The following is a 100,250-nucleotide window of genomic DNA, read 5'->3' as shown; positions in this document are numbered from 1 at the left end:
CGCCGCGGCGCCGGACCCCTCACCCGTCCCGCGGCGATGCCGCGGTCCACCCTCTCCCGCAAGGGGAGAGGGGTAAAACAGCTCAGCCCTTGTAGGGGGCGAACCAGCCGATGCCTTCGTCGGTGGTGGTCTTCGGCTTGTATTCGCAGCCGATCCAGCCGTCGTAGCCGGTGTCGTCGATGGCCTTGAACAGGAAGGGATAGTTGATCTCGCCCGTGCCCGGCTCGCCGCGGCCGGGATTGTCCGCGAGCTGGATGTGCTTGATGCGGGCGATGTTGTTGCGGATGGTCGGGGCGAGATCCCCTTCCATGATCTGCATGTGGTAGATGTCGTACTGGAAGAAGATGTCGTCCGCGCCGACTTCGTCCAGCACCGCCAGCGTCTGCTTGGTGTTGGTGAGGTGGAAGCCGGGGATGTCGCGGGTATTGATGGCCTCGACGACGAACGGGATGCCCGCCTTCTTCAGCTCCGCCGCAGCGAACTTCAGGTTCTTGATGAGGGTCTCGTGGACGGTCTCGGCCGGCACGTCCTTGGGGGTGAGGCCGGCGAGGCAGTTGATGGCCTTGGTGTTCAGGGCTTTCGCATACTCGATGCCCTTACCCACGCTGTCCTGGAACTCGCCCTCGCGGCCGGGGATGCAGGCGATGCCGCGCTCGCCCGCCGCCCAGTTGCCGGCTGGCAGATTGTGCAGCGCCTGGGTGAGATTGTACTTCGCCAGCTTCTCCGCCAGCGCGTCCTTCTCATAGGGATAGGGGAAGAGATATTCGACGCCCCTGAAGCCGGCATTGGCGGCCTTCTCGAAGCGGTCGAGGAAATCGATCTCGTTCCACAGCATGGTGAGATTGGCGGCGAACTTGGGCATGCGTCTCTCCGCGGGCTGAGCCCGGTTCTTTGAGGAGTGGGCAGGATGGCACCTCCCGGCACCGTCATGCCCCGGCTTGTCCGGGGCATCCACGGTTTTGTTGAGAGGGGCTTCCGGGGGAGGGGTGGATCCCCCGGACAAGCCGGGGGATGACGTCCTGTGCGGTGCCGGCGCCGGTGCGCCGGCCCTACTCGGCCGGCTCCAGGGCGCGCACGTCGCTGAGCGGCACGTCGAGGACTTCCTCGAACTCATTCACGGCGTTGATCTCCACGCCCATGGCGATGTTGGTCACGCGCTCCAGGATGAACTCCAGCACCACCGGCACCTGATGCTCGTCCATGAGCTTCTGGGCGTTGGCGAAGGCATCCTTGAACTCGTTCGGGGTGCGCACGCGGATGGCCTTGCAGCCGAGGCCCTCGGCCACCGCCACATGGTCCACGCCGTAGGCCCCGATTTCCTCCGAATTGATGTTGTCGAAGGAGAGGCTCACCTCGAAGTCCATGTTGAAGCCGCGCTGCGCCTGACGGATCAGGCCGAGGTAGGAGTTGTTCACCACCACGTGCAGGTAGGGCAGCTTGTGCTGGGCGCCCACCGCCAGCTCCTCGATGAGGAACTGGAAGTCGTAGTCGCCCGAGAGCGCGACGATCTTGGCGTCGGGCCGCGCGGCGCGCACGCCGAGGGCCGCCGGCAGGGTCCAGCCCAGCGGGCCGGCCTGGCCGCAATTGATCCAGTGGCGCGGATGGTAGACGTGCAGGAACTGCGCGCCGGCGATCTGCGAGAGGCCGATGGTGGAGACGTAGGTGACGTCCTTGCCCAGCGCCTCGTTCATCTCCTCATAGACCCGCTGCGGCTTCAGCGGCACGGCGTCGAAATGGCTCTTGCGCAGCATGGTCTGCTTGCGGGCGAGGCATTCGTCGGCCCAGGCCGTCCAGTCCGGCAGCTTGCCGGCGGCCTTCAGCTCCTTCGCGGCGGTCACGAACAGCTCCAGCGCCGCCTTGGCGTCAGAGACGATGCCGAAGTCGGGGCCGAACACGCGGCCGATCTGGGTGGGCTCGATGTCCACGTGGATGAACTTGCGGCCCTGGGTGTAGACCTCCACCGAGCCGGTGTGGCGGTTGGCCCAGCGGTTGCCGATGCCGACCACGAAGTCGGACGCCAGCATGTTCGCGTTGCCGTAGCGGTGCGAGGTCTGGAGGCCGCACATGCCGGCCATCAGCGGATGGTCGTCGGGAATGGTGCCCCAGCCCATGAGGGTGGGGATGACCGGGATGCCGGTGAGCTCGGCGAACTCCACGAGGAGGTCGGAGGCATCGGCGTTGATGATGCCTCCGCCGGCGACGATGAGCGGCTTGTTGGCGTCGAGGATCATCCCCATCGCCTTGTCGATCTGCGCCCGCGTGGCGGACGGCTTGTAGACCGGGAGCGGCGCGTAGGTCTCCTCGTCGAACTCGATCTCCGCCATCTGCACGTCGATGGGCAGGTCAATGAGCACCGGGCCGGGGCGGCCGGAGCGCATGACGTGGAACGCCTGCTGGAACACCATGGGCACCAGCGCCGGCTCGCGCACGGTGACGGCCCACTTGGTGACGGGCTTGGCGATGGATTCGATGTCCACCGCCTGGAAGTCTTCCTTGTAGAGGCGGGCGCGGGGCGCCTGGCCGGTGATGCACAGGATCGGGATCGAGTCCGCCGAGGCCGAATAGAGGCCGGTGATCATGTCCGTGCCGGCGGGGCCGGAGGTGCCGATGCACACGCCGATGTTGCCGGCCACCGCGCGGGTGTAGCCCTCGGCCATGTGGGAGGCGCCCTCCACATGCCGGGCGAGCACATGGCGGATGGAGCCGCGCGCCTTCATGGCGGAATAGAGCGGGTTGATGGCCGCGCCCGGAACACCGAAGGCGCAGGAGATGCCTTCCTTCTCGAGAACACGGACGGCGGCGTCGACGGCGCGCATGCGGGCCATGGCAGTCCTCCCTTTGGCGTGATGCCTTTGGTCTTGTTGCTTCGTCCTCGCCGGCCGCGATCCTTCAGGGATCTTCACGGGGGAACTTCGCGGGGAATTTCGCGGCCTTGGACTTTCGTCTTGGATACGCCCGCACCGTTTTCGCTTCTATGGGAAGAAACGGAATGACATTCGTGCCGTTTGAGCAATAATGCTGCGAACGGCATGCCCCGCCCGCCTCGGGCGGTGACAGGGTGCGGCAATTGGGGGAGGCGGGGATGGCGAGAGGTAGGGGGAGGGCGCTCGGGGCGCTTGTCCTTGGGGCGCTCGCGGCGACGACTTTCGTCTCGGGCGCGGGTTTCGTCTCGGGCGCGAAGGCGCAGGCGCTGAGCGAACTCTCCTGCAAGGCGCTGTGGTACCAGCGCAACGCGGTCTATGCGGAGCAGGGCTATTGCTTCAAGACCAAGGACGCCATCGCCACCTTCGGCGCCCGCTGCTACGCCCCGTTCGGCAAGCTGACGCCGGACCAGCAGCGCTATGTGAACGAGGTGCAGGCCTGGGAGGCCCGCAAGGGCTGCCGCTGAGCGGGCGCTGATTCCGCATCCTGCTGCGAATGGATCGCAGAGACCCGCGACGATCGCGCTTGGCATGCTATAGATACCATCCCGCCCTGTCGGGGCTCCCGCGCGGTCGTCCGCCTGCCCCGCCACACCGCACCGCAACGACATGGCCACGGCGCCCATGACCGACATCGCCACGCGCGTCTACAACCACACCTGGAAGATCGACCCCATCGTGCGGTCCGTGCTCGACACGGACTTCTACAAGCTGCTGATGGGCCAGACGATCTTCAACCGGCACCGGTCGACCCGCGTCACCTTCGGCATCCACAACCGCTCCACCGCGGTGCGGCTGGCCGACATCATCGACATCGGCGCCCTGCGCGAGCAGCTCGACCATGTGCGCTCCCTCTCGCTCACGCGGGGCGAGAGCACCTGGCTGCGCGGCAACATGTTCTACGGCAAAAGGCAGATGTTCTCGCCGGACTATGTGGCCTGGCTGGAGGGCTTCCGCTTCCCCGCCTATCACCTGGAGAAGGTGGACGGGCAGTACGAGCTGACCTTCGAGGGGCCGTGGGTCGAGACCACCATGTGGGAGATCCCCGCCCTCTCCATCATCAACGAATTGCGCTCACGCGCCGTGCTCAAGGGCATGGGCAAGTTCGAGCTGCAGATCCTCTATGCCCGGGCCATGGCGCGGGTGTGGGAGAAGGTGCAGTTCCTGAAGTCCCTCGGCCGCATCAACATCGCCGATTTCGGCACCCGCCGCCGCCACGGCTATCTCTGGCAGGACTGGTGCGTGCAGGCGCTCATGGAGGGGCTGGGCGAGGGCTTCCTCGGCACCTCCAACTGCCTCATCGCGCTGCGCCACGAGGTGGAGGCCACCGGCACCAACGCCCACGAGCTGCCCATGGTCTATGCGGCGCTGGCCCGCAACGACGACGAACTGCGCTGGGCGCCCTATCAGGTGCTCGCCGACTGGCAGGACGATTACGACGGCAATTTGCGCGTCATCCTGCCCGATACCTACGGCACCTCAGGCTTCCTCGAACGCGCCCCCGACTGGGTGACGCACTGGACCGGCATCCGCATCGACAGCAAGGAGCCCATCGCCGGCGGCGAGGAGGCCATTGCCTGGTGGAAATCCCGCGGGCAGGACCCGCGGGAGAAGCTCGCCATCTTCTCCGACGCCCTCGATGCGGAGGAGGTGGCGCGCATCCACCGCACCTTCGCCGGCCGCATCCGCCTCGGCTTCGGCTGGGGCACGCTGCTCACCAACGATTTCCGGGGCCTGGCGCCCAACGGGGCGCTCGATCCCATCTCCATCGTCTGCAAGGTGATCGCCGCCAACGGCCACCCGGCGGTGAAGCTCTCCGACAACCCCACCAAGGCCATGGGCCCGCCCAGCGAGGTCGAGCGCTACAAAAGGGTGTTCGAGGTGGGCGAGCAGGAGGCGCGTAGCGCCCTGGTTTAGAGGGCGGTGCGCACCGCCCTCGGGTGAGGCGCGGCGCGCCGTCCCGCCGGCTCAGTTCTTCAGCGCCGCCGTCCCGTCCACCGCCGCCGGGAACGGCAGGTCCGTGATCAGCCGCGCGCTCGGCTTGTCCTGGGCGAAGATGGTGTCGAGATCGAGGGTCAGGAACGTCGTCCGGTGGGCGTAGTCGGTGATCATCAGCTTGTTGTGGGTGAGGTCCTTGATGGCCACCCACTGGGTGTAGTCCGAGACCACCGCGTCGCCGTCCTTGCTCTGCGCGACGCCCAGCGGAATATCCACCGTGTTGAGGATATGGCCGATGGCGGCGGAGGCGTCGGCGGCGTCCTTCGGCTGGGCCATGGAATGGCGCATGAAGGCCGCGCGCACGAAGCGCGAGGGCGGGGTGAAATCGCCCGGCAGCCCGGTGGCGCCGCCGCCCTGGCCGATGGCCGTGACGTTGGCCGTGCCGAACCGGCGGTCGGCGACGCCCATGGTGGAGAGATTGAGGTAGTTGCGCAGGTTCAGGAGGTGCCAGTCATAGGGCGGCGAATTGGTGAGGACGCTTGCCACATTGTCGTGGATCTGCAGTTCGCCCCCCACATATTCCACGATGATGCTGGCGCCCGAGCGGTCGGTGAAGACCATGTGGATGGTGGGCGGGGTCGGTCCGCTCGGCAGCGAGGCATCGGACCAGACCTTGGTCTTCGCCAGAGCGGCCCGCATCTCGGCCACCGTGCCGTGCATCCCCAGCGCCCAGGCGCCGAAGCCGAGGATGGAGACGTAGGACGTGTCCGCCTTGGTCACCGTCTGGTAGGTGGTGAAGCCGGGCAGGAAATTGCCGCTCATGCCGAGGCCGGCCGCGTTCTGTCCCTCTAGCACGGCGCCGCCGGGGATGATCTCGGCGCTGATCCCCACGACCGGATAGAGCGTCTTCACCTTGTTCTCGGGCAGGCCGAGGTTCGAGGGCGCCGTGAGCGTCAGGGCCGTGCCCTTGGGCATGCTCACCAGCGTCCATTTCATGTCGAACGCCCATTCCATGGTGCGCCCGGCGATCACGGTCTTGTCCGCCGCGACCACGTTCACCGCAGTGCAGGCCACGGCGAGCCCGGCGTTCTGGATGGGAAGGAATGCGGCAAGTGCAGCCGCCAGGATGCGTTTCATGGAAGCGTCCTCCGTTTGTGTCGCAGACCGCCGCATGGGCGCTTGCGTTCTGGATCGTGATTGCCGCCCGCGATCGCGACACGCCGTGATCGTATCAGCCCCATACGGTGCACGCTTTGATTGGATGACGGAGCTTGCGTTGCGCTGGGCGCCGGTCGCAGCGGACCGCAGTGGCGCAGCGGGCGACGACGGGGTCTGCCTTCGCGTGAATCTGCTTTAAATCCATCGATATTGCGGTATAATATTCACATATACAGTTTTCAGATGTTGATTGGAGATGACCATGGCGACGCTGCGACTGGGCGATGTGGTGCCGGATTTCGAGGCCGTGACCACCGAAGGCCCCATCAAGTTCCATGAATGGCTCGGCGACAGCTGGGGCATCCTGTTCTCCCACCCCAAGAACTTCACCCCGGTCTGCACCACCGAACTGGGGCAGGCGTCCCACCTCAAGCCCGAGTTCGACGCGCGCGGCGTGAAGCTGCTCGGCCTGTCGGTGGATGCCATCGACAATCACCCGGCCTGGGTGGGCGACATCAAGGACGCCACCGGCGCCACCCTGAACTTCCCGCTGATCGCCGATTCCGACCGCAAGGTCTCGGACCTCTACGACCTCATCCACCCCAATGCGAACGACACGCTCACCGTGCGCTCGGTGTTCATCATCGGCCCGGACAAGAAGCTGAAGCTGTCGCTCACCTACCCGGCCTCCACCGGCCGCAACTTCGCGGAAATCCTGCGCGTGGTGGACAGCCTCCAGCTCACCGCGAAGCACTCGGTGGCCACCCCGGTGGACTGGAAGAACGGCGACGACGTCATCATCGTCCCCTCGCTCTCGGACGATGCCGCCAAGGAGAAGTTCCCCGAGGGCTGGACCACCGTGAAGCCCTACCTGCGCGTGGTGCGCCAGCCCGGCGCGTGAGGTGGCCCAACTGTGCCCCGGACAAGCGACGGCGCAGCCGGAGCGCTGATCCGGGGCCCAGCGCACAAGTGCCGCGCAGCGGGCAAGATCTGAGAGTGCTGCGGTAACGAAGCGCCTTCGGCGGTCCCTTGCGCTGGACCCCGGCTCGCATTCCGCTGCGCTGCATGCGTCCGGGGAACGGCGCGGAGGGGCCTCCGCGCCGCAAAACCCTCAGGCCGACATGATGTAGTCGCGCAGCTGGGCGCTCTCGCGCTCCATTTCCTCCACGCGATACTTCACCACGTCGCCAATGGAGATGATGCCCACGACCTTGCCGCCGGACACCACGGGCACGTGGCGGAAGCGGCCGCGGGTCATGCGTTCCATGATCTGGGGCACGGTCTCGTCGGGGGCGCAGGTGACGACCGCCTTGGTCATCAGCCCGGCCAGCGGCTCGGCCAGCACGTCCACGCCGCGCTCGCCGATGAGGCGCACCACGTCGCGCTCGGAGATGATGCCCTCCACCCCCATGTCCCCATTGGTGACGACGATGGCGCCGATGCGGTTGCGCGCGAGGCTGGCCACGGCATCGCCGAGGGTGGCGTCGGGGGACAGGGTGACGATGTCGTTGCCCTTGCGGCTCAGGATGACGGTCACGGACATTGGCGCATTCTCCCTAGCTGGTGGATCCAGGGGCCCGCTCCGCTGACGGGGCCTTCTCTGGAAACGATCCGGACAGGGATGATCCCTCGCATCGCAGTGCGACGCAAGCGCGCAGCGCAGTCCGCGCACCACGACCTTGGCAGTATGAATCCCGCTCAGGCCACCCGCCGGCGCGGCACCGGATCGAACAGGGGGAACAGCAGCAGGCCGGCGACGAAGCCGCCGATATGGGCCTGCCACGCCACCTCCGCATCCTCCGTTCCGGGCAGGGAAACCCCGAACGCGAACAGGAGGTTGAAGGCGAACCACGCGCCCACGAAGATCAGCACCCTTTTGTCGCTGAAATTTTCCCTCAGCGAGCCGGCCGGCTGGTGATCGGCGAAGATGGTGCGGTAGCTGGACAGCGCGCCGCCGGGCGCGAAGGTGAAGCGCACCGCCGCCGCCATGGTGCCGGAAATGGCCGCCGAGGCACCGATGAGCGGCGCGATGGCGTCGCTATTGGCGAGATAGTGCGCCCCCGCGCCCGCCGCCGCCGTCACCGCGCAGAACAGCCAGAAGCGCGTGGAGCCGAACCGCCGCGCCACCGGCGTGCCGAAGGCCAGCAGCCACACGAGATTGACGATGAGGTGCATCCAGTTGGCGTGGAGCAGCGCGTAGCTCACCACGGTCCACAGCTTCGGGCCCATGCCGCCCGGCAGGTAGAACATGGTGTCCGGCAGGGTGTAGCGGGCCGGGATGAAGGCGAAATAGGTGAGAACCTCGATGTCCGCATCCTGCGAGAGCAGCAGCACGCGGATGGCATGGATCGCCACCAGCCCAAGCGCCATCACCGCCACCGCGCCGGGCACGTTGAAGACGGGCTCCCGATGCGATGTGCCGGGATAGGTGGGGCGGTCGAGCACGCCTTGCACATAGGAGCCGCCGCCCGGCGCGGCAAGGGAAAAGCGGAGGGGAGAGCCCAGTTCCCCGGACAAGCGACGGCGCAGCCGGAGCGCTGATCCGGGGCCCAGCGCAAGAGGTCCGCGCAGCGGGGCAATGCACGAGAGCTCCAGGATCAGGAAGCGCCTTCGGCGGTCCCTTGCGCTGGTCCCCGGCTCGCATTCCGCTGACGCTGCATGCGTCCGGGGAACCCCTACAGCGCGTAGCGCAGGCCGAAGCGCACCTGCTGGGCGGTGGAATTGCCCAGAGCGAGGCCGCCGGCATAGGCGGGGCTGCCGAGGTCGAGATAGCGGTAGCCGAGATCGAGGCTGAAGCTGCTCGACACCGCGAAGGACACGCCGGCCCCGGCCGACCAGGCGAAGTCCCAGGAATTGCCCGCCGGCTGCAGCCCCGCCGGGGCACTGAGCGAATTGATGGCGAAGCCCGCGCCGGCGCTCAGATACGGCGTGAAGCCGGCGAGTGTGATGATGTCCCAGTAGACGCTGGCGAGCCCCACCGTGGCGCTGGCGCCGACGCCCGGTCCGAACGGCGAGAGGCTGGCCGAGCCGAGGGAGAGATAGTCGAGGCTCACCTCGGCGCGCAGGAACGGAAGGAAGCGATAGCCGACGCCGCCCCCCAGCGACCAGCCGGCGCCGGAGACATCGAGCCCGGTGGGCAGGCCGAGATAGGAGAGGCTCGCGCTGCTGGCGGGGACGTAGCCCACGTCGGCGCGGACATACCAGCCGGCCGCCGCATCCTCGCTCACAGCCGGGGCGGCGAGGGAGAAGTCGCCCGGCTTGCCGAGAGAGGCCATCATGGCCTCCATCTCCGCATCTGCCTTGTCGGCGGCGTGCGCCGCGCTGGCAAACGCGGTTCCTGCCAGTGCCGCGATCGCGAGAGAGGCCAGAAGAAGACGCCCGGCCCGACCAAACACACCCATCATGACGACCCGCCCGAGAAATGCTCTGGACGGATGTGTGCCACGGGGAGGCTTAAGTCCGGATTAACCCTGATGAAGCGTTAAGCTCTGGCGCGGCAAAGGAATTCGGAACGGCGGCGGTGCCGCCGTTCCGGTCGCCGCCCCGCTCAGGCGGCGGCGCGCTGGAGGGCGTCGATCACCTCGTCCACCACGGTCTCGACGAGATCGCGGTCGTCGCCCTCGCCCATCACGCGGATGACCGGCTCGGTGCCCGAGGGGCGGATGATGAGGCGGCCGTGGTTGGAGAGGCGGCGCTCGGCGTCGGCGATGGCGATCTTCACCTTCTCGTTTTCCAAGGGCGCGCCGTCGCTGTAGCGCACGTTCTTGAGGATCTGCGGCAGCGGATCGAAGCGATGGCAGACCTCGGAGACGGGCTTCTCCTGCCGTGCCACCACCGCCAGCACCTGCAGCGCCGCGACGAGGCCGTCGCCGGTGGTGGAATAATCGGACAGGATGATGTGGCCGGACTGCTCGCCGCCCACATTGTAGCCGTCGGCGCGCATGCGCTCGAGCACGTAGCGGTCGCCCACCCCGGTGCGGGCCAGCGCGATGCCCTCGCCGGCGAGGTGCCGCTCCAGCCCGAGGTTGGACATGATGGTGGCCACCAGCCCGTCGCGGGCGAGGCGGCCGTCTTCCTTGAAGCTCTCGGCGATGACGGCCATGAGCTGGTCGCCGTCCACCGTGTGGCCCTTCTCGTCCACGATCATCACCCGGTCGGCGTCACCGTCGAGGGCGATGCCGATGTCGGCGCGCACTTCCCGCACCTTGGCGGAGAGCGCGGCGGGGGAGGTGGAGCCCACGTCCCGGTTGATGTTCATGCCGTCGGGCTCGACGCCGATGGCGATCACCTCGGCGCCCAGCTCCCACAGGGCCTCCGGCGCCACGCGGTAGCCGGCGCCGTGGGCGCAGTCCACCACCACGCGGATGCCCTCGAACGACTGGTTCCGCGGCAGGGTGCGCTTGGCATATTCGATGTAGCGGGCGTGCACGCCCTCCAGCCGCCGGGCGCGGCCGATCTCGGCGGGCTTGGCGAGGCGCTTGGCGAGGTCCTCGTCGATCAGCTCCTCGATCTCGCGCTCCACCTCGTCGGAGAGCTTGAAGCCGTCCGGGCCGAACAGCTTGATGCCGTTGTCGTCGAACGGATTGTGCGAGGCGGAGATCATCACCCCGAGGTCGGCGCGCATGGAGCGGGTGAGCATGCCCACCGCCGGCGTCGGCATGGGACCGAGCAGCAGCACGTCCATGCCCACCGAGGTGAAGCCGGCCACCAGCGCGTTCTCGATCATGTAGCCGGACAGCCGCGTGTCCTTGCCGATGACCACCCGGTGGCGATATTCGCCGCGCTGGAACACCAGCCCCGCCGCCATGCCGACCCTCAGCGCCAGATCCGCCGTGAGCGAGGCATTGGCGCGCCCGCGCACGCCGTCCGTTCCGAAATACCTGCGCGACATGGTCCCTCTCGTCGCCGTAGAATCCCGACGCACCGTGCCCCCGCTGGTGCGCCGCCGAGCCTGCCTTTAGCACCCGGAAGGTCCCGCGCGGCATCACGTCTCGTGACGCTCCGCAACGTGCGCTCCCGCCTGTGCTTCGGGCAGGCCCCGTTTGTAAGCAGACGGATGGAATTGTTCAGAACGCCGCCCCGGTTGCAAGTGCGAAGGCGCGGGGCCGGGCGGGGCGGTGGGCATTCCTTGCGGAAAGGTTAAGGGGCGGCGGGCTGAGGGTGGCCCGGCGATTGCACCGCACCAAGGCGGATGCTACCCCTCGCCGAACCTTCCGGAGACCTTCCCGTGACCGCTTCCGCCCTCGACGTCCTCGCCATCGGCAACGCCATCGTCGATGTCCTCTCGCGCGCCGAGGAGGATTTCCTCTCCGCCAACGGCATGGCGAAGGGCGGCATGGCGCTCATCGACGAGGCGCGGGCCGAAGACGTCTACGCCGCCATGGGCCCGGGCACCGAGGCCTCGGGCGGTTCGGCCGCCAACACCGCGGCGGGCGTCGCCTCGCTGGGCGGCAAGGCCGGCTTCATCGGCAAGGTGAAGGACGACGTTCTCGGCACCGTGTTCGGCCACGACATCCGCGCCGCTGGCGTCGCCTATGGCACCCCGGCCGCCGCCGACGGCCCGGCCACCGCGCGCTGCCTCATCCTGGTGACGCCGGACGGCGAGCGCACCATGAACACCTATCTCGGCGCCGCGCAGAACCTCGTGGTCGCCGACATCGACGCCGCCATGGTGGAAAGCGCGGCCGTCACTTATCTCGAAGGCTATCTGTGGGACCCGCCGGCCGCGAAGGAGGCCTTCCTCGCCGCCGCGAAGATTGCCCACGGCGCCGGCCGCAAGGTGGCGCTCTCGCTCTCCGACACCTTCTGCGTGGACCGCTACCGCGCGGAGTTCAAGAACCTCATCGTCTCCGGCACGGTGGACCTCGTGTTCTGCAACGAGGGCGAGCTGAAGTCGCTCTACGAGACCTCCGATTTCGACGCCGCCCTCGTCGCCTTGCGCAAGGACGCGAAGGAAGCCGTGGTGACGCGCTCGGAGAAGGGCGCCTCCTTCGTCACCCGCGAGGCGGTGGTGAGCGTGCCGGCCCATCCGGTGGAGCGCGTGCTGGACACGACCGGCGCGGGCGACCTCTTCGCCGCCGGCTTCCTCACGGGCTACACCCGTGGGCTCGACCCGGCCACCAGCCTGCGCCTCGGCGCGCTGGCGGCGGGGGAGATCATCGGCCAGATGGGCGCGCGGCCCCAGCGCCCCCTCATCGACCTCGCCCGCGAGGCGGGTCTCCTCTCCTGAGGGTCTCATCTCGTGAGCGATCTGCCCGCGCCAACAGAAACCCCCGGCGCGGATGCGGCCGGGCGGGCGCTCGCCGCCATCGAGGCGAAGGCCCCGCTCATCATGGTGCTGGGCGGCGCGGGCACGGGCAAGACCACCTTCCTGCACGAGTTGCGCAAGGCCCCGAGGGGCCGGCAGGTGGTGCTCGCGCCCACCGGGGTCGCCGCGCTTCAGGCGGGCGGGCAGACCATCCATTCCTTTTTCGGCATTCCGCCCCGCCTCCAGAACCCGGACGAGGTGAAGCCCCGCGCGCAGGTGCGGCGCCTGCTGAAGAAGCTCGACCGGGTCGTGATCGACGAGATCTCCATGGTGCGGGCGGACCTGCTGGACGCCGTCGACATCTCGCTGCGCATCGCCCGCGACAACTCGGAGCCCTTCGGCGGCGTGCAGATGGTGCTGGTGGGCGATTTCCTCCAGCTTCCCCCCGTGGTGCCCTATGCCGAGCAGGAGATGCTCGGCCGCATGGGCTACGAGGGGCCGTTCGCCTTCCACGCCAAGGCGCTCGATGGCCGCGAGGTGACGGGCGTGCCCTTCACTTTCGTCCACCGCCAGACCGACCGCGCCTTCATCGCCATGCTCGACGCCTTGCGCCGGGGCCGTGGCGCCCGCGAGGCGGCGGAGGCGCTGAACGAAGCCTGCGTGCGCCCCCACCGCGACGGCGCGCAGCCCGTTCTCCTCACCCCCACCAACGCCCGCGCCGACGCCTACAACGCCCGCGGTCTTGCCGCCTTGCCGGACGAGGGGCGCGAATTCGGCGGGCTGCTCAAGGGCGAGTTCGGGCTGGAGGGCGATCGCCTGCCGGTGGCGGAAAAGCTGGTGCTGAAGCGCGGCGCCCGCGTGATGGCCCTGCGCAACGATCCCGCCCGGCGCTGGGTCAACGGCTCGGTTGGCACGGTGACGGGCCTCGGCCCCCATTCGGCGCTGGTGAAGCTCGATGCCGGCCCCAGCGTGGAGATCGAGGCCTTCACCTGGGAACGCATCCGCTACGGCTGGGACGAGCCCGGCGGCCGGCTGGAGGCGCAGGTGGTGGGCACCTACACCCAACTCCCCCTCGCCCCCGCCTGGGCCCTCACCATGCACAAGGCGCAAGGCCTCACCCTCACCGACGTCCGCATCGACTTCGCCGACGGCGCCTTCGCGCCAGGGCAGGCCTATGTGGCGCTCTCCCGCGCGCGGACGCTGGAGGGGCTCTCGCTGGTGCGGGCGATTACGGGGCGGGATGTGCGGGTGGATCGACGGGTGGCGGAGTTTGTGGAGCGGTTTGAGGGGTGAGGGTGAGCTATTTGATTACAGATTTTCTGTATGTTCTTGAAATCTCATCGTCTCTTTTTTTCTTAACTGCATAAACAAAAAGCTGAATTGCTGGGAATGAATTCTCACCCAATTTTTTTCTTAAAACCTCCATTACGGTAAAATTCTTGGTTTCATCGTAGATGTATGAAAATTCTCGAAAAATGGCATCGCGATCGGCAACCCCTTCGGACCAAGACAAGAGAATCGATTCTAACATGTTGAGGTATCTTACAGCAATGTACCTGATATATTGAAGTTCCCTTCCATTTATTTTGATTGTTCCATTTTCTTCCATTTTATCTATATTTTGGTCAATGTTTTCAAACTTTAACTCAAGCATGTCAACCAATACTGCCTTGTATCCCTTGCCCACCTCAAGTACGCCCAAATTTGCAACTGCGTCGACTTGCTGAGGGGTAAGTTTTTCAATAAATTTTGTGACGCTGGACGTCTCTGGTGCCAAAAATTCGGTCCATTTCATGCACATATCGCTTGCTGCCTTGCGCTGGCTACGTCGATGGTCGGCCATTATTTGGAGCCGCACATAAAAAAGCGAGACGATTGCAATCAATATTGATGTTGCGAAGAGGATAAAAGTCCACTTCTCGGCCCAGTTTGGCTGCCCCAAGCTATCAAGGAGCTTGTTAAATTGCTCTTCGCTCATCATCGTCCAACCGCCACAGTTGACTTGCCCTTGCAGTATACAACCAATAATTGCACTTCGGCAATAGACTAGTCAGGCGACCACAACGTGCGCTGCTCTTCCCACCGTCATGGCCGGGCTTGTCCCGGCCATCCACGTGGTGAGGCTGGGGACGATGCTCGCAAGGGTGCGCGGTCGGCCCGACGTGGATGCCCGGCACGAGGCCGGGCATGACGACGGAGGAGGGGTGGAGGTCCGCCGGAAAGGCGCCAAACGGCGCTCTGTCGTGTCCCGGCCCCGGAAGGGGAGGTCCAAAAATAAAGAGGTATTATTGCACTTAAGGAGAGGTTCCGGCGTCGATTCCGCTGACTCTCAGCCGAACCGCCACCCGAACCCCACCGATATCCCCACCGGCAACCCGGTGAAACACCCCCGGCACAGGCCGGTCAGGCCATGCCGGGGCGGTTGCGTCGGGCGGTCCCTCAGTCCCAGATCTGGAACATGTTATCCCCCTCCGTGCGGGAGGCGGGGTTGCCGTACATGACGCCGCCGTGGCAGGTGCCGCGGGAGTCCACGGCGATCCAGGGGTGGGTGCCGTAGGTGGGCTGGGTGACGTTGGAATTGGGCGCCAGCGTGTGGTATTTCTTCCACTCGCCGTTGAAGTCGATCCACATGATGTTCAACGGAACCTTCGAGAGATTCACGAACATCACCTTGACCGGCGCGTTGCTGTTCTGCGAACGGACGGTGCCGAAGGGCGGGCAATTCTTGCCGTTGGTCACGTTTTGCTGCGGGGGCGGCGGGGGCGGGGCGGCCTTCTGGCCCTTGTTGCGCGCGCACTCGCGGGCCTTGTCGATGGCCTGCGCCGCCCCGGCGAGCTTGAAGGTCTGCTCGCCCCGGTCCAGGTTCACCGAGAATTCCGGCAATGTTCTGAAGGCGTTGAGCTGGTCGTCGTTGATCATCATGGAGGCCCAGCCGTCCCCCTCCGCATGGAAGGTGCCCATCTCCGCCGCGCCGCCGAAGCCGTAATAGACATCCATCGGCCCGGAGACGTTGCCATAGTAAGGCACGCCGATCTGCCAAGACTTTCCGTCCGTCCCGATGCGGAACTGGACCTTGCCGTTATCCACGTCGGCGGCACAATAGCCGAACCGGCTACCGTCATAGACGACGGAGATGGACCAGCGGCCAACCCGGTCATAGGCCTGCTCCTGCGCCGTTGCGGGCAGGGCGGGGCCGAGGGTCGCGAGTGCGATGAAGCCGGCAAAAAGGCGTGTCCTGAAAGTCACTTGTCCGATCCCCCGCCCGGGTATGGTAAACATTTGGTTCCTATTTTGCGCCCCCTCTACTGTCAAGCTGATGCCGCGCTTTCGGGGCTCGCGGAGGCCGTCGCCCATGGCCTATAAGGAGGCATCGCAGCAGCAGGCCGCCATGTCCGACGAAAGCTCTTCCGCCCCCGTCATCACCTTCGACGACTTCCTGAAGGTGGATATCCGCGTCGGCACCATCGTGGCCGCCGAACCCTTCCCCCAGGCACGGAAACCCGCCTTCAAGCTGACCATCGATTTCGGTCCGGAGATCGGCGTGAAGCGATCTTCCGCCCAGATTACAGTGCATTACACGCCGGAGGATCTGGTGGGCCAGCAGGTGGCGGCGGTGGTGAATTTCCCACCCCGCCAGATCGGCCCGTTCATGTCCCAGGTGCTGACCCTCGGCTTTCCCGACGAGAATGGCGCGGTGGTGCTGATCTCGCCGAGCCTCAAGGTGCCGGACGGCGGCCGCCTGTTCTGAGCCTCACGCCTCTTCCCATCGCTCGGATTTGAACGCGGTGGCAATGGCTTGCGCGCGGGCGAGCGCGATGTCGTCGGCGTCGAGGCCGCCTGCGTCGATGCTGGCACAGGCATCGCGGGCGGCGCGCAGCAGCTCCACCTTGGGGTGGGTCTCGCCCATGCGGTCTCCGTGGCCGAAATAGTCGCAGGTGGCGACCAGCATCAGCGCCTCGAACAGCTCGGGATCGCGAAAGGCGCCGGTGCGGTCGAGCATGGCGGCCAGCGGCCCGGCGCGCACCGGCGAGGCGCGTTGCACCCGCTCGCATTCGTGGAGGGACAGGAGCGCGAGGTCGCGGCAGCGCTCGGGCAAGTCGTAGCGGTCGCACGCGGCCGCGACGCGCGGGGTGGCGCGCTCGATGTGGCGATAGTGGACAGGCAGATGCTCGCGCGGGGAATCCGATTTCCCGGCGTGCATCAGCAACAGGGCGACCCGCACCTCCAGAGGCGCCGCCCTTTGCCCCGCCTCGTTGAGCGCGGCGACGAGGAGTTCCCCGAGATCGATCTCGTCCGCGGTGTCGGTGATCTGCGGTATGCCGAAGACCGCGGAAATTTCAGGGAAGAGCTGTTCCAGCACCCCGCATTCGCGCAGCGCCTTCACCATGGCACCCGGCCGCGCGCCCATCAGCCCACGGGAAAATTCCGCCCAGATGTCGCCGGGAGCGAGACCGTCGAGCGCCCCGACCTCCATCTGCTCGAACATCATGTCGAGCGTCTCCTCGTCCGCTTCGCTCCCCTCGGCCAGCAGCGCGGCGAGGCGCAGCAGGGCGAGGCCCGGATGGGTCTGGGCGAAATCCGAGGGCTGAAAGGGCGGAGGCGGGGGCAGCTGGTCCATCCCTCCAGTGGACCATCAGCCGGCGAAGAGGGGCAAGCCCAAGCTTCGGGCATGCATAAAGAATGAGCTAGACCGGGATGCGGACCGTCGCCCTGAGGCCGCCCATGGGGCTGTCGGAGAGCTGGATGTCGCCGCCGTGGGCACGGGCAATGTCACGGGCGATGGAGAGGCCGAGGCCGGAGCCGCCGGCATCCTGGTTGCGCGCATCGTCGAGGCGCAGGAAGGGGCGGAACACCTCCTCGCGCTTCTCCTCGGGAATGCCGGGGCCGTCGTCATCCACGGTCACGATCAGGTAGCGCGCATCCCGCGTCCCGGAGATGGCGATGCGGCGGGCGTGGCGCACCGCATTGTTCACGAGGTTGCCGATGCAGCGCTTGAGCTGGTCGGCCTTCACCTCCACCAGAGGCGGGCCCATGAAGCTCGCCGTGGCGGCGGCGCCGTCGCGCTCGGCATTGAGGCGCAGGTCCTCGATCAGCTCGCCCATGTCGGTGAGGGCCGCCTGCTCGCCGGGGTCGCCACGGGCGAAGGCGAGGTAGGCTTCCAGCATGCCCTGAAGCTCGTCCACGTCCTTCTTCAGCGCCTCGCTTTCGCCCTCCGGCAGGAAGGCGAGCTCCAGCTTGAAGCGGGTGAGGATGGTGCGCATGTCGTGGGAGACGCCGGCGAGCATGGTGGTGCGCTGCTCGATCTGCCGCTCGATGCGCCGCTTCATCTCCAGGAACGCGATGGCGGCCCGCCGCACCTCGCGGGCGCCGCGGGGGCGGAAATTCTCCACGTCGCGGCCCTTGCCGAAGGCCTCGGCAGCATCGGCGAGGTTCTCGATGGGGCGGATCTGGTTGCGCAGGAACAGGATGGCGACGGCCAGCAGCACCAGCGAGGTACCCACCATCCACAAGAGGAAGATGTGCGAGTTGGAGGCATAGGCGGCGTTGCGCGGGGCGAAGATGCGCAGCACGGCGTCATCCATCTTCACCCGGACCTCGATGAGCATGGAGCGGCCCACGGTGTCGAGCCAGAAGGGCTGCTTCAGCCTGAGGCCGATCTCGCGGGAGAGGGCGGCGTCCAGCACCGAGAAGAAGGGCTTCGGCCCCGGCGGCGGCAGATCGGTGGGCGGCAGCACCGCCACGTTGAGCGAGAGATTGCGCGAGGCGAAGGTGCGCAGGGCGATGTGGTCGTTGGTCTTCGGCAGGAGATCGTAGAGCGAGACGACGGCGGAGATGTCCTGGCTGACGGCGGCGGAGAGGCGGCGCGTCACCACATTGTAGTGGCGCTCCATGAACACGAAGGCCAGCACCGATTGCAGGATCACCATCGGCGTGACGATGATGAGCAGAGAGCGCGGATAAAGCCCCTTCGGCGTCACCCGGTTGAACCAAGCGGCGAAGCCGTTGGTGGTGTCCCTCAGCCAGACGAGCACCAGCCTCGCCCAGTGCCGGACACCCGAAGGGCTTTCCGCCACGCTCAAGGCGTCACCACCAGCCGATAGCCGATGCCGCGCACGGTCTGGAGATAGACGGGATTGGCGGGATCACGCTCGAGCTTCCGGCGCAGGCGGTTCACCTGCACGTCCACGGCACGCTCGCTCGCCGCCCCGCCGCCCGCCAGCGCGAGGCGCTGCACAGTATCGCCGGGTGCCTCGGCCAGCGCCCGCAGCATGTCGCGCTCGCGCTCGGTGATGCGCACGATCTCACCGTTTCGGGTCAGTTCGCCGCGCTCCAGATGGAAGGCGAACTCGCCGAAGCGCACACTCTCGATGGCCTTCTGCGGCGGCGGAAGCGCGCGCTTGAGGATCGAGCCGATGCGCAGCAGCAGTTCGCGGGGCTCGAACGGCTTGGCGAGATAGTCGTCCACGCCGGCCTCAAGGCCGGTGATGCGATCGGCGGTTTCCGAGCGGGCGGTGAGCATGAGGATGGGAACGGCCGAGCCGCGCCTGATGTCGCGGGCGAGGTCGAGCCCGCTCTCGCCGGGCATCATCACGTCGAGGACCAGAAGGTCGAAGGCCAGTCCCTCCAGCCGCGCCCGCGCCTCGGCGGCGGAGGCCGCGGTGCTGACACGATAGCCGTTCTCGGTGAGGAAGCGCGACAGGAGCGTGCGGATGCGGTTGTCGTCATCCACCACGAGCAGATGGGGGGCGTCGTCGGCGAGGGCGACGGATGCGGGCGCGGCCTCAGCCATGACGCGGGGCCTCCCGGAAAGCGCGAAGGGTCATCTAGGTCTCGTTTTCTGGTGGACGCGCGGCAGTGGCTGGATCGGTGCGGGGTGCGCTCACCCGCGCCGCGCCCGGGCCGCGCGGTCTGCCCGCTCGATCAGTCGCTCCACGGGCACGCGATCCTCCGGGTCGATCATGGCGAGAAGAAAGCGCCGCACCGTGTCCCGGCTCTCCACCCCGCTGGCCTCCAGCGCAGTCTCGATGCGCCGGCTCTGCAGGGCCACGAACTGGCGCGCCAGGGTCTCGCCCTTCGCGGTCGGAAACAGCAGGCGCTGGCGCCGGTCCGAGGCGCCGGCCCGGCTCTCGACGAAGCCTTCATCCACCAGTTCCCGCAGCACCCGGCCCAGGCTCTGCTTGGTGATGCGCAGGATGTCGAGCAGGTCGGTGACGCGCATTCCCGGATGCCGGTTGACGAAATGGACCACGCGATGGTGCGCGCGCCCGAAGCCGATGGGCGCCAGGATCTCGTCCGGATCGGCCACGAAATCGCGATAGGCGAAGAACAGCAGCTCGACGAAATCCACCAGCGGCGCGGCCTCGGCCGCAGCAGGAGGGGGGGCATCAGCAGCGGTCTTGGGGGCGTCCGACAAAGCGAGCGCGGAATTTATGTCAGCCATGTTGACTTTTTTCGTTTTGATCGTTACCCAAAGAGCGTGTTCCACGAAATGATCGGTCGCGGGCATCGCCCTGCCGGTTCGATCGTTTCGCGGCTTTGCCGGCTTTCCAAGCAGGCGTAAAGATATCCCCATGCGGGACCGCTGGAAAGCTGCGGTGACGCAGGGGGGAAGCCGCGCGCACGACGCGGTCTGAACAGGAGTTGAGAAGATGAGCGCTCAGGGTGTCCCCTTCGACCAACGCGACGGCTGGATCTGGTACGACGGCGTCTTCGTGCCGTGGGCCGATGCCAAGCTGCACGTGCTCTCGCATGGCCTGCACTACGGCAGCACGGTGTTCGAGGGTGAGCGCGCCTATGGCGGCGAGATCTTCAAGAGCGCCGAGCATTCCGAGCGGCTGCGCCTGTCGGCCGAGATGCTCGACTTCACCATCCCCTACACCATTGGCGAGATCGACGCCGCCAAGAAGGCGACGCTCGAGAAGAACGGCCTCGTCGACGCCTATATCCGCCCGGTCGCCTGGCGCGGCAGCGAGATGATGGGTGTCGCCGCCCAGAAGAACACCATCCACCTCGCCATCGGCGTGTGGGAGTGGCCGAGCTATTTCGATCCCGAGCAGCGCCTCAAGGGCCTGCGCCTCGATCTGTCCGAGTGGCGCCGTCCCGATCCGGCGACCATCCCCTGCCGGGCCAAGGCCGCCGGCCTCTACATGATCTGCACCATCTCCAAGCACCGGGCCGAGCGCCGCGGCTTCGCCGATGCGCTGATGCTGGACTATCGCGGCTACGTGGCCGAGTGCACTGGCGCCAACGTGTTCTTCGTCAAGGACGGGGTGATCCACACCCCCACCCCGGACTGCTTCCTGGACGGTCTTACCCGTCGCACCGTGATCGATATCGCCCGCCGCCACGGCATCGAGGTGGTCGAGCGTCACATCAAGCCGGAGGAGCTGGCCGATTTTTCGGAGTGCTTCATCACCGGCACGGCGGCGGAGGTGACCCCGGTCGGTTCGATCGCGGATTGGACCTTCACCCCCTCGGGAATCACGCATCAGCTGATGGATTCCTATTCCGCAGAGGTGCGCCCGAAGCAGCAGGCCGCCTGAGCGACCTCGCATTCTTCATGCGGAAGGGGCGGCGCTGGCAACGGCGTCGCCCTTTCCTTTGGGGGAGTTGACGCCCGCCCCGGCTCCGGCCAAACCTTGCCGGGTGAGCGATATGCCCCCTCCCTCCCTGCTGAAGCGCGGCCTTCGGCGTCTTGAGACCCTGCCCGTCATTGGTCCGCTGCTCGCCTCGGTGAGCACCATGGAGCGGGCGACTCTGGCCGTGGTCGGCTTCATTGCCTTCGCCTTCTATCTCTTCCTCGTCGTGGCCGACGAGGTGACGGAAGGCGCGCCCGGCAGCCTCGACCGCGGCATTCTCCTCGCACTGCGCAATCCCGCTGATCCGTCCGACCCCCTCGGTCCGCCCTGGGTGGAGGAGATGATGCGTGACCTGACCGCATTGGGCGGTACCAGCGTGCTCACCCTGCTGACGCTGGCGGTGATCTTCTTCCTCATCCTCACCCGCAAGCGCCATGCGGCACTGCTCGTAGCGGTGTCGGTGGCAGGCGGCACCATCCTGTCGCAAGGCCTGAAGTGGGGCTTCGACCGGCCCCGGCCGGACCTCGTGCCCCATGGCATGTCGGTCTATTCCCAGAGCTTCCCGTCGGGACATGCCATGCTCGCGGCAGTGGTCTACCTGACCCTCGCGGCCCTGCTCGCCCGCACGCAGAAGCGCACGCGGGTGAAGCTGTTCCTTCTGGGCGGGGCGGTGGTCATCACCGTCATCGTCGGGATCAGCCGCATCTATCTCGGCGTGCATTGGCCCACCGACGTGGTCGGCGGCTGGGCGCTCGGCGCCGCCTGGGCTTCCACCTGCTGGCTCGTCATGCTGTGGCTGCAGCGCAAGGGCGAGGTGGAAGGAGAGGCGAACGGGTCGGGCGCCTCTCCTCGGGACTGAATCGAAGCTTCAGTCGAACAGGCTGGAGACCGATTCCTCATGCGCGGTGCGGGCGATGGCCTCGCCGATGAGGGTGGCGATGGAGACGACGCGGATGTTCCGCGCCACCCGCACGGCCTCGGTGGGCAGGATGGAATCGGTGATCACCAGTTCCTTGAGCTTGGACGCGGTGACGCGCGCCACCGCGCCGCCCGAAAGCACGCCGTGGGTGATGTAGGCGGTGACTTCCTTGGCGCCGCGGGCGAGCAGCGCATCCGCCGCATTCACCAGCGTTCCACCCGAATCGACGATGTCGTCGACCAGGATGCAGGATCGGCCTTCCACATTGCCGATGACGTTCATCACCTCGCTCTCGCCCGGCCGCTCGCGGCGCTTGTCGACGATGGCGAGCTGGGCGTCGATGCGCTTGGCGAGCGCGCGGGCGCGGACCACGCCGCCCACGTCCGGCGACACCACCATGACGTTGGAGGTGTCGAACCGCTCCTTGATGTCCCGCACCATCACCGGCGCGGAATAAAGGTTGTCGGTGGGGATATCGAAGAAGCCCTGGATCTGCCCGGCGTGCAGGTCCAGCGTCATCACGCGGTCGGCACCGGCGTGGGTGATGAGGTTGGCGACCAGCTTGGCGGAGATGGGTGTGCGCGGGCCGGGTTTGCGGTCCTGGCGGGCATAGCCGAAATAGGGCAGCACCGCCGTGATGCGCTTGGCGGAGGCGCGGCGCAGCGCATCAATGATGATGAGCAGCTCCATCAGGTGGTCGTTGGTCGGGAACGAGGTGGATTGCACCACGAACACGTCCTGTCCGCGCACGTTCTCCTGGATCTCGACGAAGATCTCCATGTCGGCGAAGCGGCGCACCACCGCCTTGGTGAGCGGCGTCGCCAGATAAGCGGCAATGGCTTCAGCGAGCGCGCGGTTGGAATTGCCCGCGACGAGCTTCATGGGACCGTTCTCCGCTGACATTGGGACGCTCCGCCCGGCACCGGGCCTGATCGAAGGGTCGGAAACGAGACTTGTCCGGCTCTGATAGGCGGCCCGTCACAATGTTGTAAAGAGCCACGGCACGGCAGAAGACAGGACCACGCCATCGTCGGTCGCGGCTGTTGCCGGAATGTCGTGTCGTCCGGTCAGTTCGCGGCGTAGCCGAGGGCTGTGCCGGGCGTTTCGAGGGCCGCCACGGGCACTCCGGCGGGGTCGGGCCGGATCGTGGGCTCGGCCGCCGTGGGCTTCTCGTCCTGCGCCGCGGGTGCGGCGGCGGTGGCCGTGGCAACCGGTGCAGGCGCCGTGCCACCGACGCCGAGCGTTTCGGCGAGGCTCGCCATGGACTTGTCGGCGATGCGCGCGAGCACCTTGTCGTCGCAGGCGGCCCAGCCGTCCGAAATCTTGCCCTTCACCCGTCCGGCCGGCTCCTCGCCGGAGAGGCGGGCGACGCGGTTCTGGTTGCGGTCATAGACGTCCCAGGCATAGGCGACCGTGGCGGTGCCCTTCTGGACGTGCATGGCGAGGTAGCCCTTGACCCGGTAGGCGGCACCGCTGGAGCGGGAGGCCACAGCCACGCGCCGCGTCTCCGCCTCGGAATTGAGCTGGCCCACAAGCTTTTCGAAGGTGGCCTGGGGCGGCCCGTCGATGCTGTCGAAGGCGACCGCGCCGCCAGCGCCGGAACTCGCCATGCCGGAGCCATCGGTCTGGCAGGCGCCGAGGGCGAGGCACAGGGCCAGCCCGGCAAGGCGAAGTGGGGAGATGAAGCGGCGTGCGGCGCGGGAAAGGCCCGCGTGTTCGGCTGCTGCGTCCTGAACCACTGCCTCTGATACCCGCATGACGGTTCCCGGCGTTGAGCTTGTCGCCGAAGGGGTAGCGGGAAATGGCGGGCGGGTCCAGAAAAACGGTTAAGGTGCGGTTAACGGCTGCAGGAAATCCCGTTAGGGCAGCGCCGGCCGCGTGATGTGGTTGATGGCTCCTTAAGCCTTGTCCTGCCTCAGCCCAGCGACTGGAGAAGGCCGAGCAGGCGCACCGAACCCTCCGGCCACGGTCCGTAGCCTGCCTCGGCATTGATATGCCCCGCGTCGCCTGCATCGACGATGGCCGCGCCCCAGTCGAGCGCGAAGCCTTCGGCGCGGCGGTAGTCGCAGTAGGGATCAGTCCGGCTCGCAACCAGAACGGAGGGGAAGGGCAGGGGCGCCGTGGGCACCGGGGCAAAGCCGGCGATGGCGGGGTCGATGTCCGCCCGATCGAGGTCAGGCGGGGCAACGAGGAAGGCCGCCCTCACCTTGCCCGCCGGCAGCAGCGGCACAGCATGGATGAGAGTGGGCACCCCGAGGGAATGGGCGATCACCACCACCGGCTTGTCCGCCACCGTTACCGCCTCGGCGAGGCGGCGCGGCCATTCGTTCGGGTCAGGCCTGTCCCAGTCGGGCTGCATCACCCGCCGGGCGGCGGAGAGGCTGCGCTCCCATCTGCTCTGCCAGTGGTCGGGACCGGAGCCCTGCCAGCCGGGGACGATGAGCAGGACGGCATCGGAGGATTTCATCGGCATTTCCGCAACGTCATGCGAGGGTGATGGCGGCCATCAGCCGGCCGTAGTCCGGCTCCTTGCGGTGGGTGGTCCGGCGATAGGAGAAGAAGCGCTCTTCGTCCGTATAGGTGTCGAGGCCGAGGTCTTGCACCTGCCCCACGCCCGCCTGCTCCAGCCTGAGACGGATGAAGCCGGGCAGGTCGAACAGAGAATGATGCGCCCGGTCGGCGGGGGCGAAGAAGCGGGCGAAGCCCTTGTCCTCGGCGAGGAAACGTCCGACGAACTCCTCGCCCACCTCGTAGCTCGGCTGGCGGATCAGCGGCCCGATGACGGCGCGGATGTCGGCCCGCCGCGCGCCCAATTCTTCCATGCGGGCGACGGTCGCGGCGACGATGCCGCCCACCGCCCCCTTCCACCCGGAATGGGCGGCGGCCACCACCCGCGCGCCGGGATCGGCGAACAGGATCGGCCCGCAGTCCGCGATGGAGATGGCGGCGGCGATGCCCGGCGTCGCGGTGACGACCGCATCGGCCTTGGGCGCGGTCTCGCGGGTCCACGGCTCGGTGGCCACGACCGCGTCGGCGGAATGGACCTGCCAGCAGGCGAGGAGATGCGTGGGCGCAACGCCCAGCGCCTCGGCCATGCGGGAGCGGTTCTCCGCCACGGCAGCGGGATCGTCATTGGAACCGGTGCCGCCGTTGAGGCTGTGATAGATGCCCTGCGAGACGCCGCCTCGCCGGGTGAAGAAGGCATGGCGGATGCCGGGCAGGGCGCTGAGCAGGGGCGCCTCGATCTTCATCTCGTGAACTCCTCGGACGGGTCGAACGCGGGCGGCGTGCCAAGGTGAGGATGGGCGAGCGCGAGCACCTTGAACAGCCGCCCCATCTCGCCATCCCCCGTTCCGGCGAGGCGGCGCACTGCGGCGGCGACGGCGGCCGCTGCATTGGGCGCCGCATCGCGCACCAGCCGGTCGGCACGCGCGGCAAGGCCGAGGCGGGCAAGGAAATCGCCCTGCTCCAGCGGCCCGAACGCCTTCAGGCCGGCCTCCCGCCCCAACAGGGCCAGGCGGGCGAAATCCACATGGGCGGTGAGATCGGCCTCGCCGGGATCGGCAAGGGGATCGGCGAAGCGGTGGGCCTTGAGCGCTTGCAATGTGTCGCCATGGCCGCCGGCATGGCCGTAATCGATGGCGAGGGCGATCCCCCCCTCGGCCGCGATGCGCCCGGCAAGCGCACGCGCGGGGCCGCTCTCCATCACTTCCAGCACGGCGCCCGGCCCGGGCGGCGGCAGGTAGGCGGCGAGGGCCGGCGCCATGCGGGAGGGGGCGGTGTCGAGGCCGAAGGTGAGTTGTCCCTGGGCGCCGACGCCGACCTTGCGCTCATGCCAGCCGGCGCCGGTCCATAAATACTGATCCACCGGCAGGGCATCGAAGAACTCGTTGGCGAGGACGATAGCCAGCCCGGCGGGCACGTCCTCAATGCGGGCGTGCCATGAGACCCGCTCGCCCGTCCGTTCCTCGTGCGCCGCGAGCGCACGCGCCTGCGCCTGGCGCAGCACCGGGCTCGTCTCCACCAGATGAATGCGCGCCGCTGCGCCGAACGCCGGAACGAGGCGCGCCGCGCGCAGGGCATCGGCCATGAGGGTGCCGCGGCCGGGGCCGAGCTCCACCAGCCGGAACGGGTCGGGCATGCCCATCTGCTGCCAGGCGGCCACCGCCCACAGGCCGATCAACTCGCCGAACATCTGACTGATCTCGGGGGCGGTAGTGAAGTCGCCACGTGCACCGAGAGGATCACGCGTCACATAATAGCCGTGCCGGGGATGGCCGAGGCAGAGCGCCATGTAGCGGCTGACGGGCATGGGGCCCTCGGCGGCGATCAGCAGCCGGATTTCCTCTTCGAGCGGCGTGGTCACGGCGCCGGCTTGCGCTTCAGCGCGTAAAGGAGCAGCCCGAGCCCGGCCAGCACCAGCGGCACCGAAAGCCACATGCCCATGGTGGTGCCGAAGGCGAGATAGCCGAGCTGCACGTCCGGCTCGCGGAAGAACTCGCCGATGATGCGGCCGATGCCGTAGCCCATGCCGAAGATGCCCGCGGCGACGCCGGGGCGCTTCAGCTCACCGCTGCGCACCACCAGAAGCATGATGAGAAAGAGGACGATGCCCTCAAGCCCCGCCTCGTAGAGCTGGCTCGGATGGCGCGGCAGCGGCCCGCCGTGGGGGAAGACGATGGCCCACGGCACATCCGCCGGCCGGCCCCACAGCTCCCCATTGATGAAATTGGCGAGTCGGCCGAAGAACAGCCCGATGGGCGCCACGACGGCGGCGACGTCCAGCATCGAGAAGACCGGGATGCCGCGGGAGCGGGCGAACAGCACGAGGGCGAAGAGCGTGCCCGCCAGCCCGCCGTGGAACGACATCCCGCCCTTCCACACCGCGAAGATGTCCGCCGGGTTCTGGGCGAAGAAGGCCGGATTGTAGAACAGCACATAGCCCAGCCGGCCGCCGAGGATCACACCCAGCGTCGCCCAGAACAGGGCATCGTCGAGATCCTGCGGGGTCATCGGGGAGGTGCCGCCCCACAGAGCCGGGCGGGAGACCAGCCGCCGCGCCAGCAGCCAGCCGATGACGAGGCCGGCGATATAAGCGAGCGCATACCAGCGGATGGCCAGCGGGCCGACCTGGATCAGCACGGGATCGATGGCGGGGAAGGGCAAAGCGAGGGTGGGCATCGTTTCCCCGTATGGCGGCACCGACGCGCCATCTGCCGCGACCGGCCGGAGCGCGTCAAGCCGCCGGCATGGGCGCCTTGGGTCGCGCCATGTTTTCCCTTGGGTCAGGCGGTGGCTCGGGACGAAACCTGAGGAGCAAGCCGCGGAAGCGCGGACTCTCAAGCGCCGTCACGAGGGCGAGGACTGCGCTCCTCATTTCGCGACAGCGCCAGCCGCACGGTACGTGGGGTGAGCCATTCTGGATCGGCTAAAGTCGGGAAGGGTGGCGGAAGCGACCGTGGGAGGTAATCGTGCAATGTTGCGCTGCACCCTTGCGTCCTGCGCTCCCTGCCGCCATGTTCGGCCCACCGGTCTTGCCGGATCGATTTCGCCGTGACGGCACGCAGCTGCTTGGCCTCAGGAGGCTTCCATGACCCAGACCACCGGCCGCCTTTTCGACGAGATGGCGCGTCTCGTGAACGACGCCGCGGGTGTGGCACAGGGGGTCCGCCGCGAGGCCGAGACGGTCATGAGGTCGCAGATGGAGCGCTTCCTGCGCGACATGGACCTTGTGAAGCGCGAGGAATTCGAGGCTGTGAAGGACATGGTCGCCGAGGCCCGCATGGAGAATGAGCGCCTCTCCGCCCGCATCGCCGTGCTGGAGGCGAACCTGCGCATCCACACCCATCCCACAGCTTCCGGCCCCACCGGCCCGGAGACCGAAGTGCCCGGCGGAGCTGCCTGACACCCTTCCGCAGCGGAATATTTGGCGACATCCCGCCCCTGCGACAAAAGGGCACTGAACGGGTGGCGCACACACAATCTGTCGTAGCGGGGAAAACTTTACCCGCGATATACTGATTTTCGTGGCGATTCGGAGCCGGTTCGTCGTAGCGCTCGAATACGACGGGGCGCAGCCTCGCCAGGATGCTCTCTTGAAGGACACGCTCTTTCGGGACATGTCCTGACGGCGAGCCTCCGAACGGCACGCCGCCTGCGCATGCCCTGGCTACTGTCTGCCCGTGGCCTGTCACACGGAGTGCCGCTTTCGACCCTCTCCGCGTTCCTCAAACCGCGAGGTCGAGGCCATGTCTCTCATCGACATCGAAGCCGATGCGCCGGCGAACCCCGTTGATCTCGTGGAGCAGCTCGCTGCTCTGCGCGACTGGTCGTTCGAGCGCTCCGACGAGGACGAGATCACCCTCTCGCTCGCCAGCCGCTGGACGGACTGCCATGTCTCGTTCCAGTGGATGGACGAGCTCGAGGCGCTCCATGTGGCCTGCGCCTTCGACTTCAAGGTGCCGGAGGGGCGCCGCCCCGAGGTGCTGAAGCTCCTCGCCCTCGTCAACGAGCAGATGTGGCTGGGCCATTTCGACATGTGGTCCCAGGAGGGCGTCATCATGTTCCGCCACGCGCTGGTGCTGGCGGGCGGCGCCACCGCCTCCGACCGGCAGTGCGAGGCCATCCTCGATGCCGCCCTCGATGCGGTCGAGCGCTACTATCCCGCCTTCCAGTTCGTGGTCTGGGCCGGCAAGACCGCCCGCGAGGCCATGGACACGGCCATGTTCGAGACTGTCGGCGAGGCCTGAGCCGCGCCACCGGGGGCCGGCGGCAGCCGGCCCTCTGGCGTCCATGCTGTGGGTGCGATCCCCGCCGCCGATGTGGCGCGGGGCGTGAGCCTCCTCTATGTGATGTCCTCTGCGGGGTCCGCGGGCGCGGACGTGCCTGCAGAGCGGTCCGGTTCAAGAGGCGGTCATGAGCGAGAGCGTGCTGAAATCCCTGTCTGGTCCGGTGGTGCTGCTCGGCTGCGGCAAGATGGGCTCGGCCATGCTGGAAGGCTGGCTCAAGCTGGGCCTCCCGGCGGACAAGGCCGTGGTGCTCGATCCCAACCTGACGGCCGAATCGGCGTCGGCGCTCGCGGCCAAAGGTGTCTCGGTCAATCCCGCGCATGAGGCCATCGCGGCGCCGTCGGTCCTGCTCCTCGCGGTGAAGCCGCAGGTGGCGCCCCAGGCGCTGCCGGCGGTCGCTTCGCTGGTGAATCCGGGCACCCTTGTCGTCTCGGTGATGGCCGGGCGTACCATGGCATTCATGGGCGACATCTTCGGCGCGAATGCCGCGATCGTCCGCTCCATTCCCAACACCCCCGCCGCCATCGGTCGCGGGGTGAGCGTCGCGGTGCCCTCGCCGGGCGTGACACAGGCGCAGAAGGACCTCACCGCCGCGCTGCTCGGCGCCATCGGCATCGTCGAATGGATCGATGATGAGGCGCTGATGGACGCGGCGACGGCCGTCTCCGGCTCCGGCCCCGCTTATGCATTCCTCCTCGCCGAGGTGATGGCGCAGGCGGGCGCGGCCGCCGGTCTGCCGGCGGACCTCTCGGCCCGCATCGCCCGGGCGACTGTGGCCGGCGCGGGTGCATTGATGGACCAGTCCGATCTTTCCGCCGCGACACTTCGCCAGAACGTGACCTCGCCGGGCGGCACGACCGCGGCGGCGCTGGCCGTTCTCATGGATGAAGGCCGCGGCTTTCCGCCCCTGATGGTGGAAGCCGTTGCCGCCGCCACCCGGCGCGGCAAGGAACTCGCCGGCTGAGGGCATCGTCTTTTATCGAGGAGTAGGGCCATGACTGCGGAGACCGCGCGCGAGGCCTGCCTGCGCAGCTTTCTCGATCTTTTGGCCGAAAAGCCGTTTCGCGCCATCTCGCTATCCGAGGTGGCCGCGCATTGCGGCGTGCCGCTGGCGCAGATGCGCGCTTCGTACGCATCGACCGACGATCTCCTCGCCGCCTTCTTCCGAACCACCGATCGGCAGGTGCTCGCCGAGGGCGGTCCGGACAGCGACGATCTGGCGGGGGAGGGGCCGCGCGAGCGGCTGTTCGAAGTGCTCATGCGCCGCCTTGATGCGCTGGAGCCCCACCGGGAGGCCGTGCGCGGCCTCTCCCGCTCCGCCCGCCGTGATCCGATCCTCGCACTCACTCTGTTGCGGCTTTCCGAAGCGTCGCAGCGCTGGATGCTGGCGGCGGCGGGCATCGATTGCGCGGGCCTGTCCGGCAGTGTCAGGGCCAAGGGGCTGGCTGTTCTGTTCGCCCGCGTGCTCGATACCTGGCTGAAGGACGAGGATCCGGGCCTGGCGCCCACCATGGCGGCGCTGGACCGCGAGCTGGAGCAGGGCGGCAAGCTGCTCGGGATGCTGGACAATCTCGCCACCATTGCCATCCCCTGGCGCAAGCGCCGCGCCTCGTCCCAGCCCGCCGATGCTCCGGCGGAGGAGCCCGCGTCCGCCGCCTGAGGCGGGCCGGGCCACCTTGCCGCCGCGCCGCCGGCCTGCCATGGGTCAGGCATGAGCGCCCCCCGCGAAGAGCCCATTGCCCTTTATATCGACGCCGACGCCTGCCCGGTGAAGGAGGAGGCGTACAAGGTCGCCTTCCGCCACCACATTCGCGTGCTGGTGGTGGCCAATGCGCCGCTCATGGTGCCGCGCCATCCTTTGGTGGAGCGGGTCATCGTGCCCTCCGGCCCCGATGTGGCGGATGACTTCATCGCCGCCCGCGTTTCGCGCGGGGACGTGGTGGTGACGGCCGACGTGCCGCTCGCCTCACGCTGCGTCGCCACTGGGGCCTCAGTGATCGCGCCGGACGGGCGGCCCTTCACCGCCAATTCCATCGGCATGCAACTCGCGACTCGAAACCTGATGGAAGAGCTGCGTTCGGCCGGCGCCGTCACAGGAGGTCCGAAACCGTTCTCGCCGCGCGCCCGGTCCGAATTCCTCTCCGCCCTGGATCTCGCCATCGTGCGGCTGAAGCGGGCCGGCTTCCGTCCCGCGCCGCCACCCGAGGCCGGGTGACGATCAGAAGCACTCTTCCTCCAGCCTTTTCAGGTCGGTCAGCGCGACCTCGTCCTCGTGCTCCTCGAATAGCTCGACCATGTAATAGACGTGGGAATGGAGCAGCAGCAGCTTGTCGCAGATGGTGGCGCCGCCCGCCTCCGCGGCTGACAGCCGGGCCTTGAAGCGGTCCCAGAAGGCGTTGCCGTGGGCCGGGTCGTCGATGTAGCGCAACAGGTGCGTGAGCACCACCTTCATGTTCCCTTCGAAATCGATCCCCTGGAACGTCAGGTAGCGGTCGGGCGCTTCGAGCGCGAAGGGCAAAGCGGGAAAGCCGGCGGCAGCTTCGGTCATGCATCGTCCTCCATCGGGCGCCGAAGCGCGTCGAGGAGACCATGGGCGGTGAAGGGGGCCGGCTTCAAAGCCGAAGGCGCGGCCCACAAGCGTCCTGCACCAACGACATCAGGGTTGCACGAATGGCGGTCGGCGCCGCGCCTCAGACCCCCAGCCGCCGCCGGATATCCTCCACCTTGCCCCGGCTGACCGGAACCCGTGTCTCGCCGGCATCCGCCATGACGAGATGCCAGCCGCCGTCCTCACGCGCGGCGGCGCGGACGTGGCGCATGTTGACGAGATAGCGCCGATGCACGCGCACGAACTGCGCTGGATCGAGCCGGCGCTCCAGATCGGCGAGCGGCCGCGGGCAGAAGGCGGAGAAGTTGGCGGTGCGCGCCTCCGCATAGTGGCCCTGGGCGACCAGGAAGGCGACTTCGGTCACGTCGATGAGGCTGATGACATCGCCCTTGCCGCGCACCAGCGGGAGTTTCATGAGGGGGCACAGGGCTGCCATGGCCTCCGCGCCCGCCACCGCCAGCCCCTCCACCTCCAGATCGGCCCCGGCGGCGCGGCCCATCATGGGCGCCTCGACCAAGGCGTGGATCATCATCAAGAAACCGTCGGGCGGGGCGTCCGGTGCGGCCTCGAGCCGGCTGACCTTGGCGACCAGCGTGCCCATGGCGGTGGTCACCACCAGGGAGGAGGTGCCGTCCTGCGAGGCGCGGGCGCGCTCAATGAGAAAGGCCACCTTGTCCCGCGCCTCGCCGGGATGGAGCGAGAGGATATCCACACCCGCGAGCCGCTGCCCCGCCGGCGCGAGCAGCCGCAGCGCCACCGGATTGACCGAGCGGATGCGCAGATCCGTGTCGAGCAGCACCACCCCCACCGGCGTGCGCTGGAGGCGGTATTCAAATGACTGTGAGGCGGCGAGAGACGGGTTCGCGCGGGTTGTGACGGCCATAACTCCCGATCCGGTGCCCCATCGGGCGGGGGTATCCTACGCCGAGCACCCCTCATGCCAAGGCCGAGCCGCCTCAAAAACGCCCGTTTGCCACGATGAGGCCGCATGGATACTTTACGCGCCCTCGTCCCGGTGCGGCGTCGCCGGCAAGGTCCTGCTTCGGCAGGCCACCCCCAAGTCCTGGATCCCGAAGCTCTCAGCTCATGACCGACATTTTTCACGAGATCGAGGAAGACCTCCGGCGCGATCGCCTGCGCAAGCTCTGGGACCGTTTCGGCGGCGTCATCATTGCCGCGTGCGTGCTGGTGATTCTCGCCGCTGCGGGCTGGAGCGGCTACCAGTACTGGCGCCATGAGCAGGCGGTGAAGGCCAGCGAGGCGTATGAGAGCGCCGTCGCCCTGTTCGATGCCGGCAAGATGCAGGAGGCCGAGGCCGCCTTCGCCGCCATCGCCAAGAGCGGGCCGGCCGGCTACCGCACCCTCGCTCTGTTCCGCGCGGCTGCCGCCGCCACCGCCCGCGACAAGGCGGCCGGCATCGCCGCCTTCGATGCCATTGCCGCCGACAATTCCGTGCCGCCGCTTGCCCGTGACCTCGCTTTGGTGCGCGCCGCCCTGCTGGTAGTTGATACGGCCGGCCTGCCGGAAGTGAAGCAGCGCATCGGCGGCATCGCCAACGGCACCGGCCCGCTGCGCCATTCGGCGCGCGAGACGCTGGCGCTGGCCGAGCTGAAGGCCGGCGACCTTGCCGCCGCCAACAAGACCGCCACCGACATCACCACCGACAGCGAGACCCCGCCCGGTGTCCGCTCTCGGGCCGAGCTCATCCGGCGGCTCACCGCCTCGGCCACCGCCCCCGCGGGTGAAGCGGCCGCCGGCAGCGCGCCGACCCAGTGAACCCCGTGAGGAGCCGCATGACCGCGACGCGCATGAGGAGGACAAGCTTGATGATGGCACGCCCTGTCACCCGCAGCCTGCGCCTCGCGCTCGCGCTCGGCCTCGCCTTGACGGCCGCCGGCTGCGAGACGCTGGAGAACCTCAACCCGTTCGACCAGAAGAAGCCGCCGGTGCCGGGCGCACGCACGCCCGTGTTCCCCAACGGGGTGCCCGGCGTCGACTATTCGACCGGCCTCGGCCAGCCGAGCAACGCCAACGCCCCCATCGACAATCTGCCGGCCACCCCTCCGAAGGGCCAGCCGCAGCAATGATCCCTCAGACCTGAAGCCGACCGCCGGCCGCGAGCCCATTTCATGACCTTTTCCCTGGCCATCGTCGGGCGTCCCAACGTCGGCAAGTCCACCCTGTTCAACCGCCTGGTGGGCAAGAAGCTCGCGCTGGTGGATGATCGCCCCGGCGTCACCCGCGACCGCCGCGAGGGCGAAGGGCGGCTCGGCGACCTCACCTTCCGCATCGTCGACACCGCCGGCCTCGAGGAGGCGACCCCTGCGAGCCTGGAAGGGCGCATGCGCGCCCAGACCGAGGCGGCCATCGGCGACTGCGACGCCATCCTCTTCATGATCGACGCCCGCATCGGGCTGACCCCGACCGACCGCGCTTTTGCCGATCTCGTGCGCAAGGCCGGCAAGCCGGTCATCCTCGTCGCCAACAAGAGCGAGGGGCGGGGCGGCGAGGCCGGGACACTGGAAGCCTTCGGCCTCGGCCTCGGCGATCCCATCCCGCTCTCCGCCGAGCACGGCGAGGGCCTCTCCGACCTCTACGACGCCATCTGCGACGCCCTGCCCGAGCAGACGCGGCTGGAGGAGGAGGACGAAGAGGAAGAGGACGAGGCGGACGAGATCCCCGCCGAGGGGGAGGTCGAGCCCGAGAAGCCGCGCCGGCCCATCAAGGTGGCGGTGCTCGGCCGGCCCAATGCCGGTAAGTCCACCCTCATCAACAAGCTGCTCGGCGAGGATCGCCTTTTGACCGGTCCCGAGGCCGGCATCACCCGCGATTCCATCTCGGTCAACGTCACCTATGCCGGCATTCCGCTGGAGGTGTTCGATACCGCCGGGCTCCGGAAGCGTTCGCGCATCGATGACAAGCTCGAGAAGCTCTCCGCAGCCGACGCCCTGCGCGCCATGAAGTTCGCCGAGGTGGTGGTGATCCTCATCGACGCCACCCGCCCGTTCGAGGAGCAGGACCTGCGCATCGCCGATCTGGTGGCGCGCGAGGGCCGGGCCCTCGTCATCGGCTACAACAAGGCGGACCTCGTGCCCCGCGGCGGCCTCGCCACCCGGTTGCGCGAGGAGATCGACCATCTGCTGCCCCAGGTGAAGGGCGTACCCATCGTCCCCCTCTCCGGCCTCATGGGTCATGGGCTCGACAAGCTGGTGGCGGCCATCGCGAGCGCCCACAAGGTGTGGAACAAGCGTGTCGCCACCAATCCGCTCAACCGCTTCCTCCAGCAGGTGACGGAAAATCATCCGCCGCCGGCGGTATCCGGCCGGCGGATCAAGCTGCGCTACATGACCCAGCCCAAGGCGCGCCCGCCGTCCTTCGTGCTGTTCTGCTCGCGTACCGATGCGGTGCCGGAGAGCTATATTCGCTACCTGGTGAACGGCATCCGCGAGACCTTCGATCTGCCCGGCGTGCCGATCCGGCTGACGCTGCGCGAGAAGGACAACCCTTACGCGGACTGAGCCTTTTCTCCGCTCAGGCGCTGCGCGGGGCTGGTTGCCACGCTCAAGCGCCGCGCGGGCTTGATGGTCCTCAGCCCTTCAGAAAGGCGACCTGATCGAAGATCTCGCCGAACTGGGTGCCGACGCAGTCGGGCTCCGGGTGCTTCACCGGGACCGGGCCGACCGCCGCATCGAAGATGTCCGGCCGGTAGACCCCCATGGCCTCGCGCGCGGCGTCGGCGGCGAACTCGCCCTGGCCGGCGGCGACGATCTGGGCATACATCCACAGCGCATGGTCCGGCGCCGGCCGGTTGGCGCCATCGCGGTTGAGCACCAGATAGTCCGGATGGGACCTGAGCACCCCGCCCGGCGCGGTGTGGAGCCGGCCGTCCAGCGTGCGGCGGAGGATGTCGGCGGGCAGGTTCAGGTGGCGCGGCTCCCCCAGCAGCTTGGCGAGGTCCTCATGGTTGGCCGGGTCTTCGCACCAGCGGGCCGCGGCGTAGAGGGCGCGCACGAGGCGGTGCAGCACCTCCGGCTCCGCATTGGCGAAGCGGGCGTGGACGCCCAGCACCTTCTCCGGCACCCAGCCGAACAGCTCGGCGCCCAGCACCGCGATGCGGCCCACGTCCGAATCGACCGCCACCGAATTCCACGGCGAGCCCACCGAGAAGCCGTGGATGAGCCCGCCCCGCAGGCTTTCCGCCATGAAGGGCGGCGGCACCACCACGAGGCGCACGTCGCGGTCCGGGTCCACCCCGCCGGCCTTGAGGAAATGGCGGATCAGATAGGTGTGGGTGGAGAAGGAATAGACCGCGGCGAACACCAGCGGGTCACGCCCCTCCGCCTTCCTCTGCCGCACCACCTTGCCCAGCGCCAGCGCCGCGCCGGGGGCCGTTGACAGGTCTTCGCCCACCTCGCCCATGGCCGCGTAGACGTGCTTGTCGATGGTGATGGCGCTGCCATTCAGGTTGAGCGCGAAGGGCACCACCAGCGGCACCCGCACATGGCCGAGGCCGAGCGAGGAGGCGATGGCGAGCGGGCCCAGCATGTGGGCGCCGTCCAGGAGGCCGATGTTCACCTTGTCACGGATGTTGGCCCAGGAGACCTCCTTGTGCAGGTCGATCTCGATGCCTTCGGCCATGGCGAAGCCGCGCTCCGCCGCGGCGATCAGCACGGCGGCGTCGGTCAGGGGGATGAAGCCGATGGCGAGGCGTCTCATCGCAGAAGCTCCGCGGCGGTGATGATGGATTGGGCGATGTCGACGATGCGCTTCTTCTCGTTCATGGCGGTGCGGCGCAGGAGGTGGTAGGCGGCCTCCTCGTCGATGCCCTTCATTTTCATGAGCAGCATCTTGGCCCGGTCGATGGCCTTGCGCTCTTCCAATTGGGTCTTCGCCTCCTCCAGCTCCGCCTTGAGGCGGGCGAAGGCGCGGAAGCGGGAGATGGTGGTCTCGAGGATCGGCTTCACCCGCTCCTTGCGCAGCCCGTCCACCACATAGGAGGCGACGCCCGCCTCAATGGCGTCCTCGATGGTCTTCGAGTCGGTCTGGTCCACGAACATGGCGACCGGTCGCTTCACCTCGCGGCTCACCTGGAACATCTGCTCGATGGTGTCACGGGAGGGGTCTTCGAGGTCGATCAGAATCACGTCCGGATCGATGGCGTAGATGCGCTCCAGCAGGTTGTTGCGGCCGGTGATGCGCAGCACCGTCTCGAAGCCCGCCTCCTTGAGGCCCTCCTCCAGGATGGCGGCGCGCACGTCGCTCTCGTCGACGATCACGATCCTGAGGGTGAGGTCGTTCGCCATGTGGGTCCGGGCTGGGGCTGTCCGCTGGGGCTGGCGGACTCGTATGATACCTCACCTTCCGGAGCCGGTGCGGTCAAGCCTTCCCATATGTCACGCCGGGACCCTTCGGCGTCCGGTGCCATGGACCTCGCCCCCAAGTCCTTCTAGAACGCGCGCGGTGGAGCGCTGCGGCAGGCCGGCCTGCGGCGATCCGCTCCAGTTCGTTCCCGTCCCGGCCGCCGTCCCGACGCCCAGCCGGGCACCTTGAAGGCGTCCATGCGCGACCTTGCCAACTACACGCCCGCCGAATGGCTTGCGCTGACCCCGCTCGCCCAAAGGCTGCGACGCGCCCGCAATGTGCTGGTGGATCGCATCTACGCTCGCCGGCAGGCGCCGGGGCAGGCGGAAGTGGTGGCGCGCATCGCCGCCGAGCGGGCACCGGTGGTCGCCTTCACGGTCGCTTTCAACCTGTCCGACGCGGTGGATTTCCTTGGGCAGGCCATGACGCGGTTTCTGCCGGGGACGCCGCTGGTGGTGTGCGACAATTCCACCGACCCTGCCGCCCGCACCGCCATCGCGGCGCTGTGCGCGCGGCGCGGGCTCATCTACTGCCCCCTGCCGCCGACGCCCTATCGCGGCGCGCGCAACGGCTCCCGCTCCCACGGCGTGGCGCTGAACTGGATCTATGCGAACCTCATCCGGCCCGCCGCCCCGCGCGCCTTCGCCTTGCTCGACCACGATCTGATCCCGCTGGAGCCGACCGACCTTGCGGCTCGGCTCGCGGGCCAGCCCTGCTATGGCATGGTGCGGGAGGGGGAGGGCAATGGCGCCTGGTACCTGTGGCCGGGCTATTGCGTCTTCGATTCCGCGGCGGTGAAGGCCCTGCCGCTCGACTTCGGCACCGACACGCCGCTTACCCTCGACACCGGCGGGCAGAACTGGGGCGTGCTCTACCGCCACCTGGACCTCGCCGGGCTTCGGATGTCGACCCGTCGGCGGGTGCATCTCACGGATCCCGAAACAGGCGAGATGGAGCCGTTCCTGCTGGCGGATGGCTGGCTGCATGTGGGCGGCGCCGGCCATCGCGGCGGTGGGGCGGGGGCGCTTGAGCGGGTGCGGCAGGCCTATGAGGCCGATCCCGAGAGGCTGATCGTGCGCCTTCGGGCGAGCCCGGAGCGGCTCGGCTCATAAAAAAGCGCCGCCGGCTGGGCCGACGGCGCGTTTCACTCAGAAGACGGTCCGCGCCTCACTCGGCGGCGGCGGGAGCCTTGGCGCCCTTGGCCTTCTTGCCACCCTTGGCGTCGGTCGTGCGGTCCTGACGCTCGGCGATACGGGCAGACTTGCCGCGACGGTCGCGCAGGTAATAGAGCTTGGCGCGACGCACCTTGCCGCGACGGACCACCTTGATGGAATCGATCAGCGGCGAATAGACCGGGAACACGCGCTCCACGCCTTCGCCGTAGGAAATCTTGCGGACGGTGAAGCTCTCGTTCAGGCCACCGCCGGAACGGGCGATCACCACGCCCTCGTAGGCCTGCACGCGGGTGCGCTCGCCTTCGACCACCTTCACGTTCACAATCACGGTATCACCGGGCTGGAACTCGGGAATGGCCCGCTTCTCGGCGAGCTTGGTCGCCTGCTCGGCTTCGAGCGTCTGGATAATGTTCATTGTCGCCAACCTCTTGGTGCCGCTTCGGAGCATGTCGCCCCGGCGCCACGTCGTGTCGTTTTAAGTTAAGGGACGCGGCTCCATACAGGAGAAAAGGGGCGCTGTCATTCCCTTTCCGTCGTGGATCCGTCACGCGCCCGGGCAAGAAGGTCCGGGGCAAGAAGGTCAGGTCGCCGCGCGCGTGTGACGGCTTCCGCCTCGGCCTGCCGCCAGCGGGCGATGCGGGCATGATCTCCGGAGGTCAGCACCTCGGGGATGCCTTCCCCCTCGAACAGTTGCGGCCGGGTGTATTGGGGATATTCGAGCAGGCCGTGGGAGAAGCTCTCGTCCGTGCCGCTCTCCACCTTGCCCATGACGCCGGGAATGAGCCGCACGCAGGCATCGAGCAGCAAGAGCGCCGCCGCCTCGCCGCCGGAGAGCACCACATCGCCCACGCAGACCTCCTCGAGGCCGCGCGCCGCGACGATGCGCTCGTCCACCCCCTCGAACCGCCCGCAGAGGATGACCGCGCCCGGACCCGCCGCCAGCTCCCGCACGCGGGCCTGCGTCAGCGGCCGGCCGCGCGGGGTCATCAGCAGGCGGGGGCGGGGATCGTCGGGCGGGGAGACGGCGTCGATGGCGCGGGCGAGCACATCGGCCCGCATGACCATGCCCGGTCCCCCGCCGGCTGGGGTGTCGTCCACCGAGCGGTGACGGTCGAGGGCGTGGTCGCGAATCTGCACCGCCTCCAGCCCCCATAGCCCGTTCGCCAGCGCGCGGCCGGCGAGCGCGTGGCCGAGCGGGCCGGGGAACATCTCAGGATAAAGGGTGAGGACGCTGGCGCGGAAGGTCATGAGGTGAGATGGGCGCTGGGCGGGGCGGGAGTCAAATCCGCGTGCCTCAGCCCTCCTTGTCCTCGCCCGCCTCGGGCTCGGGGTCGCGGCGCTCGACGAAGGCTTCGGCGATGACCACCCGGCCCGCCTTCACGTCCACCACCGGCACGGCGTCGCGGGAGAAGGGCACCATGAGCGTCTTCGCCCGGATGCCGGGGAGGGCAGGGGCATATTCGAGGATGTCACCGGCGCCGAAATCGTGCAGCGCGACAACGGTGCCGATGCGCGCGCCGGTCTCGTCCTCCACTGCGAGGCCGATCAGGTCCGCATGATAGAAGGTGTCCTCGTCCTCCGGCGGGGGCAATGCCTCGCGCGGGACATAGAGGTCCACATTTGTCAGCGCCTCGGCGGCGGTGCGGTCGGCGACGTTGGCGAGGCGGGCGACGAAATGGTCCTTGGCCGCGCGCAACGCCGTGATGCGGTAGCGGGTGCGGCCGGTGGCGTCGGTGAGCGGATCGTAATCGAGGATCGCGGCCGGATCCTCGGTGAAGACGAACAGCCGCACCTCGCCCCTCACGCCATGGGGGGCGCCGATGCGGGCGACGAGGACGCGGTCGGTCATCTGATCTCCGGTGCAGTGCGCCTTCAACGGGTTGGTGGCGGCGGCAGCGGCTCTAGCTCTTATGTCCGGCTTTGCCAAGCGGAAGGCCCGCGCCCCATCCGCCGCGCGGCGCTTTCGCGCTCCCCCGAGGACCATCGGAAGCTTGCCCGGCGGCGGCGGCTGATGCACCTTGCGCCCCCATGTCGAGCCATGCCCCCCAACCCATCCTTCTCGATGCCGTCCGCCTCTCCGGCCTTCTGGACCGCATCGCCGCCCGTATCGGCGCAGCCCATGTGCGCACCGACGCCCACGACCTCGCCCCCCATCTGGTGGAGGGGCGGGGCCTCTACCAGGGAACGACCCCGGCGCTGGTCGAGCCCGCCAACACGGAGGAAGTCGCCTTCGTGGTCACCGCCTGCGCCGAAGCCGGCGTGCCGGTGGTGCCGCAGGGCGGCAATACGGGCCTCGTCGGCGGGCAGGTGCCGTTCGGCGCGCTGCTGCTCTCGCTGCGCCGGCTGAACCGCGTCCGCGACCTCGATCCGGTGGACCTCACCGTCGTCGCCGAGGCCGGCTGCACGCTGTACCAGGTGCAGCAGGCGGCGGAGGGGGCGGGCTGCCTGTTCCCGCTCTCCATCGGCTCGGAAGGCTCCTGCCAGATCGGCGGCAACCTCTCCACCAATGCCGGCGGCACGGCTGTGCTGCGCTATGGCAATATGCGCGAACTCACCTTCGGCCTTGAAGTGGTGCTGCCGGACGGGCGCATCTGGAACGGCCTGTCGCGCCTGCGCAAAGACAACACCGGCTACGCGCTGAAGGATCTCTTCATCGGCGCGGAAGGCACGCTCGGCATCATCACCGCCGCCGTGCTGCGCCTTTTCCCCGCGCCGCGCGCCCGGGCGACGGCGTTGCTCGGCATTGCCGATCCCGAGACCGCGCTTTCCCTATTCCGCCGCCTGCGCAATGCCGCCGGCGACAGCCTCACCGGCTTCGAGATCATGCCGGACTTCGGCATGGAGATCGTGCTCAAGCACATGCCCGGCTCGGTGCGTGCGCTGGCGGAGCGGCATCCCTGGTACGTGCTCGCGGAACTCACATCCACCCGTCCCAACGACGACCTGTCCCAGCTCGCCCTCGACACGTTCGAGGCGGCGTTCGAGGCGGGTGAGATCGAGGACGCGGTGGTGGGCTCCTCGGAAGCCCAGTGCGACGCCTTGTGGAAGCTGCGCGAGGACATGTCCGACGCGCAAAAGTTCGAGGGCGGCTCCATCAAGCACGATGTGTCCGTGCCCGTGTCCAAGGTGCCGTATTTCATCGCCGAGGCGAACCGGCTGTGCGAGGCGCACATGCCGGGCATCCGGATCTGCGCCTTCGGCCACATGGGCGATGGCAACATCCACTACAACCTCAGCCAGCCCGAGGGCATGGACAAGGCGGCCTACCTCGCCACCTGGGAGGAGTTCAACCGCATCGTCCACGATCTCGTGGCCTCGCTCGGCGGCTCCATCTCGGCGGAGCATGGCATCGGCATCCTCAAGCGCGAGGAACTGCCCATGTACAAGGACAAGGTGGCGCTGGAACTGATGGCCGCCATCAAGCGCGCCGTGGACCCGCGCGGCCTCTCCAATCCCGGCAAGGTGCTGCTGGATTGAGGGACGCATAAGGCGCGGCCCCTTCAGGAGCCGCGCCGTTTTCCTGTTCGCCCCCGCTCGGGCTTGTGAGACTTGGGTCCTAGCCGGGCCGGCGGCGTACAGCGAAGGCGGTGCCGACCGCGAGGGCGAGGGCGGCAGCCGCGCCGGCAATCACCATGCGCGGATGATGGTGGTCGAGCATCAGGCCGAACAGCAGCGGCCCCACCAGCGAGCCGATGTCGAAGCCCGAATAGACGATGCCGAACACCTTGCCCGTCGCGCCGGCTGGTGCCGCCGTGCGCACGAGCACGTCGCGCGAGGGGGTGGTGAGCCCCATGAAGAAACCGACCAGCGCGATCAGCCCCACAGTCACCTCCGGCGCCGTCTGAAGCCAGGCGGCGAGGAAACCGAACAGCGCAGCAGCGGCGAGGCCGCCCATGGCGATCTGGTGGTGCTGGGCGGAGCGGTCCGCCACATGCCCGCCGACGGCGACGCCCGCGGTGTTGCCCACCTGGAACAGCGCCACGGCCAGCGTCGCCAGCGCCACCGCCGCGCCGAAGCCCTCCTGCAGCGCGACGATGGAGAAGCTCTGCAGGCCGGAGAGGGCCACCGAGGTGAGGGTGAAATAGAGGAAGGCCATCAGCACCACGGGCATGGCCAGCACCTGCAGGAAAGACAGCGGTGCTCCTCCGGCCGCCGCGTGGGCTGCACGTCCCGCCGGCGCGCGCAGCGGACCGCGGAAGACGGCGAGCAGGAGCCCCACCAGCAGTACCAGCAGCCCCATGGCGATGAGCGCCGTGCGCCAGCCGAAATGCGCGCCGATCGCGCCGGACACGATGGGCGACAGGCCGAAGCCGATGCTCCCCGCGATCACATGGGCGGCGAAGGCGCGCCCGAGCCGTGGCGCCGCAACCTTGTGGCTGAGGATGGAGAGGTCGGCCGGGTGATAGACGGAATTGCCCAGGCCGGCGAGCGCGGCCAGCGGCAGCAGCAGCAGATAGGTGGGGGCAAATCCCATGGCGGCCGTTGCGGCACCTTGGGTGAGGATGCCCGCCAGAAGCAGCCGATCGGCACCGAAGCGGTCCACCAGCACGCCGGCCGCCACCTGTCCGGCGCCCGAGAACAGGTAGAAGACGGACAGCACGAGCCCCAGCTCGATGAAGGAGACCTGGAGGTCGGCCCGCATCATGATGAAGAGCGGGGCGAGCGCGAGCTGGAGGAAATGGCTGCAGAAATGAGCGCTGCAGACGGCGCCGATGGAGGAAACCTCGGCCGCGGGCCAGCGGGCCGCGCGCGCTTCGATGGACATGACAATCCTCTCCGTCCCCGGCGGGGCACCGGGATCAGACCGGCACGGCTGCGCCGCCCCGGATGCTGCGTTTCCCCTCTCTGGTCGGCGGGAGGCCGTTGCACCGGCGCTTTCAGGCGTCAGCTGTCGACCTCCGGTGAGGGTTGGCTCCCTCGATGCTTCAGGTACGTGTTTCCAAGACCCTGCCGGGCACGCTTACCGCCTCGGCGCCCGGCACGCACGCATATTCTGCCGTGCGCCCGCACTGGCGAAGCATCAGGCGTCACACAGGGGCACGATCAGCGTGTGCGGCGCGGGCCGTGGCCGCCGAAGTAACGCAGGGTCAGGCAGGTGATGTCGTCGGCCTGAGGCGCACCGCGCTCGAAGACGTGCACCGCCGCCAGCACCCGTTCGTTCAGCTCGGCCACCGACCAGTCGGCGGCGCCGCCGCGCAGCAGCTCCTCGACACGTTCCTCGCCGTAGGGCTGCTCGTCGATGTCGAAGGCCTCGGTCACGCCGTCCGTATAGAGGAAGAGCGTGTCGCCGGGGGCGAGGTGCAACTCGTGCTGCTGGTAGACGAAGCCTTCCAGCACCGCCACCGCCATGCCGCCGGTGGAGGGCACGGTGGTGACCTCGCCGGAACGGGCGATGCGGTAGGGCAGGTTGTGGCCGGCATTCACATAAGTGACCTTCCCCGAGGAGAGGTCCACCACGCCATAGAGCACGGTTACGAACAGCATCTGCTCGTTTTCCACCGCGAGCAGGTCGTTCAGGCGGCGGATACAGCCCGCCGGAGAGCGCTCGAACAGCGCGGTCGAGCGCAGCAGGGTGCGGGAGATGGCCATGAACAGGGCGGCCGGCACGCCCTTGCCGGAGACGTCCGCCACCACGAAGCCGAGCGTGGTGTCGTCGACCATGAAGTAGTCGTAGAAGTCGCCGCCCACCTCGCGCGCGGGCGTCATCTGGCCATGCACGGCGACACGCGCATCCGGCGGAAATTCCTTGGGCAGGATGGCGAGCTGTACCTGACGGGCAATCTCCAGCTCCTGTTGGAGGCCGGCGAGCTTGGTCTTGGTGATGAGGGCCTCGCGCAGCTCCACCACCATGGACGAGAGCCGGGTGTGCTGCTCGACAATGCGTCGCGACAGATCGTGGAGCACGCGGGCGACGCGCTTCAGCTCGTCGTCATTCTCGTTCTCCTCGCCCTTGGCGAGGAGAGCCAGAACCTCCTCCCGGTCGGTCGGGTCGATGGCGTCGGCAAGCGCCTGCAACTCGCCGGAGATCACCACCTCCTGCCGTCGCCGCACGCGCTCGCGCTGGCGCCGGCTCTCGGCGAGAGCCTGCACGTTGCCGCGCAGTGCCACCACCGCCTCGGCGATGCGGCCGATCTCGTCATTGCCGGCATGACCCACCGTGACCGAGGTGTCGCCGCGCGACAGGGCCTGCAGCACGTCGATGGCCGATTCCAGGGGCCGGAAACTGTACCAGAGGAAGACATTGAGACCGATGACGCCGAGCAGCACGAGGCCGATGGCGCCGGCTACGGCCGACTGGCGGATGAAGGCGGTCGCCTGCACCGTCTGGGTGGTATCTTCCAGGCTCACAAGCGCGCCCACGGCGCTGCCGCTCACGTCCGCGATCGGAATGGAAGTGACGTTGTAGTTGCGCCCGTCCAGCAACAATTGCTCGGCGGTTGGGCGGCGCGGCGTGATGGAGACCTTGGCCCGTTCCCACAGGCGGAAATCGGTGCTGGCGACCACCCGCCCGCGCAGGGTGATGAGGGTGGTGGCGGCGCTGATGCCGCGGGCGAAGCGCTCCATGCCGAGCGCGGCGTCGCGTCCGAGCACCAGCACGGCCCGGCCGCGGCCGGGCAGTTCCACCGTGCGGGTGGTGATGACGATCACCTGCGAGCCGCTGATCTGCCGCAGCCCGGAGAGCACCTCTCCCTTGAGGGCCCGGTCGAGACTGCCAGCGTCGAGGATGTAGCGGGCATTGGTGGTGCCGTCGCTGAACACCACCTCGCGGTCGGCCGCCACAACCTCGAAATAGGTGGCCGGGTCGTCGATATCGATGCCGACCTCTCGGATCGCCGCGGCGATGCCCGGGCGGTCCGAGAAGCTCAGCGCGATGCGGAAGGGCGAGGAGGTGTCGATGCGCTCGAGGATGCGGGCGAGATTGGCGGTCTGGAAGGCGACGATCTCGCGCCAGAGGACGGTCTGACCCTCGATGGCCAGCTCGCCCTCGCGGGCCTGGGCGACGCGGTCGCGCAGCACCGTGGCGCCCCAGATGCCCAGCATGAGCACGGTGAAGCCGGTGGCGACGATGAGGGTGATGCGGGTCCGCAGCAGCATCACGACCCTCGCACCTTGTCGGCGCGGCCGGGCGGCGCCATCACTTCGCGCCGGACCCGTTCCACGTCCGGCCTGAGCCCGCCGTCAAAATCCACCGCCAGAAGCTCCTCCGCATAGGCCTCGAATACCGATCGGCGCTCGGCCACCCTCCGGTTGCCGTGTTCAAGTTCCCGGAAGGCCCGGCCCACCGCCCCCCGCGCACCTTGGCGGCGGCGGTGCTGAATCATCACGTCGCGCTCGCCGTACTGGCCGTTCACCGCCTCGGCCAGGCCGTTGGCGAGGCGGGTGCGGGCACGCTCGAGCGCATTGCCCACGAGCAAGCCGGCGGCCAGCGCCGCCAGCGCCGCACAGACCGTCACCACCATCGCCGCCTTCAGGCCGATGTCGGCGAAGGAGGTGGCGAGGGCGGCGGGATTTGTGGTGACTTCCACCGCCGCCACCGTATTTCCGTCCACCACCACGGGAGCGCTCACCGAATCGGTGCCGGAATGCTCACCGATGGCGCTGCGGATCTCACGACCGTCCGATCCGCGCAGCACGATCTGGGTCAGGCCGGGCGTGCGGGTCAATGTCTCGGAGAGATGCTGTTCCACGCCGGGAAGCAGCTTCAGGGGGATGCCGAAGCGTGCCGCCTTCTCGAACTGCTGGGCGAGGGTGCGGGCGACCGAGGTGCCGATTACCAGCGCGTCGCGCCGCGCACTCTCCTCGACCCGGGCGCGATAGCCGTTGACGAGCACCGCCGCAGCAATGCCGCCGAGAACGAGGGTGAGGATAAGGGCGAACAGCCCGGTGACCATGCGCGCGCGGCCGCTCTCAGCGATCTCAGGCCGCATCGTCGAGTGCTCCAAGCTGGCCAAGGCCCCGGTCGACCCGCGCCTCGGCATCGCGCCAGCTCTTCACGGTGGCCTCGGCAAGGGGCGCAAGGCCGCCATCGTCGCCGGTGGACCCGCCTTCCCCCCGCAGCACCTTTCCCACCCGGTCGAACGGGCGCGTCAGCACGTGGACGAACGCCACGGCGGCAATGATGGCGGCGATGGACGCGGCGAGCGAAAGCACCCCCGTGCGGATCAGAAGGTCGAGGCCGAGCCGGTCTGCGCGGGCACTGCGCGCCTCGTCCGACACCGTGACCGAGATGCCGCCGGCGACACCGAGGTCGTTCTCGAAGCGGGTACCGAACACCGTGTCGCCACGCTCGGCCGCAGCCCATTGGTTATCGTCGCCCAGCCGCTTCACCCAGTCCGGGCTCACCTCTTCGCCGATCACGCTGCGGTCGGTGGAATAGATGGCTCGGCCCGCGGAATTGAAGATGTCGATGGCGAGGATGGAGGGGTCGCCCGCCTTCTCGCGCTCGATGCGCGGCTGCAGCAGGGAAATCTGGTCCAGAAGCAGGCCGATGGAGAGGTTCGCCTCGGTGGAGGCGCGCAGCGTGCCGAGCAGGTTGGCGACGCGGGCACGCTCGATCTCCTCGCCCACCCGATCGCTGGCCGAGAACGCGATCACCGCGACCGCCACCACCGCAGCGGTCACGGATACGACGGCGACCAGGATGAGCCGGCTTACGAAAGTCATGCGGGGAACTTCGGTGGGGTGGACGGCCCGGACGTTAACCGCGCACTCGCGGCCAAACCAGACAAAAAACTCCCCTGCGACCAAAAAAACCTGCATTGTCAGCTTGCTTTTCGTGGCATGAAGGTCGGGCGGTCGGGGCCGGACCATAGGGCAGGGCGCGAAGGGTTCGGCGCGAAAGTCGAGACGCCAAGGGTCGAGCGCGAAGGGTCATGAGGCGGACCACACTGGGGCTCATCATCGTGTTCGCGTTGATCGCGGCCGCGTGCGTCGCCTTCGGCGCCTATTTTTCCTACGTGACGCTCATCAATGCCCATCGCGGGGTCATCGAGGCCCGCTGTGGTATCGCCGCCCAGCGTGTGGTGGACGTGGTTGAAAAGGCCGCTTCCCTCGGCATCGCCCTTCCCGCGCAGCAGACGCTGACCGCGGTATTGGAGCGGGAGGCCCGCGTGGAGGACGCGATTCGCTCCATGGACCTCACAGACGAGCATGGCATCGTCCTGTTCTCCAGCGAGCCCGGGCGCGTCGGCCTGGATACGACTCGGGACACCGAGCGCGGCCTGACCCGTCCGGTGCGCAACGACATAGGCCAGAGTCTCGGCCGCGTCGTGGTTCGGTATGATTCCAAGATCCTGACCGATGGCGCCGCGACGCTCGCCTCCGACCTCAGGCGGATCGCCCTTCCCACGCTCCTGTGGGCCGGCGCGGCGACCTTGGTCATTGGCCTGCTTCTCGCCGCTTTGCTGCAGCGGGCGGTCCGGCGCGCCGCGGAGCCGCATCTGTGGCCGCCGGCTGCCCGCGCTGCGCTCGCCTCGGTCGAAGAGGCGCACCGCACGGCCGGGCCGTCGGCCACCGGCGTCACCGGTGGGGGCGCCGGATGATCGGTCTTCGCGGCGGCATCTCCATCGCCATCGTCATCATCCTCTGTTCGGCGCTGGCCGTGATCGGCTGGGGGGCGGAGCAGGCGGCCCAGCGCACCATCGCACCGGAGATCGTCGCCAAGGCGAATTCGGTCGGCCGGGCCGCCGCCGACCTCGTCCAGCGCGCCGCGGCGGTCGGCGTGCCTTTCGACCGGTTGGTCGGGGTGAACCGCTATTTCGATGACCTGCGGGCGGCCAACGTCGAGTTCACCCAGATCAGCCTGAACGCTGCGGGCGGCAAGGAACTGGCGCGGTCGGGCGCGGTCTCTTCCGGCGGCGACGCGCCACGGGTCTTTGTGCCGGTGGAGGATGCCGACGGGCACCGCCTGGGCGACGTCATGATCGTGGTCGATCCCAGCGTCGTGTCCCAGCAGGTGGGTGCGGTGCTCGTCGATGTCGCCTTCATCGGCATCGTCGCGCTGCTGGTGGCGCTGGAACTGGTGGCTCTCGTCGTTGGCACCCGCGGCCTCGAATCCCTGGTGGCGGTGGAGCGGCGGCTCAAGGCGCTGAAGCGCGGCGTGCTCTCCCGCCAGGAGGGCGGTGCGGGGGCCGCCGGCGACCTTATCCTCCCCATCGACCGGCATGTGGATACGCTCGCCGGTCGCCATCTCTCCCTGCGCGCCGAGGCGGAGCTCAGGGGGGATGCCGAGGCCCTTGCCCGGCTCGACGAGATCGAAGTCCGCACCGGCCTCGGCCGGGTCCAGGCGGCCGAGAGCGAGGCCGCAATCGCGGTGCGCCCGGCCCTGTTCCTGTTCATGCTGGCCGAAGAACTCACCCGCCCCTTCCTGCCGCGCGCCGCACAGGCCCTCGGCGTGCCGGCCGGCTTCGGCCCCGATGTGGCGGCGAGCCTGCCCATCGTCGCCTTCATGGCGGTGGTGGCGCTGTGCCAGGTGCCGTTCGCCTCCCTGTCCGAGCGGCTCGGCCGGCGTCCGGGCTTCCTCGCCGGCGCGGCACTGGCGGCGGCGGGTTACGTGGTCTCGGCGATCAGCCCGCATTACGACGTCTTCCTCGCTGCCCGCGTCGCCACGGCGGTGGGCTATGCGCTGGTGTTCGTCTCCGCCCAGGGCCACGTGGTGGATCTGTCCTCGGGCGCGGCCCGCAGCGCGGCTCTGGCCGTGTTCGTGCGGGCCATCATGGTGGCGAGCCTGTGCGGGCCGCCCATTGGCGGCGTCATCGCCGACAGGCTGGGACCGGGCGTCGCCTTCGCGACCTCGGCCGGTCTCGCCCTCGTGGCGCTTCTGGTGGCGCGGCTGACGCTGCCGGCCGCGGAGCGGCATCGCAGCGTGGCCAATGTGGGGCTCGCCGACCTCAAGGCCGCGGCCCGCGCACCTGGTCTGATGTCCCTGCTCCTGGGCTGCGCCTTCCCCGCCAAATTCCTGTTTGCCGCCTTGTGCTTCCTGCTGGTGCCGCTGGAACTGCAGCGCGAGGGCTTCTCTTCCGCGGCCATTGGCCGCTTCCAGATGATCTATCCGGTCCTCATGGTGATCGGCGTGCCCTTCTTCGCCGCCCTGGCCGATCGCTTCAGCGCCCGCGCCGGATTCGTGGTGGCGGGGGGGCTGGTGTCGGGCATCGGCGCCCTGGCCGTGCTGCTCCATCCCTCGGTGGCGCTGATCGTCGTTGCGCTGGTGGCGCTGGGCTGGGGACAGGCCATGTCCATCGCGTCCCAGTCGGCGCTGGTCGCGGATACCGCCACCAGCATGGGGGCGGGCCGGGCGGCCGGAGTTCTCGGCCTGTTCCGGCTGGTGGAGCGGTCCGGCAACGCCGCCGGTCCCGCCAGTGCCGGCTTCCTGCTTTCGACGCTCGGCTTCGCGGCGGCGACCGGTTTCCTCGGCGCTGTAGCGGTAGCCGGAGCCATGCTATTTGCGCTATCTGGACGCAGAGTCTTCGTCCATCATTCGCGCCGCCCATCCTCTGCGGCCGCCTCGGAAGGGAGTTCCGCCTGATGGATCGCCGTTCCCTCCTCGCACTCGGCCTCGGCGCGGGTGCTGCGGGGCTGGTGGGCACTGTCCCCGGCGCCTTCGCCCAGACCAATGGCGGCAACGGCCAGCCGCGCCCGGCCGGCACGCCTGCACCTGCCGCCCGTGGCGAGGCGTTCCGTGTCCTGATGCTCACCTTCCGCGGTGATACCGATGTGGAGCGCGGCTTCCGCGACTACTTCGCGGCCAACGACATCAAGGTCGAGTTCATGACCCGCGACGTGGAGCGGGACGCGAGCAAGGTGAAGCCGATCCTCGCGGAAGTGCTGCCGACCTTCCGGCCCAACCTCATCTACACCTATGGCACCCCGTTGACGCTCGGCGTCGCCGGTCCCTATGACGCGCCGTCCACCGCCGGTTTCGTGCGCGATATCCCGGTGGTGTTCGCCCTGGTGGCGGCGCCGGTACAGGTGAAGATCGCGCCTTCGCTCGCCTCTTCGGGGCGCAACGTGACGGGCGCGGTGCACGTGGTGCCCACTGACGTGCAGATGCGCGCCATGCAGAGCTACAAGGCGTTCAAGAAGGTCGGCGTGATCTATTCGCCGAACGAGAGCAACTCGGTCGCCATCATCGACGAGATGAAGGCCTTCTCCGCCACCATCGGTGCCGAGGTTCTGGCCCAGCCCCTGACCATGGTGGGCAGCAAGCCGACCGGCGACGGGGTCGAGGATTTCGTGAGGAACCTGAAGGCGCAGGGCGCCGAATGGCTCTATCTGCCGGCCGACACCTTCCTTGCCACCATCTTCGACCGGGTCGGCCCGGCGGCACTGGCGGCGGGGCTTCCCACCTTCGGCGCGACGGAATTCTTCCTGCGCGAGGGGCTGGGGCTTGTCGGGCTGGTCAGCCGCTATTATTCGGTGGGCCAGCTCGCCGCCTCCAAGGCGGCCGAGATCCTGGTCCAGCACGTGCCGCCCCAGGACATCCCGATCGAGACGCTGAAGCGCTTCGCCCTCATCATCAACATGAACGTGGCCAAGCAGCTCGGCGTCTACCCGCCCATCGCCATGCTCAATTATGCGGAAGTAATCACGTGATGAACGCCCTGCGCGAGGCCGCGCCGACCTCTACGCTGACGCAGCGCATGCTCGGGCCGGGCGATCTCGACGCGATCGACACCCTTCATCATCTGGCCATCGGGCCGCTGGTTCGCCCGGAAGTGGTGAAGCCGGAGAACCGTTCGTACTTTGAAAGCATTCTCAGCGGCCGCGGCCTGGTGATCGGGCTCTATGATGGCCCGCTGCTCGCCGCCTACGGCATCCTCCAGCACGACCATTCGCCGAAGGATGGTCCGCACCGCCTGCTTGGGCTCGATCCCGCCTTGTCGGTGGGCCGGCTGGCCGGGGCTTCGGTGCATCCGGCCTATCGCGGCCGTGGACTGCAGCGGGTGCTGATCGCTGCGCGGGTCGATGCGGCGCCCGCGGACATGGTGCTGTTTTCCACAGCGGCGCCGGTCAACACGCCGAGCTGGGCGAGCCTGCTCGTCGAGGGCTTTCCCATCTACGACATCCAGCTCTTCTTCGGCGGCTATGCGCGCTACGTGATGGTGCGCGACTTCACCACCTTCGATCCGCAGGAGACCCTTCTGGTCGATCCGCTGGATACAGCGCGGCAGAAGGAGCTCTTCGCCGAGGGGTGGCACGGCTACGCCCGCTGCCGCACCGATTCCGGCGCTGCCGGCGTGCTGTACGCCCGCCCCCGAAAAGCCTGACACCCCCAGCGGGCAGGCCCTTCCGGGGCCCCTGCTCCGCGTCACGAAACTGTCGTATGGTTTGCTGAATCTGTGCCCACGCGGTGCGGGCATCCCGATCCAGAGAGATACTGGCCCCATGAAGATCGAGAGGACCCCCCTCGGCCCCGACATCATCCTCGTGCGCCTGGAAGGCCGGCTCGACATCGCCGGCGCGGCGGCGGTGGAGCCGGAGTTCAAGTCGTCCTGCGAGGCCGCGCGCGTGCTCGTGGTGGACTTGTCCGGCACGCCGTTCATGGCCTCCATCGGCATCCGCCTGCTGCTTGCGGGTGCCAAGGGGCTGCATCGCAAGGGGGGCATCATGGGGCTTTTCGCATGTGACCCTCAGGTGGAGAAGGTGCTGCGCTCCACCGGGGTCGATCAGCTCGTCGGCATCCACGCCACGCGGGACGAGGCGCTCGCGGCGGCGGGCATCTCCCCGGCAACCTGACGGCGGATCCCATGGCGACGCCCGCGGCCGGAACCCTTGTCTCGACCATCGATGTGGGCGCGCGCATCGACGACATCACCGACGCCACGGGCTGGCTCGGCACGCTGGCTGACGAACAGGGCTGGCCGGATGCCACCCGCTTCGCGCTGGAGCTGAGCCTCGAGGAGGCGCTGACCAACGTCGTCTCCTACGGCTTCGCAGGCACCGACCGGCAACCGCACATCCGAATCGAATGCTGGCGCTTGCCAGAAGGCCGGGTGGCGGTGCGCCTGATCGACAACGGCGTGCCCTTCGATCCCACCAGCATCGCCGAGCCGGTGGTCCCCGACAGCATCGAGGACGCCCGGATCGGCGGTCACGGCGTGCAGCTGATGCGGCATTTCCTCGAGACGCTCGACTACAGCCGGGAAGGTGAGGAAAACCAGCTGACGCTGGTGGCCAACGCGGCCGGCTGAGGTTGCTCACAAGAGTGTCGCACTCCGCGGTCTATGATGTCCGCTCGGGGAGCCGTGCCGCAGCATCCGCGAAACATTGAGCGAGTCTGCGGCTTTCCTCTGGTGCCGTCGGGTCTTTCTTATCGATGCTTGTCATTGCCGAGCTCCTGGCCGGCCTCGGCCTTCTGTTCGTCGGCCTCAAGGCCATGGCCACACACCTGCAGCAGGCCACGGGCCGCAAGGTGCGCGCACTGCTGCGCCGGGCGACGCGCTCCCCGGTGATGGGGCTGCTGTGCGGGACGCTGGCGGGAGCGGCCACGCAATCCTCCAACGCCGTCGCGGTCATCAGCGGCAATCTCGTGCGCGGCGGTGCCTTCACCACGCGCGATGCCATTCCGGTCGTCGCCGGCGGCAACGTGGGGACGTCGGCGCTGGTGTTCGTGGCGGCGATCGATTTCCGCCTGCTCGTGCTTTACATCGTCGGCATCGTCGGGCTCGCTTTCCATTTCAAGCTGGACCGCCGTCGCGGCATGGCGCAATGGATGGGCGTCGCCTTCGGCCTCGCGCTGGCCCTGCTTGGCCTCGATTTCATCAAGCAGGCGCCACGGGCGCTGGACATTGCGTCGGTCGCGGGCAGCCTCGCCGACCATCTGACTCCGCTCCTCGGCTTCTTTCTCGGGTTTGCGGTTTCCGCCGTCAGCCAGTCGTCCTCGACCCCCACGATCCTCGTCCTGGCCCTGATGCAGGCGGGCCTCCTCGGCCTCCACGATGCGGTCTTCATCGTGCTCGGCGCGAATCTTGGTTCCGGGTTTGCGGCCATTCTCTCGGCCGGCGGGCTGGAGGGGACCGGCCGCCAGCTCTGCTATGTCCATGTGCTGGTGAAGGCCGTGGGCTGCCTCATCGTCGGAGCCTTCTTCGGCCTTGGCGGGGTGGTCGGCTTCGACGGCTTCTCGGCCCTCTCTGCCGTGGGCAACGACAAGGCGTCCATGTCCCTGTCGGTTCTGTTCCTCGCCCTTCAGGTGGCGGGCGCGATCCCGGTGGCTTTCGCGCGAGGGCTTTCCGAAAGGTTCGCCGCCGCCATGAGCCCGCCCACGCTGGAGGACGGCGCCTCCCGCCCGCGCTTCATCCATGACGAAGCGCTGGCGGACCCCTCGACGGCGCTCGACCTCGCCGTTAGCGAGACCCTGCGGCTCATCAAGCTCTTGCCGACCCTGCTGCCGGACCTCGACCAGACGGACAACGGCGACGCCGGCGAACGGCTGGCCCTGTGGCGTGGCGCTGCCTCGGTGGGCCTTGCGGTGGACCAGTTCATTTCGGAGCTCATCGCGGTCGGCCTCGCCCGCGACAGTCTGGAAATCGCCCTGCATCACCAGGCGCTTGTGGAGAACGTGCGCACGCTTCAGGACACGCTGCACGACTTCACCGAGGTGGTGGAGGGCTTCGACGAGGTGCCGCCGCTCGCCTTTGCCCTGTCGGAATCGTTACGGGCGATCACTTTGTCCCTCGCCGACGCCACCGATGGGCCGGCCGATGATCTCGACCTCATCATCGCGCTCTCCGGCGATCGTTCAGAGATGTTGAACCGCATCCGCCGCCAACTTGCCGCTACGGCACTCGACGCGGGGGCGGACGCGCGGCAGCTGCTGCTGGCGACCAGCCTGTTCGAGCGGGCGATCTGGCTGGTGCGCCGCAGCGCGATTGCGTTGCGCACGCCAGAGAATGAGGATAATCCGGAGCGTCCGGCCGCCGCGGAGGCGGACATCAAGCGAGTAGGGGCCGATGCACATCGAACGTGAGCAGGTCGGAAGCGACGTGGTGCTGAAGGTGGCGGGGCGTCTCGACACGCCCAATGCCAAGCCGTTCGAGGCGAGCCTCATGGAGGTCGTCTCCATGACCGACGGGGGGATCGTGGTGAACCTCGCCGGAGTGGACTATGTGTCCTCCTCCGGTCTGCGGGCTCTGCTGGTGGCTGGCAAGGCCATGCGCGGGGCAAAGCGCAAGCTCGCGCTCTCTTCGCTCCAGCCGCAGATCCGTGAGGTGTTCGACATCTCCGGCTTCTCGACCCTGTTCGAGATCAACTGATTCTGCCGAGATTTGGGGCCGGATCGGTCGCGAGGCTGATCTAAAGTCCAGCGACCGGCGCCCACAGCACGTCCTCGATCCGCCTCGCTCCGCTTGCCAGCAACGCGAGCCGGTCGAAGCCGAGGGCGCAGCCGCTGGCCGGAGGCATGAGCGCCAGCGCCGCGAGGAAGTCCTCGTCGAGCGGATAGCGCTCCCCATAGAGCCGTTCCTTCTCGTCCATGTCCTTTTCGAAACGCCGGCGCTGCTCGTCCGCGTCCGTCAGCTCGCCGAAGGCGTTCGCGAGTTCCAGCCCGCAGCAATAGAGCTCGAACCGCTCGGCGAAGCGCGGATCCTCCGGCTTCTGCCGGGCGAGAGCCGCTTCGCTTACTGGATAGTCGGTCAGGATGGTGGGGCGGCCGACGCCGAGATGAGGCTCGATCTTCTCCACCAGCACGCGCGAGAACACGTCGCCCCAGGTGTCGTCGGGCGCGGTGCGGATGCCGGCCTCGGTCGCGGCGCGGGCGAAGGTGGCGGCATCCGGTGCTTCCCCTGCGGTCGGCAGAACGGCCTCAAGGTCCATCCCCGCATGGCGGGCGAAGGCTGCGACGAGCGTCAGGCGCTCCGGGGCGGCGAAGGGATCGCAGGTCTTGCCGCGATAGTGGAAGGCCGAGGCTTCGCCGGCCTCGGCGGCGCGGGCGAGGAGGGCGGCGCAATCCTCCATCATCGCCGTGTAGGGCGCACCGGCGCGATACCACTCCAGCATGGTGAACTCGGGATGGTGCGCCATGCCACGCTCCCGATTGCGGAACACGCGGGCGAACTCGAAGATCTTCGGCTCCCCGGCCGCGAGCAGCTTCTTGGCCGCGAACTCGGGTGAGGTGCGCAGGTAAAGTCGGTGAGTTGTCCCGTCCGGGCCGATCAGCTCAGTCCCGAAAGCGTGGAGATGGGTCTCGTTGCCCGGCGAGACCTGCAGCGCCGGCGTCTCGACCTCGATGAAACCGTCCTGCGCGAAGCCTGCGCGCACGGCGGCGGCGATGCGCCCGCGCGCGAGCAGGAAGGGGCGGCGGTCCGCGTGAACGTCGGGTCGCCACCACGGCGGGGAGGGAGGCGCCAGCGAAGAGTTCGATACCGCCATGACGTAGGTTCCTCGTTGCGGCCACCTGGGCTGCCCGCCGCCACTGGGCCTCGGGGCCGGAAAGACGAGTGCAAGACTGGCGTTGCGCGCCATTATCGCTATGGTGCGCGCCGAACCAGCCAGACGGCGCCGCCGTCAACCGTTTTCCAATCGGCGCGGGCGCCGCGCATCAGGTCAAGGAAGAGCCGACGTGGTCAAGGTTATCGCCAGCACCCTGCGCAAGGGCAACGTGGTCGACATCGACGACAAGCTGTACGTTGTTCTCACCGCCGAGAATATCCATCCCGGCAAGGGCACGCCGGTGACGCAGCTCGACATGCGCCGCATCTCCGACGGCGTGAAGATCTCCGAGCGCTACCGTACCACCGAGCAGGTGGAGCGCGCCTTCGTGGAAGATCGCCCGCATACCTTCCTCTATGAGGATTCCGACGGCTACACCTTCATGAACCCGGAAACCTACGATCAGGTGACCGTGCCGAAGGATGTGATGGGCGACCAGGCCGTCTATCTCCAGGAAGGCATGGAATGCATGCTCTCCACCCACAATGGCGTTCCGATCGCCATCGAGCTGCCGGCCCGCGTGGTGCTGGAGATCGTGGACACCGAGCCGACCGTGAAGGGCCAGACGGCCTCTTCCTCCTACAAGCCCGCCATGCTCTCCAACGGCGTCCGCACCATGGTGCCGCCGCACATCGCGTCCGGCACGCGCGTTGTCGTCATGACCGCCGACGCTTCCTACGTGGAGCGCGCGAAGGACTGACCTTCCGCTTGTGATCCCGGAAGGGCCGTTTCCGGCCCTTCCGGTTTTCTTTCAATACCTTGCTGCGGCGCGTGGAACTTTTCCCCCGGCCGCTGGTTGACCCCCGACATGGCCCTGAGGGGACATGCAGTCAGCCAAGGCGTTGAAGAATGATCTTGTCGGGAAGGCGGGTGCTCGTCGTTGAGGACGAGTTTCTCGTGGCACTGGGGCTCGAAGACAATCTGAGGTCGCTGGGCTACACCGTGGTCGGGCCGATCGCGAGCCTCGCCGCCGCCGTCTCCGCCGCGTCGTCCGAACGCATCGACGCCGCGATCCTCGACGTGAACCTTGCAGGCGAGCCGGTCTATCCGGCCGCGACGATCCTGGCCGAGCGCGGCATCCCCTTCATTTTCTGCTCGGGCTATACTGGCAGCGTGCGCATGCCGGCGGAATTCGTCGACGCGCCGCGGGTGGCCAAGCCCTACACCAGCCGTGTCATTGCCGATGCGCTTGCCGACCTCATCGGATCGGGTCGCGGCCCAGGCGGCAGCGACCGCGGGAGGCGGGATGTCGCCGCCTCCAACGATATGTGATCTTCCAGAGAGCCTGATTCAGGCCGCGCCGGCGGCCTTGTTCGCCTCAGCCTTCGGGCCACCGCGGGCGACACCGACCATGGCGGGCCGCAGAACGCGCTCGCCGATGACGTAGCCGGCCTGCACCACCTGCACCACGGTACCGGTCGGCACGCTCGGGTCCGGCACCTCGAACATGGCCTGATGAAGGTTGGGATCGAACTTCTCCCCCTTCGGCTCGATCTTGCGGATGCCGTGCTTCTCCAGCGCCTTCACGAGGCCGCGCTCGGTCAGCTCCAGTCCGTCCAGCAGCGCCTTGAAACTGCCTTCTGCGGTCGCCTTTGCGTCCGCCTCCACCGAACCGAGGGCACGGGCCAAATCGTCCGCCACGTTCAGCACGTCGCGGGCGAAGGAGGCGATGCCGTAGGTCTTGGCGTCCTGGATTTCCTTCTCGGCGCGGCGGCGCACATTCTCCGCCTCCGCGAAGGCGCGCAGGAACTTGTCCTTGAGGCTCGCGATCTCGGCTTCCAGGCGCGCCTTGTCGCCCGCCGGATCGCCGATGGCGGCGTCCGCCATGGCGGTGGCTTCCGCCTCGGCGGTCGCCTCGTTCACCTGTGCATTGCCCTGCGCGGCACCGTTTTCGCTTGCGTCGCCGCCGGTCTCGGGCGCGCGCTTCTGCTCGCTCATCCGGTTACTTCCCCTGCCTTGAGATTCGCCCGAGGTCACAACGCCGCCGGGCAAAGGCCAATCGTCCCGGCGCATATCGGGGCGATGGGGGGAAAAATCAAGTCGTGGTGATCCTTATCCCTCACGCAGCGTCCGCACCCGGTGCGCCCAGCACCCGGCTCACGAGGCGGGCGGTGAAGTCCACCATGGGGACGATGCGGCCGTAATTGAGCCGCGTCGGGCCGATGACACCCAGCACGCCCAGCACGCGTCCCTGCCCATCGCGGTAGGGCGCGACGATGGTGGAGGAGCCGGAAAGGGAGAACAGCCGGTTCTCCGAGCCGATGAAGATGCGCAGCGCCTGCGCCTCCTCCGCCCGGCCGAGGAGTTCCGAGACCTCGCGCTTGGTCTCGAGATCGTCGAACAGCAGGCGGATGCGCTCTAGATCCTCCAGCGCCCTGAGATCCTCCAGCAGCTTCGCCTGACCGCGCACAATGAGGGTCCGCTCGCCCGGCCCGTCGCCGGACCAGGAAGCGAGCCCCGCCTCCACCACGCGCGCGGTCAGGGTGTCGAGGTCGCGGTTGATCTCGGCGAGCAGGCTCTCCATCTCCTGACGGGCGTCGGAGAGGGTGCGGCCACGGATGTGGGCATTGAGGAAATTGGTGGCCTCGGTGAGGGCGGAGGTCGGCAAGCCGGGAGGAAGGGCGAGCGCGCGGTTTTCCACCTGCCCATCCTCCGATACGAGGATGACGAGGGCGCGGCCCGGTTCCAGGGGTACGAATTCCACATGCTTAAGGCGGGGATCGGTCTTGGTGGCGGTGACGACCCCGGCACCGCGGGCGAGGCCCGAGAGCAAAGCGGAGGCTTCCTGCAGAACGCCTTCCACCGTGGTGGTGCGTGCGGCGGCGAGCACCTGCGTCTCGATATTGGCCCGGTCACGCTCGTTGACGTCGCCCACCTCCATGAGCGCATCGACGAAGAAGCGCAGGCCGCGCTCAGTGGGCAGGCGCCCGGCGCTGGTGTGTGGGGCATAGATCAGCCCGGCCGCCTCGAGGTCCGCCATCACGTTGCGGACCGAGGCGGGGGAGAGGGTCATGGGGATCAGGCGGGCGATGTTGCGTGAGCCCACCGGCTCACCGGTGGCGAGGTAACTCTCCACGATCTGGCGGAAAATCTCGCGCGAACGCTGATCGATCTGCGCGAGGCCGCCGGTCGAGAGGGGCAGGAACGGATCGAGCGCCACGGGTTCAGCCTTCGGAGCCAAGGATTTCGCTGGCTCTAATGTGTCCCTCGCCGGGGCCGGGTTCAAGCGCCACGCGGGGGCTCCTACCACCCTTGCTTTCCTCCCGGCGCGCGGCGCTCTAAAAGGAGCGCCCATGACGCACAAAGAGGTATCCATTATGCGGCCCAGCAAGCGCGCCCCCGACGAGATGCGCGCGGTGTCCTTTGAACGGGGCGTGATGCGCCACGCGGAAGGCTCCTGCCTCGTGAAGTTCGGCGACACCCACGTTCTCGTCTCCGCGACGCTGGAGGAGCGCCTGCCGCCGTGGCTGAAGGGCCAGGGACGCGGCTGGGTGACGGCGGAATATTCCATGCTGCCCCGCGCCACCCACGACCGCACCCGGCGCGAATCCACCACCGGCAAGCAGTCCGGCCGCACCCAGGAGATCCAGCGCCTGATCGGGCGTTCGCTCCGCTCGGTCACGGATCTCGTGGCGATGGGCGAGAAGCAGATCACCATCGACTGCGACGTGCTCCAGGCCGACGGCGGCACCCGCACCGCCTCCATCACCGGCGCCTGGATCGCGCTTCATGATTGCCTGAGCTGGATGAAGTCCCGCTCCATGATCAAGGAGATGCCGCTCAAGCAGCACGTGGCGGCGGTCTCCTGCGGCATCTATGAAGGCACGCCCGTGCTCGACCTCGATTATGCCGAGGATTCGGTGGCCGAGACGGACGCTAACTTCGTCATGACCGGAACTGGCGGCATCGTGGAAATCCAGGGCACGGCGGAGAAGACGCCCTTCACCCAGGACGAACTGCTCTCGCTGCTGTCGCTGGCCCGCTCGGGCGTGGATCGGCTCGTCTCCCTCCAGAAGCTGGCGATCGGCTGATGGCGCGCCAGCTCACCGGCCGGCTGGTGGTGGCCACCCACAATCCCGGCAAGCTCATCGAAATGAAGATGCTGCTGGAGCCTCACGGGGTGGAGGCCGTCTCCGCCGGCGAGCTCGGTCTTCCCGAGCCGGAGGAGACCGAGACCACCTTCGAGGGAAACGCCCGCCTGAAGGCTGTGGCGGCGGCCAACGCCGCCCAGCTTCCGGCGTTTGCCGACGACAGCGGCCTCGTCATTGAGGCCCTCGGCGGTGCGCCGGGCATCCACACAGCCCGTTGGGCGGGACCCGACCGCGATTTCGAGATGGCCATGGAGAAGGTGGAGGCCGAACTTCGGAAGGTCGGCGCCACCGAGCCCGACCAGCGCCATGCCCGGTTCGTCTCGGCGCTCTGCATCGCCTGGCCGGATGGGCATCTGGAGGAGTTCGAGGGCACCGTGGACGGCACCCTCGTTTGGCCGCCCCGTGGCGCCAAGGGGTTCGGCTACGATCCCATGTTCCTCCCCGAGGGCCATGTGAAGACCTTCGCCGAGATGACGGCCGACGAGAAGCACGGCATGCCGCCCAAGGGCTTCGGCCTTTCCCATCGTGCCCGCGCCTTCCTGAAGCTCTCGCAGGCTTGCCTGAAGGGGTGAGCGCAATCTTGGATCAGGCTCCGTCCGCGAACCCTCCGGCACGCCCTCTCCCGATCGGGGGCGAGGGTGTTGACGGCATCGAGGACACGCAGGGCGGCTTCGGTGTCTATGTGCATTGGCCGTTCTGCAAGGCCAAATGCCCCTATTGTGACTTCAACAGCCACGTCCGGCTCGTGCCGCCGGACGAGGCGCGCTACATCGCGGCCTTCCGGCACGAGATCGCCCACATGCGGGCCCTGTCGGGACCGCAGAGGGCGCAAACGGTCTTTTTCGGCGGCGGTACGCCCTCCCTCATGGCCCCCGCCACTGTGGGCGCGATACTGGAGGCCATCAACGAGGCTTGGCCGCTCACCGCCGATGCCGAGGTGACGCTGGAGGCGAACCCGACCTCCGTGGAGGCGGAGCGGTTCCACGGCTACCGGGCTGCGGGTGTCAACCGCGTCTCCCTCGGGGTGCAGGCCTTGGACGATGCGGACCTCCAAGGGCTCGGGCGGATGCACTCGGTCGCCGAGGCGCTGGCTGCCGTGGGCATCGCGCGCAATGCCTTCGATCGTGTGTCCTTCGATCTCATCTATGCCCGTCCGCGCCAGACGCCCGAAGCCTGGGCGGCTGAGCTGCGGCGCGCGCTCGCCGAAGGCTGCGAGCACCTGTCCCTCTACCAGCTCACCATCGAGCCAGGCACGCCGTTCGAGCGGCTGTACGGTGCCGGCAAACTTATCCTGCCCGACGATGATCTGTCCCGCGCCTTGTGGGACGTGACGCAGGAGGTGACGGCGCAGGCCGGCCTTCCCGCCTATGAGGTTTCCAACCATGCCCGGCCGGGTGCCGAGGCGCGGCACAATCTCGTCTACTGGCGCTATGGCACTTACGCCGGCATTGGTGCCGGAGCCCACGGGCGTCTGGTATCGGGCAAAATCCGCCACGCCACCTTCACCGAGCGGTCGCCGGAAGCGTGGCTGAAGCGGGTGGAGGCGGCCGGGCACGGCATTATTTCCGACGAGACGCTGTCGGCAGCCGAGCAGGCTGACGAAATGCTGCTCATGGGCCTGCGCCTGAAGGAAGGCTTGGACCTCGCCCGCCATGCCCGCCTCGGCGGCCGCGTGGATCCGGAACGCCTCGCCACGCTGGAGGCGGAAGGGCTGGTGGCGCTCAATGCCGGACGGCTGTGCGTGACCGCCGCTGGATTTCCGGTCCTCAACGCCGTGATCGCCGCGCTGGCGGGTTAGGTTCGCCACGCGGGAACGCTTGCCAACGCCGTGCCGCCTGCTTAAGTCCGCGTGGGGTTTGGGACTGCCTGCCGAGGAACGCGCACCATGTCGCTGGATGCCGACCAGATCGTCGAACGCCGCCGCCTCCGGCGGAAGGTCACATTCTGGCGCGTGCTCGGGGTGCTCGGCGTCGTCGCCGCCGTGGCGGTGGGCGTGTCGGCCCTGCTCGGCCGCGACATACCAGCCTCCTCGCCCCACGTGGCGCGGATCATGATCGGCGGCATCATTCGCAATGATCGCGAGCGGGTGGAGCTTCTGGAGGAGATCGGACGCTCCCGCGCCAGCGCCGTGATCCTCTCCATCGACAGCCCCGGCGGCACAGTTACGGGCTCCGAGCAATTGTACGACGCGCTGCGCCGCCTCGCTGCCAAGAAGCCGGTGGTGGCCGTCGTGGAAGGCGTCGCCGCCTCCGGCGCCTATATCGCGGCGCTGGGGGCCGACCACATCGTGGCCCGCCGCAATGCGCTCGTCGGCTCGGTGGGCGTGATCTACCAGTTTCCCAACTTCACCGAGCTTCTGAAGACCGTGGGCGTGACCATGGAGGACATCAAGTCCTCTCCGCTCAAGGCTTCGCCCAACCCCTACACGCCGGTGACACCGGAGGCGCGCGCCGCGGTGGATTCGCTGGTGAAGGACAGCTACGCCTGGTTCAAGGATCTCGTGGGCGACCGCCGCAAGCTCTCCGACGCCAAGCTCGCGAACGTCTCCGACGGACGCGTTTTCACCGGTCACCAGGGCCTCGAACTCCAACTGGTGGATGAACTCGGCGACGAGCGTACCGCCCGTGCCTGGCTCGCCCGCGAGAAGGGTGTGAGCGAGACCCTCAAGGTCCGCACTTGGCGCACCAAGGAGGTCGGGGACGAGTTCGGCTGGCTTCTGGGCGCTGCGCGCGGCGTCGTGAGCGCTCTCGGCTTCCCGCAGGCAGCGGCGCTCCTGACGGATGCGGCGAAAGGCGCGCTGGAGCGCAGTCAGCTTGACGGTCTGTTGGCCCTCTGGCACCCTCGGAGCTAGGGTTAAGATTGCGTTCACAAGCGCTTGGCGACCATCCGACAAAACCGATAACAACGCCGGACGTCCGGCCGCCCACCGTCAGGGATGCAGGGCTTTGGCTTGCTTTCGGCGGATGATTTCGAGGGAACTGGGGCCAACATGATCAAGTCCGAGCTCGTCCAGAAGATCGCCGAGGCCAATCCGCATCTCTACCAGAGGGATGTGGAGAACATCGTCAACGCGATCCTGGAGCAGATCGCATCCGCGCTGGAGCGCGGTGATCGTGTCGAACTGCGCGGCTTCGGCGCCTTCTCGGTGAAGAAGCGCGACGCCCGTGTCGGCCGCAACCCGCGCACCGGCAAGCAGGTGGACGTAAGCGAGAAGACCGTTCCCTATTTCAAGACCGGCAAGGAGATGCGCGAGCGTCTCAACACTGGAAAGTAGGCCCCGTGAGCCGCTTCCTCTCCATCCTCATCGGCCTGCCTCTGGCGATCCTTGCGATTGCGCTCGCGGTTGCGAATCGAAAGCCGGTCGTCCTCTCCCTCGATCCGTTCGCGCCGGACCATCCCGCATTGTCGGTGACGCTGCCGCTGTTCGCCATCATCTTCGCTGCGGTGATCGTCGGGGTCATCGCCGGCGGGGTTGTCACCTGGGCGCGGCAGGGCCGTTATCGTCGGGAGGCCCGCGCCGCCCGCCGCGAGCACAAGCGGGCCGAGGCGGCTCGCCCGGCTCCGTCCTCGCAGCTCGGTCTGCCGGCGCCGCGGCACTGAGCCTTCCCTTTCGCGAAGCCTTGTCTTCCGCTCTGCGTCGATCTGCAGGAGCCGTCCCGTGCGAACGGGGCGGCTCTTTCGTTTCGGCTCACGCGCGCGTGCCGTCGGGACGAGAGAGGTGCCGCCGTGCGAGGGGCAGCACGAGGTGCACCATGCCCATCACCATGGGTGGAACCGCGAGAAGCGTGGAGGCCCAGATGGGCCATCCCGCGGTGAGGGGCGACAGGAGCGCCAGGATGGCGTTGATGAGGGCATAGGCGCCGATCATCATCAGTCCCAGAAAGCGGAGGTGGGCGAGAATGGCGAAACTGCTCATGGCATCAGCTCCCGAAGCAGCGTGGCGTGGACTGATATAAACGAAACGATCCGTTCCGATGCAGTTTGATATATACGTCCCGTTTCGTTATGCAAGAGGAAAGTTGCGGAAGGCCTTCAGATGCCCGACACCAGCCATGCCGATCGCCGGCGCTCATCTATCGGCGCACGGCGCAATCCGGATGCGGAGGCGGCCATTCTGACGGCGGCGCGCGCGCTACTCGCGGAACGGGGCTATGCCGGCTTTTCCATCGAGGAGGTGGCGCGGCGCGCCGGGGCCGGCAAACCGACCATCTATCGCTGGTGGGCGACCAAGGCAGATCTGCTGATCGACGTCTACGCGGCGGAGAAGGCGAGCCACATGGCCTTGCCCGATACCGGCGCCCTCTGGAGCGATATTCTCGCCTATACCCGCGCCTTGTGGGGGTTCTGGCGGGACACGCCCTCCGGCAGCATCTTCCGGGCACTCATCGCCGAAGCCCAGACGACCGACGCCGCCCTGTCCGCCCTGCGCGACAAGTTCCTGCCCGACCGGCTCCGCGACCTGCGCCACATGTTCGAGCGCGCAGCGGACCGCAGGGAGATCCGTGCGTCGGAGATCGATGACCTCCTCGGCCTCTATATCGGCTTCAACTGGCTGCACCTTTTGACCGATCGCCTCGCCGACGATGCGCCAGCGATCGAACGCACGGCACGGCTTATCGCCGGCCAGCCGCCCGGCGGCGCCTGAGCGCCGGCCCGGCATTTCCGATGGGGCGAGTCAGTAGAAGCCGACCGGGAACCAGCGCAGATAGAGGTCGGTATAGACGCCCTTCTCCCAGATGCGCTGGAGGGCGAAGTCGATGGCGTGGCGCAGGGTATCGTTGCCGTCCTTCACAGCCACGGAAAAGCCGTCCCCGAAGAAGCGGCTTTCGGTGAAGGGGCCGCCGACAAAGCGACAGCAGCCGGCGCTGTCGGTGCCGTTCAGCCAGAGCGCGAGGGTGATGCCGTCGCCGAACAGAAGGTCCACCTGCCCGGCCTTCAGCGCCTCCTGCGCCGCCTTGAGGTCGGGGTAGGGGCGGATGGCAGCCTCGTTGAAGAAGGAGCGCAGATAGGCTTCGTGCGCGGTGCGGCTCACCACGGCCACCTTCTTGGAAGCCACCTCCTCGGGCGTCGCCTTCGCCAGCGTCTCCTGGCTGCGGCCCACGAAGCGCGCCGGCGTGCCAAGGTAACGCTCGGAAAAATCCAGCGTCGCCCGGGACGCCGGGGTTGCGACGAGGCCGGCGATGGCCGCTTCCGCTCGGCCCTGGTCCACCACGTCCGCCACATTGGCGAACGCCGCGGTCTGGAAGCTGCAGGTGACGGAAAGTTCTGCGCAGATCGCCCGCGCCAGATCGATGTTGAAGCCGGAAAGGGCTCCGGTGGAATTGATGAAGTTGAAGGGCGGGTAATCGTCCGTCGTGACGAAGCGCAACTCCTTCGGGAGCTTGGCCGCATCGGGGCGCTCGAGCCGGCGCTCCACGTTCCAGAAATTCGGCACGACGACCGGCGTGATGGCGATCTTGTCGGCCCGTTCCACCAGAGGCGGGGGGCCGCCCTGCGCCGGCTTCGCCTGTCCCGCCGGCGGCTGCTGGGCCCCTGCTGCCCCTGCCATCAACGCCACCGTGGCCAGAACCAGAGCTTTGAGGCCGGCCTGAAGCGTGGGCGTGCGGCGGGCCGCACGGATGCTCAGGAAAGAGGCTGGTGGAAGCATTGCGGCAAGCTTACCCTAGGGTTGCATGAGGGTCGGGGCATGGTGGGGGATGCCGGTGCCGCCCGCAAGGGGCGAAGCCATGTAAGCCATGACGCGGGCGAGGACCATCGCGACCTTGGGCGCGAGCGGGTCCGCGCTCAGGATGATGTGGCCGCTGCCGTCCCGCTGCCGGCATCCCTCCCGCGCACCGTGCTGGCCTCCGAGCTTCGTCCCTATCGCGATCATGTGGATGCCGACGAACTGCATGCGGCTGCCGTGCGAGCCGGGCTCGTTGGCGTCGGTGTCGACGAGGTGCTGGTCGCCTCGGGTGCACTCGATGACGAAACCGCCACGCGTCTCCTCGCCCGCGATCTCGGTCTTCCCGTTGGGGCGCCAAACCTGGCGAACCTGCCGGACGACCCGGCGATGGCGGAGGCCGTGCTGCGTACAGGCACCCTCGTGGTGGGGACCGGGCGACCACGCTTCGTGATGGCGGCGCGTGGCCGCATTGTCCGGCGGCTTCGACGGGGGCTGAAGCGGGATGCGGGTCTTGCCTCGCGCGTGGAATTGATCAGCCCGGCGGCGCTCGCCCGGCGCGTCGACGCGGTTTGCGCGCCCAGCTTCGCCGCCGCCGCGACGGCACGTCTCGTCCTGTCCGATCCGCTCAAGTCGGCGTCGACACTGCGGCCCGGCCGCATCGTCGGGCTCGCGGCCGCCGCCATCGGCCTGCCGCTCGCGCTGCTGCTGGCACTGGCGCCGGAAATGGGCCTTCTCGCCGTTCAGGCGGCTCTTTCGCTTGTCTTCCTGGCGTGGATCGCCCTGCGACTCGCCGGCTGCCTCTATGTGCCGCCTGAGGAGCCGGTGCCGGCCCTCGATGCGCGGTCTCTGCCGGTCTATTCCCTCCTGGTGCCGCTCTATCACGAGACAGCGAGCCTGCCGCTGCTGGTCGCCGCCCTCTCGGCGCTCGACTATCCCCCCGAGAAGCTCGACATAAAGCTCGTGGTCGAAGCGGACGACCATGCTACGCGCGCCGCCATCGCCGCGCTCGAGTTGCCGCCGCACATGGCGGAGGTGGTGATCGCGCCGGTCGGGCCGCGGACCAAGCCCAAGGCGCTGGAAGCAGCGTTGCCCTTCGCCCGCGGCAGCATCGTCGCGATCTATGACGCCGAGGATCTGCCGGAGCCCGATCAGCTGCTCCGGGCCGTCGCCGCCTTCCATGCAGGCGGGTCGAAAGTGGGTTGCGTGCAGGCGCGGCTGTGCATCGACAATGGCGGCGACAGCTGGATCTCGGCCCAGTTCGCCGCCGAATATGCCGGCCAGTTCGATGTTCTGCTGCCAGCGCTCAGCGCCCTCGGCCTGCCCATTCCGCTCGGCGGCACCTCGAACCATTTCCGCCGCCGCGTGCTCGATCAGGTGGGAGGATGGGACCCCTACAACGTCACCGAGGACGCCGACCTCGGCATCCGTCTCGCCCGCGCCGGCTGGCAGACACGGGTCATTTCCTCCACCACCTTCGAGGAGGCGCCCGTCACGCGGCGCGCCTGGATCGGTCAGCGCACCCGCTGGCTAAAGGGCTGGGCGCAGACCTTGCTGGTGCACGGCCGCCGGCCGCGGGCGCTGGTGCGCGATCTCGGTCCGGGCGGTACACTCGCGCTGGTGCTGCTCACGGCCGGGCCTTATGCGGCGGCGCTGGTGCATCCGCTGTGCCTTGCCCTGTTCATCGCCGATATCGTCCGCGGCGTCGCCGGGCTGCCGTGCACCCACATGGCGGAGGTGGTGACGAGCGCGCTTACCTACACCACCCTCATCGCCGGCTACGCTGGTGCGGCCGCGACCATGACCGTCGGGCTCGGCCGGCGGGGCATGAGGCCGGGCTGGCGGACGATCGTGGGCATCCCCTTCTACTGGCTGCTGCTGTCGGTTGCGGCGTGGAGGGCGGTGATCGAGCTGATCCGCAGGCCGTACCACTGGCAGAAGACCGAGCACGGCGCCGCCCATCGCGGCGGCGGCGGGGGGCTCAGAAGTAGCGCTTCAGCTCCGCCGCAGCCTCGGCCGGAGGGCGTTTGGAGTTGAACGGCGCGACGAAATTGCCTTCTTTGTCCATGAGATAGACCACGGCGGTGTGGTCCATGGTGTAGTCGCCGTCCTTCAGCGGGACCTTGCGGGAATAGACGCGGAACTCCCGCTTGATCTGCTCGGTGGCCTCCGGTGTGCCCGACAGTCCGACGATCTGCGGCGAGAAGCTCGAAACGTAGGACTTGAGCACGTCCGGCGTGTCCCGCTCGGGGTCCACCGAGACGAAGAAGGCCTGCGCCTTGCTTGCGTCCGGCCCCAGCGCGTTGAAGATTTCCGACATCTCGAACAGGGCGGTCGGGCACACGTCCGGGCAGTGGGTGAAGCCGAAAAAGATGAGCGTTGGCTTGCCCTTGAGGGCCGCCTCGGTGATCGGCTGCCCGTTCTGGTCGGTGAGGCTGAAGGGCCCGCCCACCGCCGCCTGTCCCGTCACCTTCGGCGGCGGCTCCGGCAGGAACAGGGTGACGGCGGTGACGAGGATGAGGGCGCCGGCGGCGAAGGCCGAGAAAAGGGCAATGATCTTCGTGCGTGGCGACATGTTTTCAAGGCCTTGGGGGCGGTCGGGGAAGCCTCAGAGGCAGCCGGAAAAGCCGGCGCTCAGGAGATCGAAGAACACGGCCGCGCCGTAGCGCGCCCACAGCGCCAGCCCGCCCGCACAGAGCATGGCCAAGGCCACGCCGAGGCCGATGACACCGGCGCGACCCAGGCCCGGTCCAGACGCGGCCTCGCCCTCGGCGTGCGGTGCAAGCCGTTGCGAAACCTCGGTTTCCTGGGACAGGGTGACGGACATGGCGCGCCGGTTGGGATGAAACCTCAGCAGCCACGATAGCGCGGGCGGCGGTATTTATCCAATCCGCGCCGGTCAATCGCCCGTGACAGGGCGCCTCACCAGCGGTCGGAGGGGGGTGCGCCCTGCCATTCGGCGATGCGGCGCAGGGTGGCGGGGCTGGTGTCGGAAGGCAGGTCGTCGGGCGGGAAGAAGTCGGCGGCGACGATTTCGAGGTTCCGCTCGGGCCGGGGACCGATCACCAGAGCCGCCGTCCGGTACAGGACAACGTGGTCGCGTCCACCCACCAAGGGGTTGAAATAACAGCCGGAAATCGTCAGAGGCCCCTCGGCCTCCACATTGGCTTCCTCGCGCAGTTCGCGCCGGGCCGCCTGTTCGGCGGTCTCGCCCAGATCCACCCCGCCGCCGGGAAAATGCCAGCCGGACACGTAGGTATGTCGGACCAAAAGGAGCCGTCCGGCCGGGTCGGTGGCCAGTACCCGGACACCGAGAGTCATGCCGTGGCGCATGCGGCGCAGGAGGGGGAGGGGGGAGAACATGCCTGAGCATACCCCCTCCCGGCACGGACGAAAGGGTGGTTCACACCACCCTGTCAGGTGCGTTCACCCCACCTATTCGGCGGCGTTCGGGAGCGGTTCAGGCCGAACCCACCGCAAAACCGGCGCGCGGGCGGCGCGGGTCTCGTCCAGACGACGGCGGGGGGCATAATGGGGGGCACCGAGGAAGCGCTCCTTGTCCCCCGCCTTGGCGGCCATGGCGAGGTCGCGCAGGGCACCGAGGAAGAGGTCGAGGGAGGCCTTCGATTCGCTCTCCGTCGGCTCGATCAGCATCGCCCCGTGGACCACCAGAGGGAAGTAGACCGTCATGGGGTGGTACCCCTCGTCGATCAGCGCCTTGGCCACGTCCAGGGTGGAGATGCCGGTGTCCGCCAGCCAGGTGTCGTCGAACAGGGCCTCGTGCATGGCGGGGCGCTCGGCGAAGGGGGCGCTCATCACGTCCATCAGGCAGGCGCGGACATAATTGGCGGAGAGGACGGCATCCTCGGAGGCCTGCCGCATCCCGTCTGCCCCATGGGAGAGCATCCAGCTCAGCGCCCGGACGAACATGCCCATCTGGCCGTGGAAGGCGCTCATGCGGCCGAGCGCCTGCTCGGCCCCGTCCGCACCTTGGTCCTCCACCAGCACCAGCCCATCGGCCGTGGCGACCAGCGCCGGCACCGGGGCGAAGGGGGCGAGGGCCTCGGAGAGCACCACCGGCCCCGCGCCCGGACCGCCGCCGCCGTGGGGGGTGGAGAAGGTCTTGTGCAGGTTGATGTGCATGGCATCGACCCCGAGGTCGGCGATGCGCACCTTGCCGAGGATGGCGTTGAAATTGGCGCCGTCCGAATAGAAATAGGCCCCGGCCCCGTGCACCGCCTCGGCGATGGCCACCACGTCCCGCTCGAACAGGCCGCAGGTGTTGGGATTGGTGAGCATGAGGGCGGCCACCTCCGGCCCCAGCGCGGCCTTCACCGCCTCCGGGTCCACCGTGCCGTCGGCGCGGGCGGGGATGGAGCGCACCTCATAGCCGATGAGGGCGGCGGTGGCGGGGTTGGTGCCGTGGGCGCTCTCCGGCACCAGCACCACGTTGCGCTGCGCCTCGCCGCGTGCCGCATGGGCGGCCTTGATGGCCATCATGCCGCACAGCTCCCCGTGCGCGCCCGCCTTGGGGGTGAGCGCCACGGCGGTCATGCCGGTGAGTTCGAGGAGATAGCGCGAGAGCTCCGCCATCAGCTCCAGCGCGCCCTTCACCGTGGAGAGGGGCTGGAGCGGGTGGATGTCGGCAAAGCCCGGCAGCCGCGCCATCTTCTCGTTGAGGCGCGGGTTGTGCTTCATGGTGCAGGAGCCGAGCGGGAACAGCCCGCTGTCGATGCCATAGTTCATGCGCGAGAGGCGCACGTAATGGCGCATGGCCTCGGGCTCGGAGAGGCCGGGCAGCTCCAGCGGCGCGGTGCGCGCGTGGCCGCCGAGGCGATCCTTGAACGGGGCGGGCTCGGGGATGTCCACGCCCGTCACCTCGGTGCGGCCGATCTCGAAGATCAGCCCTTCCTCAAGGTCGAGGCCCCGGTTGCCGGTGAAGGTGACGGGGCCAGCGCTGGTGCCCCCGACGATGTGCGGCGTCGTCGCGCCACGGCCTTCGCGGTTCATCACAGCACCTCCTTGAGGGCCGCGGCATAGGCGGCGCGGTCGTCCTCGCTGGTCGTCTCGGTGGCGGCGACGAGGATCAAGTCGTCGAGCCCTGACTTCGGGGCGAGGCGGGAATAGGGGACGCCGCCGAGGATGCCCTTGGCGGCGAGCTTCTCCATCACGTCAGCCGCCTTGCCCGGCACGCGCAGGGTGAATTCGTTGAAGAAGGTGTCGTTGAGCACCTCGGCCCCCGGCACGGCGGCGAGCCGGTCCGCGAGGTCGCAGGCCGCCGCGTGGTTGGCCCGCGCCAGCCGGATGAGCCCGGTCTTGCCGAGCAGGCTCATGTGGATGGTGAAGGCCAGCGCGCACAGGCCCGAATTGGTGCAGATGTTGGAGGTCGCCTTCTCGCGACGGATGTGCTGCTCGCGGGTGGAGAGGGTGAGCACGAAGCCGCGCCGGCCCTCCGCATCCACCGTCTCGCCGGCAAGGCGCCCGGGCATCTGCCGCACGAACTTCTGCCGCGTGGCGAACAGGCCCACATAGGGGCCGCCGAAATTCAACGCATTGCCGATGGACTGGCCTTCGCCCGCCACGATGTCGGCGCCCTGCGCCCCCGGCGGCTCGATGAGGCCGAGGCTGACCGCCTCGGTGAACACGGCGATGAGCAGGGCGCCGGCCTTGTGGGCCGCCTCTGCGATGGGCTTCAGGTCCACGATGTTGCCGAACACATCCGGGGACTGGACGACGACGCAGGAGCAGCCGGCATCGATGGCGGCGATGATGTCTTCCGCGCCCGTGGGCACCGGCGCCAGCGCCACCACCTCGTCCGCCGCATAGCGCGAGACGGTCTCGATGGTCGCGCGATAGTGCGGGTGCAGGTTGCCGGCCAAAAGCGCCTTGCGGCGCTTGGTGACGCGATGGGCCATCAGCACCGCCTCGGCGGCGGCGGTGGAGCCGTCATACATGGAGGCGTTGGCCACCTCCATGCCGGTCAGCTCGGCCACCTGCGTCTGGAACTCGAAGAGATATTGCAGGGTGCCCTGCGCGATCTCCGGCTGGTACGGCGTGTAGGAGGTGAGGAATTCCGAGCGCTGGATCAGGTGGTCCACGCTCGCCGGCACATGATGGCGATAGGCCCCGGCACCGACGAAGAAGGGCACCGACCCGGCCGGCACATTCTTCGCCGCGAGCCGGGAGAGCGCGCGCTCCACCTCCATCTCGCTCTTGTGGAGCGCGAGGCGCGGCAGCTCATGCGCGCGCTGGGCGGCAGGAATGTCGGCGAACAGATCGTCCACCGAGGGAGCGCCGATGCGCGCCAGCATCTCGGCGCGGTCATCGGCGGTGAGGGGAAGATAGCGCATGATGCCGCTGATCCCGTTTCAGGCGATGGTGAAGCTCGGGGTGATGACCACCTCCGAGCGCAGGGAATTGGCCACGAAGCATTCGTCGTGGGCCTTGTCGTGCAATGCCGCCACGTCTTCGGCCGTCGGCGTTTTGTCGCCGGAGAAGACGATGGCGGGGTTGAGCGCGATGCGGGAAATCCAGGTCTTGCCCCGCTCGGTCTTGCCGAACGCGGCCATCACCTTGTCCTCGTAGACGTCGATGCGGAAACCGGCCTTGCGGGCGAAATCCAGCACGAACAGCATGTGGCAGGCGGACAGGGAGGCGGCGAGCGCCTCCTCCGGGTCCACCGCATCGGCCTTCGACAAGGGCAGGCGGACCACCGCGGGCGAGGACGAGCCGGGCACGGTCAGCCCGTCGAACATCCATTGGTGCGCGCGGGGATAGCGCCCGTCCGAGAAGACGGCGTCGCCGCGGTCCCAGCGGACGGTGGCAATGGGGGTGTCGTCGCTCATGGTGTCCGCCTCCCGGCGCGTTCAGAGGGTGTCGAGGAAGGCCTTGTAGGCGGCCTCGTCCATCAGCTCGGACAGCTCGTCGGGCTTCGTCACCTTGAGCTTCAGGAACCAGCCCTTGCCCTCGGCATCCTCGTTGACGAGGCCGGGCGCGCCTTCCAGCTCGGAATTCACCTCCACCACCTCGCCGGAGATGGGGGCATAGACCTCGCTGGCGGCCTTCACGCTCTCCACCACGGCGGCTTCCTTGCCGCGGGTGACGGACTTGCCGATTTCCGGCAGCTCCACGAACACCACGTCGCCGAGTTGGCCCTGGGCGTAGTCGGAGATGCCGACCACCGCCACGTCGCCGTCGATGCGGGCGTATTCGTGGTCCTTGGTGTAGCGCACGGTCATGGTCAGCCCCCGGTTTTCTGCTTGCGCGCATAGCGCGTGGGTACGAAGGGAAGAGCGGTGACGACGGCCGGCAGAGCCTTGCCGCGCACCAATATGTCGAGGCGGGTGCCGGGCGCCGCGAGCGCCGGCGGCACATAGCCCATGGCGATGGGCGCCTGCAGCGTCGGGGCGAAGCCGCCCGAGGTGACGCGGCCGACGACCGCGCCCTCGGCCGCGATCTCCGCGCCCTCGCGGGCCGGGGCGCGGCCCTCCAGCTTCAGGCCGACGCGCACGCGGGCGGGGCCTTCCGCCAGCTCGCGCTGGACGCGCGCCGCGCCGGGAAAGCCGCCCTCAAGGCGCCGCCGCTTCTGGATGGACCAGACGAGCGCCGCCTCGATGGGCGAGGTGGAAAGGTCGATGTCGTGGCCATAGAGGCAGAGCCCGGCTTCCAGCCTGAGGCTGTCGCGGGCGCCGAGGCCGATGGCCTTCACCTCCGGCTCGGCCAGCAGCGCCGCCCACAGCGCGGGGGCATCCTCGGCGGCGACGGAGATCTCATAGCCGTCCTCGCCGGTATAGCCGGAGCGGGAGACCTCCACCGGCACGCCGTCGAAGGCGAGGGGCAAAGCGGTCATGAAGTCGAGGTCCGCCGCCTCCGGGCAATGGCGCGCCATCACCATGGCCGCCTCCGGGCCCTGAAGGGCGAGGAGCGCCCGCTCGGGGCGCTGCACCAGATTCACGCTGTCGGGGAGGTGGGCTTCGATGTGGGCGAAGTCATCGCCCTTGCAGGCGGCGTTGACCACGAGGATCAGCGTGCCGTCGGCGTCAGGGTCCGCCGGGCGGGTGGCCATGAAGTCGTCGCGGATGCCGCCGTCTTCGGCCGTCAATTGCGAATAGCGCTGCTTGCCGGGGGCGAGGCTCACGAAATCCGCCGGGGCGAGGGCTTCCAGCGCCCGCGCGGTGGTCTCGTGGTCCGGTCCGACGAGGAGCGCCTGCCCCATGTGGGAGACGTCGAACAGGCCGGCGTGGGTGCGGGTCCAATTGTGCTCTGCGAGGATGCCCTCGGGGTACTGGACCGGCATGAGGTAGCCCGCGAACGGGACCATGCGCGCGCCGAGCGCGCCATGGGCGGCGGCGAGCGGGGTTTCGAGCAGAGGCTCGGAGGGGGAATGCGAATCGGGGGACGATGCCAATGGAGGCTCCGGGACGAACAGCGCCAATTTCCGGGCCTGCCGAACCCCGTTTCCGGTGGTTCTGCGCGGCCCGCGCGGCGCCCCCTCTGTCTGCCGACCTGAGAGATTTCACCGCGCCTCGTGGAAGGGCACGGCTTACTCCTTCGGTGAGCCCAGCCCCGCCCTTCAAGGCGCAGCACGGCTGCTTTCCAGAGTTTCGTCCCCCTGCGGCCCTTGGTGCCTGAGCGGTTCCGGGGCGGTTGCGCCTTCGGCGCCGGCACACCTCAACTCAAGGGTGCCGGTCTCTCCCGCAGGGATCGTCCGATGTCTTGCGTTCCCTCCGCCCTTTTCGCCGGGGCAGCTGGAACGCGGGTGCAGCATAGGCGTTTGCCGCCCGCCGTCAACGCAAGAGCCGGGGAGCCCGTCACACGCCTTCGCGTTGACGCCGGGCGGCTGCATTCCTAAGTTCGCGCTCCTTTTCCGGAGCCTGTCATGTCCTCGTCCGAAGCCTCGCCTGCGCCCGTCGATCCCACCCAGCTCGCCGCCGAGCTGAAGGCGGTCGCGGAAACGGCCACCGCCTGGCCGTTCGAGGAAGCGCGCAAGCTGGTGGAGCGGCTGAAGAAGCGGCCCAAGGACGAGGTGCTGTTCGAGACCGGCTACGGCCCCTCGGGCCTGCCGCACATCGGCACCTTCGGCGAGGTGGCGCGCACCACCATGGTGCGGCACGCCTTCCGCATCCTCACCGAAGACAAGGTGAAGACGCGCCTTCTGTGCTTCTCCGACGACATGGACGGGATGCGCAAGATCCCCGAGAACGTGCCGGACCCGGCCGCGCTCGTGCCCTATCTCCAGATGCCGCTCACCAAGGTGCCCAACCCCTTCGGTGGTGATTATCCGAGCTTCGGCGCGCACAACAACGCCATGCTCCGGCGCTTCCTCGACACCTTCGGCTTCGACTACGAATTCGCCAGCGCCACCGAATACTACTTCTCCGGCAAGCTCGACGCCGTGCTGCTGAAGGCCGCCGAGAAGTACGACGAGATCATGGCCGTCATGCTGCCTACCCTCGGCGAGGAGCGGCAGGCCACCTATTCACCCTTCCTGCCCATCTCCCCCACCTCCGGCCGCGTGCTCTACGTGCCGCTGAAGAAGGTGGACGCCAAGGCCGGCACCATCACCTTCGACGATGAGGACGGCACCGAGCTGACGCTCCCCGTCACCGGCGGCAAGGTGAAGCTGCAGTGGAAGCCGGATTTCGGCGCCCGCTGGGCGGCGCTCGACGTCGATTTCGAGATGTTCGGCAAGGACCACCAGACCAACGCGCCGATCTATGACCGGATTTGCCAGATCCTCGGCGGCACCGCGCCGGAGCATTTCGTCTATGAACTGTTCCTGGACGAGAAGGGCCAGAAGATCTCCAAGTCCAAGGGCAACGGGCTCACCATCGACGAGTGGCTGACCTATGCGAGCCCGGAGAGCCTCGCGCTCTACATGTTCCAGTCGCCCCGCTCGGCGAAGAAGCTGCACTTCGACGTGATCCCGAAGGCGGTGGACGAATATTTCAACTTCCTCGCCCGCTATGCGCAGCAGGACTGGAAGCTGCGCTTCGGCAACCCGGTCTATCACATTCATGCCGGCAACCCGCCTGACGTGGACATGCCGGTGAGCTTCACCATGCTCCTCAACCTCGCCTCCGCCTCCAACACGGAGGACGAGAGCGTGCTGTGGGGCTTCCTGAAGCGCCATGTGCCCGGCGTGTCGGACCAGACGCACCCCAAGCTGCACGAGCTGGTGGGCTATGCGGTGCGCTATTTCCATGACTTCGTGAAGCCCAACAAGGTCTTCCGCATCCCGGACGCAGACGAGCGCGCGGCGCTGGAAACGCTCGATACGGCGCTGGCGGCCTTGCCGGCGGGCGCGAGCGCGGACGACATCCAGACGGTGCTCTATGACGTGGCGCGCCCCATCCCGCGCTACCAGGACCTGAAGGCCAAGGGCGCCACGCCCGAGCGGCCGGGCGTCTCGGTGGAGTGGTTCAACACGCTCTATCAGGTGCTGCTGGGCCTCGAACGCGGCCCCCGCTTCGGCTCCTTCGTCGCCATCTACGGCGTGGCCGAGACGCGCGAACTGATCCGCAAGGCGCTGGCGGGAGATTTCGTGCAGCAGCAGTCCAAGCTCGGTAAGCTTGGGCAGCATTTTCGCGATACCATTCCGCTTTCGAAGCCCGAAGCCTGACTAATCGTAGGGTCGCCGTCATGGCCGAGCTTGTCCCGGCCATCCACGTGGCTCGGCCGGGCACGGCTTCCGAAGGCTGCCCTATCGGCCCGACGTGGTTGCCCGGGACAAGCCCGGGCATGACGGCGGTTCTGGATACCGGAAACCGCTGAAGCGGAAAGGTGAATCGCCCGGACGCGCCGGGCGATGACAGCCGCCCCCTCCAGCCCCCTACGCCGGCATCTGGAAGCTGAGCAGCTTCTTCTGCGGGAAGTCGTAGAGCTTGCCGGTTTCCATGAAGGTGGGCAGGCACAAAGGCAGGATGGCCTCCGCCGCCTCTTCCGGCGCCGGCAAGCTGGATGGGTCTTCGCCGGGGAAGGCCTTGGCGCGCATCAGGGTGCGGATGGGGCCGGGGTTGAAGAGGTTGACCTTCAGGTTGCCGGAGACGCTCTCGTCCGCCCAGGTGCGGGCCATCACCTCAAGGCCCGCCTTGGTGATGGCGTAAGGCCCCCAATAGGCGCGCGCCTTGCTCGCCGCGCCGGAGGTGACCACCACCGCCCGGCCGGCCGGGGAGAGCTTCAGCAGCGGATCGAAGGAGCGCACGCAGCGCCAGTTGGCGGTGAGGTTCACCGCCACCGTGTCTTCCCAGTCCTTGGGGAAGACGTGGCCCAGCGGGGAAAGCGGGCCGAGCACGCCGGCATTGGCCACATAGATGTCGAGCCGGCCGTAGCGCTCGTAGAGCGCGCCGCCGAGCCGGTCGATGCCGTCGGAATCCTTGAGGTTCAGCGGCACCAGCGTGGCGCTCCCGCCCACCGCGCGGATGGCGTCGTCCACCTCCTGCAGCCCGCCTTCCGAGCGGCCCACGCACACCACATGCGCACCGGCTTTCGCCAGCGCCACCGCGGTGGCGGCGCCGATGCCGCGCGTGGCGCCGGTGACGAGGGCGATCTTTTCGGCGAGCGGCCGGTCGGCGGTCATGCGCAGTCCTGTTCAGGGGGAGGGTGCCCTCCCCTGGCGGGAGGGCCGGCTTGCCTTAGCTCGCTTCGGCGAGCAGCGAAAGCTGCTGCTGGGCCACCGCGCCGGCGCGGTCGGTCAGCGGGGTGGGATAGTCGCCGGTGAAGCAGTGGTCGGTGAACTGCGGCTTCACCGGGTCGCGGCCCTCGAAGCCCATGGCGCGGTAGACGCCATCCACCGAGAGGAAAGCCAGCGAATCCGCGCCGATGTAGCGGCGCATGCCTTCCAGGTCATGGGTGGCGGCGAGCAGCTTGTCCCGGTCCGGCGTGTCGATGCCGTAATAGTCGGGATGGGTGATGGGCGGGGAGGCGATGCGGAAATGCACCTCCTTGGCGCCGGCATCGCGCATCATCTGCACGATCTTCACCGAGGTGGTGCCGCGCACGAGGCTGTCGTCGACAAGGACGATGCTCTTGCCCTCCACCACCGAGCGGTTGGCGGAATGCTTCATGCGCACGCCCTGGTCGCGGATGGACTGGGTGGGCTGGATGAAGGTGCGGCCGACATAATGGTTGCGGATGATGCCCAGCTCGTAGGGGATGCCCGAGGTCTGGGAGAAGCCGATGGCCGCCGGCACGCCGGAATCCGGCACCGGGACGATCACGTCCGCATGGGCCGGGCTTTCGGTCGCCAGCACGCGGCCCATGTTCTTGCGCACCTGATAGACGGAGCGCCCGCCCACCACGGAATCCGGCCGGGCGAAATAGATGTACTCGAAGATGCAGGGCCGCGCCGCCATCTCCGGGAACGGCTTGAAGGACTGCACGCCCTCCTCGTCGATCACGATGACCTCGCCGTTCTCGATGTCGCGCACATAGCGCGCGCCGATGATGTCGAGGGCACAGGTTTCGGAGGCGAGGATGGGGGAGCCGTCCAGCGAGCCGAGCACCAGCGGGCGGATGCCGAGGGGGTCGCGGGCGCCGATGAGCTTCTTGTTGGTGAGCGCCACCAGCGAATAGGCGCCTTCCAGCGCCCGGATGGCGTCGATGAAGCGGTCGATGAAGCGCGGCTTGCGGGAGCGCGCCACGAGATGGAGGATCACCTCGGTGTCCGTGGTGGACTGGGTGATGGCACCTTCGCGCACCAGCTGGCGGCGGAGGGTGAGGCCGTTGGTGAGGTTGCCGTTGTGGCCCACGGCGAAGCCGCCCGCGTCCAGCTCGGCGAACAGGGGCTGCACGTTGCGCAGCAGGGTCTCGCCGGTGGTGGAGTAGCGCACATGGCCCACCGCCGCGTCGCCGGGCAGGCGGGCGATGACGCCGGCGTCGGAGAAGGCGTCGCCCACGAGGCCGAGGCGGCGCTCGGAATGGAAGCGGCGGCCGTCATAGGAGACGATGCCGGCGGCTTCCTGTCCGCGATGCTGGAGGGCGTGGAGGCCGATGGCGGTGATCGCCGCGGCCTCGGGGTGATTGTAGATGCCGAAGACGCCGCATTCCTCGCGGAGGCGATCGCCGTTCAGGTCGAGATCGAGATCGGCGCGACCGCCCGCGAGGGGTTCGCCATCCGTGCGGAAGGAGTCTCCGCCGGCCACTGAGATCGGCCCGTCACATCCCAAGTCCATCATGCACCCTCCGCGCGGGCCGGTCAGGCAGCGCCGTGCGAGCTTGCGCCGGGAGGTCGGAGCGGGAACACCCATAGCGCGGAAGGCTCAGCGCCCCCGCGTGGATGTCCCGGCCGGCCGGCCGGTCAGTTGCTGCCCCCAAAAAGAAACCTACCGCTGTCCCCCCGTCGGGGCGGCCGGGGCGGCAGGCGTGTCGCCCTCCTCAGCGGCGGGCGGCTTCTTCAACTTGTTCAAAATGGTGTTTTCAGGGTCATCCGGCAACTGCGCCTTCAGCCACTCCCCCGCTTTCGTGATGGCGGGGAGCGATTTTGCGTTGGCGACCCACGGGGGCTGCTTCTCCGGCGGCACCAGCCAGTTGAAGAACAAGAGCGCGATTACCATCAGCAGCAGGCCGCGGGCGAGGCCGAAGGCGAAGCCCAGCGTGCGGTCGAGGGCGCCGATTCGGCTGTCGAGCACCAGGTCCGAGATGCGCGCGGTGACGATGGAGGCAATGAGCAGCGTGCCGAGGAACAGCAACGCCACCGTCACCGCAAGAGCGGCCGAGTCCTGCGAGATGTATTGCTTCACCACAGGCAAGGCGGACTTGTAGAAATAGACGGTGACGCCGGCCGCGACAGCCCAGGACAGGATGGAGAAGACTTCCCGCAGAAAGCCGCGCACCATCGCCAGGATGCCGGAAATCAGCATCACAGAGAGAACGATAATGTCGAGCAAGGTTATGGGCATCGGCGCATCGATCCGTGATGGGCGCACCGCCAGACGCGCATGCGCGCGACCCGCCCACCCCCGGAGAGCCCAGCCGCGGGGCTGATATAGCTTGCGCGCCCGCCCGCGTCACCTTTCCTCGTCGTCGCCCCAATCCGCATGCTGGACGGCCCTTTGCGGGGGATTGCGGTCGTTCGAGCCCCGCGTCTCGCGCGGGGCAGCGTTGCGCGTCTCGCGCGGGCCTTCGTCCCGCGCCCGGCGGGGCGCGCTGGCTGCGATGCCGGCCACAAGCTCCGCGAGAGAGGAAACCGGCCGCACCGTGACCGGCGGGTCCAGCCCGTCGAGACCGCCGGAGGGGATGACGGCGCTGGCGAAGCCGAGCTTCGCCGCCTCCTTCAGCCGCGCCTGCGCCTGCGAGACGGGGCGCACAGCCCCCGTCAGACTCGCCTCGCCGAAATGCACCGCATCCGCCGGCAGGGGCGCGCCGGTCAGCGAGGAGACGAGGGCGGCGGCCACCGCGAGGTCCGCCGCCGGCTCGCCGATCTTCAGCCCGCCCGCCACGTTGAGATAGACGTCGTGCCCGCCGAGCCGCACGCCGCAGCGGGCATCCAGCACCGCCAGCACCATGGAGAGGCGGTTGGGGTCCCACCCCACCACCGCCCGGCGCGGGGTGCCCAGCGAAGAGGGGGCGACCAGCGCCTGAATCTCCACCAGCACCGGGCGCGTGCCCTCCATGCCGGCGAACACCGCGGTGCCCGGCGCCCCGGCATCGCGGTTGGAGAGGAAGAGTTCCGAGGGGTTCGCCACCTCGGAGAGGCCCCGGCCGGTCATCTCGAACACGCCGATCTCGTCGGTGGGGCCGAAGCGGTTCTTCTGCGCGCGCAGGATGCGGAACTGGTGGCCGCCGTCGCCCTCGAAGGAGAACACCGCGTCCACCATGTGCTCCACCACGCGCGGGCCGGCGATCTGCCCGTCCTTGGTGACATGACCGACGAGGATGACGCAGGCCCCCGTCTGCTTGGCGTAGCGCACCAGCAACTGGGCGGAGGTGCGCACCTGCGTCACCGTTCCGGGCGCGCTCTCCACGCTGTCCGACCACATGGTCTGGATGGAATCGATCACGACCATGTGAACGGGCGGGCCGCCCGACAAGGTGGCGATGATGTTCTCCGCATTGGTCTCGGCGGCGAGCCCCACGTCCGCCTTCTCCAGCCCCAGCCGCTGGGCGCGCAGGCGCACCTGATCCACCGCCTCCTCGCCGGAGACGTAGACGACGCGCTGCCCGCGTTGGGCCAGGGCTGCCGAGGCTTGCACCAGCAGAGTGGACTTGCCGATGCCGGGATCGCCGCCGATGAGCAGGATGGAGCCGGGCACGAAGCCGCCGCCCGCCACCCGGTCCAGCTCGCCGATGCCGGAGACGAGGCGCGGGGCGGGCTTGGCCGTGCCCTCCAGTCTCTCCAGCACCACCGCGCGGCCCTTGCGGCCGGAGCGCTGCGCCGCCGGCACGCTGGCGGCGACCGCGACTTCCTCGGAAATGGTGTTCCAGCCGCCGCACGCCTCGCACTTGCCCTGCCAGCGCGTGTAGACCGCCCCGCAGGACTGGCAGATGAAGGACGTGTCGCGCCGGGCCATGAAGATCACCCTCGGCGCGGGCAGGCCGGCCGGGTCTGGAGGACGAGGCCCGAATCTCGGGCGATGTTCTCTATATACCCCATCGGCCGCGCGGTGGGCCGGTCAAGGCCCCAAGCTTCGCCTCCGGGGTTGCGCGGCATCTGCGGCGCATCCCCAGATGGCGGGAACGGAACACCTCTGCTAATCAGCCTGCGCTGCCCTTTTCCGTCATGTCAGGGGATCGCCCGTGTTCCGAGACAGCCCTGCTTCCGCACCCACGCCGCAAGAGCCGGCCCGGCCCGCGCCGGCCGCCGGCCAGCCCGCCGAATGGGTGCGCGCGGCCACCGATCCCGCGGCCTTCACCGCCGAGCAGCAGGCGCTGGGGCGGGTGTGGACCTTCCTCTGCCTCGACGGGGAGGTGGCGCAGGATGGTCAGTGGTTCCGCACCGATCTCGGCGGGCGCTCGGTCTTCATCCAGCGCTTCGGCGACCGGCTGCGCGGCTTCGAGAATGTGTGCGCCCACCGCTTCCACCCCATCCGCCGCGAGCGCAGCGGGAAGGGCGCCATGGTCTGCGCCTTCCACCACTGGCGCTACAATGCCGAGGGGCAGGCGCTGGGCATTCCGGTCTGCGACGAGGCCTATGGCTGCCTGCCGAAGCAGCTCAACGCGCACCTGAAGCCCATCGAGGTGGAGGCGTTCGCCGGTCTCGTGTTCGGCCGCTTTCCCGATCCGGACGGGGAATCCCTCGCGGACTTCCTCGGCGATGCCGCGCCCATGCTCGCCGCGCTCTGCCCGCCCGGGCGCACCTTCACCCGCTTCGGCGGCGAGGTGCCGGCCAACTGGAAGTTCCTCACCCATGTGACGCTGGATGACTACCACATCGTCGCCGTCCACCCCTCCACCTTCGGCGCCAATGGCTATCTGAAGGCGAAGGAGGTCACCTATGCCCGCTTCGGCCGGCACAGCGCCTATACCACCGAGCCGGGGGATGACCCGCTGGGGGGCGTGCTGGCCGATTGCCGGGCCGGCACCTACCGCGCCCGCGACTATCTGATCGTGAACCTGTTCCCCACCTTCGGGGCGTCCCAGTTCCACGTCATCGATCTCCTCGGCCGCTCCTATTATGCGGTGATGGTGCTGCGCTATGCGCCGCTGGCCCATGACCGCTCGCGGCTGGAGGGCTGGCTCATCGAGGGCCCCATCGCGCCGCCGCGGCCGGGGCTGCTCGGCGTCTTCGACCGCTTCGCGCAGAAGGTGATTTCGCGCATCGTGCCCTTCTATGCGCGCCGCGTGCTGGCCGAGGACAATGCGGTGTGCGAGGGCCAGCAGGAGGTCGCCCGCCAGATCACCGAGGATCAGCGCCTGAGCCCCGCCTTCGAGAAGCGCATCGGCTGGTTCGAGGAGACCTATGCGGCGGAGCTGGCGGCCGCACGGGAGCCCGCCGCCCCCAAGCCCGCCGCCCCCAAGCCCTTCGCCCCTCACCCGCCCACATAGCGGCGGGCGTAGCGGGCGCCCAGCGAGGTGAGCACCTCGTAGCCGATGGTTCCGGAGCGGGCGGCGAGGTCGTCCACGCTGATGCCGTCGCCGAGGAAGACCGCCACGTCGCCCCGCTGCACCGCGCCCTCGGGCAGGTCGGTGATGTCGAGGGTGGCGAGGTCCATGGAGACGCGGCCCACGAGATGGCAGCGCCGGCCGGCGACCATCGCCTCCACCCCCTTGGCGAGGTCGGAGGAGCCGGCGGCCCGGAACAGCCCGTCCGCATAGCCGATGGAGACGGTGGCGAGGCGGCTCGGCCGCTTCAGCCGCTCGGCGGCGCCATAGCCCACGGTCTCGCCGGCCGCGACGCTCGACACCTGGATGATCTTCGCTTCCAGGCGCACCACGGGGCGCAGCGGTGGCACGCCGGTGATGGCGACGCCGCCGTAAAGGAAGATGCCCGGCCGCACCAGCTCGAAGCGGAAATCGCGGCCCAGCAGGGTGCCGGCGGAATTGGCCAGCGAGCCCGGCACGCCCCGGAAGCGGCGGATCACGTCGGCGAACACCGCGCGCTGGCGGGCGGTGAGGGCGTGGCCGGGCGTGTCGGCGCAGGCGAGGTGGCTCATGACGAGGCTGGGCGTGAAGCCGAGCATCCGGCGTGTGCCGGCGAGCTGCACCGCCTCGTCCACCGAGAGGCCGAGCCGGTTCATGCCGGTATCCACATGGAGCGCGGTGGGCAGGTCCGCCCCCTGGTCGCGGCAGAAGTCGCTCCATTCGGTGATCTCGGGCACCGAGCCCAGCACCGGCCGCAGGCGGGCCGCCGCATGGTCGGCGGCGGTCTCCGGCAACAGGCCGTTCAATACGTAGATCACCGCCTCGGGCAGCAGGGCGCGCAGCGCGAGGGCTTCCTTGAAGTGGGCGACGAAGAAGGTGCGGGCGCCCGCCTTCCACAGGGCCGGGGCGACGCGGTCGATGCCGAGGCCGTAGGCATTGGCCTTCACCACCGCCGCGCATTCGGCCGGGGCGGCAAGCGCGGCAAGGGTGCGCCAGTTGTCGGCGATGGCGGACAGATCGACGGTGAGGATGGCGCCGGCTTCGCGCGCCTCACGCTCGGCCTGGTCTGCCGCTGCGGCGCTGGCGGCGGGGTCCTCGGGGGCCTGCGGCTCGCCGGTCAGTGGCGATCCGGCAGGTGGTCCTCCCGCGCCAGGTTGGAGAAGCGGGTGAATTGCGGCTCGAAATGCACCTTCACCGTCCCGGTGGGGCCGTGGCGCTGCTTTCCGATGATGATTTCGGCCGTGTTCTCGGCCGCCTTCATCTCGATCTCCCACTTGAACCACTCCTCTGTGCCGGGCTTCGGCTCCTTGCTCTTAAGATAATACTCCTCACGGTAAACGAACATGACGACGTCGGCGTCCTGCTCGATGGAGCCGGATTCACGCAGGTCCGAAAGCTGCGGCCGTTTGTCGTCGCGGGCTTCCACCTGACGCGAGAGCTGGGACAGGGCCATGACCGGCACCTGCAGCTCCTTCGCCAGGGCTTTGAGGCCCGTCGTGATCTCGGTGATCTCCTGCACGCGGTTCTGCGACGACGCCTTGGACGAGCCGGAGAGCAGCTGGAGATAGTCGATGACCATGAAGTCCAGCCCGCGCTGGCGCTTCAGCCGCCGCGCCCGCGCCACCAATTGGGCGATGGAGATGCCGCCGGTGTCGTCGATATAGAGCGGGATGGTCTGCATGGTCTGGGCGGCGGCGGCGAGCTTTGAGAACTCGCTTTCCGAGATGTCGCCGCGGCGGATCTTGTAGGAGGCGATCTCCGCCTGCTCGGCGAGGATACGGGTGGCGAGCTGCTCGGCCGACATTTCCAGCGAGAAGAAGCCGACCACGCCGCCGGACACCGTCTCGGTGGAGCCATCCGGCCGGGTCTCGCCGCGATAGGCGGCGGCGATGTTGAAGGCGATGTTGGTGGCGAGCGAGGTCTTGCCCATGGCCGGTCGGCCGGCGAGGATCACCAAGTCCGAGGGCTGGAGGCCGCCCATCTGGTGGTCGAGGTCGTCGAGGGCGGTGGCGATGCCGGAGAGGTGGCCGTCGCGCTGGAAGGCCTTGGAGGCCATGTCCACCGATTCGCGCAGCGCCTCGCCGAAGCGCTGGAAGCCGCCGTCGTAGCGCCCGGTCTCGGCGATCTCGTAGAGGCGCTTCTCCGCCTCCTCGATCTGGTCCTGCGGGGTGGCGTCCACCGGGGCGTCGTAGGCCTCGTTGACGATCTCCTCGCCGATGCGAATCAGGTCGCGCCGCACCGAGAGGTCGTAGATGGTGCGGCCGTAATCCTCGGAATTGATGACGGTGGTCGCCTCCGCCGCGAGGCGGGCGAGGTATTGCGGTCCGGTGAGGCCGGCCACGTCCAGGTCCGCGGGCAGGAAGGTCTTGATGGTGACCGGCGTCGCCAGCTTGCCGGCGCGGATCAGCGCCGAGGCCAGCTCGAAGACGCGGGCGTGGATGGGCTCGTAGAAATGGCGCGGCTCAAGGAAGTCGGAGACGCGGTAGAAGGCCTCGTTGTTGACGAGGATGGCGCCCAGCAGCGCCTGCTCGGCCTCCACATTGTGCGGGGCCTGGCGATAGGTGGGTTCGAGGTCGCCCTTGTCCGACAGATCGAGCATGAAGCCGGCAATCCCTTGGTTGGGCAATTCTTGGGTTTGGGCAATTTTTTTGCTTTGGGAAGGTGGTGTAGCAAGAGCGAATGCCCCTGCGCCAGCGGCGCGCGGGCCGATTTTTCCCCGGTGGATGATTGTGGGGATAACGGGCAAAGCGCCGCCGGCTAATGGTACCGGACGCCGCCACCCGCGCCTTGCGTCCCGTGTGCGGTGCGGCAGAGTCCCGGAACCGTCCATGACAATAGGGCGACGCAGCTTGAACGGGGCGGAAAGTGAGCCGCGGTGCGGATTTCTCGCGGTTCTCTTTGCCAGCCGCCGCAAGGTGCGCTACAGGCTTCCCCCGGCGGCACTGAGGGGAAAAGTGATGCGTTCTGTCCAGTCCGGAGCGTCGCGGGCGGCCGCGCGTGGGGAGCCCGTGTTGCGCGCGCGGGTGTTGATGGCGGCCGTTCTCGCACCGTTGGTTGTCGCGCCCTCTCTGGCGCTGGCCCAGGGCGATCCGCTGGCGCCGCCGTCCGATCTCGGCGCGGGGCCGCTGCCGGTGCCCGTGGACGGCACCGCCATCTATGGCCAGAACCAGCCGCCGCCGGAAGGCTACATGGCCGTTCCCGTGCCGCCCTCCACCTGCTCCGGCGTCCGTCAGGTGGTGCGCCAGCAGGGCTTCATCCTCGTCCCCACCGGCGGCGGCAACGCCCAGCGCTACGTGCTGGACCAGCGCTATTGCCAGGACGACCAGACCACCTCTCCGGCCTGGATGCCCACCACGGACAATCCCCGCTGCTTCGTCGGCTACACCTGCGGCGAGGCCAACAATGACGGCGGCAACTGAAACCACCCCTTTCTGAGAGCCGCGCCGGCCATGCGTGTCACCCCTGACAGCGTGCTCTTCATCACGATCGACTCCTGCCGTTACGATACCTTCGTTTCGGCCAATGCCCCGGCCATGAAGACGGTCTCCGCCCTCTACAGGGCGCAGGCGCCGGCGCATTTCACCTATGCCTCCCACGCCGCCATGTTCGCGGGCTTCACCCCCGGTGTGGCGGAGCTGGCGACGCCGTTCCTCAATCCGAAGTTCGCGCGGCTCTTCCGGCTCGATCGCGCCGGGGCGGCGGGCCATGCCCGGCCCGGCTTCTCGGTGAGCGGCACCGACATCGTGGACGGTTTCCGCAACGCCCGCTACGCCACCATCGGCGCGGCGGCCATGGGCTGGTTCGATCCGAAGACGCCGGTGTCGAAGAAGCTCACCGGCAGCTTCGAGCAGTTTCTGTTCACCGGCGACAAGGGCATCGCCACCCAGCTCGCCTTCATCGAGAAGCAGGCGGCGCGGGAGACGCGGCGCGACCTGTTCGTGTTCCTCAACGTGGGCGAGACCCATGTGCCCTATTATTTCGAGGGCGCGCCGTGGGACCGCACGGACAATCCCTGCCTGCCGTTCCAGAAGGTGGACCGCTCGGCCGAGTGCCGCGAGCGCCAGCGCCTGTGCTGCGAATATGTGGACCGCAAGCTCGCCCCGCTGCTGGAGCGCTTCGCCGGCGCCACCATCGTGCTGTGCGGCGACCACGGCGATTGCTGGGGCGAGGACGGCCTGTGGGAGCACGGCATCGCCCACCCCATGACGCTCACCGTGCCCCTCCTCATCCGCTACCGCGGCCAGCCGGTGCAGGACCTGCCGGCCTGACGCGTGTCAGGTCACGTCGTCGCGTTCGTGCACCTCGCGCCTATGTCACGTCGTCGCGCTCGTGCACCTCGCGCTCATGCGCCTGCCATTGCAGGGCCGAGGGCGGGACGAGAAGGCTGAGGGCGGCGGGGGCGAGGGCGTAGCGCAGCGGCAGGGTTTCGCGCGTCACCTCGCCGTCGGTCGCCACCCAGGCGCGGCGGCGGCGGGCGTGGATGGTGACGCGCCGGGCGGAAAAGGAATGGATGCCCGGCGCGCCGCGCCAGGCGTCCACCAGCACCTCGGCGCCGGTGCGCAGCCGCGCGAGGGTGCCGCGATCCTCCGCCACCAGCACCTCAAGCTGCCCGCCGTCGAGACGCGAGCGGTGCCAGCCGGAGGCGTCGAAGGCGTTCACCGTGACGAGGGCGGCATAGGCGTCGATGGATTCGCGGGCGCCCGCCACCTCCACCTCCAGCGACATCCGCCCGGAGCGGAACACCGCCCGCCCCAGCGCCATGAACCAGCCGAAGACGCGGCCGCGGTCGCGCAACTGCTCCCGCGCCATGGCCATCTGGCTGAAGAAGCCCACCCCGGACACGCCGTGGAAGGGCCGGCCGTTGAGGGTGCCCAGATCCACCCGCATGGGCTTTGCATCATGCAGCGCCTCCAGCGCGCCCATCAGGTCGCGCGGCAGGCCGATGTCGTAGGCGAGGAGGTTCATGGTGCCGAGCGGCAGCACGCCGAGCGTCATGTCGGTGTTGGCGAGCACGGACGCGGCATAGGAGACGGTGCCGTCACCGGCGCCCACCACCACCGTGTCGTAGCCGTCGCGGGAGGCCGAGGCGATGGCCGCCGCCATGGCGTCGCCCTCCGCCACCACCACTTCCACGTCGAGGTCGGACCGGGTGAGCGCGCCATCCACGATATCGCGCACCTTGTCGGGACCCATGTCGTGGACGGTGCCCGCTTTGGCATTGAGTACGACCCGCATTCGCCGCATCGTGACATCCTCCAGACCGGCACAAGCGTTGACGCGGCCGGGTGGTTCCCTGTCATCCCGCCACATCCGTGTCGCGGGCGCCGATCCGAGGTGCATCATGTCCACCGCCCCGACCGGAGCAAAGGGCTCCTACATCTTCCGGCTGCGCGCGGGAATCCTGGTGCTCGCCGCCTCGGTGCTGCTGTGCTGGGTCGGCGGGCATTTCGTCGCCCGGCAGTTCGGCCTCGGCCTCGGCTGGGCCATCCTGATCGCGCTCGCCATCTGGACGGGCGTCGGCATCCTCATCGCCCGGCTGGATACGCGCATCTATTACGGAACGGCCCTCGCGGTGACGCTGTTCCTCGCCTACCTCGTCTACGATTTCACCCGCTCGGCGCTGGACTGGTCCAATGGCGTCGCCCTCACGCTGGCGGTGCTCGCGACGGTGCTGCTCGCCTTCACCTTCCACGATTTCCGCCGGCTGAAGCACGAGCTGCGCCTGTGGGCCTACCGCCGGTAGGGCAACTTCCTGTTGCGTTGCAGCAGGTTGTGTTGTGCGCATGGCCGGGCTCAGGCTTGACTTTCCCTCGAGGGAACCATCCAAGTAGGCGCAGGGCGGCCGATGCGACCTAGGGTGGCGGGCGGCTGTGCCGCCTCCAGGTCGCGCGTCCGATGTCGGGTGCGTCGGTGGGCGGAGCATGTCGGACGGACGCCTTTATATTTTTGCCGGACCTATCGTCTCGCTGCTGATCGCCATCGTGTTCCTGCTGGTCTGGCTGCACGATCGCGAGCGCCGCTGCGGGCTCTATTTCGCGTCCGCCTTCTGCGCCTATGCGCTGGCCGCGCTGATCCAGATCACCGGCTTTCCCCGCGAGGCGGGCCCGAACGCGGTGGTGTCGGCCATCGTCTACACCTTCGCCGTGCTCACCCTGGTGGAAGGCGTGCTGGTGCGGTTCGGCCGTGCGGGGTCGGGGCGGCTGCTGCTCGTCATGGCCTGCGCCATCGTCGCGCTGGTGTTCTATTTCTTCTATTTCGACCGCGATCTGGTCGCCCGCATCTATGTGCAGAATCTCGGCTACGGCACCATGTTCGTGGTCGCGGCGGTCAAGATGGTCGCCCTGGAGCGGCGGCGGCCCATCGACCGGCTGCTGTTCTGGGCCTTCCTGCTGTTCGGCCTGCACTTCTTCATCCGCACCGGCCTCACCATGCGGATCTCCGGCGACCTCTTCGAGATCGACCGGATGCGGGAGAACGGCGCCGACCCCGCGGACCTCGCCGCCTTGTTCCGCGCGACGCCGTTCTGGCAGGTGCTGAACTTCTCCCTGCTCATCAGCGGCCTCCTGCTCGCCCTCGCCCTGCTCGGGTCCATCGCCGCCGATGCCATCGACGAGATCCGCCGGGAGGGCCGCTCCGACGCCCTGACCGGCCTCGGCACCCGCCGCGACTTCATGGAGCGGGCGCGGGACATTCTCGCCGATCCCGGCGCGCGGCCGGTGACGCTCATCGCGTTCGACATGGACCGCTTCAAGCAGATCAATGAGGATTTCGGCCCCACCTCCGGCGACCGGATGCTCTCCGTGGTCGGCCGCCTGATCCTGCAGGAGACCTCGCCGCGGGATGCGGCGGCGCGCATGGACGGGGAGGAGTTCGTGGTCCTGCTGGCGCGCACCAACCGCGTCGGGGCCTCCCGCGTCGCCGACCGGTTGCGCGCGGAGCTGGACTTCGCGCGTCTCTCCGTGCTGCCGCCCCACGCCACCGTCACCGCCAGCTTCGGCGTGGCCGAGCAGCGGCAGGGCGAGAGCCTCGACAGCCTGTTGAGCCGGGCCGAGGGCCTCGTTGCCGTGGCGAAGGCCGAAGGGCGCGACGGCCTCGCCACCGACGCGCCGGCCCCGGACCAGAAGCTCGAGCCGGAGTATCGCGAGCCGCCGGAGGCCGATGCGCAGGATGGCGCCCAGGAAGACGCCCAGGACGACGCGCAGGATGGCCCGCCCGATGCGCCGGAGGCGCGATCCCTCCCGCGGCCCGGAGGGCGGCGGATGCTGTGAACGGCCGGGCTTGATCTTGATCAAAGTCCCCGGCCTGCGCGCTGCCTAGCTTTCCCCCATAAACATTCGGGGGAAACCATGCCTGCACAGACCGCCATCTGGCTCGCCGTCATCGTCACCGCCTTCGGCGGCTTCGCTCTGGCCCTCGCTTTGGCCGATCGCTACACCGCCGGCAAGCGCTGAAGCCGGGCCGCCCGGCCCTGCTCGCGTTGCAGCCGGGCCTGCGCCTGCACTAGGCTCCCTGCGGCAACTGCCTTGGGGGCCTCGCCATGACCGGATCTTCGAGGGGACCATCTCCCGCGCCGCACCGCCGGAGCGGGGCTGTCGGGCGTGCGTTCCTCGCCGCGCTCGCTCTGGTCATCGGCGCGCCTGCGGCCCACGCCACCGGAACGCTCGATTGCAGCATCGACGATGCGGCGGTGTCCTTCGCCGCGCAGACGGCCTTCTCCCACGGCATGGGCGGCAGCTTCAACAATTTCCGCGCCGAGCTGGAGGTGAAGCCGGCGGGCAAGGGTGCGGCTCCGTTCGGCAAGCTGGAGCTGGACCGCGAGGCGCTGGTCCACCACTGGTTCCACGGCCACGAGGTGCGCCTTCACCTCTATCACGAGCTGCCCGATCCCAAGGCCGGCTCCGCCGAGCTGGTGATCGAGACCAGGAGCCGGGGCAAGGACGCCGAGAGTTTCGCCGGCCGCTATGTCCTCACCCTCACCACGGTGGATGCGGACGGCACCGAAAAGACCCGCACGCTGAAGGGACGCGCCACATGCTCCGCCGGCTGATCGCCGTTCTTCCGTTCGCCATCGCTTTGGTGCCGTCGCTGGCCCCCGCCGCCGGCCCGGAGGCGCTGCCGCCCTTCGCCTGCACCGGCCCGTTCGCGGCCGACACCGACGAGGCGGCGCTGATCCGTACGTTCGGGCGCGCCAACGTGGTGTACCGCAGCGTGCCCGCCGCCGAGGGCGAGATGGTGAAGGCCTCCGTGCTGTTCCCCGACGACCCCGCGCGCCGAGTGGAGATCATCTGGCTCGACGAGAAGAAGCGGCGGCGGCCGGGCGATGTGATCGTCCATAACCCCGGCCCGTGGCGCACGGCCGAAGGCATCGGCATCGGCGCGACGCTGGCCGAGGTGGAGGCGGCGAACGGCAAGCCCTTCACCCTCTCCGGCTTCGGCTGGGACTATGGCGGCTCGGTGCTGGACTGGGACGGCGGCCGGCTCGCCAAAACCACCGGCTGCCGGCTGCAGCTCCGGTTCGAGCCGCCCGCCGCCTATCAGGGCGACGTGGATGGGGACCGCGAATTCCGCTCCGACAACAAGGACATGCGGGCGGCCAAGCCCGTCGTCTACCAGATGCTGCTGAGCTACGGCGGCGAGTGAGCGTCTCACCGGGAGTGAGCGACTTGCCGCCGTCCCTGTGCTAAAGGGGCGGCATGCCTCCCTCCGCCCGACCCCGGCCCGCCGCCGAGATTGCGCCCGCGCCTGCCGCGACCTCTGCGCCTGTGCAGACCCCCGCGCCGTTCTGGCGGACCAAGACCCTCGCCACCATGACGGTGGAGGAATGGGAGAGCCTGTGCGACGGCTGCGGCCGCTGCTGCCTTGTCAAGCTGGAGGACGAGGACTCGGGCGCCGTCGCCTACACGGACGTCGCCTGCCGCCTGTTCGATGCCGGCTCCTGCCGCTGCGCCGACTATCCCAACCGGTCCGAGATCGTGGAAGACTGCGTGCGCCTCACCCCCGAGGCGGTGGAGAGCATCGGCTGGCTGCCGCCCACCTGCGCCTACCGGCTGGTGCGCGAGGGCAAGGACCTGCCGTTCTGGCATCCTTTGGTGTCCGGCACGCGGGACACGGTGGTCAGCGCGGGCATCTCGGTGCACGGACGGGTCGCGGGGCTGGAAAGCGAGTTCGGCCTGTTCGAGCTGGTGGACCACATCGTCAACTGGCCGGCCCGCTGGCCGCGCGGCGCGAAGGGGACCCAGACAGGGGCACGGGCGCCTGTGAAACGTGCCCGAACGCGGGCCAAACCGGGCGCGTAAGGGAACGGGCGCGTCAGAGACGAGGGAATCCGGACGGGCGCCTGAACGGGCCTATTCCGCCGCCGTGCCGGTCTTCTTCTTGCGGGCGTCCACCGGCGCCGGCTCGATGAGGTGGCGGCATTCCTCGGCGGTGAGCGGCTCGCCGAACACCACGCCCTGCCCGTATTCGCAGCCGAAGCGGGTCATCTCGGCGGCTTCCACTTCCTTCTCCAGCCCTTCGGCCATCACGTCCATGCCCAGGTCGTGGGCCAGATCGATCATGGCGCCGACGATCACCGGCCGGGCGGCGCGGGACGGCCCCTTGGCCACCGAGCGCACGAAGCGCGGGTCGATCTTCACGCTGTCGAACGGGAAGCGCTGGAGATAGGCGAGGGAGGAATAGCCGGTGCCGAAATCGTCGAGGCACAGGCCCGCGCCCAGTTCGCGCATGCGGCCCAGCACCACGGCGGCGTATTCCGGGTTTTCCATCACCAGCCCTTCGGTGACTTCCAGCTTGAGCGAGCCGGGCGCCACCGTGTTGCGGGCGAGCACGGATTTCAGGTCCTGGATCAGATCGTGCCGCAAAAGCTGCCGGGACGAGACGTTGACGTGCATGAACAGCGGCGGATCCACGCGCAAGAGGCGCTGCCACTGGCCGAGCTGGCGCGCCGCGCGGTCGAGCACGAACAGGCCGAGGTCGAGGATGAGCCCGGTCTCCTCGGCCAGCAGGATGAATTCCGAGGCGGCAAGCTCGCCGAGGCGCGGGTGGTTCCAGCGCATATAGGCCTCGAAGCCGCCGATGGCCCGGTCGCCGAGGCGCACGATGGGCTGGTAGCGGACCGAGATCTGCTCCTTCTCCAGCGCCTCGCGCAGCTCCTGCTCCAGCACCACGCGGTCGATCTTCTGCTGGCGCATGGCCGGGCGGAACACCTCGATGCGGTCGCCGCCGATGCGCTTGGCGTAATACATGGCCAGCTCGGCGTCCTTCAGCACCTCGTCGCGCTTCACCTGGTCCGGGCCGGACAGGACGAGGCCGATGGAGGCGGTGACGAACACCTCCCGGTCGGCGAAGGCGATGGGCGCGCGCAGCGAGCGGCGCAGCGTGTCGGCAAAGGTGGTGATGCGCTCGGCGTCGCGCTCGGACATGAGGATGATGCCGAACTGGTCGCCGGAGATGCGGGCCAAAGTGTCCTGCGGCTTCAGAAGCCGCGTCATGCGGCGGGCGACGGTGAGCAGGATGGAGTCCGCCACCGCCATGCCCACCTGCACGTTGAGCTGCTTGAAGCGGTCGAGGTCGATGACCATCACCGTCGGCTTCACCTTGTCGTCGAGGCGGGCGGCGACGAGGGCCTGGTGCAGGCGGTCGAGGAAGAGTTCGCGGTTGGGCAGGCCGGTGAGGTTGTCGCGCACCGCGTCGTGCAGCAGGCGCTCGGCGGCGATGCGCTCGCCGGTCACGTCGGTGAGGGTGCCGATGCAGCGCACCACCTCGCCGTCCGCGCCCACCACCGGGCGGGCCTTGAGGTTGAAGGTGAGATAGTGGCCGTCGATGGCGCGCAGGCGGAAGTCCTGGTCAATGCGGCCGCGGCGCTGGTCGATGATGCCGTCAAGCGTGGCGCGGAAGCGGTCGCGGTCGGCGGGGTGCAGCACCTCCAGCCAGCCGGCGGCCTCGGTCTCCAGCGAATGGCGCTTCAGGCCCAGCGCTTCCTCGGCCTCGGGGGAGGTGTAGATGCGGTCGGTGTCCACATCCCAGTCCCACACGATGAGGCCGGAGCCGGCCAGCGCCAGCGCGCGGCGCTCCAGCTCCGAGGCGGAGCCCTGAATGCCGCCGATGCCGGCGAAGGCGTGCTGCATCACCGTGAAGCCGATGAGCATGACGATGAGCACGAGGCCGCCGGAAAGGGCGGGGGCGGCGAGATCGTTGGTGACGTAGCCGGCGACCGTGAGCCCCGCCATCAGCACCCACACCACCAGCAGCGACCAGGTGGGGATGATGAGCACCGCGCGGTCGAAGCCGTGCTGCGACAGCCAGATCACCACGCCGAAGCCGGCCACCGCCACCGCCAGCAGCGAGAGGCGGGCGATGCCCGCCGCCACCGGCGCATCGAGCAGCGCCACCACCACGAGGGCGGCGAGGAAGACCAGCCAGCCGGCGGCCACATGCACGTAGCGCACATGCCAGCGGTTGAGGTTGAGATAGGCGAACAGGAAGACGAGGAGCGTCGCGGTGAGGATCGCTTCGCCCGCCGCCCGCCAGAACTGCTCGGCGATGGGGGAGAGGCCGAACACCTTCGACCAGAAGGCGAAGTCGAGGCCGATATAGCCGAGCACCGCCCAGGCCAGCGCCGCCGCGGCCGGGAACATCACCGAGCCCTTCACCACGAACAGGATGGTGAGGAACAGCGCCAGCAGGCCGGCGATGCCGATGACGATGCCGTGGTAGAGGGTGAAGGCGTTCACCCGGTCCTTGTAGGCGTCGGGCTCCCACAGCTGCAGCTGCGGCAGGCTGGGCGAGCCGAGTTCCACCACGAAGGTGACGGTGGAGCCGGGGTCCAGCGTGATGAGGAACACGTCCGCGTCCGGCGCCGACTGGCGTTCCGGCTTGAAGCCCTGGCTGGGCGTCAAGGAGAGGATGCGGCGGTTGCCGAGGTCGGGCCAGAACAGGCCGGAGCCGGACATGCGGTAGTGCGGCGCGACGATGAGGCGGTCCACCTGCTCGTCGGTATTGTTGGTGAGGGCGAAGGCGATCCACTCGCCATGGCTGCGCCCGTCGGAGGTCGGCACCTCGATGCGGCGCACGACGCCCTCGGCGTCAGGGGCGGTGGAAATCTGATAGCGGCCGTCCTCGGTGGTCTGGCGCTCGACGGCCGGCAGCAGGTCCACCACCTTGGCATCGAGCCTAAGCGCAATCGCCTCCATCGCCTGCGCGCTGCCGGTGAGCGCACAGAGCAGGAGGAGGAGCGCCACGGGCAGAGCGAGGACGCCGGCGAGAAACGACCGCAAATTCAGGTCTCCGCATCCGGCATGGAACCGGACCGATCAGCCTTGGAACATGCCCGAAGCCGGATGCCCCGCGCATGGAGGGCGCGCGGCATTGCGACGGACGCTGGATTCACCTTGGGGCCATCAGGATGGGAAAACGCCACCACGCACCACGGAACATCACGCAAGGTCAACCGCGCCGGCTTGTGTCGAAGAGGCTGCGCCGCGGTCCACACCGTGAATCATCTATCCAAGCGTTGCGGCCGGAGCAAGGCGCACGCGCGCTCTGGCATCGTTCCAGACTGGAAAGAGGGGCCCCGGAACGACGATGCGCGCCCTTGGGGGGCGCGCATCGCGGATCGGGTGATCGGTTCGCTCAGAAGAAGCGGCGGGCGGCGTCGCGATCCTCGGCGAGGGGCGCGGGCTCACGCGAGAGGCGGGCGGCCTCCTCGCGGCGCACATATTCGGAGAACGGGTCGAGGGCGGCTTCCACCGCTTCCTCGGCCTGGGCCGAGACCACTTCCAGCGGCGGCTGCTGCACCGGGCGGGCGACGGGGGCGGCGGCGGCCTCCACCGGAACGGCGCGGTCGGAATCGGTGGTGCGGGACGCCTTGGCGTCGAGCCACGGCAGCGGATAGGGCGAGGCGATGAAGGCCACGCCGTCTTCCTGCTCCCAGGCGATCATGTGGACCGCTTCCTCGGCCGGCATGCCGGGCAGGGAGAACATCTGCGGGATGTCCCGCGCGCTGCCGCTCCAGCCGATGGTGTGGGCCAGCTGGAAGGCTTCGTCGAGGAAGGCGGTCACCGCCGCGAGGCGGTCGGCGCGGAGCGACTGGGCGAAGTCCACATCCAGAAGACGGCGCAGATACGCCTCCACGCTGTCGCCGGCCGCCCACTGGGAGCCGGAGGCGAACTGGTAAACATAGACGCGCGGATTAGCCATCACGCAGCTCCGAATAATCTCTACTGGGCGCTCCTCATATCAAAGGAGCCCAGGAAACACAAAAGTGCGCCCAAAGAGCATGCGCCGTGCCGATTCAATGGCAACTAAGCCGGCGCTTCATTCTCCTTGCGGGAGGGAGGTACGCACTGGCGGCGGGTTCCATTCAATCTGAGGGGACCCCGGACCATCCTGAGGCCGGGATGGTTAATTCTTCGTTGCCGCCCAGCGGACGCAAGGTCATTCCCGCGGCCGGGCGATATTGTACAAAGAGGCCATGCAGATGCCTCCCGCCCCCGGCACCGATCCGAAAAGCCATGGCCTGTGGGCGATGACCGCCCCGCCGCCGCCGGAGACCACCCCGCTCGCGGGTGACGCGCGTGCCGACGCGCGGGTCGATGTGGCCGTGGTGGGTGCCGGCTATACCGGCCTTGCCGCCGCGCTCCGGCTGGCCGGGGCGGGCGCGCGGGTGACGGTGCTGGAGGCCGCCGGCATCGGCTCGGGCGGGGCGGGGCGCAATGTGGGCCTCGTCAATGCCGGGCTCTGGGTGATGCCGGACGACATCGTGGCGACCCTCGGCGCCGAGAAGGGCGAGGGGCTGCTCTCGCTCCTCGGCGGGGCGCCGGCGGAGGTGTTCGCCCTCGTCGCCCGCCACGCCATCCCGTGCGAAGCGACGCCCAACGGCACGCTGCATTGCGCGGTCGGTCGCGCCGGGCGTGCCGAGATCGAGGCCCGCGCCGCCCAGTGGCAGGCGCGCGGTGCGCCGGTGCACCTGCTCGATGCGGACGCGGCCCGCGCGATGATCGGCGGCGGCACCTATCGCGGCGCGCTGCTGGACGACCGCGCCGGCACCATCCAGCCCCTCGCTTACGCCCGCGGCCTTGCCCGCGCGGCGATGGGCGCCGGGGCGGTGATCCATACGGCAAGCCCGGTGCGGGCGGCGGAGGAGGGGGCCGGCGGCTGGGTGCTGCGCACCGATGGGGGCCGGCTGGCGGCCGACTGGATCATCGTCGCGACCGACGCCTACAGCTTCGGGCCGTGGGAGCGCCTCGCCCGCGAGCAGGTGCCGCTGCCCTATTTCAACTTCGCCACTCCGCCGGTGCCGGACGCCCTGCGCCAGCGCATCCTGCCCGGCCGGCAGGGCATCTGGGACACCCAGCAGGTGCTCACCTCCCTGCGCTATGACGCGGCCGGGCGGCTGGTGTTCGGCAGCATCGGCGCGCTCGGCGGGCTGGCGGGCGTGCATGAAGCCTATGCCCGGCGGGCGTTGGCACGGCTGTTCCCGGAGCTGCCGCCGGCGCCGTTCGAGGCCGGCTGGTTCGGCACCATCGGCATGACCGACGACGCCCTGCCGCGCTTCCGGCGCCTCGCGCGCAACGTCGTCTCCATCAGCGGCTACAACGGCCGGGGGATCGGGCCGGGCACGGTGTTCGGCCGCCTGCTGGCCGATCTGGTGCTGGGGCGCATCCGGCTGGAAGAGGTGCCGCTGCCGGAACGCGACGTGACGGTCCCGCGCTGGCGGGCGGCGCAGGCCGCCTTCTATGAGGCCGGTTCCGCCGCCGCGCATCTGGTGGGGGAGCGGGGGCCGGGCTGACGAGCCGGCGGCCCGGCCTGCCGCGAGGCGAAGGTGGCGCTATTCCTCCGTCACGCTTTCCCATGTGGCATGGCGGGCATGGGGCCGCTTCGCCAGGCGGTCGGTGATGGCGTCCAGTTCGGCGGGGACCACCGAGGTGGTCACGAGCTTCGCCACCAGCACCACGGCGCCGTCGGTGCCGGATTCCTCGTCCACGTCGCTGACGAGATATTTCTCGCCCTCCAGCGTGTCGATCAGCACGTCGCGCAGATCGGCGGCGGCGGCGGAATCCACCGTGAGGCGCACCTCGTAGCTGACTTCCGAGCGGCGGGCGTCGAGGGGTGCGCGGTCGATGGCGCGGGCGACGGGGCGCAGCACCGTGTTGCCGGCGATGATGATGAAGGTGATCAGCGCCGCCTCGGCCAGCCGGTCGGCCCCGGCGCAGCTGCCCACGGCGGCAGAGCACCAGAGCGTCGCCGCCGTGTTGAGGCCGCGCACGTTCATGCCTTCCTTCATGATGACGCCGGCGCCGAGGAAGCCGACGCCCGTCACCACGTTGGCGGCGACGCGCATGGCATCGCTCGGTCCGCCGAGGCTGGCGGCGAGATCGACGAAGGCGGCGGAGCCCACGGCCACGAGCACGTTGGTGCGAAGCCCGGCGGTGCGCTGGCGATACTGCCGCTCGGCGCCGATCAGCGTGCCGAACAGGAAGGCGGCGGCAAGGCTCACCACGGTATCGAGGAACTGCACCCCGTGGAAATTGGAAACGAACTGCACCCGAAACTCCTTCCCCCTCGACACCGCCGGCGACTGTATACCGCCTCGCCCAGGATGATGGCGAAGCCAAGGGCAGTGTGCGACCGGCCGTCCTGTTTCACAGCTGCGCGCGCCGGATTGTCGCGTCAGCGTGGAACTGCTAAAAACCCGCCCCATGCGACAGACGCGTGACCATCGCCACAGCCTCGACCGGGCGGCCCATTGCGGGGCCGGCCCGTTCGCGCGCACGACGATGGAGTTCGCGGCGGTGCCCGACCATGTGCGCCTGCCCGGCCGCTTCTTCGGCCGCTTCACCACGGCGGCGTCCTCGGTGCTTTGACGCCCGCCCTTGACGCGCCCGCACGCGGCGCGACGGACAACCGCCCTCCATCGTTACCGGCCCGGCCCCACCGACGCGCGCCGGCCTCTCCTCAGGACACAATGCGATGAACGCCCCGGTCAACGGCCCCAAGACGCTCTACGACAAGATCTTCGACGACCACGTCGTCTCCCGGCAGGATGACGGCACCTGCCTGCTCTACATCGACCGCCACCTGGTGCACGAAGTGACCAGCCCCCAGGCGTTCGAGGGCCTGCGCATGACCGGCCGCAAGGTGCGCGCGCCGCAGAAGACCCTCGCCGTGGTGGACCACAACGTCCCCACCACCGACCGCACTTTGCCGAACCCGGACCCGGAGAGCGTCGCGCAGATCGCCGCGCTCGCCGAGAACACCAAGGAATTCGGCGTCGAATATTATGACGGCTTCGACAAGCGCCAGGGCGTGGTGCACGTGGTCGGCCCCGAGCAGGGCTTCACCTTGCCCGGCACCACCATCGTCTGCGGCGACAGCCACACCTCCACCCACGGCGCGTTCGGGGCGCTGGCCCATGGCATCGGCACGTCCGAGGTGGAGCATGTGCTCGCCACCCAGACGCTGATCCAGAAGAAGGCGAAGAACATGCGCGTCACCGTCTCCGGGCCGCTGCCCGAAGGCGTCGGCGCGAAGGACGTGGTGCTCGCCATCATCGGCACCATCGGCACCGCCGGCGGCACCGGCTACGTCATCGAATATGCCGGCGAAGGCATCACCTCCCTCTCCATGGAAGGGCGGATGACCGTCTGCAACATGTCCATCGAGGGCGGCGCCCGCGCGGGCATGGTGGCGCCGGACGAGAAGGCGTTCGAGTATCTCAAGGGCCGGCCGAAGTCTCCCAAGGGCGCCGACTGGGATGCCGCGCTCCGCTTCTGGCAGACCCTGCGCTCGGACGAGGGCGCCCATTTCGACGCCGAGATCCATCTCGACGGTGCCAACCTGCCGCCCATCGTCTCCTGGGGCACCAGCCCCGAGGACGTGGTGTCCGTCGAGGGCTTCGTGCCCGATCCGGCGCTCATCGAGGACGAGGGCAAGCGCGCCGCCAAGATCCGCGCGCTGGGCTATATGGGCCTCACGGCCGGCACGAAGATCCAGGACATCACCATCGACCGGGCCTTCATCGGCTCCTGCACCAACGGGCGCATCGAGGACCTGCGGCAGGCGGCGGCCATCGCCCGCGGCCACAAGGTGAACCCGAACGTCTCCGCCATGGTCGTGCCGGGCTCCGGCCTCGTGAAGGAGCAGGCCGAGGCCGAGGGTCTGGACAAGATCTTCATCGAGGCGGGCTTCGAGTGGCGCGAGCCGGGCTGCTCCATGTGCCTCGCCATGAATGCCGACCGCCTCGCCCCCGAGGAGCGCTGCGCCTCCACCTCGAACCGCAATTTCGAGGGCCGCCAGGGCTTCAAGGGCCGCACCCACCTCGTCTCCCCCGCCATGGCGGCGGCGGCGGCCATCGCCGGCCATTTCGTGGACGTGCGGAACTGGCCGAAGGCGTGAGCCTCTTTCCTTCCTGAACACGGACGGCCGGGCCGGGAGACTCTCCCCGCCCGGCCGTTTTCGTATCCGGGGCTCACTCCGCCAATTGGTAGGTGAGGGGGAGCCAACGGTAGGCTGTGCCCTGCCGCTCCACATAGCCCACCGACGGGAAGGACGTGTGATAGCCCACCACCGGGATGCGGTCGGTGGCGGCCATGTCGTAGATGCGCTTGCGGGTGGCGGCGCCCTGCGTCTTGTCCATGTCGAACAATGCGTGCCACTCGGGATGCGCCAGCGACGCCACCTCGTGGTGGGCGCAATCGCCCCAGACCAGCAGCCGCTTTCCGCCGCTCTCCAGATGGAAGGCCAGATGGCCGGGCGTGTGCCCGAAGGCCTCCACCGCATGGATGCCGGGCACGATCTCGGCGCCCGGCCGCACCCGCGTGACACGATCGGCGAAGGGGGCGAGGTTGCCGGCGAACACCTGCGCGGTGGCGTGTTCGAGGCTGTCGGGCGCCGCTGAAAGGCGCTCGGGCGCGGCCCAGAAGGCGAATTCGGTCTCGCCGATGACATAGCGGGCCTTGGGAAACATCTCCTTGCCCGCCTCCACCAGCCCGCCGATATGGTCCACATGGGCGTGGGAGAGCACCACCACGTCCACCTGATCCGGCGCATAGCCGGCGGCGGCGACCTGTTGCGCCAGCCATCCCCCGTTCGGCCTCGGGATGAAGCCGTTCGCGCCGTTGCCGGCATCGAACAGCAGGAGCTGGGACCCGGTGTTCACCAGCGTCGGGGTGAAGCCGGGGCGGAAGCGCTTTTCCGGCAGCAGGCTGACCTGCATCAGCGCCGCCACCTCCGCCGCCGGCCGGTCCTCCCCGACGATGGGCCATGGCCCGTCGATCATGGCGGCGGCGTCGAGCACGGTCGTCACCTCGAACGCGCCCAGCCGGAAGCGGAAGGGTGTGACGGGCAGGGCGCCGCGCTGGG

At 68.7% G+C, this 100,250-nt stretch carries 102 protein-coding genes and 1 riboswitch; of the genes, 48 read left to right on the top strand and 54 right to left on the bottom strand.

Features of this window, described 5'->3' with window-relative positions:
• Positions 1–82: 82 nt before the first annotated feature.
• Together hyi and gcl are read right to left on the bottom strand one after the other, a co-directional pair.
• On the bottom strand, positions 83–862 hold the full coding sequence (gene hyi / locus ACE3QW_RS06430; RefSeq protein WP_374250872.1) for a hydroxypyruvate isomerase: 780 nt from the start codon (positions 860–862) through the stop codon (positions 83–85).
• A 187-nt stretch (positions 863–1,049) separates the two neighbouring features.
• Complete coding sequence (gene gcl, locus ACE3QW_RS06425; RefSeq protein WP_374250871.1) at positions 1,050–2,825, bottom strand: glyoxylate carboligase; 1,776 nt, start codon at positions 2,823–2,825, stop codon at positions 1,050–1,052.
• 257 nt (positions 2,826–3,082) lie between these two features.
• Here gcl and ACE3QW_RS06420 point away from each other — a divergent pair, with 257 nt between their 5' ends.
• Both ACE3QW_RS06420 and pncB read left to right on the top strand, forming a co-directional pair.
• Positions 3,083–3,388: a YARHG domain-containing protein gene (locus ACE3QW_RS06420; RefSeq protein ID WP_374250870.1), complete on the top strand. Its 306-nt coding sequence runs from the start codon at positions 3,083–3,085 to the stop codon at positions 3,386–3,388.
• 157 nt (positions 3,389–3,545) lie between these two features.
• Positions 3,546–4,838 (top strand): nicotinate phosphoribosyltransferase, encoded by a 1,293-nt coding sequence (gene pncB / locus ACE3QW_RS06415; protein WP_374250869.1) that lies wholly within the window; start codon positions 3,546–3,548, stop codon positions 4,836–4,838.
• Between the two features lie 51 nt (positions 4,839–4,889).
• Here the strand turns inward: pncB and ACE3QW_RS06410 are convergent, their stop codons facing one another.
• The gene (locus tag ACE3QW_RS06410; protein WP_374250868.1) at positions 4,890–5,996 is read right to left on the bottom strand and encodes a choloylglycine hydrolase family protein; all 1,107 of its coding nucleotides are present in this window, start codon (positions 5,994–5,996) and stop codon (positions 4,890–4,892) included.
• Between the two features lie 283 nt (positions 5,997–6,279).
• Between ACE3QW_RS06410 and ACE3QW_RS06405 the strand changes: the two genes are divergently transcribed.
• Positions 6,280–6,918, top strand: a complete 639-nt coding sequence (locus ACE3QW_RS06405; RefSeq protein ID WP_029556697.1) for a peroxiredoxin — start codon at positions 6,280–6,282, stop codon at positions 6,916–6,918.
• Between the two features lie 210 nt (positions 6,919–7,128).
• On the opposite strand, the gene ACE3QW_RS06400 is transcribed toward ACE3QW_RS06405, so the two are convergent.
• The 4 genes from ACE3QW_RS06400 to glmM all read right to left on the bottom strand — a co-directional run bounded on the left by ACE3QW_RS06400 (position 7,129) and on the right by glmM (position 10,908).
• Entirely contained in the window at positions 7,129–7,560 is a 432-nt protein-coding gene (locus ACE3QW_RS06400) for a CBS domain-containing protein (RefSeq protein ID WP_024277069.1), read from the bottom strand.
• A 155-nt stretch (positions 7,561–7,715) separates the two neighbouring features.
• Entirely contained in the window at positions 7,716–8,471 is a 756-nt protein-coding gene (locus tag ACE3QW_RS06395; RefSeq protein WP_374250879.1) for a rhomboid family intramembrane serine protease, read from the bottom strand.
• Between the two features lie 221 nt (positions 8,472–8,692).
• Complete coding sequence (locus tag ACE3QW_RS06390; protein WP_374250867.1) at positions 8,693–9,295, bottom strand: outer membrane protein; 603 nt, start codon at positions 9,293–9,295, stop codon at positions 8,693–8,695.
• A 269-nt stretch (positions 9,296–9,564) separates the two neighbouring features.
• The gene (glmM, locus tag ACE3QW_RS06385; RefSeq protein ID WP_029556701.1) at positions 9,565–10,908 is read right to left on the bottom strand and encodes a phosphoglucosamine mutase; all 1,344 of its coding nucleotides are present in this window, start codon (positions 10,906–10,908) and stop codon (positions 9,565–9,567) included.
• A gap of 336 nt (positions 10,909–11,244) precedes the next feature.
• Between glmM and ACE3QW_RS06380 the strand changes: the two genes are divergently transcribed.
• Together ACE3QW_RS06380 and ACE3QW_RS06375 are read left to right on the top strand one after the other, a co-directional pair.
• A complete protein-coding gene (locus tag ACE3QW_RS06380; RefSeq protein ID WP_374250866.1) occupies positions 11,245–12,246 on the top strand; it encodes an adenosine kinase in 1,002 nt (333 codons plus the stop codon).
• Between the two features lie 12 nt (positions 12,247–12,258).
• Complete coding sequence (locus ACE3QW_RS06375; RefSeq protein WP_374250864.1) at positions 12,259–13,557, top strand: ATP-dependent RecD-like DNA helicase; 1,299 nt, start codon at positions 12,259–12,261, stop codon at positions 13,555–13,557.
• A gap of 7 nt (positions 13,558–13,564) precedes the next feature.
• Here the strand turns inward: ACE3QW_RS06375 and ACE3QW_RS06370 are convergent, their stop codons facing one another.
• Entirely contained in the window at positions 13,565–14,245 is a 681-nt protein-coding gene (locus ACE3QW_RS06370; RefSeq protein ID WP_374250863.1) for a hypothetical protein, read from the bottom strand.
• Positions 14,246–14,703: 458 nt separating this feature from the next.
• A complete protein-coding gene (locus ACE3QW_RS06365) occupies positions 14,704–15,510 on the bottom strand; it encodes a hypothetical protein (RefSeq protein ID WP_374250862.1) in 807 nt (268 codons plus the stop codon).
• A gap of 142 nt (positions 15,511–15,652) precedes the next feature.
• Between ACE3QW_RS06365 and ACE3QW_RS06360 the strand changes: the two genes are divergently transcribed.
• On the top strand, positions 15,653–16,012 hold the full coding sequence (locus ACE3QW_RS06360; RefSeq protein WP_374250878.1) for a tRNA-binding protein: 360 nt from the start codon (positions 15,653–15,655) through the stop codon (positions 16,010–16,012).
• A gap of 3 nt (positions 16,013–16,015) precedes the next feature.
• Here ACE3QW_RS06360 and ACE3QW_RS06355 read toward each other — a convergent pair whose 3' ends face one another.
• The 4 genes from ACE3QW_RS06355 to ACE3QW_RS06340 form a co-directional block, all read right to left on the bottom strand.
• Positions 16,016–16,882, bottom strand: a complete 867-nt coding sequence (locus ACE3QW_RS06355; RefSeq protein ID WP_374250861.1) for a tRNA nucleotidyltransferase — start codon at positions 16,880–16,882, stop codon at positions 16,016–16,018.
• A 67-nt stretch (positions 16,883–16,949) separates the two neighbouring features.
• Positions 16,950–18,296 (bottom strand): ATP-binding protein, encoded by a 1,347-nt coding sequence (locus ACE3QW_RS06350; RefSeq protein WP_245279445.1) that lies wholly within the window; start codon positions 18,294–18,296, stop codon positions 16,950–16,952.
• 44 nt (positions 18,297–18,340) lie between these two features.
• Complete coding sequence (locus tag ACE3QW_RS06345; RefSeq protein WP_029556708.1) at positions 18,341–19,054, bottom strand: response regulator; 714 nt, start codon at positions 19,052–19,054, stop codon at positions 18,341–18,343.
• 90 nt (positions 19,055–19,144) lie between these two features.
• Positions 19,145–19,705, bottom strand: a complete 561-nt coding sequence (locus ACE3QW_RS06340) for a MarR family winged helix-turn-helix transcriptional regulator (protein ID WP_374250860.1) — start codon at positions 19,703–19,705, stop codon at positions 19,145–19,147.
• 208 nt (positions 19,706–19,913) lie between these two features.
• Between ACE3QW_RS06340 and ACE3QW_RS06335 the strand changes: the two genes are divergently transcribed.
• Entirely contained in the window at positions 19,914–20,807 is an 894-nt protein-coding gene (locus ACE3QW_RS06335; RefSeq protein WP_024277083.1) for a branched-chain amino acid aminotransferase, read from the top strand.
• A gap of 112 nt (positions 20,808–20,919) precedes the next feature.
• The gene (locus tag ACE3QW_RS06330) at positions 20,920–21,702 is read left to right on the top strand and encodes a phosphatase PAP2 family protein (protein ID WP_374250859.1); all 783 of its coding nucleotides are present in this window, start codon (positions 20,920–20,922) and stop codon (positions 21,700–21,702) included.
• 9 nt (positions 21,703–21,711) lie between these two features.
• Here the strand turns inward: ACE3QW_RS06330 and ACE3QW_RS06325 are convergent, their stop codons facing one another.
• From ACE3QW_RS06325 to lgt, 6 genes are all read right to left on the bottom strand, one after another.
• On the bottom strand, positions 21,712–22,665 hold the full coding sequence (locus ACE3QW_RS06325) for a ribose-phosphate pyrophosphokinase (protein ID WP_024277085.1): 954 nt from the start codon (positions 22,663–22,665) through the stop codon (positions 21,712–21,714).
• A 164-nt stretch (positions 22,666–22,829) separates the two neighbouring features.
• Positions 22,830–23,519 carry a hypothetical protein gene (locus ACE3QW_RS06320; protein ID WP_374250858.1) on the bottom strand — a complete coding sequence of 230 codons (690 nt, stop codon included), beginning with the start codon at positions 23,517–23,519 and terminating at the stop codon, positions 22,830–22,832.
• Positions 23,520–23,677: 158 nt separating this feature from the next.
• A complete protein-coding gene (locus tag ACE3QW_RS06315; protein ID WP_250165001.1) occupies positions 23,678–24,229 on the bottom strand; it encodes an alpha/beta hydrolase in 552 nt (183 codons plus the stop codon).
• Between the two features lie 16 nt (positions 24,230–24,245).
• Entirely contained in the window at positions 24,246–25,013 is a 768-nt protein-coding gene (gene pgeF / locus ACE3QW_RS06310; protein ID WP_374250857.1) for a peptidoglycan editing factor PgeF, read from the bottom strand.
• The gene (locus tag ACE3QW_RS06305) at positions 25,010–26,128 is read right to left on the bottom strand and encodes a class I SAM-dependent methyltransferase (RefSeq protein WP_374250856.1); all 1,119 of its coding nucleotides are present in this window, start codon (positions 26,126–26,128) and stop codon (positions 25,010–25,012) included. Before ACE3QW_RS06305 ends, pgeF begins: the two co-directional genes overlap by 4 nt.
• Positions 26,125–26,943, bottom strand: coding sequence for a prolipoprotein diacylglyceryl transferase (gene lgt, locus ACE3QW_RS06300; protein ID WP_024277090.1), 819 nt, complete (start codon positions 26,941–26,943; stop codon positions 26,125–26,127). Before lgt ends, ACE3QW_RS06305 begins: the two co-directional genes overlap by 4 nt.
• Positions 26,944–27,352: 409 nt before the next feature.
• Here lgt and ACE3QW_RS06295 point away from each other — a divergent pair, with 409 nt between their 5' ends.
• The 5 genes from ACE3QW_RS06295 (at position 27,353) to ACE3QW_RS06275 (ending at position 30,765) form a co-directional block, all read left to right on the top strand.
• On the top strand, positions 27,353–27,667 hold the full coding sequence (locus ACE3QW_RS06295) for an accessory factor UbiK family protein (RefSeq protein WP_024277091.1): 315 nt from the start codon (positions 27,353–27,355) through the stop codon (positions 27,665–27,667).
• A gap of 343 nt (positions 27,668–28,010) precedes the next feature.
• Positions 28,011–28,511 carry a YbjN domain-containing protein gene (locus ACE3QW_RS06290; RefSeq protein ID WP_029556717.1) on the top strand — a complete coding sequence of 167 codons (501 nt, stop codon included), beginning with the start codon at positions 28,011–28,013 and terminating at the stop codon, positions 28,509–28,511.
• A gap of 166 nt (positions 28,512–28,677) precedes the next feature.
• The gene (gene proC / locus ACE3QW_RS06285; RefSeq protein WP_374250854.1) at positions 28,678–29,514 is read left to right on the top strand and encodes a pyrroline-5-carboxylate reductase; all 837 of its coding nucleotides are present in this window, start codon (positions 28,678–28,680) and stop codon (positions 29,512–29,514) included.
• A gap of 30 nt (positions 29,515–29,544) precedes the next feature.
• Entirely contained in the window at positions 29,545–30,210 is a 666-nt protein-coding gene (locus ACE3QW_RS06280) for a TetR/AcrR family transcriptional regulator (RefSeq protein WP_374250853.1), read from the top strand.
• Positions 30,211–30,261: 51 nt separating this feature from the next.
• Entirely contained in the window at positions 30,262–30,765 is a 504-nt protein-coding gene (locus tag ACE3QW_RS06275) for a YaiI/YqxD family protein (RefSeq protein WP_250165007.1), read from the top strand.
• 3 nt (positions 30,766–30,768) lie between these two features.
• Here ACE3QW_RS06275 and cowN read toward each other — a convergent pair whose 3' ends face one another.
• Both cowN and ACE3QW_RS06265 read right to left on the bottom strand, forming a co-directional pair.
• Positions 30,769–31,098 (bottom strand): N(2)-fixation sustaining protein CowN, encoded by a 330-nt coding sequence (gene cowN, locus ACE3QW_RS06270; protein WP_374250852.1) that lies wholly within the window; start codon positions 31,096–31,098, stop codon positions 30,769–30,771.
• 142 nt (positions 31,099–31,240) lie between these two features.
• Positions 31,241–32,041: a LytTR family transcriptional regulator DNA-binding domain-containing protein gene (locus ACE3QW_RS06265; RefSeq protein ID WP_374250851.1), complete on the bottom strand. Its 801-nt coding sequence runs from the start codon at positions 32,039–32,041 to the stop codon at positions 31,241–31,243.
• Positions 32,042–32,244: 203 nt separating this feature from the next.
• On the opposite strand from ACE3QW_RS06265, the gene ACE3QW_RS06260 reads away from it, so the two are divergent.
• Genes ACE3QW_RS06260 through der form a run of 3 tightly spaced genes read left to right on the top strand, consistent with a single transcriptional unit; the run spans position 32,245 to position 34,676 of the window.
• Complete coding sequence (locus ACE3QW_RS06260; protein WP_029556723.1) at positions 32,245–32,934, top strand: tetratricopeptide repeat protein; 690 nt, start codon at positions 32,245–32,247, stop codon at positions 32,932–32,934.
• A 50-nt stretch (positions 32,935–32,984) separates the two neighbouring features.
• The gene (locus tag ACE3QW_RS06255; protein ID WP_024277099.1) at positions 32,985–33,245 is read left to right on the top strand and encodes a hypothetical protein; all 261 of its coding nucleotides are present in this window, start codon (positions 32,985–32,987) and stop codon (positions 33,243–33,245) included.
• A 42-nt stretch (positions 33,246–33,287) separates the two neighbouring features.
• Positions 33,288–34,676 (top strand): ribosome biogenesis GTPase Der, encoded by a 1,389-nt coding sequence (gene der / locus ACE3QW_RS06250; RefSeq protein WP_250165010.1) that lies wholly within the window; start codon positions 33,288–33,290, stop codon positions 34,674–34,676.
• Positions 34,677–34,746: 70 nt separating this feature from the next.
• On the opposite strand, the gene ACE3QW_RS06245 is transcribed toward der, so the two are convergent.
• Positions 34,747–35,874, bottom strand: coding sequence for a CmpA/NrtA family ABC transporter substrate-binding protein (locus tag ACE3QW_RS06245; protein ID WP_250165011.1), 1,128 nt, complete (start codon positions 35,872–35,874; stop codon positions 34,747–34,749).
• Positions 35,871–36,461 carry an ANTAR domain-containing response regulator gene (locus ACE3QW_RS06240; protein WP_024277102.1) on the bottom strand — a complete coding sequence of 197 codons (591 nt, stop codon included), beginning with the start codon at positions 36,459–36,461 and terminating at the stop codon, positions 35,871–35,873. The genes ACE3QW_RS06245 and ACE3QW_RS06240 overlap by 4 nt, the downstream gene beginning before the upstream one ends.
• Before the next feature lie 255 nt (positions 36,462–36,716).
• On the opposite strand from ACE3QW_RS06240, the gene ACE3QW_RS06235 reads away from it, so the two are divergent.
• On the top strand, positions 36,717–37,631 hold the full coding sequence (locus tag ACE3QW_RS06235; RefSeq protein WP_374250850.1) for a hypothetical protein: 915 nt from the start codon (positions 36,717–36,719) through the stop codon (positions 37,629–37,631).
• A gap of 55 nt (positions 37,632–37,686) precedes the next feature.
• Here ACE3QW_RS06235 and rplS read toward each other — a convergent pair whose 3' ends face one another.
• The 3 genes from rplS to rimM all read right to left on the bottom strand — a co-directional run bounded on the left by rplS (position 37,687) and on the right by rimM (position 39,543).
• On the bottom strand, positions 37,687–38,109 hold the full coding sequence (gene rplS / locus ACE3QW_RS06230) for a 50S ribosomal protein L19 (RefSeq protein ID WP_029556728.1): 423 nt from the start codon (positions 38,107–38,109) through the stop codon (positions 37,687–37,689).
• Positions 38,110–38,213: 104 nt separating this feature from the next.
• On the bottom strand, positions 38,214–38,942 hold the full coding sequence (gene trmD / locus ACE3QW_RS06225) for a tRNA (guanosine(37)-N1)-methyltransferase TrmD (RefSeq protein WP_374250849.1): 729 nt from the start codon (positions 38,940–38,942) through the stop codon (positions 38,214–38,216).
• A 46-nt stretch (positions 38,943–38,988) separates the two neighbouring features.
• On the bottom strand, positions 38,989–39,543 hold the full coding sequence (gene rimM / locus ACE3QW_RS06220; protein WP_024277106.1) for a ribosome maturation factor RimM: 555 nt from the start codon (positions 39,541–39,543) through the stop codon (positions 38,989–38,991).
• A 179-nt stretch (positions 39,544–39,722) separates the two neighbouring features.
• Here rimM and ACE3QW_RS06215 point away from each other — a divergent pair, with 179 nt between their 5' ends.
• Entirely contained in the window at positions 39,723–41,171 is a 1,449-nt protein-coding gene (locus ACE3QW_RS06215; protein ID WP_374250848.1) for an FAD-binding oxidoreductase, read from the top strand.
• 79 nt (positions 41,172–41,250) lie between these two features.
• Here ACE3QW_RS06215 and ACE3QW_RS06210 read toward each other — a convergent pair whose 3' ends face one another.
• From ACE3QW_RS06210 to ACE3QW_RS06195, 4 genes are all read right to left on the bottom strand, one after another.
• Entirely contained in the window at positions 41,251–42,459 is a 1,209-nt protein-coding gene (locus ACE3QW_RS06210; protein WP_374250847.1) for an MFS transporter, read from the bottom strand.
• Between the two features lie 278 nt (positions 42,460–42,737).
• A complete protein-coding gene (locus ACE3QW_RS06205; RefSeq protein WP_051678958.1) occupies positions 42,738–44,789 on the bottom strand; it encodes a SpoIIE family protein phosphatase in 2,052 nt (683 codons plus the stop codon).
• Entirely contained in the window at positions 44,789–45,622 is an 834-nt protein-coding gene (locus tag ACE3QW_RS06200) for a hypothetical protein (RefSeq protein WP_374250846.1), read from the bottom strand. The genes ACE3QW_RS06205 and ACE3QW_RS06200 overlap by 1 nt, the downstream gene beginning before the upstream one ends.
• Positions 45,612–46,358, bottom strand: a complete 747-nt coding sequence (locus tag ACE3QW_RS06195; RefSeq protein ID WP_029556734.1) for a hypothetical protein — start codon at positions 46,356–46,358, stop codon at positions 45,612–45,614. The genes ACE3QW_RS06200 and ACE3QW_RS06195 overlap by 11 nt, the downstream gene beginning before the upstream one ends.
• A 209-nt stretch (positions 46,359–46,567) precedes the next feature.
• On the opposite strand from ACE3QW_RS06195, the gene ACE3QW_RS06190 reads away from it, so the two are divergent.
• The 8 genes from ACE3QW_RS06190 to ACE3QW_RS06155 all read left to right on the top strand — a co-directional run bounded on the left by ACE3QW_RS06190 (position 46,568) and on the right by ACE3QW_RS06155 (position 53,944).
• A complete protein-coding gene (locus ACE3QW_RS06190; protein WP_374250845.1) occupies positions 46,568–47,236 on the top strand; it encodes a hypothetical protein in 669 nt (222 codons plus the stop codon).
• Complete coding sequence (locus ACE3QW_RS06185; RefSeq protein ID WP_374250844.1) at positions 47,233–49,218, top strand: MFS transporter; 1,986 nt, start codon at positions 47,233–47,235, stop codon at positions 49,216–49,218. Before ACE3QW_RS06190 ends, ACE3QW_RS06185 begins: the two co-directional genes overlap by 4 nt.
• On the top strand, positions 49,218–50,285 hold the full coding sequence (locus tag ACE3QW_RS06180; protein WP_250165019.1) for an ABC transporter substrate-binding protein: 1,068 nt from the start codon (positions 49,218–49,220) through the stop codon (positions 50,283–50,285). The genes ACE3QW_RS06185 and ACE3QW_RS06180 overlap by 1 nt, the downstream gene beginning before the upstream one ends.
• On the top strand, positions 50,285–50,959 hold the full coding sequence (locus ACE3QW_RS06175) for a hypothetical protein (RefSeq protein WP_024277115.1): 675 nt from the start codon (positions 50,285–50,287) through the stop codon (positions 50,957–50,959). Before ACE3QW_RS06180 ends, ACE3QW_RS06175 begins: the two co-directional genes overlap by 1 nt.
• Positions 50,960–51,077: 118 nt before the next feature.
• Positions 51,078–51,428, top strand: coding sequence for an STAS domain-containing protein (locus ACE3QW_RS06170; protein WP_024277116.1), 351 nt, complete (start codon positions 51,078–51,080; stop codon positions 51,426–51,428).
• Positions 51,429–51,439: 11 nt separating this feature from the next.
• Positions 51,440–51,883 (top strand): ATP-binding protein, encoded by a 444-nt coding sequence (locus ACE3QW_RS06165; RefSeq protein ID WP_051678960.1) that lies wholly within the window; start codon positions 51,440–51,442, stop codon positions 51,881–51,883.
• Between the two features lie 125 nt (positions 51,884–52,008).
• On the top strand, positions 52,009–53,658 hold the full coding sequence (locus tag ACE3QW_RS06160; protein ID WP_374250842.1) for a Na/Pi symporter: 1,650 nt from the start codon (positions 52,009–52,011) through the stop codon (positions 53,656–53,658).
• Positions 53,642–53,944, top strand: a complete 303-nt coding sequence (locus ACE3QW_RS06155; RefSeq protein ID WP_024277119.1) for an STAS domain-containing protein — start codon at positions 53,642–53,644, stop codon at positions 53,942–53,944. Before ACE3QW_RS06160 ends, ACE3QW_RS06155 begins: the two co-directional genes overlap by 17 nt.
• Positions 53,945–53,984: 40 nt before the next feature.
• On the opposite strand, the gene epmA is transcribed toward ACE3QW_RS06155, so the two are convergent.
• Positions 53,985–55,058: an EF-P lysine aminoacylase EpmA gene (gene epmA, locus ACE3QW_RS06150; protein WP_374250841.1), complete on the bottom strand. Its 1,074-nt coding sequence runs from the start codon at positions 55,056–55,058 to the stop codon at positions 53,985–53,987.
• 190 nt (positions 55,059–55,248) lie between these two features.
• Between epmA and efp the strand changes: the two genes are divergently transcribed.
• Together efp and ACE3QW_RS06140 are read left to right on the top strand one after the other, a co-directional pair.
• Positions 55,249–55,818, top strand: a complete 570-nt coding sequence (gene efp, locus ACE3QW_RS06145) for an elongation factor P (RefSeq protein WP_374250840.1) — start codon at positions 55,249–55,251, stop codon at positions 55,816–55,818.
• Between the two features lie 170 nt (positions 55,819–55,988).
• Entirely contained in the window at positions 55,989–56,390 is a 402-nt protein-coding gene (locus tag ACE3QW_RS06140; protein ID WP_374250839.1) for a response regulator, read from the top strand.
• Positions 56,391–56,408: 18 nt separating this feature from the next.
• Here the strand turns inward: ACE3QW_RS06140 and grpE are convergent, their stop codons facing one another.
• Complete coding sequence (gene grpE / locus ACE3QW_RS06135; protein WP_250165022.1) at positions 56,409–57,056, bottom strand: nucleotide exchange factor GrpE; 648 nt, start codon at positions 57,054–57,056, stop codon at positions 56,409–56,411.
• A gap of 121 nt (positions 57,057–57,177) precedes the next feature.
• Positions 57,178–58,278, bottom strand: a complete 1,101-nt coding sequence (hrcA, locus tag ACE3QW_RS06130) for a heat-inducible transcriptional repressor HrcA (RefSeq protein ID WP_024277125.1) — start codon at positions 58,276–58,278, stop codon at positions 57,178–57,180.
• A gap of 157 nt (positions 58,279–58,435) precedes the next feature.
• Here hrcA and rph point away from each other — a divergent pair, with 157 nt between their 5' ends.
• From rph to ACE3QW_RS06100, 6 genes are all read left to right on the top strand, one after another.
• On the top strand, positions 58,436–59,149 hold the full coding sequence (gene rph, locus ACE3QW_RS06125) for a ribonuclease PH (RefSeq protein ID WP_374250877.1): 714 nt from the start codon (positions 58,436–58,438) through the stop codon (positions 59,147–59,149).
• Positions 59,149–59,781: an RdgB/HAM1 family non-canonical purine NTP pyrophosphatase gene (gene rdgB / locus ACE3QW_RS06120; RefSeq protein ID WP_374250838.1), complete on the top strand. Its 633-nt coding sequence runs from the start codon at positions 59,149–59,151 to the stop codon at positions 59,779–59,781. The genes rph and rdgB overlap by 1 nt, the downstream gene beginning before the upstream one ends.
• A 53-nt stretch (positions 59,782–59,834) precedes the next feature.
• A complete protein-coding gene (gene hemW / locus ACE3QW_RS06115) occupies positions 59,835–61,007 on the top strand; it encodes a radical SAM family heme chaperone HemW (protein WP_374250875.1) in 1,173 nt (390 codons plus the stop codon).
• An 87-nt stretch (positions 61,008–61,094) separates the two neighbouring features.
• The gene (sppA, locus tag ACE3QW_RS06110; protein ID WP_029556746.1) at positions 61,095–62,060 is read left to right on the top strand and encodes a signal peptide peptidase SppA; all 966 of its coding nucleotides are present in this window, start codon (positions 61,095–61,097) and stop codon (positions 62,058–62,060) included.
• Between the two features lie 138 nt (positions 62,061–62,198).
• The gene (gene ihfB, locus ACE3QW_RS06105) at positions 62,199–62,483 is read left to right on the top strand and encodes an integration host factor subunit beta (protein ID WP_024277130.1); all 285 of its coding nucleotides are present in this window, start codon (positions 62,199–62,201) and stop codon (positions 62,481–62,483) included.
• A gap of 5 nt (positions 62,484–62,488) precedes the next feature.
• Complete coding sequence (locus ACE3QW_RS06100) at positions 62,489–62,809, top strand: lipopolysaccharide assembly protein LapA domain-containing protein (protein ID WP_250165025.1); 321 nt, start codon at positions 62,489–62,491, stop codon at positions 62,807–62,809.
• Positions 62,810–62,897: 88 nt separating this feature from the next.
• Here ACE3QW_RS06100 and ACE3QW_RS06095 read toward each other — a convergent pair whose 3' ends face one another.
• Positions 62,898–63,125 (bottom strand): hypothetical protein, encoded by a 228-nt coding sequence (locus tag ACE3QW_RS06095; RefSeq protein ID WP_250165026.1) that lies wholly within the window; start codon positions 63,123–63,125, stop codon positions 62,898–62,900.
• Positions 63,126–63,245: 120 nt separating this feature from the next.
• On the opposite strand from ACE3QW_RS06095, the gene ACE3QW_RS06090 reads away from it, so the two are divergent.
• Complete coding sequence (locus ACE3QW_RS06090; RefSeq protein ID WP_374250837.1) at positions 63,246–63,854, top strand: TetR/AcrR family transcriptional regulator; 609 nt, start codon at positions 63,246–63,248, stop codon at positions 63,852–63,854.
• 30 nt (positions 63,855–63,884) lie between these two features.
• On the opposite strand, the gene ACE3QW_RS06085 is transcribed toward ACE3QW_RS06090, so the two are convergent.
• On the bottom strand, positions 63,885–64,757 hold the full coding sequence (locus ACE3QW_RS06085; RefSeq protein ID WP_250165028.1) for a transporter substrate-binding domain-containing protein: 873 nt from the start codon (positions 64,755–64,757) through the stop codon (positions 63,885–63,887).
• A gap of 138 nt (positions 64,758–64,895) precedes the next feature.
• Here ACE3QW_RS06085 and ACE3QW_RS06080 point away from each other — a divergent pair, with 138 nt between their 5' ends.
• On the top strand, positions 64,896–66,908 hold the full coding sequence (locus ACE3QW_RS06080; protein WP_374250836.1) for a glycosyltransferase: 2,013 nt from the start codon (positions 64,896–64,898) through the stop codon (positions 66,906–66,908).
• Here the strand turns inward: ACE3QW_RS06080 and ACE3QW_RS06075 are convergent.
• The 8 genes from ACE3QW_RS06075 to gcvT all read right to left on the bottom strand — a co-directional run bounded on the left by ACE3QW_RS06075 (position 66,853) and on the right by gcvT (position 73,278).
• Positions 66,853–67,446: an SCO family protein gene (locus tag ACE3QW_RS06075; protein WP_024277137.1), complete on the bottom strand. Its 594-nt coding sequence runs from the start codon at positions 67,444–67,446 to the stop codon at positions 66,853–66,855. The two genes, ACE3QW_RS06080 and ACE3QW_RS06075, sit on opposite strands and share 56 nt — an antisense overlap.
• A 33-nt stretch (positions 67,447–67,479) precedes the next feature.
• The gene (locus ACE3QW_RS06070; RefSeq protein ID WP_374250835.1) at positions 67,480–67,698 is read right to left on the bottom strand and encodes a hypothetical protein; all 219 of its coding nucleotides are present in this window, start codon (positions 67,696–67,698) and stop codon (positions 67,480–67,482) included.
• Between the two features lie 95 nt (positions 67,699–67,793).
• Complete coding sequence (locus tag ACE3QW_RS06065) at positions 67,794–68,234, bottom strand: NUDIX domain-containing protein (RefSeq protein ID WP_374250834.1); 441 nt, start codon at positions 68,232–68,234, stop codon at positions 67,794–67,796.
• Between the two features lie 72 nt (positions 68,235–68,306).
• On the bottom strand, positions 68,307–69,881 hold the full coding sequence (gene gcvPB / locus ACE3QW_RS06060) for an aminomethyl-transferring glycine dehydrogenase subunit GcvPB (RefSeq protein WP_374250833.1): 1,575 nt from the start codon (positions 69,879–69,881) through the stop codon (positions 68,307–68,309).
• Entirely contained in the window at positions 69,881–71,221 is a 1,341-nt protein-coding gene (gene gcvPA, locus ACE3QW_RS06055; protein WP_374250832.1) for an aminomethyl-transferring glycine dehydrogenase subunit GcvPA, read from the bottom strand. Before gcvPA ends, gcvPB begins: the two co-directional genes overlap by 1 nt.
• Positions 71,222–71,239: 18 nt before the next feature.
• Positions 71,240–71,716 carry an OsmC family protein gene (locus ACE3QW_RS06050; protein ID WP_374250831.1) on the bottom strand — a complete coding sequence of 159 codons (477 nt, stop codon included), beginning with the start codon at positions 71,714–71,716 and terminating at the stop codon, positions 71,240–71,242.
• A gap of 21 nt (positions 71,717–71,737) precedes the next feature.
• Positions 71,738–72,109 (bottom strand): glycine cleavage system protein GcvH, encoded by a 372-nt coding sequence (gene gcvH / locus ACE3QW_RS06045; RefSeq protein ID WP_374250830.1) that lies wholly within the window; start codon positions 72,107–72,109, stop codon positions 71,738–71,740.
• Between the two features lie 2 nt (positions 72,110–72,111).
• The gene (gcvT, locus tag ACE3QW_RS06040; RefSeq protein ID WP_374250828.1) at positions 72,112–73,278 is read right to left on the bottom strand and encodes a glycine cleavage system aminomethyltransferase GcvT; all 1,167 of its coding nucleotides are present in this window, start codon (positions 73,276–73,278) and stop codon (positions 72,112–72,114) included.
• Positions 73,279–73,475: 197 nt separating this feature from the next.
• Positions 73,476–73,578, bottom strand: a riboswitch (glycine riboswitch).
• 171 nt (positions 73,579–73,749) lie between these two features.
• Here gcvT and ACE3QW_RS06035 point away from each other — a divergent pair.
• A complete protein-coding gene (locus ACE3QW_RS06035; RefSeq protein ID WP_374250827.1) occupies positions 73,750–75,492 on the top strand; it encodes a lysine--tRNA ligase in 1,743 nt (580 codons plus the stop codon).
• A gap of 210 nt (positions 75,493–75,702) precedes the next feature.
• On the opposite strand, the gene ACE3QW_RS06030 is transcribed toward ACE3QW_RS06035, so the two are convergent.
• The 4 genes from ACE3QW_RS06030 to radA form a co-directional block, all read right to left on the bottom strand.
• Positions 75,703–76,449, bottom strand: coding sequence for an SDR family NAD(P)-dependent oxidoreductase (locus ACE3QW_RS06030; RefSeq protein ID WP_374250826.1), 747 nt, complete (start codon positions 76,447–76,449; stop codon positions 75,703–75,705).
• 55 nt (positions 76,450–76,504) lie between these two features.
• Positions 76,505–78,046 (bottom strand): amidophosphoribosyltransferase, encoded by a 1,542-nt coding sequence (gene purF / locus ACE3QW_RS06025; protein WP_374250825.1) that lies wholly within the window; start codon positions 78,044–78,046, stop codon positions 76,505–76,507.
• A 147-nt stretch (positions 78,047–78,193) separates the two neighbouring features.
• On the bottom strand, positions 78,194–78,769 hold the full coding sequence (locus ACE3QW_RS06020) for a CvpA family protein (RefSeq protein ID WP_024277148.1): 576 nt from the start codon (positions 78,767–78,769) through the stop codon (positions 78,194–78,196).
• Positions 78,770–78,877: 108 nt separating this feature from the next.
• Positions 78,878–80,380: a DNA repair protein RadA gene (radA, locus tag ACE3QW_RS06015; RefSeq protein ID WP_374250824.1), complete on the bottom strand. Its 1,503-nt coding sequence runs from the start codon at positions 80,378–80,380 to the stop codon at positions 78,878–78,880.
• Between the two features lie 226 nt (positions 80,381–80,606).
• On the opposite strand from radA, the gene ACE3QW_RS06010 reads away from it, so the two are divergent.
• Positions 80,607–81,854 (top strand): aromatic ring-hydroxylating dioxygenase subunit alpha, encoded by a 1,248-nt coding sequence (locus tag ACE3QW_RS06010; RefSeq protein WP_374250823.1) that lies wholly within the window; start codon positions 80,607–80,609, stop codon positions 81,852–81,854.
• Here ACE3QW_RS06010 and alr read toward each other — a convergent pair.
• Positions 81,839–82,921 carry an alanine racemase gene (gene alr / locus ACE3QW_RS06005; protein WP_374250874.1) on the bottom strand — a complete coding sequence of 361 codons (1,083 nt, stop codon included), beginning with the start codon at positions 82,919–82,921 and terminating at the stop codon, positions 81,839–81,841. The two genes, ACE3QW_RS06010 and alr, sit on opposite strands and share 16 nt — an antisense overlap.
• Before the next feature lie 86 nt (positions 82,922–83,007).
• A complete protein-coding gene (locus tag ACE3QW_RS06000; RefSeq protein WP_029556768.1) occupies positions 83,008–84,489 on the bottom strand; it encodes a replicative DNA helicase in 1,482 nt (493 codons plus the stop codon).
• Between the two features lie 430 nt (positions 84,490–84,919).
• On the opposite strand from ACE3QW_RS06000, the gene ACE3QW_RS05995 reads away from it, so the two are divergent.
• Positions 84,920–85,309: a hypothetical protein gene (locus ACE3QW_RS05995; protein ID WP_156026295.1), complete on the top strand. Its 390-nt coding sequence runs from the start codon at positions 84,920–84,922 to the stop codon at positions 85,307–85,309.
• A 30-nt stretch (positions 85,310–85,339) separates the two neighbouring features.
• A complete protein-coding gene (locus tag ACE3QW_RS05990; protein ID WP_029556770.1) occupies positions 85,340–86,158 on the top strand; it encodes a hypothetical protein in 819 nt (272 codons plus the stop codon).
• Positions 86,159–86,198: 40 nt separating this feature from the next.
• Here the strand turns inward: ACE3QW_RS05990 and ACE3QW_RS05985 are convergent, their stop codons facing one another.
• A complete protein-coding gene (locus tag ACE3QW_RS05985; protein WP_374250820.1) occupies positions 86,199–87,125 on the bottom strand; it encodes a diacylglycerol kinase family protein in 927 nt (308 codons plus the stop codon).
• Between the two features lie 106 nt (positions 87,126–87,231).
• On the opposite strand from ACE3QW_RS05985, the gene ACE3QW_RS05980 reads away from it, so the two are divergent.
• From ACE3QW_RS05980 to ACE3QW_RS05960, 5 genes are all read left to right on the top strand, one after another.
• Positions 87,232–87,633: a hypothetical protein gene (locus tag ACE3QW_RS05980; RefSeq protein WP_024277156.1), complete on the top strand. Its 402-nt coding sequence runs from the start codon at positions 87,232–87,234 to the stop codon at positions 87,631–87,633.
• 178 nt (positions 87,634–87,811) lie between these two features.
• Positions 87,812–89,158: a GGDEF domain-containing protein gene (locus ACE3QW_RS05975; protein WP_374250819.1), complete on the top strand. Its 1,347-nt coding sequence runs from the start codon at positions 87,812–87,814 to the stop codon at positions 89,156–89,158.
• A 269-nt stretch (positions 89,159–89,427) separates the two neighbouring features.
• Positions 89,428–89,937 carry a hypothetical protein gene (locus ACE3QW_RS05970; protein WP_374250818.1) on the top strand — a complete coding sequence of 170 codons (510 nt, stop codon included), beginning with the start codon at positions 89,428–89,430 and terminating at the stop codon, positions 89,935–89,937.
• Complete coding sequence (locus ACE3QW_RS05965) at positions 89,922–90,530, top strand: hypothetical protein (RefSeq protein WP_374250817.1); 609 nt, start codon at positions 89,922–89,924, stop codon at positions 90,528–90,530. The genes ACE3QW_RS05970 and ACE3QW_RS05965 overlap by 16 nt, the downstream gene beginning before the upstream one ends.
• A 122-nt stretch (positions 90,531–90,652) precedes the next feature.
• The gene (locus tag ACE3QW_RS05960) at positions 90,653–91,186 is read left to right on the top strand and encodes a YcgN family cysteine cluster protein (RefSeq protein ID WP_374250816.1); all 534 of its coding nucleotides are present in this window, start codon (positions 90,653–90,655) and stop codon (positions 91,184–91,186) included.
• A gap of 51 nt (positions 91,187–91,237) precedes the next feature.
• On the opposite strand, the gene ACE3QW_RS05955 is transcribed toward ACE3QW_RS05960, so the two are convergent.
• Both ACE3QW_RS05955 and ACE3QW_RS05950 read right to left on the bottom strand, forming a co-directional pair.
• A complete protein-coding gene (locus tag ACE3QW_RS05955) occupies positions 91,238–94,081 on the bottom strand; it encodes an EAL domain-containing protein (protein ID WP_245279447.1) in 2,844 nt (947 codons plus the stop codon).
• 439 nt (positions 94,082–94,520) lie between these two features.
• Positions 94,521–95,087: a hypothetical protein gene (locus tag ACE3QW_RS05950; RefSeq protein ID WP_029556778.1), complete on the bottom strand. Its 567-nt coding sequence runs from the start codon at positions 95,085–95,087 to the stop codon at positions 94,521–94,523.
• Positions 95,088–95,361: 274 nt separating this feature from the next.
• Here ACE3QW_RS05950 and ACE3QW_RS05945 point away from each other — a divergent pair, with 274 nt between their 5' ends.
• Complete coding sequence (locus tag ACE3QW_RS05945) at positions 95,362–96,678, top strand: NAD(P)/FAD-dependent oxidoreductase (RefSeq protein ID WP_374250815.1); 1,317 nt, start codon at positions 95,362–95,364, stop codon at positions 96,676–96,678.
• A 39-nt stretch (positions 96,679–96,717) separates the two neighbouring features.
• Here ACE3QW_RS05945 and ACE3QW_RS05940 read toward each other — a convergent pair whose 3' ends face one another.
• Complete coding sequence (locus ACE3QW_RS05940) at positions 96,718–97,434, bottom strand: MgtC/SapB family protein (protein WP_374250814.1); 717 nt, start codon at positions 97,432–97,434, stop codon at positions 96,718–96,720.
• Positions 97,435–97,588: 154 nt separating this feature from the next.
• Between ACE3QW_RS05940 and ACE3QW_RS05935 the strand changes: the two genes are divergently transcribed.
• Entirely contained in the window at positions 97,589–97,753 is a 165-nt protein-coding gene (locus ACE3QW_RS05935) for a hypothetical protein (protein ID WP_155982206.1), read from the top strand.
• Positions 97,754–97,859: 106 nt separating this feature from the next.
• Positions 97,860–99,284, top strand: coding sequence for a 3-isopropylmalate dehydratase large subunit (leuC, locus tag ACE3QW_RS05930; protein WP_229645569.1), 1,425 nt, complete (start codon positions 97,860–97,862; stop codon positions 99,282–99,284).
• Positions 99,285–99,357: 73 nt separating this feature from the next.
• Here the strand turns inward: leuC and ACE3QW_RS05925 are convergent, their stop codons facing one another.
• Complete coding sequence (locus ACE3QW_RS05925) at positions 99,358–100,236, bottom strand: MBL fold metallo-hydrolase (protein WP_374250873.1); 879 nt, start codon at positions 100,234–100,236, stop codon at positions 99,358–99,360.
• Between the last annotated feature and the right edge of the window lie 14 nt (positions 100,237–100,250).

Origin of the sequence: Xanthobacter sp. (assembly GCF_041911315.1) — a bacterium.
Lineage (GTDB): Bacteria > Pseudomonadota > Alphaproteobacteria > Rhizobiales > Xanthobacteraceae > Xanthobacter > Xanthobacter aminoxidans.
The sequence above is the reverse complement of the archived record's forward strand: the minus strand, read 5'-3'. Positions and strand labels throughout refer to the sequence as shown.

What these genes read in the sequence shown, in the direction of transcription:
- hyi (WP_374250872.1), bottom strand. Translation starts at nt 862, where the DNA reads ATGCCCAAGTTCGCCGCCAATCTCACCATGCTGTGGAACGAGATCGAT.
- gcl (WP_374250871.1), bottom strand. Translation starts at nt 2,825, where the DNA reads ATGGCCCGCATGCGCGCCGTCGACGCCGCCGTCCGTGTTCTCGAGAAG.
- ACE3QW_RS06420 (WP_374250870.1), top strand. Translation starts at nt 3,083, where the DNA reads ATGGCGAGAGGTAGGGGGAGGGCGCTCGGGGCGCTTGTCCTTGGGGCG.
- pncB (WP_374250869.1), top strand. Translation starts at nt 3,546, where the DNA reads ATGACCGACATCGCCACGCGCGTCTACAACCACACCTGGAAGATCGAC.
- ACE3QW_RS06410 (WP_374250868.1), bottom strand. Translation starts at nt 5,996, where the DNA reads ATGAAACGCATCCTGGCGGCTGCACTTGCCGCATTCCTTCCCATCCAG.
- ACE3QW_RS06405 (WP_029556697.1), top strand. Translation starts at nt 6,280, where the DNA reads ATGGCGACGCTGCGACTGGGCGATGTGGTGCCGGATTTCGAGGCCGTG.
- ACE3QW_RS06400 (WP_024277069.1), bottom strand. Translation starts at nt 7,560, where the DNA reads ATGTCCGTGACCGTCATCCTGAGCCGCAAGGGCAACGACATCGTCACC.
- ACE3QW_RS06390 (WP_374250867.1), bottom strand. Translation starts at nt 9,295, where the DNA reads ATGATGGCCTCTCTCGGCAAGCCGGGCGACTTCTCCCTCGCCGCCCCG.
- glmM (WP_029556701.1), bottom strand. Translation starts at nt 10,908, where the DNA reads ATGTCGCGCAGGTATTTCGGAACGGACGGCGTGCGCGGGCGCGCCAAT.
- ACE3QW_RS06370 (WP_374250863.1), bottom strand. Translation starts at nt 14,245, where the DNA reads ATGATGAGCGAAGAGCAATTTAACAAGCTCCTTGATAGCTTGGGGCAG.
- ACE3QW_RS06360 (WP_374250878.1), top strand. Translation starts at nt 15,653, where the DNA reads ATGTCCGACGAAAGCTCTTCCGCCCCCGTCATCACCTTCGACGACTTC.
- ACE3QW_RS06355 (WP_374250861.1), bottom strand. Translation starts at nt 16,882, where the DNA reads ATGGACCAGCTGCCCCCGCCTCCGCCCTTTCAGCCCTCGGATTTCGCC.
- ACE3QW_RS06345 (WP_029556708.1), bottom strand. Translation starts at nt 19,054, where the DNA reads ATGGCTGAGGCCGCGCCCGCATCCGTCGCCCTCGCCGACGACGCCCCC.
- ACE3QW_RS06340 (WP_374250860.1), bottom strand. Translation starts at nt 19,705, where the DNA reads ATGGCTGACATAAATTCCGCGCTCGCTTTGTCGGACGCCCCCAAGACC.
- ACE3QW_RS06335 (WP_024277083.1), top strand. Translation starts at nt 19,914, where the DNA reads ATGAGCGCTCAGGGTGTCCCCTTCGACCAACGCGACGGCTGGATCTGG.
- ACE3QW_RS06330 (WP_374250859.1), top strand. Translation starts at nt 20,920, where the DNA reads ATGCCCCCTCCCTCCCTGCTGAAGCGCGGCCTTCGGCGTCTTGAGACC.
- ACE3QW_RS06325 (WP_024277085.1), bottom strand. Translation starts at nt 22,665, where the DNA reads ATGTCAGCGGAGAACGGTCCCATGAAGCTCGTCGCGGGCAATTCCAAC.
- ACE3QW_RS06320 (WP_374250858.1), bottom strand. Translation starts at nt 23,519, where the DNA reads ATGCGGGTATCAGAGGCAGTGGTTCAGGACGCAGCAGCCGAACACGCG.
- ACE3QW_RS06315 (WP_250165001.1), bottom strand. Translation starts at nt 24,229, where the DNA reads ATGAAATCCTCCGATGCCGTCCTGCTCATCGTCCCCGGCTGGCAGGGC.
- pgeF (WP_374250857.1), bottom strand. Translation starts at nt 25,013, where the DNA reads ATGAAGATCGAGGCGCCCCTGCTCAGCGCCCTGCCCGGCATCCGCCAT.
- lgt (WP_024277090.1), bottom strand. Translation starts at nt 26,943, where the DNA reads ATGCCCACCCTCGCTTTGCCCTTCCCCGCCATCGATCCCGTGCTGATC.
- ACE3QW_RS06295 (WP_024277091.1), top strand. Translation starts at nt 27,353, where the DNA reads ATGACCCAGACCACCGGCCGCCTTTTCGACGAGATGGCGCGTCTCGTG.
- ACE3QW_RS06290 (WP_029556717.1), top strand. Translation starts at nt 28,011, where the DNA reads ATGTCTCTCATCGACATCGAAGCCGATGCGCCGGCGAACCCCGTTGAT.
- proC (WP_374250854.1), top strand. Translation starts at nt 28,678, where the DNA reads ATGAGCGAGAGCGTGCTGAAATCCCTGTCTGGTCCGGTGGTGCTGCTC.
- ACE3QW_RS06280 (WP_374250853.1), top strand. Translation starts at nt 29,545, where the DNA reads ATGACTGCGGAGACCGCGCGCGAGGCCTGCCTGCGCAGCTTTCTCGAT.
- ACE3QW_RS06275 (WP_250165007.1), top strand. Translation starts at nt 30,262, where the DNA reads ATGAGCGCCCCCCGCGAAGAGCCCATTGCCCTTTATATCGACGCCGAC.
- cowN (WP_374250852.1), bottom strand. Translation starts at nt 31,098, where the DNA reads ATGACCGAAGCTGCCGCCGGCTTTCCCGCTTTGCCCTTCGCGCTCGAA.
- ACE3QW_RS06265 (WP_374250851.1), bottom strand. Translation starts at nt 32,041, where the DNA reads ATGGCCGTCACAACCCGCGCGAACCCGTCTCTCGCCGCCTCACAGTCA.
- ACE3QW_RS06260 (WP_029556723.1), top strand. Translation starts at nt 32,245, where the DNA reads ATGACCGACATTTTTCACGAGATCGAGGAAGACCTCCGGCGCGATCGC.
- ACE3QW_RS06255 (WP_024277099.1), top strand. Translation starts at nt 32,985, where the DNA reads ATGATGGCACGCCCTGTCACCCGCAGCCTGCGCCTCGCGCTCGCGCTC.
- der (WP_250165010.1), top strand. Translation starts at nt 33,288, where the DNA reads ATGACCTTTTCCCTGGCCATCGTCGGGCGTCCCAACGTCGGCAAGTCC.
- ACE3QW_RS06245 (WP_250165011.1), bottom strand. Translation starts at nt 35,874, where the DNA reads ATGAGACGCCTCGCCATCGGCTTCATCCCCCTGACCGACGCCGCCGTG.
- ACE3QW_RS06240 (WP_024277102.1), bottom strand. Translation starts at nt 36,461, where the DNA reads ATGGCGAACGACCTCACCCTCAGGATCGTGATCGTCGACGAGAGCGAC.
- ACE3QW_RS06235 (WP_374250850.1), top strand. Translation starts at nt 36,717, where the DNA reads ATGCGCGACCTTGCCAACTACACGCCCGCCGAATGGCTTGCGCTGACC.
- rplS (WP_029556728.1), bottom strand. Translation starts at nt 38,109, where the DNA reads ATGAACATTATCCAGACGCTCGAAGCCGAGCAGGCGACCAAGCTCGCC.
- trmD (WP_374250849.1), bottom strand. Translation starts at nt 38,942, where the DNA reads ATGACCTTCCGCGCCAGCGTCCTCACCCTTTATCCTGAGATGTTCCCC.
- rimM (WP_024277106.1), bottom strand. Translation starts at nt 39,543, where the DNA reads ATGACCGACCGCGTCCTCGTCGCCCGCATCGGCGCCCCCCATGGCGTG.
- ACE3QW_RS06215 (WP_374250848.1), top strand. Translation starts at nt 39,723, where the DNA reads ATGTCGAGCCATGCCCCCCAACCCATCCTTCTCGATGCCGTCCGCCTC.
- ACE3QW_RS06210 (WP_374250847.1), bottom strand. Translation starts at nt 42,459, where the DNA reads ATGTCCATCGAAGCGCGCGCGGCCCGCTGGCCCGCGGCCGAGGTTTCC.
- ACE3QW_RS06205 (WP_051678958.1), bottom strand. Translation starts at nt 44,789, where the DNA reads ATGCTGCTGCGGACCCGCATCACCCTCATCGTCGCCACCGGCTTCACC.
- ACE3QW_RS06200 (WP_374250846.1), bottom strand. Translation starts at nt 45,622, where the DNA reads ATGCGGCCTGAGATCGCTGAGAGCGGCCGCGCGCGCATGGTCACCGGG.
- ACE3QW_RS06195 (WP_029556734.1), bottom strand. Translation starts at nt 46,358, where the DNA reads ATGACTTTCGTAAGCCGGCTCATCCTGGTCGCCGTCGTATCCGTGACC.
- ACE3QW_RS06190 (WP_374250845.1), top strand. Translation starts at nt 46,568, where the DNA reads ATGAGGCGGACCACACTGGGGCTCATCATCGTGTTCGCGTTGATCGCG.
- ACE3QW_RS06185 (WP_374250844.1), top strand. Translation starts at nt 47,233, where the DNA reads ATGATCGGTCTTCGCGGCGGCATCTCCATCGCCATCGTCATCATCCTC.
- ACE3QW_RS06180 (WP_250165019.1), top strand. Translation starts at nt 49,218, where the DNA reads ATGGATCGCCGTTCCCTCCTCGCACTCGGCCTCGGCGCGGGTGCTGCG.
- ACE3QW_RS06175 (WP_024277115.1), top strand. Translation starts at nt 50,285, where the DNA reads ATGAACGCCCTGCGCGAGGCCGCGCCGACCTCTACGCTGACGCAGCGC.
- ACE3QW_RS06170 (WP_024277116.1), top strand. Translation starts at nt 51,078, where the DNA reads ATGAAGATCGAGAGGACCCCCCTCGGCCCCGACATCATCCTCGTGCGC.
- ACE3QW_RS06165 (WP_051678960.1), top strand. Translation starts at nt 51,440, where the DNA reads ATGGCGACGCCCGCGGCCGGAACCCTTGTCTCGACCATCGATGTGGGC.
- ACE3QW_RS06160 (WP_374250842.1), top strand. Translation starts at nt 52,009, where the DNA reads ATGCTTGTCATTGCCGAGCTCCTGGCCGGCCTCGGCCTTCTGTTCGTC.
- ACE3QW_RS06155 (WP_024277119.1), top strand. Translation starts at nt 53,642, where the DNA reads ATGCACATCGAACGTGAGCAGGTCGGAAGCGACGTGGTGCTGAAGGTG.
- epmA (WP_374250841.1), bottom strand. Translation starts at nt 55,058, where the DNA reads ATGGCGGTATCGAACTCTTCGCTGGCGCCTCCCTCCCCGCCGTGGTGG.
- grpE (WP_250165022.1), bottom strand. Translation starts at nt 57,056, where the DNA reads ATGAGCGAGCAGAAGCGCGCGCCCGAGACCGGCGGCGACGCAAGCGAA.
- rph (WP_374250877.1), top strand. Translation starts at nt 58,436, where the DNA reads ATGCGGCCCAGCAAGCGCGCCCCCGACGAGATGCGCGCGGTGTCCTTT.
- rdgB (WP_374250838.1), top strand. Translation starts at nt 59,149, where the DNA reads ATGGCGCGCCAGCTCACCGGCCGGCTGGTGGTGGCCACCCACAATCCC.
- sppA (WP_029556746.1), top strand. Translation starts at nt 61,095, where the DNA reads ATGTCGCTGGATGCCGACCAGATCGTCGAACGCCGCCGCCTCCGGCGG.
- ihfB (WP_024277130.1), top strand. Translation starts at nt 62,199, where the DNA reads ATGATCAAGTCCGAGCTCGTCCAGAAGATCGCCGAGGCCAATCCGCAT.
- ACE3QW_RS06095 (WP_250165026.1), bottom strand. Translation starts at nt 63,125, where the DNA reads ATGAGCAGTTTCGCCATTCTCGCCCACCTCCGCTTTCTGGGACTGATG.
- ACE3QW_RS06090 (WP_374250837.1), top strand. Translation starts at nt 63,246, where the DNA reads ATGCCCGACACCAGCCATGCCGATCGCCGGCGCTCATCTATCGGCGCA.
- ACE3QW_RS06085 (WP_250165028.1), bottom strand. Translation starts at nt 64,757, where the DNA reads ATGGCAGGGGCAGCAGGGGCCCAGCAGCCGCCGGCGGGACAGGCGAAG.
- ACE3QW_RS06080 (WP_374250836.1), top strand. Translation starts at nt 64,896, where the DNA reads ATGGTGGGGGATGCCGGTGCCGCCCGCAAGGGGCGAAGCCATGTAAGC.
- ACE3QW_RS06075 (WP_024277137.1), bottom strand. Translation starts at nt 67,446, where the DNA reads ATGTCGCCACGCACGAAGATCATTGCCCTTTTCTCGGCCTTCGCCGCC.
- ACE3QW_RS06070 (WP_374250835.1), bottom strand. Translation starts at nt 67,698, where the DNA reads ATGTCCGTCACCCTGTCCCAGGAAACCGAGGTTTCGCAACGGCTTGCA.
- ACE3QW_RS06065 (WP_374250834.1), bottom strand. Translation starts at nt 68,234, where the DNA reads ATGTTCTCCCCCCTCCCCCTCCTGCGCCGCATGCGCCACGGCATGACT.
- gcvPB (WP_374250833.1), bottom strand. Translation starts at nt 69,881, where the DNA reads ATGAACCGCGAAGGCCGTGGCGCGACGACGCCGCACATCGTCGGGGGC.
- gcvPA (WP_374250832.1), bottom strand. Translation starts at nt 71,221, where the DNA reads ATGCGCTATCTTCCCCTCACCGCCGATGACCGCGCCGAGATGCTGGCG.
- ACE3QW_RS06050 (WP_374250831.1), bottom strand. Translation starts at nt 71,716, where the DNA reads ATGAGCGACGACACCCCCATTGCCACCGTCCGCTGGGACCGCGGCGAC.
- gcvH (WP_374250830.1), bottom strand. Translation starts at nt 72,109, where the DNA reads ATGACCGTGCGCTACACCAAGGACCACGAATACGCCCGCATCGACGGC.
- ACE3QW_RS06035 (WP_374250827.1), top strand. Translation starts at nt 73,750, where the DNA reads ATGTCCTCGTCCGAAGCCTCGCCTGCGCCCGTCGATCCCACCCAGCTC.
- ACE3QW_RS06030 (WP_374250826.1), bottom strand. Translation starts at nt 76,449, where the DNA reads ATGACCGCCGACCGGCCGCTCGCCGAAAAGATCGCCCTCGTCACCGGC.
- purF (WP_374250825.1), bottom strand. Translation starts at nt 78,046, where the DNA reads ATGATGGACTTGGGATGTGACGGGCCGATCTCAGTGGCCGGCGGAGAC.
- ACE3QW_RS06020 (WP_024277148.1), bottom strand. Translation starts at nt 78,769, where the DNA reads ATGCCCATAACCTTGCTCGACATTATCGTTCTCTCTGTGATGCTGATT.
- radA (WP_374250824.1), bottom strand. Translation starts at nt 80,380, where the DNA reads ATGGCCCGGCGCGACACGTCCTTCATCTGCCAGTCCTGCGGGGCGGTC.
- ACE3QW_RS06000 (WP_029556768.1), bottom strand. Translation starts at nt 84,489, where the DNA reads ATGCTCGATCTGTCGGACAAGGGCGACCTCGAACCCACCTATCGCCAG.
- ACE3QW_RS05995 (WP_156026295.1), top strand. Translation starts at nt 84,920, where the DNA reads ATGGCGGCCGTTCTCGCACCGTTGGTTGTCGCGCCCTCTCTGGCGCTG.
- ACE3QW_RS05990 (WP_029556770.1), top strand. Translation starts at nt 85,340, where the DNA reads ATGCGTGTCACCCCTGACAGCGTGCTCTTCATCACGATCGACTCCTGC.
- ACE3QW_RS05985 (WP_374250820.1), bottom strand. Translation starts at nt 87,125, where the DNA reads ATGCGGGTCGTACTCAATGCCAAAGCGGGCACCGTCCACGACATGGGT.
- ACE3QW_RS05980 (WP_024277156.1), top strand. Translation starts at nt 87,232, where the DNA reads ATGTCCACCGCCCCGACCGGAGCAAAGGGCTCCTACATCTTCCGGCTG.
- ACE3QW_RS05975 (WP_374250819.1), top strand. Translation starts at nt 87,812, where the DNA reads ATGTCGGACGGACGCCTTTATATTTTTGCCGGACCTATCGTCTCGCTG.
- ACE3QW_RS05970 (WP_374250818.1), top strand. Translation starts at nt 89,428, where the DNA reads ATGACCGGATCTTCGAGGGGACCATCTCCCGCGCCGCACCGCCGGAGC.
- ACE3QW_RS05965 (WP_374250817.1), top strand. Translation starts at nt 89,922, where the DNA reads ATGCTCCGCCGGCTGATCGCCGTTCTTCCGTTCGCCATCGCTTTGGTG.
- ACE3QW_RS05955 (WP_245279447.1), bottom strand. Translation starts at nt 94,081, where the DNA reads ATGGAGGCGATTGCGCTTAGGCTCGATGCCAAGGTGGTGGACCTGCTG.
- ACE3QW_RS05950 (WP_029556778.1), bottom strand. Translation starts at nt 95,087, where the DNA reads ATGGCTAATCCGCGCGTCTATGTTTACCAGTTCGCCTCCGGCTCCCAG.
- ACE3QW_RS05945 (WP_374250815.1), top strand. Translation starts at nt 95,362, where the DNA reads ATGCAGATGCCTCCCGCCCCCGGCACCGATCCGAAAAGCCATGGCCTG.
- ACE3QW_RS05935 (WP_155982206.1), top strand. Translation starts at nt 97,589, where the DNA reads ATGCGACAGACGCGTGACCATCGCCACAGCCTCGACCGGGCGGCCCAT.
- leuC (WP_229645569.1), top strand. Translation starts at nt 97,860, where the DNA reads ATGAACGCCCCGGTCAACGGCCCCAAGACGCTCTACGACAAGATCTTC.